Annotated in this window: 100 protein-coding genes and 8 tRNA genes (2 of these 108 running past the window's edge); 24 read left to right on the top strand and 84 right to left on the bottom strand. The window is 66.6% G+C overall.

The window, feature by feature from the left end; translation table 11 throughout:
* Together PFX98_RS23420 and ppsA are read right to left on the bottom strand one after the other, a co-directional pair.
* Nucleotides 1-68: the beginning of a sodium:solute symporter family protein gene (locus PFX98_RS23420; protein ID WP_285232882.1), read on the bottom strand. It extends 2,014 nt beyond the left edge of the window; 68 of the gene's 2,082 nt are visible here — the first part of the coding sequence; the start codon lies at nt 66-68; its stop codon lies off the left edge, out of view.
* A 117-nt stretch (nt 69-185) separates the two neighbouring features.
* A complete protein-coding gene (gene ppsA, locus PFX98_RS23425; protein ID WP_285232883.1) occupies nt 186-2,582 on the bottom strand; it encodes a phosphoenolpyruvate synthase in 2,397 nt (798 codons plus the stop codon).
* Nucleotides 2,583-2,766: 184 nt separating this feature from the next.
* Between ppsA and ppsR the strand changes: the two genes are divergently transcribed.
* The gene (ppsR, locus tag PFX98_RS23430) at nt 2,767-3,588 is read left to right on the top strand and encodes a posphoenolpyruvate synthetase regulatory kinase/phosphorylase PpsR (protein WP_285232884.1); all 822 of its coding nucleotides are present in this window, start codon (nt 2,767-2,769) and stop codon (nt 3,586-3,588) included.
* Here the strand turns inward: ppsR and PFX98_RS23435 are convergent.
* The 16 genes from PFX98_RS23435 to rpsB all read right to left on the bottom strand — a co-directional run bounded on the left by PFX98_RS23435 (nt 3,585) and on the right by rpsB (nt 18,626).
* Complete coding sequence (locus PFX98_RS23435; protein WP_285232885.1) at nt 3,585-4,373, bottom strand: TrmH family RNA methyltransferase; 789 nt, start codon at nt 4,371-4,373, stop codon at nt 3,585-3,587. The two genes, ppsR and PFX98_RS23435, sit on opposite strands and share 4 nt — an antisense overlap.
* Nucleotides 4,370-4,999: a ribonuclease HII gene (gene rnhB, locus PFX98_RS23440; protein ID WP_285232886.1), complete on the bottom strand. Its 630-nt coding sequence runs from the start codon at nt 4,997-4,999 to the stop codon at nt 4,370-4,372. The genes PFX98_RS23435 and rnhB overlap by 4 nt, the downstream gene beginning before the upstream one ends.
* Nucleotides 4,971-6,116 (bottom strand): lipid-A-disaccharide synthase, encoded by a 1,146-nt coding sequence (lpxB, locus tag PFX98_RS23445; RefSeq protein WP_285232887.1) that lies wholly within the window; start codon nt 6,114-6,116, stop codon nt 4,971-4,973. Before lpxB ends, rnhB begins: the two co-directional genes overlap by 29 nt.
* 3 nt (nt 6,117-6,119) lie before the next feature.
* Nucleotides 6,120-6,911: an acyl-ACP--UDP-N-acetylglucosamine O-acyltransferase gene (gene lpxA / locus PFX98_RS23450; RefSeq protein WP_285232888.1), complete on the bottom strand. Its 792-nt coding sequence runs from the start codon at nt 6,909-6,911 to the stop codon at nt 6,120-6,122.
* Between the two features lie 13 nt (nt 6,912-6,924).
* Nucleotides 6,925-7,392 (bottom strand): 3-hydroxyacyl-ACP dehydratase FabZ, encoded by a 468-nt coding sequence (gene fabZ / locus PFX98_RS23455; protein ID WP_285232890.1) that lies wholly within the window; start codon nt 7,390-7,392, stop codon nt 6,925-6,927.
* Nucleotides 7,389-8,456: a UDP-3-O-(3-hydroxymyristoyl)glucosamine N-acyltransferase gene (lpxD, locus tag PFX98_RS23460; RefSeq protein ID WP_285232891.1), complete on the bottom strand. Its 1,068-nt coding sequence runs from the start codon at nt 8,454-8,456 to the stop codon at nt 7,389-7,391. The genes fabZ and lpxD overlap by 4 nt, the downstream gene beginning before the upstream one ends.
* Nucleotides 8,457-8,460: 4 nt before the next feature.
* Nucleotides 8,461-8,970 (bottom strand): OmpH/Skp family outer membrane protein, encoded by a 510-nt coding sequence (locus PFX98_RS23465; RefSeq protein ID WP_285232892.1) that lies wholly within the window; start codon nt 8,968-8,970, stop codon nt 8,461-8,463.
* Entirely contained in the window at nt 8,970-11,246 is a 2,277-nt protein-coding gene (bamA, locus tag PFX98_RS23470; protein WP_285232893.1) for an outer membrane protein assembly factor BamA, read from the bottom strand. The genes PFX98_RS23465 and bamA overlap by 1 nt, the downstream gene beginning before the upstream one ends.
* A 42-nt stretch (nt 11,247-11,288) precedes the next feature.
* A complete protein-coding gene (rseP, locus tag PFX98_RS23475) occupies nt 11,289-12,659 on the bottom strand; it encodes an RIP metalloprotease RseP (protein WP_285232894.1) in 1,371 nt (456 codons plus the stop codon).
* Complete coding sequence (gene ispC, locus PFX98_RS23480) at nt 12,656-13,864, bottom strand: 1-deoxy-D-xylulose-5-phosphate reductoisomerase (protein WP_285232895.1); 1,209 nt, start codon at nt 13,862-13,864, stop codon at nt 12,656-12,658. Before ispC ends, rseP begins: the two co-directional genes overlap by 4 nt.
* Nucleotides 13,861-14,709 carry a phosphatidate cytidylyltransferase gene (locus tag PFX98_RS23485; RefSeq protein WP_285232896.1) on the bottom strand — a complete coding sequence of 283 codons (849 nt, stop codon included), beginning with the start codon at nt 14,707-14,709 and terminating at the stop codon, nt 13,861-13,863. Before PFX98_RS23485 ends, ispC begins: the two co-directional genes overlap by 4 nt.
* 1 nt (nt 14,710) lies before the next feature.
* Nucleotides 14,711-15,433, bottom strand: coding sequence for a polyprenyl diphosphate synthase (gene uppS, locus PFX98_RS23490; RefSeq protein WP_285232897.1), 723 nt, complete (start codon nt 15,431-15,433; stop codon nt 14,711-14,713).
* 7 nt (nt 15,434-15,440) lie between these two features.
* The gene (frr, locus tag PFX98_RS23495) at nt 15,441-16,001 is read right to left on the bottom strand and encodes a ribosome recycling factor (RefSeq protein ID WP_285232898.1); all 561 of its coding nucleotides are present in this window, start codon (nt 15,999-16,001) and stop codon (nt 15,441-15,443) included.
* Between the two features lie 48 nt (nt 16,002-16,049).
* Nucleotides 16,050-16,760: a UMP kinase gene (gene pyrH / locus PFX98_RS23500; RefSeq protein WP_285232899.1), complete on the bottom strand. Its 711-nt coding sequence runs from the start codon at nt 16,758-16,760 to the stop codon at nt 16,050-16,052.
* Nucleotides 16,761-16,865: 105 nt separating this feature from the next.
* On the bottom strand, nt 16,866-17,762 hold the full coding sequence (gene tsf / locus PFX98_RS23505; RefSeq protein WP_285232900.1) for a translation elongation factor Ts: 897 nt from the start codon (nt 17,760-17,762) through the stop codon (nt 16,866-16,868).
* A gap of 117 nt (nt 17,763-17,879) precedes the next feature.
* A complete protein-coding gene (gene rpsB / locus PFX98_RS23510) occupies nt 17,880-18,626 on the bottom strand; it encodes a 30S ribosomal protein S2 (protein WP_285232901.1) in 747 nt (248 codons plus the stop codon).
* A gap of 182 nt (nt 18,627-18,808) precedes the next feature.
* Here rpsB and PFX98_RS23515 point away from each other — a divergent pair, with 182 nt between their 5' ends.
* Genes PFX98_RS23515 through PFX98_RS23525 form a run of 3 tightly spaced genes read left to right on the top strand, consistent with a single transcriptional unit; the run spans nt 18,809 to nt 22,980 of the window.
* On the top strand, nt 18,809-20,170 hold the full coding sequence (locus PFX98_RS23515) for an amidase (RefSeq protein WP_285232902.1): 1,362 nt from the start codon (nt 18,809-18,811) through the stop codon (nt 20,168-20,170).
* 1 nt (nt 20,171) lies between these two features.
* Nucleotides 20,172-21,455 (top strand): FAD-dependent oxidoreductase, encoded by a 1,284-nt coding sequence (locus PFX98_RS23520; protein WP_285232903.1) that lies wholly within the window; start codon nt 20,172-20,174, stop codon nt 21,453-21,455.
* A 10-nt stretch (nt 21,456-21,465) separates the two neighbouring features.
* Nucleotides 21,466-22,980, top strand: coding sequence for an NAD(P)H-hydrate dehydratase (locus tag PFX98_RS23525; RefSeq protein WP_285232904.1), 1,515 nt, complete (start codon nt 21,466-21,468; stop codon nt 22,978-22,980).
* Here the strand turns inward: PFX98_RS23525 and rnr are convergent, their stop codons facing one another.
* Nucleotides 22,981-25,254 (bottom strand): ribonuclease R, encoded by a 2,274-nt coding sequence (gene rnr / locus PFX98_RS23530; RefSeq protein ID WP_285232905.1) that lies wholly within the window; start codon nt 25,252-25,254, stop codon nt 22,981-22,983.
* A 118-nt stretch (nt 25,255-25,372) separates the two neighbouring features.
* On the opposite strand from rnr, the gene PFX98_RS23535 reads away from it, so the two are divergent.
* Nucleotides 25,373-25,457: transfer RNA gene (locus tag PFX98_RS23535), tRNA-Leu, on the top strand.
* 195 nt (nt 25,458-25,652) lie between these two features.
* Here PFX98_RS23535 and PFX98_RS23540 read toward each other — a convergent pair.
* From PFX98_RS23540 to PFX98_RS23635, 20 genes are all read right to left on the bottom strand, one after another.
* Entirely contained in the window at nt 25,653-26,174 is a 522-nt protein-coding gene (locus PFX98_RS23540) for a phosphoribosyltransferase (RefSeq protein WP_285232906.1), read from the bottom strand.
* Nucleotides 26,175-26,244: 70 nt separating this feature from the next.
* On the bottom strand, nt 26,245-27,582 hold the full coding sequence (locus PFX98_RS23545; protein WP_285232907.1) for an adenylosuccinate synthase: 1,338 nt from the start codon (nt 27,580-27,582) through the stop codon (nt 26,245-26,247).
* A 54-nt stretch (nt 27,583-27,636) separates the two neighbouring features.
* Nucleotides 27,637-28,800, bottom strand: coding sequence for an ATP phosphoribosyltransferase regulatory subunit (locus PFX98_RS23550; RefSeq protein WP_285232908.1), 1,164 nt, complete (start codon nt 28,798-28,800; stop codon nt 27,637-27,639).
* Nucleotides 28,801-28,902: 102 nt separating this feature from the next.
* Nucleotides 28,903-29,091, bottom strand: a complete 189-nt coding sequence (locus PFX98_RS23555; RefSeq protein ID WP_285232909.1) for a DUF2065 domain-containing protein — start codon at nt 29,089-29,091, stop codon at nt 28,903-28,905.
* A gap of 24 nt (nt 29,092-29,115) precedes the next feature.
* Nucleotides 29,116-30,018 carry a protease modulator HflC gene (gene hflC, locus PFX98_RS23560; RefSeq protein ID WP_285232910.1) on the bottom strand — a complete coding sequence of 301 codons (903 nt, stop codon included), beginning with the start codon at nt 30,016-30,018 and terminating at the stop codon, nt 29,116-29,118.
* A gap of 18 nt (nt 30,019-30,036) precedes the next feature.
* Complete coding sequence (gene hflK / locus PFX98_RS23565; RefSeq protein ID WP_285232911.1) at nt 30,037-31,332, bottom strand: FtsH protease activity modulator HflK; 1,296 nt, start codon at nt 31,330-31,332, stop codon at nt 30,037-30,039.
* A gap of 2 nt (nt 31,333-31,334) precedes the next feature.
* Nucleotides 31,335-32,630 carry a GTPase HflX gene (gene hflX / locus PFX98_RS23570; RefSeq protein ID WP_425334641.1) on the bottom strand — a complete coding sequence of 432 codons (1,296 nt, stop codon included), beginning with the start codon at nt 32,628-32,630 and terminating at the stop codon, nt 31,335-31,337.
* A 48-nt stretch (nt 32,631-32,678) separates the two neighbouring features.
* A complete protein-coding gene (gene hfq / locus PFX98_RS23575; RefSeq protein ID WP_285232912.1) occupies nt 32,679-32,924 on the bottom strand; it encodes an RNA chaperone Hfq in 246 nt (81 codons plus the stop codon).
* A 76-nt stretch (nt 32,925-33,000) separates the two neighbouring features.
* On the bottom strand, nt 33,001-34,338 hold the full coding sequence (gene der / locus PFX98_RS23580) for a ribosome biogenesis GTPase Der (RefSeq protein WP_285232913.1): 1,338 nt from the start codon (nt 34,336-34,338) through the stop codon (nt 33,001-33,003).
* Nucleotides 34,339-34,386: 48 nt separating this feature from the next.
* The gene (gene bamB, locus PFX98_RS23585) at nt 34,387-35,523 is read right to left on the bottom strand and encodes an outer membrane protein assembly factor BamB (protein WP_285232914.1); all 1,137 of its coding nucleotides are present in this window, start codon (nt 35,521-35,523) and stop codon (nt 34,387-34,389) included.
* Nucleotides 35,520-36,191 (bottom strand): YfgM family protein, encoded by a 672-nt coding sequence (locus tag PFX98_RS23590; RefSeq protein ID WP_285232915.1) that lies wholly within the window; start codon nt 36,189-36,191, stop codon nt 35,520-35,522. Before PFX98_RS23590 ends, bamB begins: the two co-directional genes overlap by 4 nt.
* A gap of 54 nt (nt 36,192-36,245) precedes the next feature.
* Entirely contained in the window at nt 36,246-37,556 is a 1,311-nt protein-coding gene (gene hisS / locus PFX98_RS23595) for a histidine--tRNA ligase (RefSeq protein ID WP_285232916.1), read from the bottom strand.
* A 2-nt stretch (nt 37,557-37,558) separates the two neighbouring features.
* Nucleotides 37,559-38,842, bottom strand: coding sequence for a flavodoxin-dependent (E)-4-hydroxy-3-methylbut-2-enyl-diphosphate synthase (gene ispG / locus PFX98_RS23600; protein ID WP_285232917.1), 1,284 nt, complete (start codon nt 38,840-38,842; stop codon nt 37,559-37,561).
* 39 nt (nt 38,843-38,881) lie between these two features.
* Entirely contained in the window at nt 38,882-39,838 is a 957-nt protein-coding gene (locus PFX98_RS23605) for a helix-turn-helix domain-containing protein (RefSeq protein WP_285232918.1), read from the bottom strand.
* A 10-nt stretch (nt 39,839-39,848) separates the two neighbouring features.
* Nucleotides 39,849-40,670, bottom strand: a complete 822-nt coding sequence (gene pilW, locus PFX98_RS23610; protein ID WP_285232919.1) for a type IV pilus biogenesis/stability protein PilW — start codon at nt 40,668-40,670, stop codon at nt 39,849-39,851.
* A gap of 23 nt (nt 40,671-40,693) precedes the next feature.
* Nucleotides 40,694-41,815: a dual-specificity RNA methyltransferase RlmN gene (gene rlmN / locus PFX98_RS23615; protein WP_285232920.1), complete on the bottom strand. Its 1,122-nt coding sequence runs from the start codon at nt 41,813-41,815 to the stop codon at nt 40,694-40,696.
* A 64-nt stretch (nt 41,816-41,879) separates the two neighbouring features.
* Nucleotides 41,880-42,305, bottom strand: a complete 426-nt coding sequence (gene ndk / locus PFX98_RS23620; RefSeq protein ID WP_285232921.1) for a nucleoside-diphosphate kinase — start codon at nt 42,303-42,305, stop codon at nt 41,880-41,882.
* A 103-nt stretch (nt 42,306-42,408) separates the two neighbouring features.
* Nucleotides 42,409-44,451, bottom strand: a complete 2,043-nt coding sequence (locus tag PFX98_RS23625; protein ID WP_285232922.1) for a pseudouridine synthase — start codon at nt 44,449-44,451, stop codon at nt 42,409-42,411.
* Nucleotides 44,448-45,182: an SMC-Scp complex subunit ScpB gene (gene scpB / locus PFX98_RS23630; RefSeq protein WP_285232923.1), complete on the bottom strand. Its 735-nt coding sequence runs from the start codon at nt 45,180-45,182 to the stop codon at nt 44,448-44,450. Before scpB ends, PFX98_RS23625 begins: the two co-directional genes overlap by 4 nt.
* Nucleotides 45,183-45,427: 245 nt before the next feature.
* Nucleotides 45,428-46,369, bottom strand: a complete 942-nt coding sequence (locus PFX98_RS23635; RefSeq protein ID WP_285232924.1) for an RluA family pseudouridine synthase — start codon at nt 46,367-46,369, stop codon at nt 45,428-45,430.
* A 103-nt stretch (nt 46,370-46,472) separates the two neighbouring features.
* Between PFX98_RS23635 and PFX98_RS23640 the strand changes: the two genes are divergently transcribed.
* Nucleotides 46,473-47,330, top strand: a complete 858-nt coding sequence (locus PFX98_RS23640; protein ID WP_285232925.1) for an outer membrane protein assembly factor BamD — start codon at nt 46,473-46,475, stop codon at nt 47,328-47,330.
* Nucleotides 47,331-47,391: 61 nt separating this feature from the next.
* On the opposite strand, the gene yoaA is transcribed toward PFX98_RS23640, so the two are convergent.
* Nucleotides 47,392-49,404 carry a DNA repair helicase YoaA gene (gene yoaA / locus PFX98_RS23645; RefSeq protein ID WP_483414194.1) on the bottom strand — a complete coding sequence of 671 codons (2,013 nt, stop codon included), beginning with the start codon at nt 49,402-49,404 and terminating at the stop codon, nt 47,392-47,394.
* Nucleotides 49,405-49,407: 3 nt separating this feature from the next.
* A complete protein-coding gene (locus tag PFX98_RS23650) occupies nt 49,408-49,611 on the bottom strand; it encodes a YdcH family protein (protein ID WP_285232926.1) in 204 nt (67 codons plus the stop codon).
* A 50-nt stretch (nt 49,612-49,661) separates the two neighbouring features.
* Between PFX98_RS23650 and PFX98_RS23655 the strand changes: the two genes are divergently transcribed.
* Nucleotides 49,662-50,429, top strand: a complete 768-nt coding sequence (locus PFX98_RS23655; RefSeq protein ID WP_285232927.1) for a PP2C family protein-serine/threonine phosphatase — start codon at nt 49,662-49,664, stop codon at nt 50,427-50,429.
* Between the two features lie 6 nt (nt 50,430-50,435).
* Here PFX98_RS23655 and PFX98_RS23660 read toward each other — a convergent pair whose 3' ends face one another.
* From PFX98_RS23660 to PFX98_RS23680, 5 genes are all read right to left on the bottom strand, one after another.
* The gene (locus PFX98_RS23660; protein WP_285232928.1) at nt 50,436-51,044 is read right to left on the bottom strand and encodes a hypothetical protein; all 609 of its coding nucleotides are present in this window, start codon (nt 51,042-51,044) and stop codon (nt 50,436-50,438) included.
* Complete coding sequence (zapE, locus tag PFX98_RS23665; RefSeq protein ID WP_285232929.1) at nt 51,041-52,141, bottom strand: cell division protein ZapE; 1,101 nt, start codon at nt 52,139-52,141, stop codon at nt 51,041-51,043. The genes PFX98_RS23660 and zapE overlap by 4 nt, the downstream gene beginning before the upstream one ends.
* A 70-nt stretch (nt 52,142-52,211) precedes the next feature.
* Nucleotides 52,212-53,633 (bottom strand): dihydrolipoyl dehydrogenase, encoded by a 1,422-nt coding sequence (gene lpdA / locus PFX98_RS23670; RefSeq protein ID WP_285232930.1) that lies wholly within the window; start codon nt 53,631-53,633, stop codon nt 52,212-52,214.
* Between the two features lie 19 nt (nt 53,634-53,652).
* A complete protein-coding gene (odhB, locus tag PFX98_RS23675; protein ID WP_285232931.1) occupies nt 53,653-54,900 on the bottom strand; it encodes a 2-oxoglutarate dehydrogenase complex dihydrolipoyllysine-residue succinyltransferase in 1,248 nt (415 codons plus the stop codon).
* A 73-nt stretch (nt 54,901-54,973) separates the two neighbouring features.
* Nucleotides 54,974-57,832 (bottom strand): 2-oxoglutarate dehydrogenase E1 component, encoded by a 2,859-nt coding sequence (locus PFX98_RS23680; protein ID WP_285232932.1) that lies wholly within the window; start codon nt 57,830-57,832, stop codon nt 54,974-54,976.
* A gap of 327 nt (nt 57,833-58,159) precedes the next feature.
* Here PFX98_RS23680 and PFX98_RS23685 point away from each other — a divergent pair, with 327 nt between their 5' ends.
* Genes PFX98_RS23685 through PFX98_RS23695 form a run of 3 tightly spaced genes read left to right on the top strand, consistent with a single transcriptional unit; the run spans nt 58,160 to nt 61,020 of the window.
* Nucleotides 58,160-59,002, top strand: coding sequence for an isopenicillin N synthase family dioxygenase (locus tag PFX98_RS23685; RefSeq protein ID WP_285232933.1), 843 nt, complete (start codon nt 58,160-58,162; stop codon nt 59,000-59,002).
* 21 nt (nt 59,003-59,023) lie between these two features.
* Complete coding sequence (locus tag PFX98_RS23690; protein WP_285235686.1) at nt 59,024-59,383, top strand: hypothetical protein; 360 nt, start codon at nt 59,024-59,026, stop codon at nt 59,381-59,383.
* Between the two features lie 59 nt (nt 59,384-59,442).
* On the top strand, nt 59,443-61,020 hold the full coding sequence (locus PFX98_RS23695; RefSeq protein ID WP_285232934.1) for an ABC transporter substrate-binding protein: 1,578 nt from the start codon (nt 59,443-59,445) through the stop codon (nt 61,018-61,020).
* On the opposite strand, the gene PFX98_RS23700 is transcribed toward PFX98_RS23695, so the two are convergent.
* From PFX98_RS23700 to PFX98_RS23715, 4 genes are all read right to left on the bottom strand, one after another.
* A complete protein-coding gene (locus PFX98_RS23700) occupies nt 61,013-61,966 on the bottom strand; it encodes an NAD(P)H-dependent flavin oxidoreductase (protein ID WP_285232935.1) in 954 nt (317 codons plus the stop codon). The two genes, PFX98_RS23695 and PFX98_RS23700, sit on opposite strands and share 8 nt — an antisense overlap.
* A gap of 16 nt (nt 61,967-61,982) precedes the next feature.
* The gene (locus tag PFX98_RS23705; RefSeq protein WP_285232936.1) at nt 61,983-63,773 is read right to left on the bottom strand and encodes an acyl-CoA dehydrogenase; all 1,791 of its coding nucleotides are present in this window, start codon (nt 63,771-63,773) and stop codon (nt 61,983-61,985) included.
* 76 nt (nt 63,774-63,849) lie between these two features.
* A complete protein-coding gene (locus PFX98_RS23710; RefSeq protein WP_285232937.1) occupies nt 63,850-64,782 on the bottom strand; it encodes an electron transfer flavoprotein subunit alpha/FixB family protein in 933 nt (310 codons plus the stop codon).
* Nucleotide 64,783: 1 nt separating this feature from the next.
* On the bottom strand, nt 64,784-65,533 hold the full coding sequence (locus PFX98_RS23715; protein ID WP_285232938.1) for an electron transfer flavoprotein subunit beta/FixA family protein: 750 nt from the start codon (nt 65,531-65,533) through the stop codon (nt 64,784-64,786).
* A 167-nt stretch (nt 65,534-65,700) separates the two neighbouring features.
* Here PFX98_RS23715 and murI point away from each other — a divergent pair, with 167 nt between their 5' ends.
* A complete protein-coding gene (murI, locus tag PFX98_RS23720) occupies nt 65,701-66,501 on the top strand; it encodes a glutamate racemase (protein WP_285232939.1) in 801 nt (266 codons plus the stop codon).
* Nucleotides 66,502-66,509: 8 nt separating this feature from the next.
* On the opposite strand, the gene PFX98_RS23725 is transcribed toward murI, so the two are convergent.
* From PFX98_RS23725 to PFX98_RS23780, 12 genes are all read right to left on the bottom strand, one after another.
* Nucleotides 66,510-66,598: transfer RNA gene (locus PFX98_RS23725), tRNA-Leu, on the bottom strand.
* 82 nt (nt 66,599-66,680) lie between these two features.
* Nucleotides 66,681-66,756: transfer RNA gene (locus PFX98_RS23730), tRNA-Gly, on the bottom strand.
* Nucleotides 66,757-66,805: 49 nt separating this feature from the next.
* Nucleotides 66,806-66,881 (bottom strand) — tRNA-Gly (locus PFX98_RS23735).
* An 11-nt stretch (nt 66,882-66,892) separates the two neighbouring features.
* Nucleotides 66,893-66,966, bottom strand: a tRNA-Cys gene (locus PFX98_RS23740).
* Between the two features lie 73 nt (nt 66,967-67,039).
* Nucleotides 67,040-67,115: transfer RNA gene (locus tag PFX98_RS23745), tRNA-Gly, on the bottom strand.
* A gap of 119 nt (nt 67,116-67,234) precedes the next feature.
* On the bottom strand, nt 67,235-69,682 hold the full coding sequence (gene lon, locus PFX98_RS23750) for an endopeptidase La (protein ID WP_285232940.1): 2,448 nt from the start codon (nt 69,680-69,682) through the stop codon (nt 67,235-67,237).
* A gap of 86 nt (nt 69,683-69,768) precedes the next feature.
* Complete coding sequence (gene clpX, locus PFX98_RS23755) at nt 69,769-71,037, bottom strand: ATP-dependent Clp protease ATP-binding subunit ClpX (RefSeq protein ID WP_285232941.1); 1,269 nt, start codon at nt 71,035-71,037, stop codon at nt 69,769-69,771.
* Nucleotides 71,038-71,155: 118 nt separating this feature from the next.
* Nucleotides 71,156-71,764 carry an ATP-dependent Clp endopeptidase proteolytic subunit ClpP gene (gene clpP / locus PFX98_RS23760; RefSeq protein ID WP_285232942.1) on the bottom strand — a complete coding sequence of 203 codons (609 nt, stop codon included), beginning with the start codon at nt 71,762-71,764 and terminating at the stop codon, nt 71,156-71,158.
* A 136-nt stretch (nt 71,765-71,900) separates the two neighbouring features.
* Complete coding sequence (tig, locus tag PFX98_RS23765; RefSeq protein WP_285232943.1) at nt 71,901-73,214, bottom strand: trigger factor; 1,314 nt, start codon at nt 73,212-73,214, stop codon at nt 71,901-71,903.
* Between the two features lie 33 nt (nt 73,215-73,247).
* Nucleotides 73,248-73,334: transfer RNA gene (locus tag PFX98_RS23770), tRNA-Leu, on the bottom strand.
* A 150-nt stretch (nt 73,335-73,484) separates the two neighbouring features.
* Nucleotides 73,485-76,646 carry an efflux RND transporter permease subunit gene (locus PFX98_RS23775; RefSeq protein ID WP_285232944.1) on the bottom strand — a complete coding sequence of 1,054 codons (3,162 nt, stop codon included), beginning with the start codon at nt 76,644-76,646 and terminating at the stop codon, nt 73,485-73,487.
* A gap of 16 nt (nt 76,647-76,662) precedes the next feature.
* Nucleotides 76,663-77,787: an efflux RND transporter periplasmic adaptor subunit gene (locus tag PFX98_RS23780; protein ID WP_285232945.1), complete on the bottom strand. Its 1,125-nt coding sequence runs from the start codon at nt 77,785-77,787 to the stop codon at nt 76,663-76,665.
* 191 nt (nt 77,788-77,978) lie between these two features.
* On the opposite strand from PFX98_RS23780, the gene hpnC reads away from it, so the two are divergent.
* The 4 genes from hpnC to PFX98_RS23800 are packed head-to-tail and all read left to right on the top strand — an operon-like array spanning nt 77,979 to nt 81,795.
* Entirely contained in the window at nt 77,979-78,845 is an 867-nt protein-coding gene (hpnC, locus tag PFX98_RS23785; protein ID WP_285232946.1) for a squalene synthase HpnC, read from the top strand.
* Complete coding sequence (gene hpnD / locus PFX98_RS23790; protein ID WP_285232947.1) at nt 78,842-79,690, top strand: presqualene diphosphate synthase HpnD; 849 nt, start codon at nt 78,842-78,844, stop codon at nt 79,688-79,690. The genes hpnC and hpnD overlap by 4 nt, the downstream gene beginning before the upstream one ends.
* Nucleotides 79,690-80,982, top strand: coding sequence for a hydroxysqualene dehydroxylase HpnE (gene hpnE / locus PFX98_RS23795; RefSeq protein ID WP_285232948.1), 1,293 nt, complete (start codon nt 79,690-79,692; stop codon nt 80,980-80,982). Before hpnD ends, hpnE begins: the two co-directional genes overlap by 1 nt.
* A gap of 42 nt (nt 80,983-81,024) precedes the next feature.
* Nucleotides 81,025-81,795 (top strand): IclR family transcriptional regulator, encoded by a 771-nt coding sequence (locus tag PFX98_RS23800; protein ID WP_285232949.1) that lies wholly within the window; start codon nt 81,025-81,027, stop codon nt 81,793-81,795.
* Between the two features lies 1 nt (nt 81,796).
* Here the strand turns inward: PFX98_RS23800 and pbpG are convergent, their stop codons facing one another.
* From pbpG to PFX98_RS23830, 6 genes are all read right to left on the bottom strand, one after another.
* The gene (gene pbpG, locus PFX98_RS23805) at nt 81,797-82,801 is read right to left on the bottom strand and encodes a D-alanyl-D-alanine endopeptidase (RefSeq protein WP_425334642.1); all 1,005 of its coding nucleotides are present in this window, start codon (nt 82,799-82,801) and stop codon (nt 81,797-81,799) included.
* A 102-nt stretch (nt 82,802-82,903) separates the two neighbouring features.
* Entirely contained in the window at nt 82,904-84,445 is a 1,542-nt protein-coding gene (locus PFX98_RS23810) for a 2-isopropylmalate synthase (RefSeq protein WP_285232951.1), read from the bottom strand.
* 230 nt (nt 84,446-84,675) lie between these two features.
* Nucleotides 84,676-85,518 carry a CDP-diacylglycerol--serine O-phosphatidyltransferase gene (gene pssA / locus PFX98_RS23815; RefSeq protein ID WP_285232952.1) on the bottom strand — a complete coding sequence of 281 codons (843 nt, stop codon included), beginning with the start codon at nt 85,516-85,518 and terminating at the stop codon, nt 84,676-84,678.
* An 81-nt stretch (nt 85,519-85,599) separates the two neighbouring features.
* The gene (ilvC, locus tag PFX98_RS23820) at nt 85,600-86,616 is read right to left on the bottom strand and encodes a ketol-acid reductoisomerase (RefSeq protein WP_285232953.1); all 1,017 of its coding nucleotides are present in this window, start codon (nt 86,614-86,616) and stop codon (nt 85,600-85,602) included.
* A 49-nt stretch (nt 86,617-86,665) separates the two neighbouring features.
* Complete coding sequence (ilvN, locus tag PFX98_RS23825; RefSeq protein WP_285232954.1) at nt 86,666-87,157, bottom strand: acetolactate synthase small subunit; 492 nt, start codon at nt 87,155-87,157, stop codon at nt 86,666-86,668.
* A gap of 166 nt (nt 87,158-87,323) precedes the next feature.
* Nucleotides 87,324-89,114, bottom strand: coding sequence for an acetolactate synthase 3 catalytic subunit (locus PFX98_RS23830; RefSeq protein ID WP_285232955.1), 1,791 nt, complete (start codon nt 89,112-89,114; stop codon nt 87,324-87,326).
* A 251-nt stretch (nt 89,115-89,365) separates the two neighbouring features.
* Between PFX98_RS23830 and PFX98_RS23835 the strand changes: the two genes are divergently transcribed.
* The 5 genes from PFX98_RS23835 to PFX98_RS23855 are packed head-to-tail and all read left to right on the top strand — an operon-like array spanning nt 89,366 to nt 92,110.
* Nucleotides 89,366-89,932, top strand: a complete 567-nt coding sequence (locus PFX98_RS23835) for an RNA polymerase sigma factor (RefSeq protein WP_285232956.1) — start codon at nt 89,366-89,368, stop codon at nt 89,930-89,932.
* Nucleotides 89,929-90,405, top strand: a complete 477-nt coding sequence (locus tag PFX98_RS23840) for a DUF3619 family protein (RefSeq protein ID WP_285232957.1) — start codon at nt 89,929-89,931, stop codon at nt 90,403-90,405. The genes PFX98_RS23835 and PFX98_RS23840 overlap by 4 nt, the downstream gene beginning before the upstream one ends.
* 12 nt (nt 90,406-90,417) lie before the next feature.
* Nucleotides 90,418-91,218 carry a DUF3106 domain-containing protein gene (locus PFX98_RS23845; RefSeq protein ID WP_285232958.1) on the top strand — a complete coding sequence of 267 codons (801 nt, stop codon included), beginning with the start codon at nt 90,418-90,420 and terminating at the stop codon, nt 91,216-91,218.
* Between the two features lie 14 nt (nt 91,219-91,232).
* Nucleotides 91,233-91,733: an RDD family protein gene (locus PFX98_RS23850; protein WP_285232959.1), complete on the top strand. Its 501-nt coding sequence runs from the start codon at nt 91,233-91,235 to the stop codon at nt 91,731-91,733.
* A complete protein-coding gene (locus PFX98_RS23855; RefSeq protein ID WP_285232960.1) occupies nt 91,730-92,110 on the top strand; it encodes a diacylglycerol kinase in 381 nt (126 codons plus the stop codon). The genes PFX98_RS23850 and PFX98_RS23855 overlap by 4 nt, the downstream gene beginning before the upstream one ends.
* 4 nt (nt 92,111-92,114) lie before the next feature.
* Here PFX98_RS23855 and PFX98_RS23860 read toward each other — a convergent pair whose 3' ends face one another.
* Complete coding sequence (locus PFX98_RS23860; RefSeq protein ID WP_241298315.1) at nt 92,115-92,453, bottom strand: P-II family nitrogen regulator; 339 nt, start codon at nt 92,451-92,453, stop codon at nt 92,115-92,117.
* 36 nt (nt 92,454-92,489) lie between these two features.
* Nucleotides 92,490-94,178, bottom strand: a complete 1,689-nt coding sequence (locus PFX98_RS23865) for an NAD+ synthase (protein ID WP_285232961.1) — start codon at nt 94,176-94,178, stop codon at nt 92,490-92,492.
* A gap of 44 nt (nt 94,179-94,222) precedes the next feature.
* Between PFX98_RS23865 and PFX98_RS23870 the strand changes: the two genes are divergently transcribed.
* Nucleotides 94,223-95,386 carry a GNAT family N-acetyltransferase gene (locus PFX98_RS23870; protein ID WP_285232962.1) on the top strand — a complete coding sequence of 388 codons (1,164 nt, stop codon included), beginning with the start codon at nt 94,223-94,225 and terminating at the stop codon, nt 95,384-95,386.
* 62 nt (nt 95,387-95,448) lie between these two features.
* Here PFX98_RS23870 and ppa read toward each other — a convergent pair whose 3' ends face one another.
* Nucleotides 95,449-95,988, bottom strand: coding sequence for an inorganic diphosphatase (gene ppa / locus PFX98_RS23875; RefSeq protein ID WP_285232963.1), 540 nt, complete (start codon nt 95,986-95,988; stop codon nt 95,449-95,451).
* A 254-nt stretch (nt 95,989-96,242) separates the two neighbouring features.
* Between ppa and PFX98_RS23880 the strand changes: the two genes are divergently transcribed.
* Together PFX98_RS23880 and PFX98_RS23885 are read left to right on the top strand one after the other, a co-directional pair.
* Complete coding sequence (locus PFX98_RS23880; protein ID WP_285232964.1) at nt 96,243-98,414, top strand: sodium-translocating pyrophosphatase; 2,172 nt, start codon at nt 96,243-96,245, stop codon at nt 98,412-98,414.
* 164 nt (nt 98,415-98,578) lie between these two features.
* The gene (locus PFX98_RS23885; RefSeq protein ID WP_285232965.1) at nt 98,579-99,397 is read left to right on the top strand and encodes a hypothetical protein; all 819 of its coding nucleotides are present in this window, start codon (nt 98,579-98,581) and stop codon (nt 99,395-99,397) included.
* Between the two features lie 75 nt (nt 99,398-99,472).
* Here PFX98_RS23885 and PFX98_RS23890 read toward each other — a convergent pair.
* From PFX98_RS23890 to PFX98_RS23935, 10 genes are all read right to left on the bottom strand, one after another.
* A tRNA-Pro gene (locus PFX98_RS23890) sits at nt 99,473-99,549 on the bottom strand.
* Nucleotides 99,550-99,580: 31 nt separating this feature from the next.
* Nucleotides 99,581-100,054 (bottom strand): MerR family transcriptional regulator, encoded by a 474-nt coding sequence (locus tag PFX98_RS23895; RefSeq protein WP_285235687.1) that lies wholly within the window; start codon nt 100,052-100,054, stop codon nt 99,581-99,583.
* Between the two features lie 34 nt (nt 100,055-100,088).
* Nucleotides 100,089-100,457 carry an integration host factor subunit alpha gene (locus PFX98_RS23900; RefSeq protein ID WP_285232966.1) on the bottom strand — a complete coding sequence of 123 codons (369 nt, stop codon included), beginning with the start codon at nt 100,455-100,457 and terminating at the stop codon, nt 100,089-100,091.
* A gap of 10 nt (nt 100,458-100,467) precedes the next feature.
* Nucleotides 100,468-102,894 (bottom strand): phenylalanine--tRNA ligase subunit beta, encoded by a 2,427-nt coding sequence (pheT, locus tag PFX98_RS23905; protein ID WP_285232967.1) that lies wholly within the window; start codon nt 102,892-102,894, stop codon nt 100,468-100,470.
* 50 nt (nt 102,895-102,944) lie between these two features.
* Nucleotides 102,945-104,000, bottom strand: a complete 1,056-nt coding sequence (pheS, locus tag PFX98_RS23910) for a phenylalanine--tRNA ligase subunit alpha (protein ID WP_285232968.1) — start codon at nt 103,998-104,000, stop codon at nt 102,945-102,947.
* A 126-nt stretch (nt 104,001-104,126) separates the two neighbouring features.
* Nucleotides 104,127-104,483 (bottom strand): 50S ribosomal protein L20, encoded by a 357-nt coding sequence (rplT, locus tag PFX98_RS23915; RefSeq protein WP_102766472.1) that lies wholly within the window; start codon nt 104,481-104,483, stop codon nt 104,127-104,129.
* A gap of 24 nt (nt 104,484-104,507) precedes the next feature.
* On the bottom strand, nt 104,508-104,711 hold the full coding sequence (gene rpmI / locus PFX98_RS23920; protein ID WP_285232969.1) for a 50S ribosomal protein L35: 204 nt from the start codon (nt 104,709-104,711) through the stop codon (nt 104,508-104,510).
* A 144-nt stretch (nt 104,712-104,855) separates the two neighbouring features.
* On the bottom strand, nt 104,856-105,353 hold the full coding sequence (gene infC, locus PFX98_RS23925) for a translation initiation factor IF-3 (protein ID WP_285235688.1): 498 nt from the start codon (nt 105,351-105,353) through the stop codon (nt 104,856-104,858).
* Nucleotides 105,354-105,473: 120 nt separating this feature from the next.
* The gene (thrS, locus tag PFX98_RS23930) at nt 105,474-107,393 is read right to left on the bottom strand and encodes a threonine--tRNA ligase (protein ID WP_285232970.1); all 1,920 of its coding nucleotides are present in this window, start codon (nt 107,391-107,393) and stop codon (nt 105,474-105,476) included.
* A gap of 222 nt (nt 107,394-107,615) precedes the next feature.
* Nucleotides 107,616-108,161, bottom strand: a complete 546-nt coding sequence (locus tag PFX98_RS23935) for a glycine zipper 2TM domain-containing protein (RefSeq protein ID WP_285232971.1) — start codon at nt 108,159-108,161, stop codon at nt 107,616-107,618.
* Nucleotides 108,162-108,343: 182 nt separating this feature from the next.
* On the opposite strand from PFX98_RS23935, the gene PFX98_RS23940 reads away from it, so the two are divergent.
* Entirely contained in the window at nt 108,344-109,288 is a 945-nt protein-coding gene (locus PFX98_RS23940) for a hypothetical protein (protein ID WP_285232972.1), read from the top strand.
* A gap of 7 nt (nt 109,289-109,295) precedes the next feature.
* Here the strand turns inward: PFX98_RS23940 and PFX98_RS23945 are convergent, their stop codons facing one another.
* The 3 genes from PFX98_RS23945 to PFX98_RS23955 all read right to left on the bottom strand — a co-directional run.
* On the bottom strand, nt 109,296-110,378 hold the full coding sequence (locus tag PFX98_RS23945; RefSeq protein WP_285232973.1) for a patatin-like phospholipase family protein: 1,083 nt from the start codon (nt 110,376-110,378) through the stop codon (nt 109,296-109,298).
* A 17-nt stretch (nt 110,379-110,395) separates the two neighbouring features.
* Complete coding sequence (locus PFX98_RS23950; protein WP_285232974.1) at nt 110,396-112,591, bottom strand: TonB-dependent receptor plug domain-containing protein; 2,196 nt, start codon at nt 112,589-112,591, stop codon at nt 110,396-110,398.
* 125 nt (nt 112,592-112,716) lie between these two features.
* Nucleotides 112,717-113,841, bottom strand: partial view of a Tex family protein gene (locus tag PFX98_RS23955; RefSeq protein WP_285232975.1) — the final stretch only. 1,224 nt of this gene lie beyond the right edge of the window; only the last 1,125 of its 2,349 coding nucleotides appear in the window; its start codon lies beyond the right edge, outside the window — the gene reads right to left on this strand; its stop codon occupies nt 112,717-112,719.

Consider the following 113,841-nt stretch of genomic DNA (forward strand, 5'->3'; position numbering starts at 1 on the left):
AGGGTGTAGGCGCCATAGATGCGCCCGAGCCTGCGCTTGAATGCTGCCGCCATGTCCACGATTGCCATGCGGCGATGATGCTTGAGGCCCGCCCCGCCGCGCATCCCCGACTACCCGCATCACGCCACAGTTCGCGCACAAAAAAAGGCGACCCGCGGGCCGCCTCCTTGCCGAGCAGGCAGTACTCAGCGCTTGGCCAGGCGCTGCCAGGTCTCGATCACCGTGTCGGGGTTGAGCGAGATCGAGACGATGCCTTCCGAGGCCAGCCAGTCGGCGAAGTCCGGATGGTCGCTGGGGCCCTGGCCGCAGATGCCGATGTACTTGCCGGTGGCGCGGCAGGCGGTAATGGCGCGCGAGATCAGCGCCTTGACGGCCGAGTCGCGCTCGTCGAAGTCGCCCGCCAGCTGCTCCAGGCCGGAGTCACGGTCCAGGCCCAGGGTCAGCTGGGTCAGGTCATTGGAGCCGATCGACATGCCGTCGAAATGCTCCAGGAAGGCCTCGGCCAGGATGGCGTTGCTGGGCACCTCGCACATCATGATGACGCGCAGGCCATCCACGCCGCGCTTGAGGCCACGCTCGGCCAGCATGTCCACCACGCGCTCGGCCTGGCGCACCGTGCGCACGAAGGGCACCATGATCTCGATGTTCGAGAGCCCCATGTCATTGCGCACGCGCTTGAGCGCCTCGCACTCCATCGCGAAGGCATCCGAGAACTCGCCGCTGATGTAGCGCGAGGCACCGCGGAAGCCCAGCATCGGGTTCTCTTCGTCCGGCTCGTAACGCGAACCGCCGATCAGCTTGCGGTACTCGTTGCTCTTGAAGTCGGAGAGCCGCACGATCACCGGGCGCGGGAAGAAGGCCGCGGCGATGGTGGCGATGCCCTCGGCCAGCTTGTCCACATAGAAGGCACGCGGCGAGGCGTGGCCGCGCGCCACCGACTCGACGGCCTTCTTCAGGTCGGCGTCGATGTTGGGATAGTCGAGGATGGCCTTGGGGTGGACGCCGATGTTGTTGTTGATGATGAACTCGAGGCGGGCCAGGCCCACGCCGGCGCTGGGCATCTGCGCAAAGTTGAAGGCCAGCTGCGGGTTGCCGACGTTCATCATGATCTTGATCGGGCAGTACGGCAGCTCGCCGCGATGCACCTCGCTGATCTCGGTCTCGAGCAGGCCGTCGTAGATGTAGCCGGTGTCGCCCTCGGAGCAGGCGACCGTCACCAGCTGACCGTCCTTGAGCTTCTCGGTCGCATCACCGCAGCCCACCACCGCCGGAATGCCCAGCTCGCGCGCGATGATGGCGGCGTGGCAGGTGCGGCCACCGCGGTTGGTGACGATGGCCGAGGCGCGCTTCATCACCGGCTCCCAGTTCGGGTCGGTCATGTCGGTCACCAGGACGTCGCCCGGCTGCACGCGCTCCATCTCGGCGATGTTGTGCACCAATCGCACCGGGCCGGTGCCGATCTTCTGGCCGATGGCACGGCCCTCGGCCAGCACCGCGCTGTGGCCCTTGAGCTTGTAGCGATGCTCGACCTGGCCCTCGGCCTGGCTCTTCACCGTCTCGGGGCGGGCCTGCAGGATGTAGAGCTTGCCGTCCACGCCATCGCGGCCCCACTCGATGTCCATCGGGCGCTGGTAATGCTGCTCGATGATCATGGCGTACTGCGCCAGTTCCACCACCTCGGCATCGGCCAGCGAGTAGCGGTTGCGCTGCTCGGGGGCGGTATCCACCGTCTTCACCAGCTTGCCGCTGGCGGCCTTCTCTTCCGGCGTAGCGAACTCCATGCGGATCAGCTTGGAGCCCAGGTTGCGGCGGATGATGGGCAGCTTGCCGCGCTGCAGCGCGGGCTTGTGCACATAGAACTCGTCGGGGTTGACGGCACCCTGCACCACCGTCTCGCCCAGGCCGTAGCTGGAGGTGATGAAGACCACGTCCTTGAAGCCCGACTCGGTGTCGATGGTGAACATCACGCCGGCCGAACCAAGGTCGGAGCGCACCATGCGCTGCACACCGGCGGACAGGGCCACGTCGGCATGGGCGAAGCCCTTGTGCACGCGGTAGCTGATGGCGCGGTCGTTGTAGAGGGAGGCGAACACCTCCTTCATCTTGTGCAGCACCTCTTCGATGCCCACCACGTTCAGGAAGGTCTCCTGCTGGCCGGCGAAGGAGGCGTCGGGCAGGTCTTCCGCGGTGGCGGACGAGCGCACGGCAAAGGACACGCCGGGGTTGTCGGCGGTCAGCTTGGCAAAGGAGCTGCGGATCTGTGCTTCCAGATCGGCCGGAAAGGGCTGCGCCTCCAGCCAGCCGCGGATCTCCGCGCCGGCCTCGGCCAGCGCGCGCACGTCGTCGGTATTGAGCGTGGCCAAGCGCGCCTCGATGCGCTTGTCCAGGCCCTCATGCTTGAGGAACTCGCGGAAGGCATGGGCCGTGGTGGCAAAGCCGCCGGGCACACGCACGCCCGAGGCGGCCAGTTGCGAGATCATTTCGCCGAGGCTGGCGTTCTTGCCGCCAACGACCTCGACGTCGCTCATTCTCAGATTCTCAAAGGGAACGACCAGGGCGGTCGCATCAAAGCGAGAAGACATGGGGAAACTCCGTGATGTTGTGAAACCGGGGCTCCCGCGCACGCACCCACCCCACCATTTCTGGATTCTTCTAGGAGGTAGAGGGGGTTCATGAGGCCGTGCATCGCTCAAGCGGGATATTGCGGCCGATTCTACGGTGATGTGCTTCTATGATGGAAACCCGCACATCAAAGCCCCCAGCGCCATGCCCAATCGCACCGTGTACTTTGTCTCGGACGGCACCGGGATCACTGCCGAGACCTTCGGCAACTCCATCCTGGCCCAGTTCCCCGGCAAGCCCCGCCATGTGCGCCGCCCCTTTGTCGACAGCGCCGAGAAGGCGCACCAGGTGGTGCGCGAGATCAACAACCTGGGTGAGCAGGAGGGCCAGCGCGCCATCGTGTTCGCCACCCTGGTGAACCGCGAGGTGCTGCAGATCGTGCGCGAGCATTGCAAGGGCCTGGTGATGGACATGTTCAACACCTTCATCGAGCCCTTGGAAGAGGAGTTCCAGGTAAAGTCCAACCACCGCGTCGGGCGCTTCTCCGACGTGGCGCGCAGCCAGGAGTACCACGACCGCATCGAGGCGATCAACTTCTCGCTGGCGCATGACGATGGCCAGTCCGCCAAGAACCTGGAATCGGCCGACGTGATCCTGGTGGGCGTGTCGCGCAGCGGCAAGACGCCGACCTCGCTCTACCTGGCCATGCAGCATGGCATCAAGGCGGCCAACTACCCGCTCATCCCCGAGGACTTCGAGCGCAACAAGATCCCCTCGATGCTAGAGCCGCACAAGAAAAAGTGCTTCGGCCTCACCATCGACCCCGAGCGCCTCTCGCAGATCCGCAACGAGCGCCGCCCCGGCAGCAAGTATGCCGATCTGATGAACTGCCGCTACGAGATCAACGAAGCGGAAGCGATGATGAAGCGCAATGGCATCTCCTGGCTCTCGTCCACGCACAAGTCGATCGAGGAGATCGCCACCACCATCTTGCGAGACATCCGCCCCGACCGGCTGATCTATTAAGCGCTCGTGAGCCGCTGGCGTGCCGATTCGTAGAGGCAGATCGCCGCGGCACTGCCCACATTGAGCGACTCCTCGCCGCCCGGCTGCGGAATGCCCACGGTCAGCGCACAGCGCTGCATCAGCGCAGGCTGAACGCCCTGCCCTTCGTGGCCCATCACCCAGGCGCAGGGCTCGGGCAGGCGCAGCTGGTGCAGTTGCTGCTGCGCATGCGAGCTGGTGGCCACCAGGGGCACGCCCAGCCGATCCAGATCCTCGGGCAGCAGTCCCTCGACCAGGCGCAGGCCGAAATGCGCGCCCATGCCGGCACGCAGCACCTTGGGCGACCACAGCGCGGCCGTGCCCTTGAGCGCGAGGATCTGCTTGAAGCCCAGGGCGCCGGCATTGCGCAGGATGGTGCCGACGTTGCCGGCATCCTGCAGCCGGTCCAGCACCACCGAATCCAGCCCAGGGGTCAGGTCTTGCCCTGCCTGGTAAGGCACTTCGAAGCCGATGCGCGCCGGCGACTCCAGCCCGCTGATGGTCTTGAACAAGGCCTCGGGCACCACCAGCACGCGCGGCGCGGCGTCGGCCAGATCGCGCAGCGGCGCCTCGGCGTAGGCGCTTTCGGTGACCACGGCGAGGCTGAGCGGGTAGGCGCGCGCCAGCGCGGCGCGGGCCAGGTGATCGCCCTCCAGCCAGATGCTGCCCAGCTTGCGGTAGGCGTTGGCGTCCGCGGCCAGCTTGCGCAGACGCTGCAGTACCGGGTTGTCGCGCGAGGTGATGTGGAGAACGTTGGGGCTCGTCATTTCGTCAAAACCTCGCGCACCGGCGCAAAACTCGTGCGATGCCAGGCCGTGGCGCCATGCTCGCGCAGCGCGGCCATGTGGTCGGCGGTGGGATAGCCCTTGTGGGTGGCAAAGCCGTACTCGGGATGCTGCTCGTGCATCAGCACGCAGAGGCGGTCGCGGTGCACCTTGGCCAGGATCGAGGCGGCCGAGATCGCCTTGACCTTGGCGTCGCCCTTGACGATGGCCTCGGCCGGAATCTTCAGCACCGGCAGGCGGTTGCCATCCACCAGCACCTTGGCCGGCTTGAGGCGCAGGCCCTCCACCGCGCGGCGCATCGCCAGCATGGTGGCCTGCAGGATGTTGAGCTCATCGATCTCAGCCACGCTGGCCTCGGCGATGCAGCAGCACAAGGCCTTGGCGCGGATCTCGTCGAACAGGCGCTCGCGCTTCTTCTCGGTCAGCACCTTGGAGTCGGCCAGGCCGGCAATCGGCTGCTGGTCGTCCAGGATCACCGCGGCGGCCACCACCGGCCCGGCCAGCGGGCCTCGGCCGGCCTCGTCCACACCGGCCATCAGGCCAGGCACGTCCCAGACCAGCCCCAGCTGGGTCGGCAGCTCAGGCGCCGAGGACTTGCGCGATCGCATCGCTGGCCACCCGCGCCGTATCGCGGCGCAACAGCAGGTGTTGTTCGTGAAAGCGCGCCTGCACGCGTGCATAGCGCTCGGCATCGTCGAGCCAGGCCAGGCCCTCGCGCGCCAGCGCCTTGGGCGTGCATGCCTCCTGCAGCAGCTCGGGCACCAGGAATTCGCGCGCCAGCACATTGGGCAGGCTCACCCAGGGCAGGTAGTTCTTGCCGCGCATGCGCCAGGCGTTCAGCGCGTGCATGCGGTAGGCCACCACCATCGGGCGCTTGAACAGCGCCGCCTCCAGCGTGGCGGTGCCGCTGGCCACCAGGGTGATGTCGCAGGCCGCCAGGGCCTCGTGCGAGCGGCCGTCTAGCAACGTCAGGTTCAGGCCCTGGCCGAGGCGGTCCACCATGGGCTGCAGCAGCTCGCGCAGGCCCGGCGCCACCGGCAGGATGAATTTCAGCTCGGGCCGCGCCTGCCGCATCAGCTGGGCCGCATGCAGCATCGGCTCGGCGATATAGCCGATCTCGCTGCGGCGGCTGCCGGGCAGCAGCGCCACCACGTTGTCGCCCTCGCCCAGACCCATGGCCGCGCGGGCCTCCGCCCGGGGCGGCTGCAACGCGATCGCATCGGCCAACGGATGGCCGACATAGGTGGCGGCCACGCCGGCCTTGTGCAGGATCTCCGGCTCGAAGGGGAACAGGCACAGCACATGGTCCGCCGCCTTGGCGATCTTGTGCACGCGCTCGCCGCGCCAGGCCCAGATCGAGGGGCAGACGAAGTGGATGGTCTTGATGCCGGCCTCGCGCAGCCGCGTTTCCAGGCCGAAATTGAAGTCGGGCGCATCCACGCCGATGAAGGCGCGCGGCCGCTCGGCCAGCAGGCGATTGCCCAGCTGGCGACGGATGCTCAGCAGCTCGCGGATATTCAGCAGCGCATCGACATAGCCGAAGATGGACAGCTTGCTGGACGGCCACCAGGCCTCGAAGCCCTGGGCCTGCATGCGCGGCCCGCCGATGCCCTGGGTGCGCAGCGCGGGCCAGCGCTGGCGCAGGCCCTGGATCAGCAGGCTGGCCAGCAGGTCGCCGGAAGCCTCGCCGGCCACCAGCCCGAGGCGCGGCGCTTGTTCAGACATCGCTCAGCGCACCAGGCCGCGTGTGGAGCCGGCAATGAAGTCCAGCATCAGCTGCACATCGGCCACTGAATCGCCACCCTGCTCGGCCAGCAGCGCCTGGATCTGTGCGCTCGATTGCTCCAGCGTCAGGCTGCTGCGGAAGATCAGCTTGTGCAGCTGCCGTATCACCGCGATGCGTTCATTGCTGAAGCCGCGCCGGCGCAGGCCGGTGAGATTCACCGCGCGCACCGCCAGCGGGTTGCCGTCCACCGTCATATAGGGCGCCACATCCTGGGCCACATGACCCTGGAAGCCGATCATCGCGTGGGCGCCGATCTTGACGTACTGATGCACGCCCGTCAGGCCACCGATGGTGGCCCAGTCGCCCACGCGCACATGGCCCGCTAGGGTGGCGTTGTTGGCCAGCACGCAATGACTGCCCAGCTGCACGTCATGGGCCAGGTGCACATAGGCCATGATCCAGTTGTCGGAGCCGACCCGGGTGACGCCCTCTTCCTTGAAGGTGCCAGTGTTGAAGGTGCAGAACTCGCGCACCGTGTTGCGGTCGCCGATCACCAGCTCGGTCACCTCGCCGCCATGGCTCATGTCCTGCGGCATCGCGCCGATCGAGCTGAACTGGTAGAAGTGATTGTCGCGGCCGATGCGGGTGCGGCCCTCGATGACGCAATGCGGGCCCACGCGGGTACCGGCAGCTATCGAGACCTCGGGCCCGATCAGCGCGTAGGCGCCAACCTCCACGTCCTCGGCCAAATGGGCCTTGGGATCAACAATGGCGGTGGGATGGATGCGAGCCATATGCGCCCGGACCTCAGTCTTCGATACGGCGCATGGTGCACATCAGTTCGGCCTCGCAGGCCAGCTCGTCGCCCACAAAGGCCTTGCCGGTGAACTTGAACAGCGAGGCCTTGGCGCGCTCCAGCGTGACCTCGAACACCAGCTGATCGCCGGGCTCCACCGGGCGCTTGAAGCGCGCACCGTCGATGCCCGCGAAATAGCAGATCGTCTTGTCGTCGATCTGGCGGTCCAGGCTCACCACCGCCAGCAGCGTCGCCACCTGGGCCATCGCCTCGAGCTGCAGCACCCCCGGCATCACCGGACGCACCGGGAAATGCCCCGGGAAGAAGGGCTCGTTGATGGTGACGTTCTTGATCGCGCGGATGCGCTTGCCCTTCTCCACCTCCAGCACCCGGTCCACCAACAGGAAGGGGAAGCGATGCGGCAGCATCTTGATGATCTGGTGGATGTCGAAGCCGGTGTTGTCGGTATTGCTGGTCATGATTTTTTCTCGAGTGCGCGCAAGCGATCGCGCATGGCGTGCAACTGCCTGAGCGTTGCAGCGTTCTTTTCCCAGTTCGCATTCTCGTCCATCGGGAACACGCCGGTGTACTGGCCCGGCTTGCTGATGGAACGCGAGACGAAGGTGCAGGCCGACACGAACACGTGGTCGGCAATGGTGATGTGGCCAACGATATTGGCCGAGCCACCGATCATGCAGTGCTTGCCGATGCGCGTGCTGCCCGCCACGCCAGAGCAAGCCGCCATGGCAGTATGCGCGCCGATGTGCACGTTGTGGGCGATCTGGATCAGGTTGTCGAGCTTGACGCCGTCCTCGATCACCGTGTTGCCCAGCGCGCCGCGATCGATGCAGGTCTGCGCGCCGATCTCCACGTCGTTGCCGATCACCGCCGCACCCAGCTGCTCGATCTTTTCCCACTGGCCCTGATTGGGCGCGAAGCCGAAGCCGTCGGCGCCGATCACGGCGCCGCTATGGATGATGCAGCGCGCGCCGATGCTGCAGCCGTGGCAGACCGTCACATGCGGCGCCAGCCGGGTGCCCGCGCCCACGCTGGCAGCACGCTCGACCACGCAGTGCGGCCCGATCACCGCGCCGGCACCGATCACCGCGCCCGCCTCGATGACCGCAAACGGGCCGACGCTGACGCCCTCACCCAGCCGCGCCGAGGGGTCGACAAAGGCGCTGGGGTGGATGCTCGCGACGCTGCCGCTGCGGCCGCGCGCGGCCCACCACTGCGTCAGGCGGGCAAAGTACAGATAGGGGTCGGGCGTGACCAGCGTGGCAGCGCCTGCCGCTGGTGCCGAACGCGCCGAACGTGCAACGGCGGCCTCGGCCATCGCCGGTGCCACGATCACGCAGCCCGCCTGGGTACTGGCCAGTTGCGCCGCGTAGCGCGGATTGGCGAGGAAGGCGATGGATTCGGCGTCGGCGTCTTCCAGCGTGGCAATGCGGGCTATGCGCGTCGCCGCAAGCGATTCGGCCGCACCAAGAAGATCGCCGCCCAAGGCGGCGATCAGTTCGGGCAGCGTGAGGACTGCGGCCACCGATTTACTTCTGCGCGTTGAGCGCGTCGATCACCTTCTTGGTGATGTCCACGCGGCCGCTGGCGTGCAGGGCGTCTTGCACGATCAGGTCGTACTTCTCGGCGTCGAAGATCTGCTTGATGACGCGGTTGGCGCGTTCCACCACCGCACCCAGCTCTTCGTTCTTGCGCTGGGTCAGGTCTTCCTGCCACTCGCGGCGCTTGCGCTGCAGGTCGCGGTCGGCTTCCACCAGATCGCGCTGACGGCGATTGCGCTCGGCCTCGGCCAGGGTCGGGGCGTCCTTCTCAAGCTTCTCGGCAGCGCCGCGCAGCTTGTTCTCGGCGTCCTTCAGATCCTTCTCGCGCTTGCCGAACTCGGTTTCCAGCTTCAGCTGGGCGGCCTTGGCCAGATTGGCTTCCTTGAGCACGCGCTCGCTATTGATGTAGCCGATCTTCAGGTCTTGCGCTTGCAGGCCGAAGGCCGACAGCGACATCAGGGCGGCCGCGGCCACCGTCTTCAACAGCTTGCTGTTCATCAGAATGCAGTCCCGATCTGGAATTGGAATTTCTCGATTCTATCTGTGGGTTTCTTGCGCAATGGCACGCCATAGCTCAAACGCAGCGGGCCCATGGGGGAGAGCCAGCTGATACCCACACCTGCCGAGGAGCGCACGCTGGCCAAATCCAGCTTCTCATGCGATCCCCAAACGTTACCCGCGTCCATGAATGCGAACAAGCGGAAACTCTTGTCATTGCCCGAACCCGGCACCGGCACATAGAACTCGGCGTTCAGGTTGAACTTGCGATTGCCACCGGTGTAGGAGCCGGTCACGTCGACCGGGCCCAGCGAGCCGGGCTCGAACACGCGCACCGAACCCAGGCCGCCGCCGTAGAAGTTCTTGAAGATGGGATAGGGTCGGCCACCCAGACCGCCGCCCCAGCCCAGCTCGCCGTTGATGCCCAGCGAGAACTTGTGCGTCAGGTTGAAGTACTGCTGATGCTGCAGATTGGCACGCCAGAAATGCGAGTCGCCCAGGGCGCTGAGCTCGACGTTGACGCGCTGGTAGCGACCCGCCGTGGGCGAGATCACGCTGTCGCGGCTGTCGTTGGCCCAACCGATGGTGAAGGGCACGGCCGTGCTGCTGGGGCCGAACTGGTTGCGGAACAGGAAGTAGTTGTTCGGCAGACCAGCCGAAGCCGTGATGCGCGTGAGTTCGTAGCCGATGCCGAAGAACACGGTGTCCAGCTCGGAGAAGGGCACGCCGAACTTCACCGAGCCGCCGTACGAGGCCAGCTCGTATTCCTCACCCAGGGTGTTGAGCGGCTTGGTGGTGCGGTAGAACATGTCGAAGGCGCGCGACACGCCATCCACCGTGAAATAGGGGTCGACGGTGGAGACCACCAGGGCGCGGCCGGTCTTGGCGGTATTGACCTCCAGCGCCAGGTAGTTGCCCGAGCCGAACACATTCTCCTGGCGGATCGAGCCGGTCAGCGAGAGCTTCTGCGCGCTGGAATAGCCCGCGCCGACCATGATGTTGCCGGTGGGCTTCTCGGTCAGCGTGAGCGTCACGTCCACCTGGTCGGGCGAGCCCGGCACCTCGGTGGTGTCGACGTTGACGTCCTTGAAATAGCCCAGGCGCTCGACGCGGTCGCGCGAATTCTTGATGCGCTGGCCGTCGTACCAGGACGACTCGAACTGGCGGAACTCGCGGCGGATGACTTCGTCACGCGTGCGCGTGTTGCCCGAGATGATGACGCGGCGCACATAGACGCGGCGCTGCGGCTCGGCGCTGAAGGTCACCACCACCTGGCCGGTGGCGCGGTCGATCTCGGGCCGGCTCTCGACGCGTGCAAAGGCATAGCCGAAGGTGCCGTACAGATCCTGGAAGGCGCGCGTGGTCTGGGCCACCGCTTCACCGCGGTAGGCCTCACCAGGCTTGAGCGCGATCAGGCGCTTGAACTCTTCCTCGCGGCCCAGGAAGTCGCCCTCGATCTTGACGGCGCTGACGGTATAGGGCTGGCCTTCGCTGACGGTGATGGCCACGCCGATGCTCTGCTTGTCGGGCGAGATCGTCACCTGGGTGGACTCGACCGCAAACTCCAGATAGCCGCGATTCAGGTAGTAGGAGCGCAGCGTCTCGAGGTCGGCGTTGAGCTTGGTGCGCGAGTAGCGGTCGGTCTTGGTGTACCAGGTCAGCCAACCCGAGGTGGTCTGCTCCAGCAGGCCCAGCAGCGTGCTCTCGGAGAACACCTTGCTGCCCTGGATGCGGATCTCGCCGATCTTGGCAGGCTCGCCCTCGGCCACCGTGAAGGCGACGTTGACGCGGTTGCGCTCCAGCGGCGTGATGGTGGTGGTGACCTCGGCGCCGTACAGGCTGCGCGTCAGGTACTGGCGCTTGAGCTCCTGCTCGGCGCGGTCGGCCAGGGCCTTGTCGAAGGGCTTGCCCTCGCCGATGCCCACGTCCTTGAGCGACTTGGAGAGCGCCTCGGTATCGAACTCCTTCAGGCCGACGAAGCTCACGTTGGCGATGATGGGGCGCTCTTCGATGACGACGACGACCGAGCTGCCGTCGATATTGATGCGCACGTCCTTGAACAGGCCGGTGGCGAACAGCGCGCGCAGGGCCGCGGCACCCTTGTCGTCGTTGTAGTTGTCGCCGATGCGAAAGGGCAGGCTGGCGAACACGGTACCGGGGTCGGTACGCTGCAGGCCCTCGACGCGGATGTCCTTCAGCACGAAAGGATCAACGGCCCAGGCAGCACCCGATTGCAGCGTGGCGGCCAGCGCCAGGGACAACAAAGAGGGGCGCATAGGCGAACGCTTAGACAGAGATAGGGACATGCGTTGGAAGCTTCAATGCAGACCCAGCAAGCGGGTCACGTCGTTGGAAAGGGCCAGAGTCATCATCAGCAGCATCACGAACACGCCCACGCGTTGGAGCTGCGCTAGCCACCACTCGGAGACGGGGCGGCCGCTCAAACCCTCGAAAAGATAATACATCAGGTGTCCGCCATCGAGCATCGGCAGCGGCAGCAGGTTCAGCACGCCGAGGCTCACGCTCACCAGCGCGAGAAAGCTCAGGAAGGGCGTGATGCCCAGCTGTGCCGACTGCCCCGCATAGTCGGCAATCGTCAGCGGCCCGCTGAGGTTCTTCAGCGAGGCCTCGCCGATCAGCATGCGGCCCAGCGTCGTGAGCGTCATGCTGGCGACCTCCCAGGTGCGCTCGGCGCCCTTCATCAAGCCTTCAGCAAAGCCATAGCTGACCTTCACGAACTGCGGCGCGGCGCCCACCATGGCCTCGATGCGGCCGACGGTCTTGCCGGCGTCGTCCGCCAGGCGCGGCGTGACCTCGATGCTGAGCAGCTCGCCGGCGCGGCGCAGCTGCCACTGCATGGTGCGCGGCCGACCATCCTGGACGGCCGCACGGATGCGCTCGCGCAGGCTGGCGGCATCCAGCACCGGCACGCCATCGACGCTCAGCACCTGGTCGCCCTGGCGCAGGCCGGCGGCGGCACCGGCACCGCTGGGCACCAGCGCGCCCAGCACCGGCTCGCTATAGGCGCCGCCCAGGCCCAGCTTGCGCAGCAGCGCGGCGTCGAGATCGCGGCCCTCCAGCGCATCGGTATCCAGCAGCACGGCGCGGCGGCCGTGGCCGTCCTTGTCGCTCAGATTCAGGTACAGCTTGGCGCGTGCGCCCACCGCCTGCGTGAGCTGCCAGCGCAGCTCGGGCAGCGAGCGCAGCTCCTGCCAATCCTGGCCGTCGCGCGACACCGCCTGCACCCAGTCGCCCGCGCGCATGCCGGCGCGCTCGGCCAGGCTGCCCGCCAGCGGCGCGCCCAGCACGGCCTTCGGCTCGTCCTGGCCGATCCAGTTCACCGCCGCCAGCAGCAGCACCGCCAGCAGCAGATTCGCGATCGGGCCGGCGGCCACGATGGCGGTGCGCTGCAGCAGCGGCCGGTTGTTGAAGGCCTGGGCGCGCTCCTCCGGCGCCACCGGCCCTTCGCGCTCGTCCAGCATGCGCACATAGCCGCCCAGGGGCAAGGCGCTGAGCGTGAACTCGGTGGCCTCGGGATGCTTGCGGTAGCGCCAGATGACGCGTCCGAAGCCGACCGAGAAGCGCAGCACCTTGACGCCACAGGCGCGCGCCACGCGGTAATGGCCGTATTCGTGCACCACGATCAGCACGCCCAGCGTGAGCACGAAGGCCAGCAGGGAGGTGATCATGATGCGCGCAAGGCCTTGATCAGGCCCTGGGCATGGCGGCGCGCGCGCGCGTCCAGCGCCAGCAGGCCGGCCACGCTGGCGCATTCATCGGCGGCGGGCAGCAGCTGCGCCAGCGCTTCGGCGTTCACGCGGTGGATATGGTCGAAGCGCAGGCCGCCGTCGAGGAAGGCCGCCACGGCCTCTTCGTTCGCGGCATTCAGCACGGCCGTCGAACCCTCGCGTGCGCGCAGCGCGGCCCAGGACAGATGCAGGCCGGGGAAGCGGCGCGCATCGGCCTCCTCGAAGCTCAGGCCCGGCGTGCTGAGCAGATCGAGCCGGCTGGCACCCGACTCGACGCGCTCGGGGAAGGCGAGCCCATAGGCGATCGGCACACGCATGTCCGGCGTGCCCAGCTGGGCCAGCACCGAGTTGTCGCGACACACCACCATCGAATGGATGATGCTTTGCGGATGGATGATGACCTTGATCTGCTCGGGCGTCAGGTTGAACAGCCAGCGCGCCTCGATCACCTCGAGCGCCTTGTTCATCATGGTGGCCGAGTCGACCGAGATCTTGCGGCCCATCACCCAGTTCGGGTGTGCGCAGGCCTGCTCCGGCGTGACCTCGGCCAGGGTGCCGGGCTCACGGGTGCGGAACGGGCCGCCCGAGGCGGTCAGCACGATGTGATCGATGCGCTGGTGCCAGGTCTTGCGGTCCTCGGGCAGGCATTGAAAGATCGCCGAATGCTCGGAATCAATCGGCAGCAGCGTGGCACCGCCCTGCTCCACCGCCTGCATGAAGAGCGCGCCGCCCACCACGATGGCTTCCTTGTTGGCCAGCAGCAGGCGCTTGCCGGCGCGGGCGGCGGCCAGGCAGGGCGCCAGCCCGGCGGCGCCGACGATGGCCGCCATCACCGCATCCACCTCGGGGTGGGCCGCGATCTCGCTCAAGGCATCGGGCCCGTCCAGCACCTCGGTGCGCGCGCCCTGCTCGCGCAGCTTGCCGCGCAGTTCGGCGGCCAGGGCCTGGTCGGGCAGCACGGCGTAGCGCGGCCGGTGCTGCAGGCATTGCGCCAGCAGTGCATCGACCCGGCTCATCGCGCTGAGGGCAAACACCTCGTAGCGCTCCGGATGACGCGCCAGCACATCCAGGGTGTTGACGCCGATCGAGCCGGTGGAACCCAGCACGCTGACGCGCTGCCGGCGGTTCATGGAGGGTGCGCTCATATCAGCTTGGGAAGGGAACTCAGGGCCAGGGCCAGGGGGAACACGGGCAACAAGGCATCGACGCGATCGAGCACGCCGCCATGGCCGGGCAGCAGTTGGCTGCTGTCCTTGGCACCGACCGCGCGCTTGATGAGGGACTCGAACAGGTCGCCCACCACGCTCATGGCCGCGAGGAAGAACAGCGCCAGCAGCGATACCGGGCCCAGGCCATGCGCCAGCAGGCTGAACAGGCTCGGCGCATCGACGTGGAAACGCGCGTCGATCACGTGCACCCAGATCACGCCCAGCAGCAGCACGCCCAGCATGCCGCTCCAGACGCCCTCCCAGCTCTTGCCGGGGCTGATGGCGGGCGCCAGCTTGCGGCGGCCGAAGGCCTTGCCGCCGAAGTAGGCCGCGATGTCGGCCATCCACACCAGGCAGAAGATCGACAGCAGAAAGTTGATGCCCTGGGCCTTGGCCTGTGCCATCGCCAGCCAGGCCGCCCACAGCGCCAGGCCGCCCAGCACCAGGCGCAGCGCGCGCGAGACCTTGGGCCAGGCCGCCGGGCCGCCGCGCAGGGCCAGCGTGCCGCCCAGCACCCAGATGCCACCCGCCAGCCACCAGCACCAGCTGGGCGGCGCCTGTAGCTGCAGCGCCCACAGCGTGGCGCCGCAAGCCGCGGCGATCAAGGCACCGAAGCCCCAGGCGCCGGCACCCGGCAGTCCGTTCAGCCGCGCCCACTCCCAGGCGGCCGCGCCAATCATCACCAGGGTCAGCAGGGCAAAGGGCCAGGGCGACGCGGCGAACAGCGCCGGCAGCAGAATGGCCAGCAGGACGATGGCGGTGATGACACGCTGTTTCAGCACTTCAGGCCTCTTGGGGTGAGAGCTTGACCCCGCCGAAGCGCCGGTCGCGCTCGCGGAAGGCCTGGATAGCGGCGTCGAGCTGGGCTTCGCCAAACTCGGGCCAGAGGCAGTCGGAGAACACGAACTCGGTGTAGGCCACCTGCCAGAGCATGAAGTTGCTGATGCGCACCTCACCGCCGGTGCGGATGAAGAGATCCGGGTCCGGCGCATAGCTCATCGCCATGAACTCCGACAGCTTGGCCTCGGTGATCTGCTCGGCCGGCACGCCCGCCTTGATGGCCGCCTTGGCGGCCTGCACGATGTCCCAGCGGCCACCGTAGTTGAAGGCCACATTGAGCGTCAGCTTGGTGTTGTGGCGGGTCGCGTTCTCGGCCTCGTTCCAGGCATTGCGCAGCTTGTCGGAGACCGCCTCGCGGTCGCCGACGATGCGGATGCGCACGCCCATCGAGCCCATGCGCGCCAGGTAGCGCGACACCGCCGCCAGCACCAGCCCCATCAGGCCCGAGACCTCGTCGCTGGGGCGCTTCCAGTTCTCGCTGGAGAAGGCAAACACCGTCAGGTATTCGATCTCGCGATCGATGCAGGCCTGCACGATCTTCACCAGCGCATCCACGCCCTGCTTGTGACCGAAGAAGCGCGGCAGAAAGCGCTTCTTGGCCCAGCGCCCATTGCCATCCATGACGATGGCGACATGGCGGGGAACCGCCTTGCTTTCGCTAGTCACGGGCTGGTCAGACGGCGAGGATCTCGGCTTCCTTGCCCGAGGTCAGCTTGTCGATCTCGACGATCACGCGATCGGTGAGCTTCTGCACCTCGTCGAGGCTGCGGCGCTCGTCGTCCTCGCCGATCTCCTTGTCCTTCAGCAGCTTCTTAGCCTGCTCGTTGGCGTCGCGGCGCAGATTGCGCACCGCCACCTTGGCATCCTCGCCGGCATTGCGCACCACCTTGGTCAGGTCGCGACGGCGCTCTTCGGACAGCGGGGGCATCGGCACGCGGATCAGGTCGCCCTGCGATGCGGGGTTCAGGCCCAGATCGGACTCGCGGATCGCCTTCTCGATCTTGGCGCCCATGCCTTTTTCCCAGGGCTGCACGCTGATGGTGCGGGCGTCCAGCAGGCTCACATTGGCCACCTGCGAAATCGGCACCATCGAGCCGTAGTAGTCCACATGCACCTGGTCCAGGATGCCCGGGTGGGCACGGCCGGTGCGAATCTTGTGCAACTCGTTCTTGAAGGCCTCGACGGACTTGGCCATCTTGGCTTCGGCGTTCTTCTTGATGTCTGCAATGCTCATGATCTCAACCTCAGTAAAGCCCAGTGCCATCTCAACGGCTTGCGCCGCTCAGACGTGCACCAGCGTGCCCTCATCCTCGCCCATCACCACGCGCTTGAGCGCGCCCGGCTTGAAGATGCTGAAGACCTTGATGGGCAGCTTCTGGTCGCGGCAGAGTGCGAACGCGGTCGCGTCCAGCACCTGCAGATTCTTGGTGATGGCCTCGTCGAAGCTGATGCGCGCATAGCGCGTCGCCGACGGGTCCTTCTTGGGATCGGCGGTGTAGACGCCGTCCACCTTGGTGGCCTTCAGCACGATCTCGGCACCGATCTCGGCGCCGCGCAAGGCGGCGGCGGTATCGGTAGTGAAGAAGGGGTTGCCGGTGCCGGCGGCGAACACGACGATCTTGCCCTCTTCGAGGTACTGCAAGGCCTTGGGGCGCACATAGGGCTCGACCACCTGCTCGATGGCGATGGCCGACATCACGCGCGCCGTCATGCCTTCCTGGCGCATCGTGTCGGCCAGGGCCAGCGAGTTCATCACCGTGGCCAGCATGCCCATGTAGTCGGCGGTGGCGCGGTCCATGCCCACCGAACCGCCGGCCACGCCGCGGAAGATATTGCCACCGCCAATCACGACGGCCACTTCCACACCCAGCTTGGTGACCTCCTGGATCTCACGCACCATGCGCACGATGGTGGCGCGGTTGATGCCATAGGCGTCGTCGCCCATCAGGGCCTCGCCGGAGAGTTTGAGCAGGATGCGTTTGTGCGCGGGCATTCGTACCTCGTCTAAGCGTTGGGGTTGCCGCGTGTCCAGGCCTCGTGAACCCAGCCGCAGGCACAAGTGTAAAGGGCGCCTAGTGGCGCCCTTTTCTGGGGAGGCTTACTGCCCCTTGGCAGCAGCCACCTGGGCGGCCACTTCGGCCGCGAAGTCATCCACCTTCTTCTCAATGCCTTCGCCCACCACATACAGGGTGAAGCTCTTCACATTGGTGGCCTTCTCCTTGAGCATGGCAGCCACGGTCTGCTTGCCGTCGGCGGCCTTCACGAAGACCTGGTCCAGCAGCGAGACTTCCTTCAGGAACTTCTGCACCGAACCCTCGACCATCTTGGCGACGATCTCGGCGGGCTTGCCGGACTCGGCAGCCTTCTCGGCAGCGATCTTGCGCTCCTTCTCCACCAGCTCGGCCGGCACATCGGCCGACGACAGGGCGGCCGGCTTCATCGCGGCGACGTGCATGGCAACGTCCTTGGCGGCGACGTCGTCACCCTCGAACTCGACCATCACGCCGATGCGGGTGCCGTGCAGATAGGAAGCCAGCTTGTTGCCGGCGGCATAGCGCTGGAAGCGGCGGATCGTCATGTTCTCGCCGATCTTGCCGATCAGGCCCTTGCGCACGTCTTCCACCGTCGGGCCGAAGCCTTCTTGCGACAGCGGCAGGGCCGACAGGGCGGCCACATCGGCGGGCGCCTCGGTGGCGATCAGGCCAGCGATGGCGTTCACGAAGGCCAGGAAGGCATCGTTCTTGGACACGAAGTCGGTTTCGCAGTTCACTTCGACCAGCGCGCCGGTCGCGCCCACCACGGCCGAGGCGACCACGCCTTCGGCGGTCACGCGCGAAGCGGCCTTGCCGGCCTTGTTGCCCAGCTTGACGCGCAGGATCTCTTCAGCGCGGCCCAGGTCGCCCTCGGCTTCGGTCAGGGCTTTCTTGCACTCCATCATGGGTGCATCGGTACGGGCGCGCAGTTCGGCGACCATGCTTGCGGTAATAGCAGCCATCATCAATCTCCATCGAGCGCGGGGCAGGCAAAACCTGACCCCACGATTAAACCAATTCAGTACCCGGCTTGCGAAAAAGGGGCTGAATCAGCCCCTTTGCCTGGGTGCGATTGCGCTTTAGGCGCCTTCGCTGACTTCCACGAACTCGTCACCGGCGGGTGCCACGGCTTGCAGCACTTCGTTGGTGGCGTTGGCGCGGCCTTCCAGCACGGCGTCGGCGACGGCGCGGGCGTACAGCGCCACGGCCTTGGCCGAGTCATCGTTGCCGGGGATCACGTAGTCGATGCCTTCGGGCGAGTGGTTGGTATCGACGATACCGATCACGGGGATGCCCAGCTTCTTGGCTTCGGCCACGGCGATCTTGTGATAACCCACGTCGATCACGAACATGGCGTCAGGCAGGGCAGCCATGTCTTGGATGCCGCCGATGTTCTTTTCCAGCTTGGCCAGATCGCGTTGGAACAGCAGGGCTTCCTTCTTGATGGCGGGCTGGGTGCCGGCATCAACCTGGGCTTGCATGTCCTTCAGGTTCTTCAGCGAACCCTTGACGGTCTTGAAGTTGGTCATCATGCCGCCGAGCCAGCGCTGGTCGACGTAGGGCATGCCGGCGCGCTGGGCTTCCAGGGCGATCACTTCGCGTGCTTGACGCTTGGTGCCGATCATCAGGATGGTGCCGCGCTTGGCCGACAGCTGGCGCACGAACTTCATCGCTTCCTCGAACGCGGGCAGCGTCTTCTCGAGGTTGATGATGTGAATCTTGTTGCGATGGCCGTAGATATACGGGGCCATCTTGGGGTTCCAGAAGCGGGTTTGGTGACCAAAGTGGACGCCGGCTTCCAGCATCTCGCGCATCGTAACGGACATGTAAATACTCCGAAGGTTGGTTCTAAAATCCGGCTCGAATCGTTGCCCGGTGCACCCTCAACTGAGAGCCTGACCGAAGCAACGACACCTTTCGAATGCCGGGTTTGCGATTAGTTTTGCTGAACTGACGCACCGAAAAGTTCGAGCGCCATCCGGCAAAACCCAAAGAGTATACACGATCCATGCCCCTGGACCTAAGCGGCGCCCTGCAGCGCCTGCGCGATGGCCGCAGCACCTCCCTCGAATTGATGCGTGAGAGCCTGGCTGCAGCGCGTTCCGACGCCTGCCAGCAGGTGTTTGTGCGCGAGTTCTTCGACACCGCCCTGGCCAGTGCCGAGGCCGCCGACCTGCTGCGCCGCAGCGGCCTACCGGGCAGCCCGCTGCAAGGCCTGGCGATCAGCGTCAAGGACCTGTTCGACGTGGCCGGCCAGCCCACCACCGGCGGCTCGGCATCGCTGCTGGATGCACCTATTGCGGCCGCGGATGCCGCCTGCGTGGCGCGGCTGCGCCAGGCCGGTGCAGCCTTCATCGGCCACAGCAACCTGAGCGAATTCGCTTTTTCCGGCGTGGGCATCAACCCCCACCATGGCACGCCCCTGAACCCGGTGACGCGCGCCCTCGACGGCAAGACGCGCATCCCTGGCGGCTCGACCTCGGGCGGCGCCGTCAGCGTGGCCTGCGGCGCGGCCTGGGCGGCGCTGGGCTCGGACACCGGCGGCTCGATCCGCATCCCCGCCGCTCTGCAAGGCCTGGTCGGTTTCAAGAACACCGCACGCCTCACGCCCAACGAGGGCTGCATGCCGCTCTCGACCAGCCTGGACACCAGCTGCGCCGTCACGCGCTCGGTGCGCGACGCGGCCCTGCTGCACGAACTGCTGTCGGGCCAGGTCTTGCCTCCGGCCGGCCGCCCGCTCGCGCGCTGGCGCCTGGGGGTGGTGCGCGAGCTGATGCAGGACGCGCTGGAACCGGCGGTGGCGCGCGCCTTCGAACGCGCCCTACAACGCCTGCGCGCGGCCGGTGCACAGATCGAGGAGCTGAGCCTGGCGCCGCTGCAGGAGCTGCCGGCCTTGCAGGCCCAGGGCGGCTTGCCGGCCGCCGAGAGCTGGGCCTGGCATCGCCAGCGCCTGCTGACGCGCGAGGCCGCGTACGACCCGCGCGTCGCGCTGCGCATCAAGCGTGGCGCGACCATCTCGGCCGCCGACTACATCGATCTGCTGCAGGCGCGCAGGCGTTGGATCGCTGCCATGCAGGCCGCGCTGCAGGGCGTCGACACCCTGCTCAGCCCGACCGTGCCGATGACCGCGCCGGAACTCGCGCCCTTGCTGACCAGCGACGACGCTTTCTTCGCAACCAACACCCTGCTGCTGCGCAATACCTCGGTGGTGAATCTGCTCGATGGCTGCGCGCTGAGCCTGCCTTGCCACGAGGCCGGCGAGCTGCCGGTGGGTCTGATGCTGTGGAACAGCGCCCTGCGCGACGCCGATCTGCTGGCCATTGCCGCGCAGATCGAGCCTCTGGTATCGCCCTCGATCGGAGGGCATTGAGATGCGCATTGCCATCATCGGCGCCGGCATTGTCGGCGTCACCAGTGCCTACGAGCTGGCCGCGCAAGGCCATGAAGTCACCGTGTTCGAGCGCCATGGCAGCGTGGCCTCCGACGCCAGCTTTGCCCATGGCGGCCTGCTGCACCCGGGCTGGCCAAGCGCGCTGCAAGCCGCCGGCAGCAAGCTGGCCCAGCCGGCCTGGCACTGGTCGGCCTGGCGCGCGCGCAGGCACAAGGCCCATGCCGAGCACCAGCTGCAGGCGCAGCGCCTGGCCTTGCTGAGCCAGGCCCGCTTGCAGCATTGGCGCCAGGAGCTGCGGCTGGACTATGAGCGCGCCGACGGCGTGCTGCTGCTGCTGCGCACGGCCCGCGAGCTGAAGGCGGCGCAAGCCGAAGCCCCGGCGCTGGAGGCCCTGGGCATCAAGCACGAATGGCTGGACGGGTCGCAGTGCCTGCGCGTCGAGCCGGGGCTGTGCCCCGATACCGCGCTGCAGGGCGGCCTGTATCTGCCGCAGGCTGAGGTCGGCAACGGCCGGCAGTTCGCGCATCTGCTGAAGGCCGAGGCGCAGCGCCTGGGCGTGCGCTTTCGCTTCCACACCACGGTGCGCCGCATCGACGCCGGCAGCGCGCCCGGCCTGCTACACGAGTACACGCCGCCCGCCCAGGGCACGAGCGCGATCGCCCGCGCCGACGAAGCCCGTGCCGACAGCGGCCCCGACACCGTGCCGATGCCGATGGAGCCGCAGCAGGAGCGCTTTGATGCCATCGTGGTGTGCGCCGCCATGGGTGCCGACGCGCTGCTGCGGCCGCTGGGGCTGAAGCTGCCGATGGCCGCCCTGCACGGCCATTCCATCACCGCCTCGCTGCGCCAGTTCGAGGCCCATCCCGACCTCGGGCCGCGCGCCGGCCTGCTGGACCTGGCGCAGCGCACCAGCCTGAGCCGACAGGGCCTGCGTGTGCGCGTGGCCGGCGCGATGGCGATGGGCGCGGCCCCGGCGCGGGCGCCGGCCAGCGCCATGGCCGAACTGCACAAGGTCTTGCACGACTGGTTCCCCGGCGCCGCCCACCTGGCCTCGGTGCAGGCCTGGAGCGGCAGCGTCCCGCTGCTGCCGGATGGCCTGCCCCTGCTGGGCGAAAGCGGCCAGGCCGGCGTCTGGCTCAACCTCGGCCATGGCACCAGCGGCTGGGCCCTGGCCTGCGGCAGTGCGCAGGCCCTCGCCGAGCGCATCGCCGGGCGCGCCGCGCCCACGGAAATCAGCGGCCTGGGCCTGCTCAGGCTCGGCTAGAGTCGGCACCATGATCAAGGTCCTGCCCGCCAGCACGGCATTGGCACTGCACGGCCAAGCCAGCTGCCGCGCGCTGGAGGCCGCCGCGCAGGCCGGGCTGCCGGCGCACCACCTGATGGAGCGCGCCGGCCTGGCCGTGGCCAAACTGGCGCGGGCGGTCGCGCCGCTGGCCCGCAGCGTCTGGGTGCTTTGTGGCCCCGGCAACAACGGCGGCGACGGCCTGGTGGCCGGCCGCCTGCTCGCCGTCGCGGGGCTGCGGGTGCATCTGACCCTGCTCAACGAGGGCAAGCCCCTGCCCGCCGATGCCGCGGCCGCGCTGCACGCCGCACAGGTGGCCGGGCTGGCGATACATGGCCAGCTGGCGGACGCTCCCGCCGCGCCGGACCTCATCATCGATGCCCTGCTGGGCCTGGGGCTCAGCCGCGCGCCGAGCGCGCCGCTGGCCGAGGCCATCGCCCTCATCAACCGGCAGTCATGCCCGGTGCTGGCGGTGGACCTGCCCAGCGGCCTGCAGTCCGACAGCGGCGCGCTCGCCGGCGCCGAGGCGGTGCGCGCGCAGCACACGCTGGCGCTGCTGAGCCTGAAGCCCGGCCTGTTCACCGCCCAGGGCCGCGCCCACGCAGGCGAGATCTGGTTCGAAGATCTGGGCGCCACACAAACCCAGGCGGCCGATGCCTGGCTGAACTCCAACGCGGACCTGCGCGACTGGCAGATGCCCGGCTCGCACAGCAGCCACAAGGGCAGCCAGGGCGATCTGCTGGTGATAGGCGGCGCGCCCGGCATGCGCGGCGCCGCCTGGCTGGCCGGCAGCGCCGGCTTGGGCGCGGGCGCCGGCCGGGTCTATGTCTGCCTGCTGGAAGACAGCGAGAAAGAAGCCCCCTGGCCGCCCCGCCCCGAGCTGATGCGCTGGCCCGAGGCGCGGCTGGCCTCGCCCGAACACTGGCAAGACCTGACCCTGGTGTGCGGCTGCGGTGGCGGCGCGGCCGTGCGCGGCGTGCTGCCCGCCCTGCTGGCGCGCGCCGCCCGCCTGGTGCTGGATGCCGACGCGCTCAACGCCATTGCCGCCGATCCATCCTTGCAAGCCCTGCTGCGCCAGCGCGCGGCGCAGGGCCTGGCCAGCATCCTGACCCCGCACCCGCTGGAGGCCGCACGGCTGCTTGGCCGCAGCGCGGCCGAGGTGCAGGCCGATCGGCTCGGCGCCGCCACCGCGCTCGGCGAGCAGTTGCAGTGCACCGTGATCCTGAAGGGCTCGGGCAGCCTCATCGCCAGCCCGGGCGAGTTGCCCGCCATCAACAGCAGCGGCAATGCCGCCCTGGCCACGCCCGGCAGTGGCGATGTGCTGGCCGGCTGGCTGGGGGGGCTCTGGGCGCGCCGCCCTCAAGCGCAAACACCGGCACATGCACAGGCACTCGCGCGCAGCGCCGCCTACTGGCATGGCGCGGCCGCCCAGGGCCTGCATGGCCCCTTGCGCGCCGCCGATCTGATCGAGCGCATGCATGCCCTGCATGCGCCCCGCCCCGCCTGATCAGCGCCGCTTGCTGCGCGGCCGCGGCTCGGCCGCACCACGCGCCGTCTTGCGCGCCGCCTTGATCGGATGCGCCGGCGCCGCGCCCTTGCCGCCGGCACCGCCACGAGCCGCCGGCTTGCCGCCCTTGCGTTCGGCCTTCAGCTCGCGATCGCTGCGCTTGACCTGTTCCAGGGCCTCGACCGCCGTGACCGGTGCCGCCACGGCCGCCGCATGGCCATGCTTGTCGCGCTGGGCGCGCGCCACGATGCGCGCTTCCTCGCTGTCGCGCACGAGGCGGAAGTCGATCTTGCGGCCGTCCAGGTCCACGCGGCTGACCTGCACCTGCACGCGCGCGCCGGTGGCGTAGCGGATGCCGGTGCGCTCGCCGCGTAGCTCCTGCCGCACCTCGTCAAAGCGGAAATACTCGCCGCCCAGCTCGGTGATGTGGATCAGGCCCTCCACATAGAGCGCCTCGAGCTGCACGAACAGGCCGAAGCTCGTCACCGCACTGACCGTACCGGCGAACTCCTCGCCCAGATGCTCGCGCATATAGCGGCACTTGAGCCAGGCCTCGACGTCGCGCGAGGCTTCGTCGGCACGCCGCTCGTTGGCGCTGCAATGCGCACCCGCGACTTCCCAACGCTCCAACTCGGTGGAGGCCAGCGCAGGATCCAGGGGCTTGGCGCGGCCCGGCCGCTTGGGCGGCATCGGCACCTTCATCTTGCTGGCATCCAGCAAGTAGCGCTTGCCCATCAGCATGGCCTTGATGACGCGATGCACCAGCAGATCGGGATAACGCCGGATCGGGCTGGTGAAGTGCGTATAGGCCGCATAGGCCAGGCCGAAGTGGCCGGCATTGGCCGAGGTGTAGTTGGCCTGCTGCATCGAGCGCAGCAGCATGCTGTGGATCTGCGTCGAGTCGGGCCTGTCCTTGGTGGCCTGGGCAATCGCCTGGTACTCGCCGGGCGTGGGGTCGTCGCTCAGGCCCAGACCCAGGCCCAGCGCGCGCAGATAGGCCTGCAAGGCCATGCGCTTCTCGGGCGTGGGGCCCTCGTGCACGCGGAACAGGGCATGGTGCTTGGCATCGGTGATGAAATCCGCGGCGCAGACATTGGCGGCCAGCATCGCCTCCTCGATCAGGCGATGGGCCTCGTTGCGCACGCGCGGCATGATCTTCTCGATACGGCCGTTGTCATCGCAGACGATCTGCGTCTCCACCGTGTCGAAGTCCACCGCGCCGCGCTTCTGACGATCCGACAGCAGCGCGCGGTAGACCTCGTGCAGATGCAACAGATGCGGCACCAGTTCGCTGCGTTTGGCCGCCTCGGGACCATGCGTGTTGCCCAGCACCGCCGCCACTTCCGTGTAGGTCAGGCGCGCCTGCGAGCAGATCACCGCCGGATAGAACTGGTAGGCGTGGGTGGCACCCTCCTCGGTGATCAGCATGTCGCAGACCATGGCCAGGCGATCCTGCTGCGGATTCAGCGAGCACAGGCCGTTGGAGAGCTTCTCCGGCAGCATCGGGATGACGCGGCGCGGGAAATAGACCGAGGTGGCGCGCTCGTAGGCATCCAGGTCCAGCGGCTCGCCGGGCTTGACGTAATGGCTGACATCGGCGATCGCCACCAGCAGGCGCCAGCCCTTGAAGGCGCTCTTGCCGCGACCCTGCTTGTGCGGCTCGCAATAGACCGCATCGTCGAAGTCGCGCGCGTCCTCGCCGTCGATGGTGACCAGGGCCACATCGCGCAGGTCGATGCGCTGCTTGAGGTCGGCAGCGCGCAGGCGATCCGGCAGCTTGCCGGCCTGGGTGAGCGTCTCGGCGCTGAAGGCATGCGGCACCTCGTACTTGCGCACCGCGATCTCGATCTCCATGCCAGGGTCGTCGATCTCGCCCAGCACCTCGACCACGCGCCCCACCGGCTGCGAATACAGCGAGGGCGGTTCGGTCAGCTCAACCGAGACGATCTGGCCCGCCGCCGCATTGGCGATCGCGTTCTTGGGGATCAGGATGTCCTGGCCAAAGCGCTTGTCTTCCGGCGCCACCAGCCAGATGCCGCTCTCCAGCAGCAGGCGGCCGATGATGGGTTTCTTCTTGCGCTCGAGGATTTCCAGCACGCGCCCCTCGGGGCGGCCGCGCTTGTCAAAGCGCACCACACGCACGCGCAACCGGTCGCCATGCATCACCGCGTGCATTTCCTGCTGGGACAGGTAGATGTCGGTCTGACCCTCGTCCGGAATCAGGAAACCGTGGCCGTCACGATGACCTTGCAGCGTGCCCTCGACCTCGCTCAACAGCGCGCCCTGGCTCGGGCTTGCGGACTTGAAATTTTTGATGATAGAATCCTTCTCTTTCCTGAAACGCCGGAACCTAGAACGACTTCAACAGTCACTTCAAAGTTCTCTGGACCTTGCCCAGGTGGCGGAATTGGTAGACGCACTAGTTTCAGGTACTAGCGGGTAACTCCGTGGAGGTTCGAGTCCTCTCCTGGGCACCACGATTCACATGAATCGTCGGGTTGTAAGTTGGAAGATCGAATGGCTGCATGTTGCAAAGCATGTGGCCATTTTGCTTTGTGGCGCGGGGAATTGCTGCACCCTCGCCCTCTTGCCGGCAACGAAACTGGCGATGAAACAACAAAACCAGCGCAGCGGCTGGTTTTGTTGTTGGGGCCATGTGCTGCGCCAGGGGCTCAGACCACGAATTTCTTGGCCAGCGCGTCCGGACGCATATCGTCGTATTCCTCGAAGGGCTGGTGGATCCAGGGGCTGGTATCCAGCATCTCGACGTAATAGTCGGGCGTGTAGCTGGACACGCCCTTGGTCCAGATCACCGCCGAGCGCAGCTCGCTGATCGAGGGCATGCCGCGCAGGCGCTCGACCACGGCCTTCAGCGTCACGCCCGAATCGGCCAGATCATCGACCAGCAGCACGCGGCCGGCCAGTTCGCCCTTGGGCATGGTGATGTACTTGGCGATGTCCAGGCGGCCCTGGATGGTGCCGGCCTCGGCGCGGTAGGAGCTGGTGGACATGATGCCCAGCGGCTTGTCGAACACGCGCGAGAGCACGTCGCCGGGGCGCATGCCGCCACGCGCCAGGCACAGGATCTGGTCGAACTGCCAGCCCGAGGCATGCACCTTGAGCGCCAGGCGCTCGATCAGCATGTGGTATTCGTCCCAGGACACGTACAGGTGCTTGCCGTCGTCGGTCAACATAGAAAAGGTCTCCTGCTTGGATTCTTGATGATGCAGTGCGGGGTCAGGTCTTGCTCAAACTGGCAGGCCCTCAGGCCTTGTAGGGATGGCGCAAGAGGATGGTGTGCTCGCGGTCGGGGCCGGTGGACACCATGTCGATGGGCGCGCCGATCACCGCTTGCACGCGCTCCAGATAGCGGCGCGCATTCAGCGGCAGCTTGTCCCACTCGGTCACACCGAAGGTCGACTCGGTCCAGCCCGGGAAGGTCTCGTAGACCGGCTGGCAGGCCGCGATCTCGTCGCCGTCCAGCGGCAGGATGTCCAGCGTGCGGCCGTCGAGCTCGTAGCCCACGCACATCTTGATCTCGGCCAGGCCATCGAGCACGTCGAGCTTGGTCAGGCACAGGCCGGTGATGCCGTTGATGATGATGGAACGCTTCAGCGCGGCCGCATCCAGCCAGCCGCAGCGGCGCGCGCGGCCGGTCACGGTGCCCTTCTCCTGGCCCACGGTGCTGAGGTGGTAACCCACCGTACCTTCCTTCTCCCACTCCAGCTCGGTCGGGAACGGGCCCGAACCCACGCGCGTGGTGTAGGCCTTGGTGATGCCCAGCATGTAGTGCAGCATCTGCGGGCCCACGCCTGCGCCGGCGGCGGCATTGCCGGCCACGCAGTTGCTGGAGGTCACGTAGGGGTAGGTGCCGTGGTCGATATCCAGCAGCGTGCCCTGGGCGCCCTCGAACAGGATGTTGGCGCCGGCCAGGTGGGCCTTGTGCAGCATATAGCCCACGTCGGCCATCATGGGCTTGAGCACCTCGGCCATCTTCATGGCCTGGTCGTAGATGGGCTGGAATTCCAGCGCCTTGCCGTTCAGGTAACCGGTCAGGGCGAAGTTATGCAGCTCCAGCAATTCCTTGAGCTTCTTGGCGAAACGCTCGGGATGCTTGAGGTCCTGCACGCGCAGGGCACGGCGCGCCACCTTGTCCTCATAGGCCGGACCGATGCCCTTGCCGGTGGTGCCGATCTTGCCGCTGCCGCTGCTCTCGCGCAGCGCCTCACGCGCCTTGTCCACTTCCACATGGAAGGGCAGGATCAGCGGGCAGGACTCGCTGATGTAGAGGCGCGAGCGCACTTCCACGCCGGCCTTCTCCAGGCGCTCGATCTCGGACAGCAGATGGGTGGGATCCACCACCACGCCATTGCCGATATAGCAGGCCACGCCGTCGCGCATGATGCCCGAGGGGATCAGCTGCAGCGCCGTCTTCACGCCCTTGATGACCAGCGTATGGCCGGCATTGTGGCCGCCCTGGAAACGCACCACGCCGTCGGCGTGATCGGTCATCCAGTCCACCACCTTGCCCTTGCCCTCGTCGCCCCACTGGGTGCCCACGACGACCACGTTGCGGCCACGCGCGATTTCACTGCTGCTCATTTTCTTGCTCGTCCAATGCTGTGTTGTTACCGGCGGAGGGGCTGGATCAGGCGATCACAGCGCGCGCACCACCCACTGACCGTCAACGCTGACCAGTTCGCGGTCGCAATCGAATTCGTCATTCTCGTGTTCGTGCCCCGGCAGCACGCAGACCACCGTGGCGCCCTCGGCGCGCAGGCGGCGGATCGCCGCACGCAGGCCGGCGTCCTCGCCCCAGGGGGCGCGCACCGCCGCGCTAAGCGCCGTCTCGGGGCACAGGCCCACCAGGGTCTTGAGGTCCAGGCTGAAGCCCACCGCCGGACGGCGGCGGCCAAACACCGCGCCCACTTCGTCGTAGCGGCCGCCGCGCAGCACCGCATGACTGCAGCCGGGCACATAGAGCGCAAAGCGCATGCCGCTGTAATAGGCGTAGCCGGTCAGATCGGAAAGATCGAAGCCCAGGTGCAGCTCGGGATGGGTCTGGCGCACATGGCTGGACAGCCACTCCAGATCGTCCAGCGCCGCGCTGATGAGCGGATGCGCGGGCAGCTGGGCGCGCGCCTGCGCCAGCACCTCGACGCCGCCATAGAGCGACAGCAGGGTCTGCAGGCCCGCCGCCACCGGCGCGGGCAGGTCCGAGCTCAGCGCCTTGAGCGCGGCCGCATCCTTGCTCGCCAGCGCCGTCACCACGGCGTCCAGCAGATCGGCCGACAGCTTCACATCGCCCAGCACGCCGCGCACCAGGCGCGCATCGCCCAGATCGAGGGTCACCTCACGCAGGCCGGCGCGCTGCAACGCATCGATCGCCAGCTCCTGCACCTCCAGATCGGCCTCCAGGCCGGCATGGCCGTAGATCTCGACGCCGAATTGCAGCGGCTCGCGCGTCGCATGCAGGCCATCGGGCCGGGTGTGCACCACCGGGCCGCAGTAGCACAGGCGCGTCACGCCGGCACGGTTGAGCAGATGCGCATCGATGCGCGCCACCTGCGGCGTGGTGTCGGCGCGCAGACCCAGGCTTCGACCCGAGAGCTGGTCGACAAGCTTGAAGGTCTTGAGGTCCAGTTCGCGACCGGTGCCGGATAGCAGCGACTCCAGATGCTCCAGCAGCGGGGGCATCACCAGTTCGCAACCGTAGGTCCGCGCCATGTCCAGCAATTCGCGGCGCAACTCTTCGATGCGGCGGGCTTGGGACGGCAGGACGTCAGCAATGTGCTCGGGCAGCAGCCAAGCTGAGGACATGGACGTATTGGGGGGGATTAAAAACGGCATTGTACCGGCAGGCCGCGGCCTGCCTGGCAATAGCCCGCCATCGCGGTCTGCGATGGCGCCACAACAACAGGCTCAGCTGTAGAGCACGTAGAGCAGCAGCAGGCCCATCAGCATGCTGGAGAGCCCGACGAAGCGGATCTGCCCGTCGGTCATCGCCAGCACGCGCAGGAACACCTGCCGCCACAGCGTCGGATTGAGAAACGGCAGTAGGCCTTCGATCACCAGCATCAGCGCCAAGGCGCCCAGCAGCAGATCCGACATGGGCTGGAAGCGTCTGCGGCTGGCTTACTTGCGCGGCGGCGTGGCAGCGGCGGCTCCACCCGGCCCGCCGTTGCGCATGGCCTTGAAGAACTCGCTGCTCGGATCCACCACCATCACGTCCGACTTGTTGCGGAAGCTCGAGCGGTAGGCTTCCAGCGAGCGGTAGAACTGTGCGAACTGCGGGTCGCGGCCGAAGGCTTCGGCATACAGGGCCGAGGCCTTGGCATCGCCCTCGCCCTTGATCTTCTGCGCGTCTCGGTAGGCCTCGGCCACGATCACTTCGCGCTGGCGGTCGGCGTCGGCGCGGATCTTCTCGCCATCGGCGCCACCGGTGGAGCGCAGTTCATTGGCCACGCGGGCACGCTCCGACTTCATGCGGTTGTAGACCGACTCGGTGATGTTGGCCGAGAAGTCCACGCGCTTGACGCGCACGTCAACGATCTCGATGCCGAACTGCTTGGCCTCGTCGGAAAGCCGCTTCTGCACGTCGTTCATGACCTTCTCGCGCTCGGTGGCCAGCACCGCGCGCACGGTGCGCTTGGTCACTTCTTCGTTGAGCGCCGCCTGCACGATGGGGCTGAGGCGGTTCTCCAGATTGCGCATGTCGGCGCCGCTGTTGCGGATGAACTGACGCGGATCGGAAACGCGCCACTTCACCAGCCAGTCGATCACCAGGCTCTTCTTCTCGGCGGTGAAGATGGGGCGCGACTCGGGGCTGTCCAGGGTCTGCATGCGGCGATCCAGGAACACCACGTTCTGGAAGGGCGGCGGCAGCTTCCACTTCAGGCCCGGTTCGGTGACCACTTCCTTGATTTCGCCCAGGGCGTAGATGACGGCGAACTGGCGCTGGTCCACGATGAAGAGCGTGGAGCTCAGCAGCAGGAAGGCGACGAGCGCGCCGGCAACGATGGAGGCAATGCGGTTCATGTTCTTGTTTCCTCCCGATCAACGACCATCGCGGTCACGGCTGCGCAGGCCATCGCGCGAGCGCACATCGCTGGTCTGTGCGGGTGCACTGCCATCGGTAATCGGCGCTGGCAGCGGCGTGCTGCTCGTCACCGTGCCACCCGACTGCTGGATCAGCTTGTCGAGCGGCAGATAAAGCAGGTTGGAACCCGAGCGGCTGTCCACCATCACCTTGCTGACGTTGGAGTAGACCTGCTGCATGGTGTCGATGTAGATGCGGTCACGCGTCACCGCCGGCGCCTTCTGGTACTCGGCCAGCACGCTCTTGAAGCGCTGCGCGTCGCCCTCCGCCTGCGCCACCACGCGCGCCTTGTAGCCCTCGGCCTGCTCGCGCAACTTGGCGGCCTCGCCCTGCGCCTTGGGGATCACGTCGTTGGCGTAGGCCTCGCCCTCGTTCTTCAGGCGCTCGCGATCGGCGCCTGCCTTGAAGGCATCGTCGAAGGCCGACTGCACCTGCTCGGGGGCCTGCACGTTCTGCACGTTCACATTCACCACCAGGATGCCGGCCTTGAGGCGGTCCAGCTGGGTCTGCACCGACTTCACCAGGTCGGCGGCGATGGCGTCGCGCTGCTCGTACAGCACCGAATCCATATTGCTCTTGCCGACGATCTCGCGCACTGCCGACTCGGCCGCCTGCACCACCGCCTCGTCGGGACGGAAGTTCTCGAACAGGTACTCGCGCGCATCCTTGAGGCGGTACTGCACGGTGAAGCGGATGTCGACGATGTTCTCGTCCTGCGTCAGCATCGACGAGTCGCGCAGGCCGGTGGCCTGCACCACCGCATTGCGCCCCACCTCCACCGAGCGCAGCTGCGTCACCGGCACCACCTCGTTGGCCTGGAAGGGGTAAGGCAGGCGGTACTGGATGCCGGCATCCACCGTCTTGCTGTACTTGCCGAAGGAGGTGATCACCGCCTGCTGGCCTTCCTGCACGATGAACACGCCGCTGGCCAGCCAGCCCAGCGCCACCACGCCGGCAATCAGGCCCATGCCGATGCCGGCGCTCTTGATGTCGGGCTGGAAGTTGTTGTTGCCGCCACCGCCGTTGTCGGGGCCGCTGCCCTTGCCTCCGCGGCCGCCGAACATGCCCGAGAGCTTGCGGTTGAAATCGCGCCAGAGCTCATCCAGGTCCGGCGGGCCGTCGTTGCGGCCATTGTTCAGATGGCGCCCGGCGCGCCAGCCGGCCGGCGTCAGCAGCCGCGCCAACAGGGCACGCGCCGCCTGTGCCGTCGCGGTGAAGGGCGTCTTGGAGCGCGCGCTCGCGGAGTGATTCATGCTCATGCCTGTGTAGGGAATGCGGCCGAGTCGTCATTCTCGGGCCAAATGGAGGGGTCTCCGGACGGCAAACCTTGCTCATCTGGGGCCGCGGCCGGCGAGTTCAAGTCCGCCGGGGTCACATCTTGCCCCGCCGGGAGCTCGGCCATACTGCTCATCGCGGCCACGATCTGCTGGCGCAGCACATCCAGGCCCTCGCCGGTCAGGGCGCTGACGAAGACACGCGAGACGCGCTCCCCGCCGTTACGCTCGATCCAGTCCTGCGGGCTGCGCGGGCGCTGGTTGTCCTCAAGCTTGTCGAGCTTGTTGTAGACCAGGATCTGCGGAATGTCGCCGGCGCCGATCTCGGCCAACACGCGCTCCACCTCCACCATCTGCTCATCCAGCACCGGCGAGGCGGCATCCACCACATGCAGCAACAGGTCGGCATCCGCCGCCTCCTGCAGCGTGGCCTGGAAGGCCTCCACCAGCTTGTGCGGCAGGTCGCGGATGAAGCCCACGGTATCGGACAGCGAGACGCTGGCGCCGGCGGCCTCGAGGTAGAGCGAGCGCGTGGTGGTGTCCAGCGTCGCGAAGAGCTGGTCGGCCGCATAGGCGCGGGCCTTCACCAGCGCATTGAAGAGCGTGGACTTGCCGGCATTGGTATAGCCCACCAGCGAGACCTTGAAGACGCCGTTGCGGCTGCGCGCGCGGCGCTGCGTGCTGCGCTGGCGCTGCACCTTCTTGAGCCGTTCCTTGATGGTCTTGATGCGCTCGTCGATCATGCGGCGATCAAGCTCGATCTGCGCCTCGCCCGGGCCGCCGCGCATGCCGATGCCGCCGCTCTGGCGCTCCAGGTGGCTCCAGCGCCGCACCAGGCGCGTGGCCAGGTATTGCAGACGCGCCAGCTCCACCTGCAGCTTGCCCTCGTGGCTCTTGGCGCGGGCGGCGAAGATCTCCAGGATCAGCGCGGTGCGGTCGGCCACCGGCACGCCCAGCACGCGCTCCAGGTTGCGCTGCTGGGCCGGCGAGATCGCCTGGTCGAACAGCACGGTGTGGGCCTGGTGGGCGTCCACCAGCAGCTTGATCTCGTCGGCCTTGCCGGAGCCGACGAACAGCGCGGCATCGGGCGCCTGGCGGCGCGCCACCACGCGCGCAACGGCGGTATCGCCGGCGGATTCGGCCAGCAGGGCCAGCTCGTCCAGGGTGGGGTCGAAGGCGCCGGCGTGATGGCCGCTACGGCCGAAATCAACGCCCACAAGAATGGCGCGCGCCGCCTCGAGGGGCGGCGGCGACTGCGGAGATGTGGAAGAACTCAAGGTGTTGAGTGATCGCGCTCACGCCTTGTGGGCGTGAGACTAGCGGCCTCAGGTAGTGGCTTCGGGGCTGTCGCTGGCGTGGAAGTTCACGGCACGGCCGGGCACCACGGTGGAGATGGCGTGCTTGTAGACCATTTGCGTCACGGTATTGCGCAGCAGCACCACGTACTGGTCAAAGGACTCGATATGCCCTTGCAGCTTGATGCCGTTGACCAGGTAGATGGACACCGGCACATGCTCCTTGCGCAGCAGGTTCAGGAAGGGATCTTGCAGGAGTTGTCCTTTGTTGCTCACGATATGCTCCGTGTTGTGAGAGAGGGTTGGAGAGCCGCCACCTTAACACAGGCGCGGGTTTCCCCGCGCTTGCGGCTCAGCTGTCTTTTTCGTCAAACGGATTCTTGGACGAGCGCAGCTCGATCTTCAGCGGCGTGCCGGTGAGCTTGTAATGGGCGCGGATGCGCCCTTCCAGGTAGCGCTTGTAGACCTCGGTGACATGGTCCAGCGAATTGCCATGGATCACCACGATGGGCGGGTTCATGCCGCCCTGGTGCGCATAGCGCATCTTGGGCCTGAAGTGGCCCACCTTCTTCGGCGTCTGATGCTGCACCGCCTCCTGCACCAGGCGGGTCAGCACCGGCGTGGTCATCTTCTTGTAGGCCGAGGCATAGGCGTCGGCCATGGCGTTCCACAGCGGGGCCAGGCCTTGCCGCTTGAGCGCCGAGATATGCAGGATGGTGGCGAACTTCAGGAAGCCCAGGCGCGTCTCGATCGAGCGCATCAGGGTCTCGCGCTGGTAGCTGTCCACCGCATCCCATTTGTTGATGGCCACCACCACGGCGCGGCCGCTGTCGAGGATGTAGCCGGCGATGTGCGCATCCTGGTCGGTCACGCCCTGGGTGGCGTCGATCAGCAGCAGCACCACATTGGCGTCGGCAATCGCCTGCAGGGTCTTGACCACCGAGAACTTCTCGATCGCCTCGAACACCTTGCCCTTGCGGCGCAGGCCGGCGGTGTCGATGAGCTGGAACTTCTGGCCGTTGCGCTCGAAGGGAACGCTGATGGCATCGCGCGTGGTGCCTGGCATGTCGAAGGCCACCAGGCGCTCCTCGCCCAGCCAGGTGTTGATGAGGGTGCTCTTGCCCACATTGGGGCGGCCCGCCACGGCGATGCGGATGGTGGTCTCGTCCTCGGGGCCGGCACCGAACTCCTCGGCGCCGTCGAAGCCCTCCAGCACCGCGTCCAGCAGGCTGCGGATGCCCTGGCCATGGGCGGCCGAGATCGGGTGCGGCTCGCCCAGGCCGAGCTCATGGAACTCGGCCAGCAGGGGCGAGTCGCTCATGCCCTCGGCCTTGTTGACGGCCAGGAAGATGCGCTTGTTGGCCTGGCGCAGATAACGCGCGATGTCCTGGTCCTGCCCGGACAGGCCGGTGCGCACATCCACCACGAACACCACCGCATCCGCCTCGGCCACGGCCTGGCGGGTCTGCTTGGCCATCTCCTTGACGATGCCGGTGGTGCTGTCGGGCTCGAAGCCGCCCGTGTCGATGCAGATGAACTCGCGGTCACCCAGGCGGCCGTCGCCATAGTGCCGGTCGCGCGTGAGGCCGGCAAAGTCGGCCACGATGGCGTTCCGGCTCTTGGTGAGCCGGTTGAAGAGGGTGGACTTGCCCACATTGGGGCGGCCCACCAGGGCGATCACGGGTTTCATCTTGTTCTTCTTTTCAGCTAAGGGTACTGCTCAAGCGCCGACGGACGCTCACTCGGGCCGGAAGGCAAACAAGCCGCCGTTGCGCGTGGCCACCAGCAGCGTGGTGCCGGCCAGCACCGGCGCGCCGACGATGGGCGAACCATCGGTGGGCAGGCGCAGCTGGGTCTTGCCGGTCTCGCGCGAGATGAAGTGCAGCTGGCCTTCAAAGTCGCCGAACACGATCGTCGGCCCCTGCACCAGCGGGGCGCTGAGCTTGCGGTTGAGGAACTGCTCGGCCGTCCACTGCACGTCGCCGTTACGGGTGTTCCAGGCGGTGATGCGGTCCGAGGCATCGGCCGCCACCACCAGCTGGGCGTCGCCGCCCACGCCCTGGCTGCCGCCGACATTGCGGCTCCACAGCGTGGTGCCGCGGTCGGCATTGATGCAGGCCACGGCCGACTGGAAGGCGCGCGCGCAAATCAGCTCGCCGGTACGCACCGCGGGCGCGATCAGGTCGGCCAGGCGTTCCACCTCATTGGTGCCGCGCGGATTGGCCACGCTGGCCTCCCATTGCAGCGAGCCCTTGAGCGGGTCCACGCCGGCCATGCGGGCGCCCTGCCCCACCACCAGGGTGTCCTTGTAGCTGGTGATGACACCGGCCTGCGCCAGCGTCAAGGCGTCGCCGGGGCGGCGCAGCTCCCACAGGCGGCGGCCGTCCAGCGCGTCGAAGGCGTGCACCACGCGGTCCACCGTCAGCACGAAGACGCGCTCGCCCGCCACCAGCGGGGCGGTCGTCACCGGGGTCTTGAGCGCCTTGCGCCACAACACCTTGCCGGCATCCAGCAGCACCACCTCGTTGCCACGCGTCACCACCGCGGCGAAGCGGCCATCGCTGCCAACCCCGGCGCTGAGACGCTCGCCCACTTCGGCACGCCACAGCAGCTGGCCGCTGCTGGCCTGCAAGGCCATCACCGCACCGTCGGAACCGGCGACGAAGAATTGCTCGTTGCGCGCCGTGATGGCGAGCGGAAACTGCACGCTGCCCACGCTGCTGGCCCAGACCTGGCGGCCGGCAATCTGCGGCGTGACGGTTTCCAGCGCGGCCGGCTTGGGCGCATTGGAGGAACTGAAGATCGAGCAGCCACCCAGCAGGGCGAGGCTCAACACGGCGGCCAGGGGCGCGGCACGGCGGAATCGAATCATCATTGCGCCACCTTCTTGTCGGCATCGTCGGCCACGGCGACGCCGAGGCTGGCCAGCTTCACCTCCACCAGGCGGCGGTAGTCCAGCGTCTTGTCCAGCGCGGCATAGGCCTTCTGGAACTCGGCCTTGGCGACCTCGGGCTTGCCCTGCAGCAAGGCCAGATCGCCACGGCGGTCCGCCACCAGGGCGGCGAAATCGACCGACTTCACCGCGTCCAGGGTCTTGGCGGCTTCGTCGTACTGCTTGGCGTCCAGCTGCAGACCGGCCAGGCGCAGGCGCGCCAGATCGCGGTATTCATCGGCATTCGCGTTCGCGGCCGTCCATTCCAGGCTGGCACGGGCGTTGTCGGCCTGGCCCTTGTCGGCTTGCAACTTGGCGGCCAGCAGGGCGGCCTGGGCGGCATAGGTGGTGCGCGGGTGGCGGTCCTTCAGGTCGGCGAACACGCGCGTCACCTTGTCCACCTCGCCGGCCTGGGCGGCGCGATCCAGTTCGTCGTACATGGCCGCGGCCTTGACGGCCTGGTCACGCTGCCACCAACCCCAGCCGACCCAGCCGGCATAGGCGGCCAGTGCCAGGGTCAGCACCCAGGTGATGAGATTGCCGTAGCTGTTCCAGAACGCCTTCAGCTGGTCCAGCTGTTCCTGTTCTTCCAGATCGAGATGAGACGCCATGTGGAATCGTTCTATTGCAAGAGAGAGGGAAAGAAAGGGAAAACCGAGCCGCGATTATGCGTTGCGCAGCTCATGCGCCCAGCTCGTCACATCGGCGAGCGGGCGGGTGACTTGCTGGGCCTGGGCATCGCGCAGCGGCTTGATCGCCACCAGGCCCTGGGCCAGCTCGTCCTCGCCGAAGATCAGGGCCACGCGCGCGCCGCTGCCATCGGCCTTCTTGAACTGCGACTTCATGCTGCTCTGGCCGGGGTGCATCACCACCGCCACGCCCTCGGCGCGCAGCGCCTCCAGCGCCACCATCACCTGCGCCAGGCCCTGCGCCGAGGGCACGATGGCATAGGCATCGGGCACCGGCGCGTCCGGCGCCACGCCCACCTCCTCCAGCAGCAACAGCATGCGCTCGAAGCCCATGCCGAAACCGACCGCCGGCGCGGGCTTGCCGCCCAGCTGTTCGATCAGCCCGTCGTAGCGGCCGCCGCCGCACACCGTGCCCTGCGAACCCAGTTTGTCGGTGACCCACTCGAACACGGTGAGGTTGTAATAGTCCAGGCCGCGCACCAGGCGCGGGTTGATGCGGTAGGCCACGCCTGCCGCATCGAGGATGGCGCGCACGCCCATGAAATGCGCCAGCGAGGCCTCGCCCAGGAAGTCCAGCAACTTGGGCGCGGCGTTGGCCATCTCCTGCAGGGCCGGGTTCTTGGTGTCCAGCACGCGCAGCGGGTTGGTGTAGAGGCGGCGCTGGCTGTCCTCGTCGAGCAGCTCCTTGTGCTGTTCCAGATGGGCGATCAGCGCCTCGCGGTGCGCGCGGCGCTCGGCCACCTCGCCCAGGCAGTTCAGCTCGAGCGTGAAATGCTCGCCGTCCACCAGGCCCAGCTCGCGCAGCAGCCGGCTGCCCATCAGGATCACCTCGGCGTCGACATCCGGGCCGGCAAAGCCCAGCGCCTCGACACCCATCTGGTGGAACTGGCGGTAGCGCCCCTTCTGAGGCTTCTCGCGGCGGAACATCGGGCCGAAGTAATAGAGGCGGCGGCCCGAGTCGCGCAGGAAGGAATGCTCGGTCATGGCGCGCACCACGCCCGCCGTCATCTCGGGGCGCAGCGCCAGATGCTCGGCCTGGCCATGCTTGTCCGCCCGGTCCTCGAAGGCGTACATCTCCTTCTCGACGATATCGGTGACCTCGCCGATGCCGCGCACGAACAGCGCGGTCGGCTCGACGATGGGGGTGCGCACATTCTGGTAGCCATAGCGCTGCAGCACGCTGCGCATCTTGGCTTCCAGCCATTCCCAGCGCGCCGATTCCGGCGGCAGGATGTCGTTCATGCCCTTGACGGCCTGCAAGGGCTGCAACTTCTTTTGCTCAGTCATTCTCAAACGGCGACGCCGAAGCGCTTCTCAATGTAGTTCTCGACCAGGGCGTGAAACTCGCTGGCGATGTTCTCGCCGCGCAGGGTCAGGGCCTTCTGGCCATCGATGAAGACGGGAGCGGCGGGCGCCTCGCCGGTGCCGGGCAGGCTGATGCCGATGTCGGCATGCTTGCTCTCGCCCGGGCCGTTGACGATGCAGCCCATCACGGCCACCTTCATGTTCTCGACCCCCGGGTACTTGCTGCGCCAGACCGGCATCTGCTCGCGCAGATAGTCGTCGATCTGCTTGGCCAGCTCCTGGAAGGTGGTGCTGGTGGTGCGGCCGCAACCGGGGCAGGCCGTCACGCTGGGATTGAAGGCGCGCAGCCCCAGCGACTGCAGGATCTCCAGCGCCACCACCACCTCCTGGGTGCGGGCCTCGCCGGGCTGCGGCGTGAGCGAGACGCGGATGGTGTCGCCAATGCCTTCCTGCAGCAGGATGGAGAGCGCCGTGGCCGAGGCCACCGTGCCCTTGGTGCCCATGCCGGCCTCGGTCAGACCCAGGTGCAGGGCGTAGTCGCAGCGCGCGCTCAGCGCACGGTAGACCGAAATCAGGTCCTGCACACCGCTGACCTTGCAGCTGATGATGATGTTGTCGGGGTTCATGCCCAGCTCGCGGGCATAGTCGGCCGAGGACAGCGCCGACTGGATCAGCGCCTGGTACATCACCTGCTGGCCATCCCAGGGCTCGGCACGCTGCGCGTTCTCGTCCATCATCTGGGCCAGCAGTTCCTGGTCCAGGCTGCCCCAGTTGACGCCGATGCGCACCACCTTGTCGTAGCGGACGGCGGCCTCGATCATCTGCGCGAACTGGCGGTCGCGCTTGTCGCCCTTGCCCACATTGCCCGGGTTGATGCGGTATTTGGAGAGGGCCTGGGCCATCTCGGGATACTCGGTCAGCAGGCGATGGCCGTTGTAGTGGAAGTCGCCCACCAGGGGCACATCGATGCCCATGCGGTCCAGCTGGGCGCGGATATGCGGCACCGCCTCGGCGGCCTCGGGCGTGTTGACGGTGATGCGCACCAGCTCCGAGCCCGCCACCGCCAGCTCCTTGATCTGGATGGCGGTGCCGATCACGTCCACCGTGTCGGTATTGGTCATGGACTGCACGCGCACCGGCGCATCGCCACCTATGGTCACCACGCGCGCACCCCAGCGCACGCTGGCCTGGCGGGTCAAACGGCGACCCGGGCGCGCGGCGGCAATGGCCACGGCAGCGGGATTCAGGGTCTTCTGCTCATCACTCATCGTCGGTCGGGCCGCGGGCCCTGCTCTCTTCGTCCAGATTCAGTTCAGCTCGAAGCGCGCCACGTTGTCGCGCGCCTGCGCCAGCAGGTCCACCGGCTTGCCCTTGTAGCTCAGCTCGGTGCCGGCCACGTTGCCAATGCGCAGCTTCAGCGGCAGCTGGCCGCCCAGCTCGGCCTGTTCACCGGCGCGCAACACGCGCGACAGCAAGACCTGACCCTTGGCATCCACCACCTCGACCCAGGAGTCGGCACGGGTGTGGATGTGCAGGGGCGTGGCGGCAGCGGCAGCCGCATCGGCCACCATCACCGGAGCCGGCACGGCCTGCGCCAGCGGCGCGGGGGCGGCGCCCTGCTCCGCGGGCACCGAAGCGTTCGGCACCGCCAGTGGCTGTGCGGCCTCTTGCAGCACCGGCGCCGGCGCCGGCTCGGGCTGGCCGGGCAGGCTGGCCGCGGGGCCGGCCGTGGGGCTGGTCGCGCCGTTGGCTGCGGTGTTCGTCGTCGTGCTCGATACCGCGGTTTCGGCCCGCTCGGTCAGCGCCGTCAGCCAGGCACCGGGCACCAGGTAGACCAGGGCCGCCGCCAACAGCAGCCCGACCGTACCCAGCACCACCGGCCGCTTGAGCAGGTCCAGCGACAGGCCCTCCTCGCGCACCGAGCGGTCGCGGAAGGGCTGATTCAGGCCGCGCGTGACGCGCTCGAGCCCCGGCTCGTTGCCCTTGGGCAGCAGGGCCAGCACGGGCGCCGCATCCGTCTTGAGCGCACGGCACATCGCCGTGGCCAGGGCGCGGGCAAAGGTCGCGTCGGGCAGGTCCTGGAGGCGATCCGCTTCCAGCGCCTCCAGCTTGGCCTGCGGCACCTTGAGCATCGCGGCCAGCGCGGCGATGTGCAGCCCGCGGGCACGGCGCGCGGCCTGCAGGGCGGTGCCCGCGGTGAGCGGCGCGTTGGGCACGGCAGGGGCAGACACCGGCGGAGCCTCGTCGGTCACCATGGAAGTCATGCGACGTCCCTCATTCATCGTATCGACCGCTGTTCAGGGCCGCGACCTCGGCCGACTGCGGATAGCGTCGGCGCAGTTGCTGGCCCAGATCCTCCACGCTCGCGGTATTGCCGAGGCGGCGTTCCACGCGCAGCTCCAGCCAGAGGCTGGAGGCGTTGATCTGTTCGGCCTGGGCGTTGACGCGCCGTACATAGAAGCGCGCGCGGTCCAGCTGGCCCAGGCGCAGCAGCACCTCGGCCAGGTTCACCGACACCGCCGGATTGGCGGGCTCGAGCTCGAAGGCCTTGGCGAGGCTGCGTTCGGCATCGTTGAGCTGGCCGGCGCGCGCCTCGCACACGCCGCGCGCCAGCAGGGTGCGGCTCGGGAAACGGTACTGCGGCTGGGCCAGGGCGGCCTCAAACTGCGCGCTGGCGGCCTGCCAGCGCTCGCGCTGGCACAGGAACCAGCCGTAGTTGTGCGCCGTGTCGGCATCCTTGGGCGCCAGGCTGAGGGCCCTCTTGAAGCCCTCTTCGGCCAGCTCGGGCTCGCCCATGGCGGCAAAGATCAGGCTGCGCAGATTGATGGCCTCGGTCATGCCGGGCTTGGCCTGCAGGGCCAGCTTGACCTCGTCCAGCGCGGTGCTGTACTGGCCGCGCGAGAAATAGCCACCGGCCAGCTCCAGGCGCACGTTGGCGCGCCGGTCGGCATCGGTCTGGTCGCTTTCCGTGCGCGGCTCCTGGCCGTTGTTGCCGGCCACGCCGGCACAGCCGCCCAAGGCGGCCAGTGCGGCCAGGGCCAGGCCCGCCAGCAAGGGCGTGACGCCGGAAGAGATGCGCTGCATCGAAGAGGCCATGTGCTTACCGTCTGAGTGGTGGACTAGGAGGACTTGCCAGCACCATTCTTGACCACAACCGGCGCGCGCACCATGCGTACATGCGCGCGGGTGCGATCCTGCACCTCGCCGGCCAACTGGCCGCAGGCGGCATCGATATCGTCACCGCGCGTCTTGCGCACGGTGGTGACGATGCCGGCCTTGATCAGCACCTCGGCAAAAGCCATCACGCGCTCGCGCGGCGAACGCTTCAGCCCCGAGGCCGGGAAGGGGTTGAAGGGAATCAGGTTGATCTTGCACGAGACATGGCCGCGCAGCAGCTTGACCAGCTCCTGCGCCTGCTCGGGCGTGTCGTTCACACCATCGAGCATGCAGTACTCGAAGGTGATGAAGTCGCGCGGCGCCTTGTCCAGATAGCGGTTGCAGGCGTCCAGCAACTCGGCGATCGGGTATTTCTTGTTGAGCGGCACGAGCTGGTCGCGCAGTGCATCGGTGGGCGCATGCAGCGACACCGCCAGCGCCACCGGGCAATCCTCGCGCAGGCGGTCGATCATCGGCACCACGCCCGAGGTGGAGACGGTGACGCGGCGGCGCGAGAGGCCGTAGCCATGGTCGTCCAGCATCACGCGCAGGGCCGGCACCAGGGCGCCGTAGTTCTGCAGCGGCTCGCCCATGCCCATCATCACCACATTGGAGATGACACGCTCCTGGGTATTCAGGCGCTTGCGCAGGCTGTGCTCGGCATACCAGAGCTGGGCGACGATTTCGGAGGTCTCGAGATTGCGGCTGAACCCCTGGTGGCCGGTGGAGCAGAAGCGGCAGCCCACGGCGCAGCCCGCCTGGCTGGATACGCACAGCGTGCCACGATCGTCCTCGGGAATGAACACCGCCTCGACGGCATTGCCCTGCCCCACATCGAACAGCCACTTGACCGTGCCGTCGGCGGAGAGGTGCTCGGAGATCACCGGCAGCGCCGTGATATGCGCCCGGCCGGCCAGCTTGTCGCGCAGCGACTTGGCCAGATCGGACATCTGCGCAAAGTCAGATGCCCCTTTTTGATGGATCCAGCGAAACAGCTGGGTGGCGCGAAAGCGCTTTTCCCCCAGCTGCTCGCAGTACGCAGCCAAGCCTTCGAGATCGAATCCAAGCAGGTTGACCGCGTCCATGTGTGTGCCCCTTCTCGTCAATGCTGGCCTCTTGAGGCCAGCGCGACAAGAGGCGATTCGCCGATCAGCGGCTGTAAACGTTCATGCCGGGGAAGAAGAATGCAATCTCCACGGCGGCGGTTTCAGCGGCGTCCGAGCCGTGCACGGCGTTGGCGTCGATGCTGTCGGCGAAATCGGCACGGATGGTGCCCTTCTCGGCCTTCTTCGGGTCGGTGGCGCCCATCAGGTCACGGTGCTTCAGGATGGCGTTTTCGCCTTCCAGCGCCTGGATCATGACGGGACCGGAGATCATGAAGTTGACCAGGTCGTTGAAGAAGGGGCGTGCCTTGTGCACGGCGTAGAAGGCCTCGGCCTCGCCACGCGAGAGGTGGGCCATCTTGGCGGCCACGATCTTCAGGCCAGCGCCTTCGAAGCGGCTGTAGATCTGACCGATGACATTCTTGGCCACGGCATCAGGCTTGATGATGGAAAGGGTGCGTTCGATAGCCATGGTTTTTCTCCTGAAATCTGAGGCTTGGCAAAGCCTTGCATTGTACTGTGTGAAGTTGCGGGCCTGATGTCAGCCTGACGCAGGCCCGTCAACGGATGCTTGTTCAGCGATGGCGACCGCCACCGCCCGAGCGACCGCCGCCGCCACCGGAACGGCCGCCACCGCCGCCGCCACCACCACCGCGGCGTCCGCCACGGCCGTGGAAGGCATCGGCGCCGATATAGCCCACCGAGGTCTGCATCGGGTCGGGCTGGCGCGGGCCGTCGCCGGCCTTGCCCGGGCCCTTGCCGCCGCGCGGTTCGCCACCGCCACCACCACGGGGGCCGCTGCCGCCATGGCCGAAGCCCTGCGGGAAGCCGCGCGACTTGCCGGCGAAGCGCCGGTCGAAGGTCTGCTCGAGCGGGTTGACGTTGCGCGGGATGAAGTCGTCGTCCTGGTCGTCGCGGTCGGCACCGCTGTCGCGGTTGTCGACATAGCGCTCCTCGCGCGGTGCGCGCTCCGGGCGCTCCGGCCGGTCAGGCCGATCGCCAGGACGCTCGGGCCGGTCCGGGCGGCTGGGGCGCGGCCCCACGCCGGCATGGCGGCCGTCGGCGCGGCGGTTGTTGTTACCGCGCTGCTGCTTGTCATTGCGATCGTTGCCGCGCTGCGGACCGCGCTCGCCGCGCTCTGCACCACGCTCGCCACGTTCACCGCGCTCACCGCGGTTCTCGCGCACATGGCCCGCCAGGCCGCGGATCACGCGCACATCGTTGTCGTCCAACTCCACCCAGACGCCGCGCTTGAGGCCGCGCGGCAGCACCACGGTGCCGTAGCGGATGCGGATCAGGCGGCTCACCGCCAGGCCCACGGCGTCGAAGAGCTTGCGCACCTCGCGGTTGCGGCCCTCGGTGATGATGACGCGGTACCAGTGGTTGGCACCCTCGCCGCCGCCATCCTCGATGCTCTTGAAACTGGCGGCCTGGCCGTCGATCTCCACGCCGCTGAGCAGCTTGGCGCGCTGCTCGTCGGTCAGCGTGCCCAGCACGCGCACCGCGTACTCGCGCTCCACGCCGAAGCGCGGGTGCATCAGCTGGTTGGCCAGCTCACCCGAGTTGGTGAACAGCAGCAGGCCTTCGGTATTCAGATCCAGGCGTCCCACCGATTGCCACTTGCCCTGGTAGAGCTTGGGCAGGCGGCGGAACACCGTGGGACGACCCTCGGGGTCGTTGTGGGTGACCACCTCGCCGGCGGGCTTGTGATAGGCAATGATGCGCGGCGCCGGCGGCGAGATGCGCACCTTGATCGGCTTGCCGGCCACGCTGACGCGGTCACCGAAGGAGATGCGCTGACCGATGTGAGCGACCTCGTCGTTCACCGTGATCTTGCCCTCGGCAATCATGTCCTCGATGTCGCGGCGCGAGCCGACACCGGCCTGCGCCAGCACCTTCTGCAGCTTGGGCGCATCGGGTTCGGGTGCGAGCACGCGCTTGGTGTCCTGCACCTCTTCCTCGATCTCCTCGACCGGCGCGTTCTCGTCGTACTCGCCGGCCAGCACCTGGGCAAAGCGCTCGCCCACCTCGGCCAGCACCTGCTCGGGGGCCGCCTCGGCCTGGACGCGCGGGGCGTCGGCACGCGGTGCGCCCTCGTCCGCCTCGCCGCCACGGCCGCGGCGATTGCGGCGGCGGTTGCGGCCCTGGCGCTGCTCGCCATCCTGGGCGTCTTGACCTTCCTCACCAGCCCCAGCACCCTCAACGCCCTCGGCGGCCGACTCGGCAGACACCGGCTCGGCCGGCGCCAGGTCCAGCTGCACCGGTGCGGCGACGGCGGGCTGCACCGCCACCTCGGCGGCCGGCGCTTCCGCGGCGGCCGTCTTGCGCGGGGCGCGGCGCTTGGGCGCCTCGGCAGGCGAGGCCTCGGTCACCGGCTCGGCCACCGGCTCAAGCGCCGGAGCGAGGGCCGGCTCGTCGGCCAGTACATCGGCCTTCTTGGCGGCCGTCTTGCGCGGCGCGCGCGGCTTCACCGGCTTGGCTTCGGCCTCGGCGGCCACGGCTGCCACCTCGGCACCCTCAACCGGCTTGGCGCGGGCCGGTGCGCGCTTGCGCTTGGGCGCCTCGGCTGCCTCGGGAACGCCGCCTTCGGGCTTGGGATCGGTGTCGTTGGAATTCATGCGTCGCTTTGCACCTTGTCGGTGGCCTCAGACTCGGGAGCCGGCGGGGCCGGTTCGGATGCGGGCTCATGCCCGGCAGCTAGCTCGGGCACAGGCACGCCTGGGGATTCTTCGGCGGCAGCGGCGACCTGAGGGTCGGCCGCGCCGGGTTCTTGTACTGCCTCTTCGTCCAGCAAGGAGGCCTGCGCCACCTGCGCCAGGGCCTCGGCCTGGTCGCTGCCGGTCAATTCCAGCGCCGGCAGTTGTTCCAGGCTGGCCAGACCGAGGTCATCCAGGAACTGCGTCGTCGTTGCATACAGGGCCGGCCGGCCGGGCGCTTCCCGGTGGCCGATCACTTCAATCCAGCTGCGGTCTTCCAACTGCTTGATGATCTCGGTCGAGACCACCACGCCGCGGATGTCCTCGATGTCGCCACGCGTCACCGGTTGCCGGTAGGCAATGATGGCCAGGGTCTCCATCACGGCCCGCGAGTAACGGCGCGGCTTTTCCGGATTCAGCCGGTCCAGGTACTCGCGCAGCTCGGGTCGGCTCTGGAAACGCCATCCCGAGGCCACCGTCACCAACTCCACGCCACGCCCGTCCCAATCCCGGCACAGCTCGTCCAGCAGCGTGCGCAGACTGTCCGCGCCGATCTCATCGGCAAACAGGACACGCATCTCGCGCAAGGTCAGCGGCTGCTGCGCGCAGATGAGTGCAGTCTCGAGGACGCGTTTTGCATCCTGTGTATTCATCGACTGTTATGCCTGTCCCGACCTTGAGGTCGAGCGTTGTCACGGTCTATCGCCATTTGCGGGGCGTCGGATAGTCAGTGGGGCCGGTCAGGGCCTGCGATGCTGGGGCTGAGCGTGCGCCCTCACGGACGCATGACGACTCGGATACTGCCCGGCTGTTCGGCGCCACCGGGTCACACAGCCCCCGGTGCTGGCGCACGCAGCGTCAACGATGGCGCGATTGTAGCCTTGTTGCGGGCGGACGGTCAGAACTCCGGTGCGGGCAAGCCAGCAAGAGCCCAGGCAGATGCCAAATCCTGTGGCAATTGCGCATCAAAGCGCAGGGCCTCGCCACCGATCGGATGGGCAAAGCTCAGCCGTGCCGCATGCAGGGCCTGGCGCTTCATGCCCAAGGCGGGCGCGCCGCCGTAGAGTGCGTCGGCCACCAGCGGAAAGCCCCGCGAGGCCAGATGCACGCGGATCTGGTGGGTGCGCCCGCTGTGCAGGACGCAATGCAGGGCCGAGATGCCCTCGGACCAACCCAGGCAGAACACGTCGGTGCGCGAGGGCTTGCCGCTGGCCACCACGGCCATCTTCACGCGCGAGACCGGGTCGCGCGCCAGCGGCGCCTCGATCACCAGGCTTCCGGGCACCCGCCCCGCGGCCAGCGCCAGGTACTCCCGATGCACCTCGCGCGCCGCAATCATGCGCGACAGCGCCGTCACCGCCGCCAGCGTCTTGCCCACCACCATCAGGCCCGAGGTGTCCTTGTCCAGGCGATGCACGATGCCGGCACGCGGCAGCGCCGCGGCCGGGGCGTGATGCGCCAGCAGCCCGTTCATGATGGTGCCCGACCAATTGCCGGCGGCCGGGTGCACCACCACGCCCGCGGGCTTGTTGAGCACCAGCACATGCTCGTCCTCGAACACCACCTGCAGGTCCATGGGCTCGGCACGGAAGGCCTTGCTTTCCTCGGTGGGCTGCAGGCTCACCCGCACCTGCTGGCCGGCGCGCAGCTTCTGCGCGGCCGAGGCGGCCTGCACGCCATTCACGCTGACGCAGGCGCGCTCGATCAGGCCCTGCAGATGGTTGCGCGAGAACTCCGGCGCCAGCTGCACGAGGAATTTGTCGAGGCGCTGCAAGTGCCAGCCCTCATCCACCTGCGCGACGCGCGTCTCCACCTCGACGTCGGCCTCAACCGCATCCATTTCGTCCAGGCCTGAGCCTTCATCTACAGGCAAGGCCTGAACCATATAATCGCCGCTCCGTATTCAGCTGAAGGTGGCGCCCATGCGCCAACCTGTGGGGACCATGATCGAAAACTGGGTGAAGAAGCGTCACGCGACGCCGGTGTCTGCTGGCCCCAAGGGACGCCGAAGCGCTGCTCTGCTGGCCGCCGTGCTGGCCCTTGGCCTGGCGGCCTGCTCCTCGTCTCCCAAGGACGATCCCAATTCCCAGGCCAGCCTGGACAAATTGTACGCAGAGGCCAAGGAAGATATTGCCGGCGGCAGCTACGAGCGCGCCATCAAGTCGCTGGAGCGCATCGAAGGCCGTGCCGCTGGCACCCTGATGGCACAGCAGGCCCAGCTCGATCTGGCCTGGGCCTACTACAAGAGCGGCGAGCGCGCCCAGGCCGTCAGCACGCTGGATCGCTTCATCAAGCTCAACCCCTCCAGCCCAGCGATGGACTACGCGCTCTACATGAAGGGCGTGGTCAACTTCAACGAAGACCTGGGCCTGTTCGGCCGCATCGCGCGCCAGGACGTCACCGAGCGCGACCAGCAGGCCTCGCGCGACGCCCTGCAGGCCTTCCGCCAGGTGGTGGACCAATTCCCGGAGTCCCGGTACGCCGAGGATGCGCGGGTGCGCGTGGACTTCATCACCAACAGCCTGGCCGACTACGAAGTGCATGTGGCGCGCTACTACTTCAAGCGCGGCGCCTATGTGGCGGCGGCCAACCGTGCCCAGCAGGCGATGCAGGAATTCCAGTACGCCCCGGCGGTGGAGGAAGCGCTCTACATCCTGACGCAGAGCTACGACAGGCTGGGCCTGGCGCCGCTGCGCGACGATGCCGCGCGCGTGCTCAAGGCCAACTTCCCCAACAGCGCCTATCTGGCGGGCGGCCTGGAGGCGCGCGCCAAGAACAAGGCGTGGTGGCAGTTCTGGTAAGCAGGGCCTGCATGCATGGCCCTTGGGCCGGCAACAAGCGCGTGCGGGTCACGCGCTTTTTTTATGCTTCGTCGCGCTGCTCGGCCAGCTGCCGCAACCAGGCCATCGCCTCGGCCTCCTCGGCCAGCTGGCCCATCGGCGGCAAGGCCGCGCGCAGGCGCCGGCCGTAGTTCATGCCCGCCATGCGCGGGTCGCAGACCACCAGCAGGCCGCGATCGCTCTCGGTGCGTATCAGGCGTCCGCCGCCCTGCTTGAGCGCGATCGCCGCTTCGGCGATGAAGTACTCGGCAAAGGCATTGCGGCCCGCCTGCTCCAGGCGCTGCACGCGCGCCTCCACCAGCGGATCGCTAGGCGGGGGAAAGGGCAGCTTGTCGATCAGCACGCATTGCAGATCGTCGCCCGGCACGTCGATGCCCTCCCAGAAACTCGCCGAGCCCACCAGCACGGCGCGCGGGTCGGCCTGGAACTGCTGCAGCAGCAGGCGCTTGGGCGCCGCCCCCTGCACCAGCACGGCGATGCCGTCGCCGCCCTCCTCGAAGCTCTGGCGCAAGGCATCGCCAATCGTCTGCAGTGCGCGCAAGGTGGTGGTGAGCACGAAGCAGCGCCCGCCCAGCGCACGCGCGCAGCGCGCCGCCAGCGCAGCAACCTCCTGCGCATGATCGGGCTCCGAGGGCTTGGGAAAGCGGCGCGGGATGTAGAGGCGCGCATGCTCGGGGTAATTGAAGGGGCTGCCCACGCGCAGCACGGTGGCGTCGTCCAGGCCCGCCGGCTCGGTGAACCAGCTCAAGCGCTCGTCATCGCCCAGGGTGGCCGAGGTGAAGACCCAGGCCTTGGGGGCCGCCTGCAACTGCTCCTGCATGGCCGCGCGAATGTCCAGCGGCGACTCGACCAGGCGCGCCTGGTGCGTGCTCAGATCGATCCAGCGCACCTCGCCGGGCGCGGGCTCGGCCGAGAACAGGCGCGCCAGTTCGCCGAACTGCTGGGCCCGCTCCTGCAAGCGCTTGAAGTCGGGCGACAGCTCCACCACGCTGGCCAGCGCCTCCAGCACCTCGTCCGCCGCGCAGGCCAGCTCAGCCAGGGCGGAGGCAAAGCCGGGCCGGCCGGCACGGTCCTGCCAACGCAGCTTGAGCAGGCCGCGCACCTCGCGCATCGGCCCGGCGCAGGCCAGGCGCAGCTCGCGCGCGGCGCGCTCCAGCGTGGCCTGCAAGGCCTGCCAGTCCTGCAGGCCACGCGCCTGCGCCAGCCCCAGGCCCAGCAGATCGCGCGCAAAGTCGATCAGCTGCGAGGTGCCCAGATTGGTGCCGAGAAACTGCACGCCGGCCTCGGCCAGCTGGTGCGCCTCGTCGAAGATCGCAATGTCGACGCTGGGCAGCAGCTCGGCGACGCCGGTATCACGCAGCGTCATGTCGGCGAAGAAGAGATGGTGGTTCACCACCACCACGTCGGCCTCCATGGCCTCGCGCCGCGCCTTCACGACAAAGCAGGCACGGAACTCCGGGCACTCGCTGCCCAGGCAGTTGTCGCGCGTGGAGCTGACGATGGGGATCACCGGCGAGCGCTCGTCCAGCCCGTCCAGCTCGGCAAAGTCGCCGCTGCGCGTCTGCTGCGCCCAGCGCTCGATGCGCGCCAGCGCCAGCACGGCACGGCGATCGGGCAGCTCGGCGCTGACGCGCGCATGGTTCATGCGGTGCAGGCACAGATAGCTGCCTCGCCCCTTCAGCAAGGCCATGCGCACCGGCACGCCCAGGGCGTCGCACAGGCGCGGCAGGTCGCGCAGAAAGAGCTGATCCTGCAGGCTCTTGGTGGCGGTGCTGATGAGGGCCCGGCCACCCGAGAGCAGGGCCGGCACCAGATAGGCAAAGGTCTTGCCCACGCCCGTGCCCGCCTCCACCACCAGGGTTTCGCGGCGCGCCACGGCGCGCGCCACCGCCTGCGCCATCGCCAGCTGCGGCGCGCGTGGCGCATAGCCGGGGTCAGATCTTGCCAGCGGGCCGCCGGTATCGAAGGCGGCCGCCACCCATTGCTCCAGTTCGGAGGGGGCAAGTTCGGCGGTGAGTTCGGTGTGTGAGTTCAAGCGCTATGCCGGCTCATCGGGATCGCAGGCGATCTCCAGTCGGGTGATCTGGTCTCGCAAGGCCAGGCGGCGCTTTTTCAGGCGGCGCAATTGCAGCTCGTCCAGCGGCAGGGTCTGCGCCACGGCGTCGATCAGGCCATCCAGATCGGCGTGCTCGATGCGCAATTCAATCAGGCGGCGCGACAGAGAGTGAAGTTCTTCATCCATGGGCCGACCGTGCGACGCTTTGAGCATTGATTCGGGATTATAGTTTTCGGATGAGCCGCACTCCCCCTGGCTTTCGCCTGAACGCTGCGACCGGCATCCACCGCGGTGACCGCCTCTATCAACAAGATCAGGTCGAGATCATCAGCCACGGCCGCAGCAGCGGCTGCCTGCTGGCCGTGCTTGCCGACGGCATGGGCGGCAAGAGCGGTGGCCGCAAGGCCGCCGACCAGGTGGTGCTGACGGCCGAGCAGCTGTTCGAGCGCTTTGTTCCCGAGGAAGAGGATGCCGCCGAGCTGCTGCGCCAGATCGCCTCGGAAGCGCATCTGATGATCAAGCTGACCGCCATCTCGGCCGAGGAAGAGCCGCACAGCACGCTGGCGGCCTACCTGATCTGCCCGGACCGGCGCTGCTACTGGCTGCACACCGGCGACTCGCGCATCTACCATTTCCGCGGCCCGAACATGCTCAAGCGCAGCATGGACCAGTCCTATGTGCAGCGCCTGCTGGACGAGGGGCAGATCACCGAGGCCGAGGCGGCCGTGCACCCGCAGTCCAATCTGCTGACCGGCTGCCTGGGCACCGTCACCGATCCCGTGCCCACCGAGGATTTCATCGAGCGCCTGGAAGTGGGCGACAGCCTGATCTCCTGCAGCGACGGCCTCTGGCACTACTTCAACCCGCGCGAGCTTGGCACCGTGCTGCACAGCCTGCCGCCGCGCGAAGCCGCCGAGCTGCTGATCAGCAAGGCCCGCCAGCGCGCGCGTGGCGGTGGCGACAACCTCTCGCTCGCCATCGTGCGGGTGGAAGCGCTGGGCTGAGGCGGCTCAGCGCCCGGTCGCGCTGGCCGGCATGGGCGGCAGCGCCGCAATCGCCGACGCGGCCGGCACCGGCAAGGGCGCACCCGAGGCCTTTTTCGCGGCGCGCTCGGCCACGCGCTTCTGCACCAGGGCCTGGTGGTCGCGCAGGCGCTGCTGTCTCAGCATGGCCTGCTCGCGCTGCTGTTGCGCCGCCTGCTCGGCCTGCGCATCGCGGGCCTTGAGCTGGCGCGCGTGCGTTTCCGGATTGGCGCGGGTGGGGCGCGGCGCCGAGGCAGGCGCCGAGGCCGGTTCGCTCTGGAAGCCCAACACCGCCTCGGTGCGTTTGCGCCCCTCCTCCGCGGCCGCCTCCTGCTGCTTGAGCAGGACGCGCTCGCGCTGTTCCTGCGCCTGCTGGGCACGCGCGGCCGCGGCCTCGCGCCGCTCGCGCTCCAGCAAGGGCTGCAGGGCCTGCTGGCGCCGCTGGCGCGCCGCGTCGCGGCAGGCCGTCACCGCAAAGCGCTCGGCACAGGCCTTCAGCTCGCTCTGGTATCTGGCCTCGATGGCCTCACGGCCGAGCTCGCCCTGGCTCCAGGCCAGGGACGGCAAGCACAGCAGGGCCAGCAACGTGCGCTTCATGTCAGCGAAGTATCCACCTCGCGCCGCTCCAGCGAGAGGTATTCCTGCGACTGCATTTCCTGCAGGCGCGAGATGGTGCGCGGGAACTCATGCGCCAGCGGACCCTCGGTATAGAGCTGCTCCGGCGGCACGGCGGCCGAGATGATGAGCTTGCAGCGGCGGTCGTAGAGCACGTCCACCAGCCAGGTGAAGCGCCGCGCCTCGCTGGCCAGGCGCGGTGGCATCTCGGGCACATTGGCCAGGATCACGGTGTGGAACTGCGTCGCCAGCTCCAGGTAGTCGTTCTGCGAGCGCGGTCCGCCGCACAGCGTGCGGAAGTCGAACCACACCACGCCGCCGGCGCGCCGCACCGCGCGCAACTCGCGGTGCTCGATGTGCAGCAGCGGATCCTCGTCGCGCGCCTCGGCCAGCGATTCGAAGGCGCGGTTCAGCGCCGCGTCGGCCGACTCGTCGAGCGGGCAGTGGTAAAGCTCCACAAGCTCCAGCGAGCGCCGGCGGTAGTCGGTGCCGTTGTCGACATTGATGACCTCCAGCTTCTCCTTCAGCAGCGCGATCGCGGGCAGGATGCGGTCGCGGTGCAGGCCGTTGGGATAGAGGCCGTCGGGGTGGAAATTGGAGGTGGTGACGATGGAGACGCGGTGCTTGAACATCGAGTCCAGCAGGCGGTGCAGAATCATCGCGTCGGTGACGTCGGCCACGTGGAACTCGTCGAAGCAGATCAGGCGGAAGCGCTTGGCGATGCGCTTGCCCAGCTCCTCCAGCGGATCGGCGATGCCCTTCAGATCCTGCAGTTCGCGGTGCACCTCGCGCATGAACTCGTGGAAGTGCAGGCGGGTCTTGCGCGTCAGCGGCACGGCCTGGAAGAAGCAATCCATCAAGAAGCTCTTGCCCCGCCCCACCCCGCCGTACATATAGACGCCGCGCGGCAGCGGCGGCCGCACCAGCAACTTGGTGACGGCATTGCCGCGGCGCGCCTTGTAGTCGGCCCATTCGTCCTGGCAACGCTGCAGCGCCGCCACCGCGCGCAACTGCGCCGGGTCGGCGCTGTAGCCGCGCTCGCTCAGAGTCTGCTTGTAAAGCTCGGTGACCGAGGTCATTCAGATTCCCAATGAAAAGGGGCGACCCGCGCCGCCCCCTTTTTCTTTCTTCTCTTGCTTCACGCAGGCATCAGAAGTTGAGCGTGCGCTTGTCGATCGCGAGTGCCGCTTCCTTAGTCGCCTCGCTCAGGCTCGGGTGCGCATGGCAGATGCGCGCGATGTCCTCGGCCGAGGCCTTGAACTCCATCGCCACCACAGCTTCCGAGATCAGCTCGGAGGCGAAGGGGCCGATGATGTGCACGCCCAGGATCTCGTCGGTCTTGGCATCAGCCAGGAACTTGACGAAGCCTTGCGTATCGCCCAGCGCGCGCGCACGGCCGTTGGCCAGGAAGGGGAACTGGCCGGCCTTGTAGGCCACGCCGTCCGCCTTCAGCTGCTGCTCGGTGCGGCCCACCCAGGCGATCTCGGGGCTGGTGTAGATGACCCAGGGGATGGTGTTGAAGTTGACGTGGCCATGCTGGCCGGCGATGCGCTCGGCCACCGCCACGCCTTCTTCCTCGGCCTTGTGCGCCAGCATCGGGCCACGCACCACGTCGCCGACCGCCCAGACATTCGGCAGGTTGGTCTTGCACTCGTCGTCCACCACGATGGCGCCGCGCTCGTCCAGCTTCAGGCCCACGGCCTCGGGGTTCAGACCGATGGTGTTGGGCACGCGGCCGATCGAGACGATCAGCTTGTCCACTGCCAGGCTCTGCTCGGCGCCCTTGGCGTCGGTGTAGGCCACCGTCACACCGTCCTTGGCCGTCTTGACCTCGGTGATCTTCACGCCCAGCTCGATCTTCAGGCCCTGCTTCTTGAACAGCTTGGCGGCCTCCTTGGCCACGGACTCGTCGACCGCGCCGAGGAAGGTCGGCAGACCTTCCAGCACGGTGACTTCCGCGCCCAGGCGGCGCCACACCGAACCCATTTCAAGGCCGATCACGCCGGAGCCGATCACGCCTAGCTTCTTGGGCACGGCCGGGATGCGCAGCGCGCCATCGTTGGAGAGGATGTTCTCCTCGTCGAACGGAGCGCCCGGCAATTGACGCGCATTCGAGCCGGTAGCCAGGATCACATGCTTGGCAAGAATCACTTCCTCGCCGGCCTTGACCTCATAGAGGCCATCCTTGGCCGCCACGAAGGAGCCACGGCCGTGGAAGAACGTGACCTTGTTCTTCTTGAACAGGTAGAGGATGCCGTCGTTGTTCTGCTTCACGACGGTGTCCTTGCGGCCGATCATCTTGGCGATGTCGATGCGCACGTTGTCCGCCGCGATGCCGTGGTCGGCAAAGTGGTGGTTGGCGTGCTCGAAATGCTCGCTGGACTGCAGCAGCGCCTTGGAGGGGATGCAGCCGACATTGGTGCAGGTGCCGCCGGGTGCCGGACCGCCCTTGTCGTTCTTCCACTCGTCGATGCAGGCCGCATTGAAGCCCAGCTGGGCGGCGCGGATGGCGGCGATGTAGCCGCCGGGGCCGCCGCCGATGACGACGACGTCGAATTGCTTGGTGCTCATGTCTGTGCGCGTCCTTGGCTTAGATGTCGAACAGCAGACGGGCCGGATCTTCCAGCGCTTCCTTCATGGTCACCAGACCCAGCACGGCTTCGCGGCCGTCAATGATGCGGTGGTCATAGGACATGGCCAGATAGTTGATCGGGCGCACCACCACTTGGCCGTTCTCGACCACGGCGCGGTCCTTGGTCGCGTGCACGCCCAGGATGGCCGACTGAGGCGGGTTGATGATGGGAGTCGACAGCATGGAACCGAAGGTGCCGCCGTTGGAGATCGAGAAGGTGCCGCCGGTCAGGTCGTCGAGCGAGATCTTGCCTTCCTTGGCCTTCTGGCCGAACTCGGCAATCTTCTTCTCGATGTCGGCAAAGCTGAGCTGGTCGGCATTGCGGATGATGGGCACCACCAGGCCGCGCGGCGAGCCGACGGCGATGCCGATGTCGAAGTAGCCGTGGTAGACGATGTCATTGCCGTCCACCGAGGCGTTCAGCACCGGGTACTTCTTCAGCGCGGCCACCGCGGCCTTGACGAAGAAGCTCATGAAGCCGAGCTTGACGCCATGCTCCTTCTCGAACTTCTCCTGGAACTTCTTGCGCATCTCCATCACCGGCGCCATGTTCACTTCGTTGAACGTGGTGAGGATGGCGTTGGTGGATTGCGACTGCAGCAGACGCTCGGCCACGCGGGCACGCAGACGCGTCATCGGCACGCGCTGTTCGGGGCGGTCGCCCAGGTTCTGTGCGATCGGTGCAGCGACCGAAGGCAGCGGCTTGGCGACGGCGGGCGCGGCGGCCACGGCCACCGGAGCAGCCACTGCGGCCGGCTTGGCCGACGCGGCCAGGGCATCGCCCTTGGTCACGCGGCCATCCTTGCCGGAGCCGGCGACGTCGGTGGCTGCCAGGCCCTTCTCGGCCAGGATCTTGGCGGCGGCGGGCATGGCCACGTCACCCTTGGAGGCAGCCGTAGCGGCCACGGGAGCGGCTGCAGCAGCAGCCGGCACGGCAGCGGGTGCGGCCACGGCGCCGGCCTTGCCTTCGCTGTCGATCCGGGCAATGACTTCCTCGCTGACGACGCTGGAGCCGTCGGCCTTGACGATCTCGGCCATCACGCCGGCCGAGGGTGCGGGCACTTCCAGCACCACCTTATCGGTTTCGATTTCAACCAAGATTTCGTCGATGGCGACGGCCTCGCCGGGCTTTTTCTTCCAGTTCAGCAGCGTGCCTTCGGCCACGGATTCGGACAGCTGGGGGACTTTGACTTCTACGATTGCCATGATGGTTCTTTCGATTCTGTGCAGCATCAGACGCGGCGCCCCGGCCGTCCGGCCATGGGGCGCGTGCGTTCACTTACTTGGTCAGGATGAAGCCCTTGAGCTTGCCGAAGGCCTGGTCCAGCAGCGCCTTCTGCTGCTCCTGGTGCAGGTGGGCATAGCCCACGGCCGGTGAGGCCGAGGCGGGGCGGCCGGCGTAGCCGAGCTTCTGGCCATCCACCATGTTTTCGTGCACATAGTGCTGCACGAAGAACCAGGAGCCCTGGTTCTGCGGCTCGTCCTGGCACCACACGATCTCGCTCACGCCGGGGTACTTCTTCATCTCGGCGGCGAAGGCCTTGTGCGGGAAGGGATAGAGCTGCTCGACGCGGATGATGGCCACGTCGCTGGCCTTCTTCTCGGCACGCGCCTTCACCAGGTCGTAATAGACCTTGCCCGAGCAGGCGATCACGCGCTTGACCTTGTCCGCGGCAATCGTGGCATCGCGCTCACCGATCACGGTCTTGAACTCACCCTTGGTGAATTCGGACAGCGGCGAGGTAGCGTCCTTGTTACGCAGCAGCGACTTGGGCGTCATGATGATGAGCGGCTTGCGGAACATGCGCAGCTGCTGGCGACGCAGCAGGTGGAAGATCTGCGAGGCCGAGGTCGGCTGCACCACCTGCATATTGTTGTCGGCAGCCAGCTGCATGAAGCGCTCCAGGCGCGCCGAGCTGTGCTCGGGGCCCTGGCCCTCGTAGCCGTGCGGCAGCATCAGGGTCAGGCCGTTGGAGCGGCCCCACTTCACTTCGCCGGAGGCGATGAACTGGTCGATCACCACCTGCGCGCCGTTGACGAAGTCGCCGAACTGGGCTTCCCAGATCGTCAGCGTCACCGGATCGGCCGAGGCGTAGCCGTACTCGAAGCCCAGCACGGCCTCTTCCGACAGCAGCGAGTCGATCACGACGAAGGGCGCCTGGCCCTCGGCCACGTTCTGCAGCGGCACATAGGTGCCGATGTCCCACTTCTCGCGGTTCTGGTCGTGCAGCACGGCATGGCGGTGCACGAAGGTGCCGCGGCCGCAGTCCTCGCCCGACAGGCGCACCGGATAGCCCGAAGCCACCAGCGAGGCGAAGGCCATGTGCTCGCCCATGCCCCAGTCCACATTGATCTCGCCACGGCCCATCGCGGCGCGGTCGGCGATGACCTTCTCCACCAACGGGTGCACCTTGAAGGTGTTGGGGACGGTGGTGATCTTCTCGGCCAGGCGCTTGAACTCGGCCACCGGCAGCGCGGTGTCGCAGGAGTCGGTCCACTTCTTGCCGAGGTAGGGCGACCAGTCGGTGGCGTACTTGCTCTTGAAGTTGGTCAGCACCGGATCGATGGTGTGACGGCCCTCGTCCATGGCGGCGCGGAAGGCCTTGGACATATTGTCCGGGCCATCGGCGGGCAGCACGCCCTGGGCGATCAGCTTGTCGCCATAGAGCTTGCGGGTGCCCGGATGCTGGGCGATCTTCTTGTACATCAGCGGCTGGGTCAGCGCCGGCGTGTCCTGCTCGTTGTGGCCCAGCTTGCGGAAGCAGATGATGTCGACCACCACGTCCTTCTTGAACTGCTGGCGGTATTCCAGCGCCAGCTGGGTGCACAGCACCACGGCTTCCGGATCATCGCCATTCACGTGCAGCACCGGCGCCTCGATCATCTTGACGACGTCGGAGCAGTACAGCGTGGAACGGGTGTCGCGCGGGTCGCTGGTGGTGAAGCCGATCTGGTTGTTGATGACCAGATGCACCGTGCCGCCGGTGTAGTAGCCGCGGGTCTGGGCCAGCGCCAGCGTTTCCATCACCACGCCCTGGCCGGCAAAGGCGGCGTCGCCATGCACCAGCACGGGCAGCACTTGCGCGCCTTCCTTGTCGCCGCGGCGGTCCATGCGGGCCTTCACCGAACCTTCGACCACCGGATTCACGATTTCCAGGTGCGAGGGGTTGAAGGCGAGCGAGAGGTGCACCGGGCCGCCGGGGCTGGTGACGTCGCTGGAAAAGCCCTGGTGGTACTTGACGTCACCGGCGGGCAGATCTTCGGGGGCCTTGTGCTCGAACTCGGCGAACAGGTCCTTGGGCATCTTGCCCAGCGTGTTCACCAGCACGTTCAGGCGGCCGCGGTGGGCCATGCCGATGACGATCTCCTGCACCCCCTTTTCGCCGCCGCGCTGCACCAGTTCGTCCATCGAGGCGATGAAGCTCTCGCCACCTTCCAGCGAGAAGCGCTTCTGGCCCACGTACTTGGTGTGGAGGTAGCGCTCCAGGCCTTCGGCCGCGGTCAGGCGATCGAGGATGTGCTTCTTCTTCTCGGGCGTGAAGCTGGGCTTGGAGCGGATCGATTCCAACCGCTCCTGCCACCAGCGCTTCTCGGCCGGATCGGTGATGTGCATGTACTCGGCACCGACCGAGCCGCAATAGGTCTCGCGCAAGGCCTGCACGATCTCGCGCAGGGTCATGCTCTCGGCCTTGGAGAAATAGGTGTTCGTGGCGCTGAACGAGATGTCCATATCGGACTCGGTCAGGTCGTAGAACGAGGGTTCCAGCTCCGGGATGCGCGGGCGCTCGGTGCGCTGCAGCGGATCCAGGTCGGCCCAGCGCGAGCCCAGGAAGCGGTAGGCGGCAATCAGCGACTGCACATGCACCTGCTTGCGGGCCACGGCGAGGTCGCTGCTGGAGGCCTTGTTGCCGAAGGCATTGGCCTTGGCACGCTGGGCAAAGGATTCGATCACGGGCGCATGGGCCACGTCGCGTGCGTCGCTGCCATCGGTGGCAGGCACATGCTGGAGGGCGTCGAAGTAGGCGCGCCAGTTGTCAGGCACGGAGCCCGGGTTGTCGAGGTAGGCCTCGTACATCTCTTCGACGTAGGGCGCATTGCCCCCGAACAGGTACGAATTCGACCTGTATTGCTGCATCATTTCGCTCACCTTTCACCCCGGTATCCAGGACGTTGGCTGGTTAACAAACCTTCCGCGACACGGCTCGACCGGTTGGCGGATTGCGACCCGCCTTCACTGTTGCCAGAAAAGGGGACGGGAAGGACCTCAAGTCTCAAGGGTCGGACTGTAGCACTCCTGTCATACCCGACCAAAGCACAAATTGGCAGACTGGCCAAGCTGTCGGGTATCCGCACTTTCCCGCAGCCGGCCCGCCATCGGGCTCAAATTTCTTACGCGTTGGTAAACTTCCGCCCGCGCCAGCCCCGCGATTGAATGGCTGCGCGACGGGACAGATCAGGAGATCCCATGCAAGTTCGAGTCGTCGATTACCGTGCCGCGGATGCGGCCGAGCAATTCACCCGCTCCCTGCACGAAACCGGCTTCGGTGTGCTGGTCAACCACCCGATACCGCAGGCCCTGGTGGAGAAGATCTACGCCGACTGGCTAGCCTTCTTCAACGGCGAGGATAAGCATGGCTTCGCGTTCTCCAAGGAGACCCAGGACGGCTACTTCTCCACCGCCATCTCCGAGACCGCCAAGGGCGCGACGCAGAAGGACATCAAGGAGTACTTCCACATCTATCCCTGGGGCCGCATTCCCGAGCGCCTGCGCGCCGATGCGATGCGCTACTACGAGGTGGCGAACGGCCTGGCGGCCGAGCTGCTGTCCTGGGTCGAGCGCCACACGCCGCCGGAGATCGCCAAGAGCTACAGCGAGCCGCTCTCCAACATGATCAAGGACAGCACCCACACCCTGCTGCGCGTGCTGCGCTACCCACCCCTCACCGGCCAGGAGCCCGCCGGCTCGCTGCGCGCCGCGGCCCATGGCGACATCAATCTGCTGACCATCCTGCCGGCCGCCAACGAGCCCGGCCTGCAGGTGCAGGACATGAGCGGCAACTGGGTGGACGTGCCCTGCGATTTCGGCATGCTCATCATCAACATCGGCGACATGCTGCAGGAGGCCTCGCAGGGCTATTACCCCTCCACCCAGCATCGCGTGGTCAACCCCACGGGCGAAGGCGCCACCAAGAGCCGTGTCTCGCTGCCGCTGTTCCTGCACCCGCGCAACGACGTGGTGCTGTCGGAGCGCTACACCGCGCATAGCTATCTGGAGGAGCGGCTGCGCGAGTTGGGTGTCAAGACCTGACCCCAGGCTACCTTGAGCGACGTGCAGCATCGCATCATCCACATCGAAGCCGCCGCGCCGCCCAAGCCGGCGCTGGGTGAACCCTGCAACGGCTGCGGCATCTGCTGCCTGGCCGAGCCCTGCCCCGTGGGCGTGCTGGTGAGCCGGCGCCGCCACGGGGCCTGCAAGGCGCTGCAATGGTCCGCTGCGCTCAAGCAATACCGCTGCGGCATGCTGGAGGCCCCGCTCGCGCAGCTGGGCCTGGCCCGGTTTCCGAGCGGGCGCCCGCGCCGCCTGCTCGAGCGCGGCCTGCGCGCCTGGTGCCGCCGCATGATCGCCGCCGGCATCGGCTGCGACGCCGAGATCGAGCCCGCGGGGCCCGAGCACCCGGGCAAGCCATAGGTAGGCGGCCAGCGGCCCGCCGCTAGCATGGGTCGCACCGCCACCCCGGAGCAACCCACATGATTAGCAAGCCCCTCAGACTCGCGGCCCTGTCCCTGGCCCTGAGCTGGGCCACGCTCGGCCCCGCCGCCAGCCTGCGCTGGGCCGCGCAGAACGACATCCTCACGCTGGACCCGCATTCGCAGAACCATGCCACCACCCTGGCCGTGCTGATGCATGCCTACGAGGGTCTGACGCGCTACAACGCCAACCATGAGGTGGAACCGGCACTGGCCACCAAGTGGAGCTACATCTCGCCCACCCAGGTGCGCTTCGAGCTGCGCCGCGGCGTCAAGTTCCACGACGGCACGCCGTTCACGGCCGATGACGTGGTGTTCACCTTCGGCCGCATCCGCCAGCCCCAGGGCACCATGCAGATCTACGTGGCCGGCATCAAGGAGATCAAGAAGGTCGACGACTACACCGTGGATCTGATGCTCGAAGGCCCCAACCCCATCCTGCTGCGCAACATCGTCGACTTCCGCATCATGAGCAAGGCCTGGGCCGAGAAGAACAAGTCCACCAATGTGCAGGACTACAAGGCCAAGGAAGACAACTACGCCTCGCGCAATGTGATGGGCACGGGGCCTTACAAGATCACGGCCTGGCAGCCGGATCAGAAGATCAGCATGCTGGCCAACCCCGACTGGTGGGATGCCAAGCGCGCCAGCAACGTCACCGAGCTGAGCTACCTGCCCATCAAGTCCGACCCCACCCGCGTGGCCGCCCTGCTGTCGGGGGACGTGGACCTGCTCACCGACCTGCCGACGCAGGACGTGGCGCGGCTCAAGGCCGACCCCAAGCTCAAGGTCGTCGAGGGCCCCGAGGTGCGCACCATCTTTCTGGCCATGGACCAGGGCAGCGATGAACTCAAGGGCTCGAACATCAAGGGCAAGAACCCCTTCAAGGACAAGCGCGTGCGCGAGGCGCTGAGCCTGGCGGTGGACCGCGAGGCGATCAAGCGCGCCACCATGCGCGGGCTGTCGATTCCGGCCGGCATCATGGTGGCGCCGGGCGTGAACGGCAACACGCCGGATATCGACGTGCCGCTCAAGCACGATGTCGAGCGCGCCAAGAAGCTGCTGGCCGAGGCCGGCTATGGCTCAGGCATGGAGCTGCAACTGAACTGCCCCAACAACCGCTACGTCAACGATGAGGAGATCTGCCAGGCGGTGGCGGCGATGTGGGCGCGCGTGGGCGTGAAGGCGAATCTGCTGGCGGCCCCGATGGCCCAGCACAGCCTGACGTTCCAGCGCTTCGAGGCGCCGCTCTACATGCTGGGCTGGGGCGTGGCGACCTATGACGCGCAGTTCACGCTGCAGGCCATCGCGCACACCAAGACCACGGGCGCCGACGGCAACTTCAACTTCGCCAAGCTCAGCGACGCCAAGCTGGACCAGCTGATCGACGCGATGAAGACCGAGACCGACGTGCCCAAGCGCAACGCCATGATCCGCGAGGCCTTGCTGCGCGTGCGCGACGAGCATTTCTTCATCCCCCTGCACCACCAGATGCGCCCCTGGGCGATGAAGGCAAACGTCGAGACCCTGCACCGGTCGGACGACCGGCCAGAGGCTCGCTTCACCAATATCAAATAGCCAGGCGCTGGCGGGCCGCCTGGTACTCCCTGCCCAGGCGCTCCACCAGCACGCGCGCCGGCACCACCTCGTTGATCGCGCCAATGCCCTGGCCGCAACCCCAGATGTCCTTCCAGGCTTTCTTGGCATCGCCGCCGAAGTTCATCTTGCTGGGGTCCGACTCCGGCAAGGCATCCGGGTCCATGCCGGCGTTGACGATGGAGCCGCGCAGATAGTTGCCGTGCACGCCAGTGAAGAGATTGCTGTAGACGATGTCGTCGCTGCTGCTCTGCACGATCATCTGCTTGTAGGCCTCGGCCGCACGCGCCTCCTCGGTGGCGATGAAGGCCGAGCCGATGTAGGCGAAGTCGGCGCCCATGGCCTGGGCAGCCAGCACCGCATCGCCACTCGCGATGGAGCCCGAGAGCGCCACCGGGCCGTCGAACCAGGCACGGATTTCCTGGATCAAGGCGAAGGGGCTCTTCACCCCCGCATGGCCGCCGGCACCGGCCGCCACCGCGATCAGGCCATCGGCGCCCTTCTCGATCGCCTTCTTGGCGAACTTGTTGTTGATGATGTCGTGCAGCACCACGCCACCCCAGGCATGCACGGCGGCATTGACGTCCTCGCGCGCGCCCAGCGAGGTGATGATGATGGGCACCTTGTACTTGGCGCACAGCGCCATGTCGTGCTCCAGCCGGTCATTGCTCTTGTGCACGATCTGGTTGATCGCAAAGGGCGCGGCCGGCTTGTCGGGATTGGCCTTGTTGTAGGCCGCCAGCTCGGTGGTGATCTCATTGAGCCACTCGTCCAACACTTCGGCCGGGCGCGCGTTCAGGGCGGGCATCGACCCCACCACACCGGCCTTGCACTGCGCGATCACCAACTTGGGATTGCTGATGATGAAGAGCGGCGAACCGATGATGGGCAGGGGCAGGTTTTGCAGCACGGGAGGCAACACGCTCATGTCTTGACGCCTCCGCTCAGAACGAGTCCAGCGCCAGCGCGGTGACGCTGTCGGCGCCCTCCACGATGGCATCGCGCAGGCCGCCGGCACGCGTGAGGATGTGCTCGGCGTAGAAGCGCGCGGTGGCGATCTTGGCCGTCATGAAGGCGCTGTCCTCGCCGGCGGCGAGCTTGTCTTCGGCCACCATGAGCGCACGCGCCAGCTGCCAGCCGGCCACCACATTGCCCGCCAGCATCAGATAGGGCACCGAGCCGGCGAAGGCCGCATTCATGCTGGCCTTGCCCTGGCCGGCGATGAATTCGGCCGAGGCCACCAGCGCCTCGCGGCCCTGCGCCAGGCGCTTGCGCATCGCCGCGGCCGCGGCGCTCGAGCGCGTGGCCAGTTCGGCCTCGGTGGCGGCGAGTTGCGCGGCCACCGCCTTGACCATCTGCCCGCCATCGCGCAGGGTCTTGCGACCCACCAGGTCGTTCGCCTGGATGGCGGTGGTGCCCTCGTAGATGGTGAGGATCTTGGCGTCGCGGTAGTACTGGGCCGCGCCGGTCTCCTCGATGAAACCCATGCCGCCATGCACCTGCACGCCCAGGTCCGTGACCTCCAGGCTCATCTCGGTGCTGTAGCCCTTCACCAGCGGCACCATGAACTCGTAGAAGGCCTGGTTCTGCTTGCGCGTCTCGGCGTCCGGATGGTGGTGCGCGGCATCGTAGGCGGCCGCGGCCACCAGGCTCATCGCACGGCAGCCCTCGGTGAGCGAGCGCATCGTCATCAGCATGCGGCGCACGTCGGGGTGGTGGATGATGGCGGCACTGCCGGCCACCGAACCGTCCACCGGACGCGACTGCACGCGGTCGCGCGCATAGCTCACCGCCTTCTGGTAGGCCCGCTCGGCCACCGCGATGCCCTGCACGCCGACGCCGAAGCGGGCCGCGTTCATCATGATGAACATGTACTCGAGGCCGCGGTTCTCCTGGCCCACCAGATAGCCGATGGCGCCGCCATGGTCGCCAAACTGCAGCACCGCGGTGGGGCTGGCCTTGATGCCCATCTTGTGCTCGATGGAGACGCAGTGCGCGTCATTGCGCGCGCCCAGCGAGCCGTCGGCGTTCACCATGAACTTGGGCACGATGAAGAGGCTGATGCCCTTCACACCCTCGGGCGCGCCCTGCACGCGGGCCAGCACCAGATGCACGATGTTCTCGGACATATCGTGCTCGCCATAGGTGATGAAGATCTTGGTGCCGAAGATCTTGTAGCTGCCATCGGGCTGCGGCTCGGCGCGCGTGCGCACCAGCGCAAGATCTGACCCCGCCTGCGGCTCGGTCAGATTCATGGTGCCGGTCCAGCTGCCATCGATCAGCTTGGGGATGTAGGTGGCGCGCTGTTCGTCGCTGCCTGCCGTCAGCAAGGCCTCGATGGCGCCATCGGTCAGCAGCGGGCAGAGTGCAAAGCTCATGTTCGCGCTGTTGATCATTTCGCCGCAGGCCGCGCCAATCGTCTTGGGCAGGCCCTGGCCGCCGAACTCCGGCGGGTGCTGCAGGCCCTGCCAGCCGCCCTCGGCGAACTGCTTGAAGGCTTGCTTGAAGCCGGGCGTGGTGAACACCTGGCCGTCCTTCCAGTAGCTGGGGTTCTTGTCGCCTTCGAAGTTCAGCGGGGCGATCACGTCCTCGTTAAGTTTGGCGCATTCTTCCAGCACCGCCTGGGCGGTATCGATACCGTAATCGGCGAACTGGGGAATGGCGGTGAGGGACTCCAGGCCGGCCAGCTCCTTCATGTTGAAGAGCATGTCCTTGACGGGGGCGCGGTAAGTCATTGTCTTGTCTCCAGAGAAACGAAGGGCGCCGCGACCGTGAAGTCGGGCGCCCTGCAGGCTGATCAATAGGCGGGAATCAGAGCGCGGCGACGAGTTCGGGCACGGCCGTGAACAGGTCGGCCTCGAGCCCGTAGTCGGCCACCGAGAAGATCGGTGCCTCGGCATCCTTGTTGATCGCGACGATCACCTTGGAGTCCTTCATGCCGGCCAGATGCTGGATCGCGCCGCTGATGCCGCAGGCGATGTAGAGCTGGGGCGCGACGATCTTGCCGGTCTGGCCGACTTGCCAGTCGTTGGGCGCATAGCCGGCATCCACCGCGGCGCGCGAGGCGCCCAGGGCGGCACCCAGCTTGTCGGCCAAGGGGGTCAGCACCTCATTGAACTTGTCGCTGGAGCCCAGGGCACGGCCGCCGGAGACGATGATCTTGGCGGCGGTCAGCTCGGGGCGATCGCTCTTGGTGACCTCGCGGCCGACGAACGAGCTCTTGCCGCTGTCGGCGGCGGCGGCAACCGTTTCGACGGCGGCGCTGCCACCGCTGGCGGCGGCGGCGTCAAAGCCGGTGGTGCGCACCGTCAGCACCTTGGTGGCGTCAGCGGATTGCACGGTGGCGATGGCGTTGCCGGCGTAGATCGGGCGCTCGAAGGTGTCGGCGCTGATGACCTTGGTCACGTCGCTGAGTTGCGCCACGTCCAGCAAGGCAGCGACGCGCGGCGCCACGTTCTTGCCCGAGGCGGTGGCGGGGAACAGGATGTGGCTGTGGCCGGCAGCCACGGCCAGCACTTGCGCGGCCAGGTTCTCGGCCAGGCCATCGGCCAGATGCGCAGCGTCGGCGTGCAGCACCTTGGCGACGCCGGCGATCTGCGCGGCAGCGGCAGCAGCGGCACCGGCGTTGTGGCCGGCCACCAGCACATGCACCTCGGCGCCCGTGGCCAGCGCGGCGGTCACGGTGTTGAGCGTGGCGCCCTTGATGTGGGCGTTGTCGTGTTCAGCAATTACCAGAGCAGTCATCTCAGATCACCTTCGCTTCATTCTTCAACTTGTTCACCAGGGTCGCCACGTCAGGCACCTTGATGCCGGCGCTGCGCTTGGGCGGCTCTTCGACCTTGAGGGTCTTGATGCGCGGCGCCACGTCCACACCCAGATCGGCGGGCTTGACCACGTCGAGCTGCTTCTTCTTGGCCTTCATGATGTTGGGCAGCGTGACATAACGCGGCTCGTTCAGGCGCAGGTCGCTGGTCACCACGGCCGGCAGCGTCAGGCTCACCGTTTCCAGGCCGCCGTCCACCTCGCGGGTCACGGCCACCTTGCCGTCGGCCACTTCCACCTTGGAGGCGAAGGTGCCCTGGGGCATGCCGGTCAGCGCGGCCAGCATCTGGCCGGTCTGGTTGCAATCGTCATCGATGGCCTGCTTGCCCAGGATCACCAGCTGAGGCTGCTCCTTGTCGACCAGGGCCTTGAGAATCTTGGCCACGGCCAGGGGCTGCAGCTCGGCATCGGTCTCGACCAGGATGGCGCGATCGGCGCCGATGGCCATCGCGGTGCGCAGGGTTTCCTGGCATTGGGTGACACCGCAGGAGACGGCGATCACCTCGGTGACCACGCCCTTTTCCTTCAGGCGCACGGCCTCTTCGACGGCGATTTCGTCAAAGGGGTTCATGGACATCTTGACGTTGGCGATATCCACGCCGGTGCCGTCGCTCTTGACGCGCACCTTGACGTTGTAGTCGACGACTCGTTTGACGGGAACCAATACCTTCATCTCAGCACTCCAAGGCGAATTGACGTTAACGTTAATCAGGATTCTACGGGGGTCTGAGCGTCCGCCCGAGTCATCCAGATGTCTGAGCCGCAAATAAAACGAACGATCGTGCTATTTTAGAGACGAGTTCAGCCCTTGCGTGGCTTCGTTTTAGACTGCGCCCCCTGATGAGCAAAACCAACACGCCCTTCATCGGCGTCTTTGATTCGGGCCTCGGTGGCCTCACCGTGCTGAAGGCCGTGCATGCCGCCCTGCCGGGTGTGGCGCTGCGCTATGTGGCCGACTCGGGCTACGCACCCTATGGCGGGCGCGGCGCCGACTACATCATCGACCGCAGCTTGGCAGTAGCCGGGCACTTGCTGAGCCTGGGCGCGCAGATGCTGGTGGTGGCGTGCAACACCGCCACCGTACACGCCGTGGAGGCCCTGCGCGCGCGCTGGCCGCAGATGCCCATCGTCGCTATCGAGCCCGGCATCAAACCCGCCGTTGCGGCCACGACCAACGGCCGGGTGGGCGTGCTGGCCACGGTCGCAACCCTGGCCAGCGGCCGCTACCAGGCCTTGCTGCAGAGCCATGCCGGCGAGGTGCTGGTGTTCAGCCAGCCCTGCCCCGGGCTTGTCGACCAGATCGAGACGGGACAACTGGAGCGCCCAGAACTGCTCGCCCTGATCGAACGCTATTGCGCACCGCTGCGCGAGGCCCGGGTGGACACGGTCTTGCTGGGCTGCACGCACTATCCCTTTGTGCAGCCCGCGATCCAGGCCGCGCTGGGGCCGCAGGTCAGACTGCTGAACATCGAAGTGGCCGTGGCCAAGCAGGTCAAGCGTCTGTGGGACGGCGCCGGCCTGCCCAGCGGCAGCGCCGAACCTGACATCGCGCTCAGCACCACCGGCGAGCTCGCGCCCTTGCAGCGCCTCGGGCGTCTGGCCCTCGGTGGAGACTTCCCGGCGCAACGCGCGAGCATCTGAGCCAAGCATGGTGCCCAGGACGGGAATCGAACCCGTACGCCCCTCACGAGGCGGCGGATTTTAAGTCCGCTGCGTCTACCAGTTTCACCACCCGGGCGGGCCTGCATTGCGCCGGATTATGACGGCGGCCTACGCAGCTGAAACGAAAAAGGGAAGCCGCTTGGCTTCCCTTTCGAATTTGGAGCGGGAGAAGAGTCTCGAACTCTCGACCTCAACCTTGGCAAGGTTGCGCTCTACCAACTGAGCTACTCCCGCATATCGCCACTCCGTTTGCACGGCTCGGCCATTTTCGGATCGAATGAACTGGAGCGGGAGAAGAGTCTCGAACTCTCGACCTCAACCTTGGCAAGGTTGCGCTCTACCAACTGAGCTACTCCCGCAGTGTCATTCCTGGAGGCGCGGTCCGGAGTCGAACCGGACTAACCGGATTTGCAATCCGGGGCATAACCGCTTTGCTACCGCGCCTCAGCAATCCATCGCCATCGCCTCTTGCGAGACTTTGACGAAAAAGGGAAGCCGGGGCTTCCCTTCGAAATCCTGGAGCGGGAGAAGAGTCTCGAACTCTCGACCTCAACCTTGGCAAGGTTGCGCTCTACCAACTGAGCTACTCCCGCATGGACTTCAACACACGACTCACAGGGCTTTGGCTTTCGCCATCTACGCTGCGCTGTTTGCGCTGAAGCTCACATTCTATACCGGATTTTTTGTGTCGCGCAAGGGGCCTCGCGAATTTTCAATGCTTGAGTGCATCTCCACCCGCAACGGCCGCCGTCGCCGGCTCGGGCTTCGCAGCCTCCGCCGCCGCTTTCTCAGGAGCGACCGCGGTCACTTCCTCGTCCGGCAGAGGCTGAGGGGCGGCCTCCAGCGCCACTTCCAGCACACGGTCGATCCACTTCACCGGCACGATCTCGAGCTGGTTCTTGACGTTCTCGGGAATGTCTTGGAGATCCTTGACGTTTTCCTCGGGAATCATCACCGTCTTGATGCCGCCGCGGTGCGCCGCCAACAGCTTCTCCTTCAAGCCGCCGATGGCCGTGACCTCGCCACGCAGGGTGATCTCGCCCGTCATCGCCACGTCGGCCCGCACGGGGATGCCGGTCAGCGCAGAGACAAAGGCGGTGGTCATGGCGATACCCGCGCTCGGGCCATCCTTGGGCGTGGCACCGTCGGGCACGTGGATGTGCACGTCGCGCTTCTCGAAGGCCTCGTCCTTGATGCCCAGGCGGCGGGCACGTGAGCGCACCACCGTGCGTGCGGCCTCGACCGACTCCTTCATCACGTCGCCCAGCGAACCAGTGCGGATGATGTTGCCCTTGCCAGGCATGGCGGTGGCTTCGATGGTCAGCAGATCACCGCCCACCTCGGTCCAAGCCAAGCCGACGACCTGACCCACCTGGTTCTTCTTCTCGGCGCGGCCAAAATCGTACTTGCGCACACCCAGGAAGTCGTTCAGGTTGTCCTCGTTGACGAGCACCTTGCCCTCGTAAGTCTTAAGCGCCAGACCCTTCACCACCTTGCGGCAGATCTTGGAGATCTCGCGTTCCAGCGAGCGCACGCCAGCCTCACGGGTGTAGTAGCGAATGATGCCGCGGATCGCCGATTCGGCGACCTCCATCTCTTCGTCCTTCACGCCGTTGTTGCCACGCTGCTTGGGCAGCAGATAGCGCTGGGCGATGTTGACCTTCTCGTCCTCGGTGTAGCCAGAGAGGCGAATCACTTCCATCCGGTCCAGCAGGGCCGGCGGGATGTTCATCGAGTTCGAGGTGGCCACGAACATCACGTCCGAGAGATCGAAGTCGACCTCGACGTAATGGTCGCCAAAGGTGTGGTTCTGTTCGGGATCCAGCACCTCCAGCAGGGCCGAGGAGGGATCGCCGCGGAAATCCATGCCCAGCTTGTCGATCTCGTCCAGCAGGAAGAGCGGGTTGCGCGTGCCGACCTTGGACAGGCTCTGCAGCACCTTGCCCGGCATCGAGCCGATATAGGTGCGACGGTGGCCACGGATCTCGGCCTCGTCGCGCACGCCACCCAGGGCCATGCGCACGAACTTGCGGCCGGTTGCACGTGCCACCGACTGGCCGAGCGAGGTCTTGCCCACGCCCGGGGGGCCCACCAGGCAGAGGATGGGCGCCTTGACCTTGTCGACGCGCTGCTGCACCGCCAAGTACTCGAGGATGCGGTCCTTGACCTTCTCCAACCCGTAATGGTCTTCGTTCAGCACGTTCTCGGCATTCGCCAGGTCGTGCTTGATCTTGGTCTTCTTGCTCCAGGGCAGGTTGACCAGGGTCTCGATGTAGTTACGCACCACCGTGGCTTCGGCCGACATCGGCGACATCAGCTTGAGCTTCTTCAGCTCGGCATCGGCCTTCTTGCGCGCTTCCTTGGGCATGCGAGCAGCCTGGATCTTCTTGTCCAGCTCCTCCATATCGGCGCCGTCTTCGCCATCGCCCAGTTCCTTCTGGATCGCCTTGACCTGCTCGTTCAGGTAGTACTCGCGCTGGCTCTTCTCCATTTGGCGCTTGACGCGGCCACGGATGCGCTTTTCCACCTGCAGGATGTCGACCTCGTGCTCAAGCAGGTCGAGCAGCTTCTCCAGGCGCTTGGCCACGTCCGACAGGTCCAGCACCGACTGCTTGGCGTCGAGCTTGAGCGGCAGATGCGCGGCAATGGTGTCGGCCAGGCGGCCGGCATCGTCGATGCCACCGATGGAGGTGAGGATCTCGGGCGGGATCTTCTTGTTCAGCTTGACGTATTGGTCAAACTGCTGGGTCACCGCACGACGCAGCGCCTCCACCTCGGGCTTGGTGTCGGCCTCGGGCGGGATGGGCAGCACCTCGGCGACGAAATGCTCTTCCGTTTCGGTGATGCTTTGCGTGGTGGCGCGCTGCAGGCCCTCGACCAGCACCTTCACGGTGCCATCGGGCAGCTTGAGCATTTGCAGGATGCTGGAGACACAGCCCACCTCGAACATATCGTCCGACTTGGGCTCGTCCTTGCCGGCAGCCTTCTGCGCCACCAGCATGATCTGGCGGCCGGCTTCCATGGCCGCTTCCAAGGCCTTGATGGACTTGGGGCGGCCGACGAACAGGGGAATCACCATGTGCGGGAACACCACCACATCGCGCAGCGGCAGCAGCGGCAAGGTGATCGGTTCTGCAGGCAGGATGGGATGACCGGACATAGAAACCTCTCTTTCTCAGACCCATCTAGGGCCTGAGGGGGCTATTACAAGATGCGCGTGCGCTGCTGGATCGCACGAATACCCGGTCAGGCGCTGGCCTTGGCCTGCTCGCGGTAAACGAGCAGCGGCTTCGCGTCTTCTTCGATGTTGTGCTCGTCGAGCACAACCTTGGCCACGCCATCGAGGGCGGGCAATTCGAACATGGTGTCGATGAGCGAATGCTCCATGATGGAGCGCAGGCCGCGCGCACCGGTCTTGCGGGCCAGCGCCTTGCGGGCAATGGCCATCAGCGCCGATGGACGGATCTCGAGTTCGACGCCATCCATCGCAAACAGTTGCTGGTACTGCTTGATCAACGCGTTCTTGGGCTCGGTGAGGATCTGCACCAGGGCATCCTCGCTCAGCTCGCCCAGGGTGGCGACCACCGGCAGGCGGCCCACCAACTCGGGGATCAGGCCGAACTTGATCAGATCCTCGGGCTCCACCTCGCGGAACACCTCAGAGACGCGGCGCTCGCTCTTGGTCTTGACGGTGGCACCAAAGCCGATGCCGGACTTCTCCGAACGGTTCTGGATGACCTTCTCCAGGCCGTCAAAGGCACCGCCGCAGATGAAGAGGATGTTGGTGGTGTCGATCTGCAGGAAGTCCTGGTTCGGATGCTTGCGCCCGCCCTGCGGCGGCACCGAGGCCATCGTGCCTTCCACCAGTTTCAGCAAGGCCTGCTGCACGCCCTCACCCGAGACGTCACGGGTGATGGAGGGGTTGTCGGCCTTGCGCGAGATCTTGTCGATCTCGTCGATATAGACGATGCCGCGCTGGGCTCGCTCTACGTCGTAATTGCAGTTCTGCAGCAGCTTCTGGATGATGTTCTCGACGTCCTCGCCCACATAGCCGGCTTCGGTCAGCGTGGTGGCATCGGCGATCACGAACGGCACGTTCAAGAGACGTGCCAGCGTCTGGGCCAGCAAGGTCTTGCCGGAACCGGTGGGGCCGATCAAGAGGATATTGCTCTTGGACAGCTCGACCGAGTCCTTGTTGCCGCCCATATGGCGCAGGCGCTTGTAGTGGTTGTAGACCGCCACCGACAGCGTGCGCTTGGCCACATCCTGGCCGATCACATACTGATCCAGGCTGGCCTTGATCTCGCTGGGTACGGGCAGGTCGGACTTGCTGGCGCGGGTTTGCGCGGAGTCGGCCGGGACTTCGTCGCGGATGATGTCATTGCAGAGCTCGATGCACTCGTCGCAAATGAACACCGACGGGCCAGCGATCAGCTTCTTCACCTCATGCTGGCTCTTGCCGCAGAAGGAGCAGTACAGAACTTTCTCGCTGGAATTGCCTTTTTTCTCGGCCATGGATCTGCTTGGGTTTCATTCAGGCGTCACTGCCTGAACTGATGATAGTTCAAATGCGGCCGGGGCCCTTTTGTCAATAAGGGCCCCGTTCTTGCGCCAGTTGCCCCGGCGGCTGCGCTCAGGCGCGTTTTTCGATCACTTGATCGATCAGGCCATAGGTCGCGGCCTCGGCCGCTGACATGAAATAGTCGCGCTCGGTGTCGAGCTGGATCTTTTCCAGGCTCTGACCGGTGCGCTCGGCCAGGATGCGATTCAATTGCTCGCGGGTCTTGAGGATCTCACGCGCATGGATCTCGATGTCCGTGGCCTGCCCCTGGGCGCCGCCCAGCGGCTGGTGGATCATGATCTTGGAGTTGGGCAGCGCGAAGCGCTTGCCCTTGGCACCCGCAGCCAGCAGGAAGGCGCCCATGCTGGCGGCCATGCCCATGCACAGGGTCGACACCGGGGGCTTGATGAACTGCATGGTGTCGAAGATCGACATGCCCGCCGAGACGCTGCCGCCGGGCGAGTTGATGTAGAGGAAGATCTCCTTGTCGGGGTTCTCGCTCTCCAGGAACAGCAGCTGCGCCACCACCAGGTTGGCCACCGCGTCATTCACCGGCCCGACCAGGAAGACGATGCGCTCGCGCAGCAGGCGGCTGTAGATGTCGTAGGCACGCTCACCACGGCCCGATTGTTCGATGACGATGGGCACCATGCCCAGATTGCTCGTTTCCAGCGCGCTCATGAAGAATCCTTGAAACATGCGTGTAGCGTTGAGGTGGGCCGATTATGTCGCCCTCGGCACGACCTCGCTGCGGGAATGAAAAAGGCGTCGGCCTTGCGGCACGACGCCTTGCTCTGAAGAGCCTGGCTCAGCCAGCTCAGCCGGCCGTGGCCATCAGCTCGTCGAAGGGCAAAGCCTTGTCGGTGACCTTGGCATTCGCCAGCACGAAGTCGGTGACGTTGTTTTCGATCACAACCGCTTCCACCTCAGCCAGACGCTGACGATCGCTCAGATACCAGCGCACCACTTCGGCGGGCTTCTCGTAGCTTTGCGACAGCTCTTCGATGTGTGCCTGCAGCTGCTCGGGCTTGGCTTGCAGATTGTTGGCGCGCACCAGCTCGGCCACCACCAGGCCCAGGCGCACGCGGCGCTCGGCTTGGGGTTGGAAGATTTCGGCGGGGATCGGTGCCTTCTCGGCATCCTTCACGCCACGCTTCTTCAGGTCTTCGCGGGCACCGGCAACCAGGCGCTCGGTCTCGCTGGCGATCAGTGCCTTGGGCACGTCCAGCTCGGCCACCGCCACCACGGCGTCCATCACGGCGCCCTTGTTGCGAGCCAGCACGCGGAACTTCACTTCGCGCTCAAGGTTCTTCTTGATGTCGGCGCGCAGCGCTTCCACCGTGGCTTCCTTGATGCCCAGGGACTTGGCAAAAGCCTCGTTCACTTCGGGCAGGTGCTGGGCTTCGATCTTCTTGACCGTGACCAGGAAGTCGGCTTCCTTGCCGGCCACATCCTTGCCGTGATAGTCCTCGGGGAAGGCGAGCGGGAAGGTCTTGGACTCGCCAGCCTTCATGCCGCGCACGGCCTTCTCGAAGGCCTCGAGCATCTGGCCTTCGCCGATCAGGAACTGGAAGCCTTCGGCCTTGCCGCCGGCGAAGGTCTCGCCGTCGATCTTGCCTTCGAAGTCGATGGTCACGCGATCGCCTTCGGCGGCCACGTCAGCGGCGGCGCGTTGAGCAAACGTGCGACGCTGCTTGCGCAGGATCTCGACGGTCTTGTCGATCGCCTCTTCGGTCACCTCGCTGGTGACGCGCTCGACCTCGGCGGCCGACAGATCACCCAACTTGACTTCCGGGTAGATCTCGAAGGTGGCGTCGAAGGCCATCGTGCCTTCGGGTGCTTCGTCCTTCTGGGCGATGCTGGGAGCGCCAGCAACACGCAGCTGGGCTTCGTTGGCGGCTTGCGAGAAGGCCTGACCGAGCTTGTCGTTCATGACTTCGTACTGGACCGAGTAGCCGTAGCGCTGGGCCACGACGCTCATCGGCACCTTGCCGGGGCGGAAGCCGTCGGCCTTGACGGTACGGGCCAGCTTCTTGAGACGGGATTCGACTTCGCTGTTGATGTCAGCGGCCGCCAGCGTGAGCGTGATGCGGCGTTCGAGCTTTTCGAGGGTTTCGACGGTGACAGCCATATGTGACTCTGAATGTGACTCTGAAAATTGACCTGGTGCGCGGGGCCGGACTCGAACCGGCACGCCCGTGAAGGCGTCAGGACCTAAACCTGGTGCGTCTACCAATTTCGCCACCCGCGCGAGTGGATTCAGAGTTGCCTCGATCTTTCTGATCGCGGCAGCCCTGTGGCGATGCGGCAAACCGGAGATTGTAGCCGGTAGATTAGGCAAAAACCGGCGCGCCATCCACCCAAGGGTTTTGGAGCGCGCCGGCGCGGACGCAGCCGGCGCTCAGGACTCCAGCTTGGAGGGCATGAATCGCGAGGCGGCGGCCGGGCGCTGCACCCGGAACCAGGCCGCGTACATGGCCGGCAGCGCCAGCAGAGTGAGCGCCGTGGCCACGATCAGGCCACCCATGATGGCCACGGCCATCGGCCCCCAGAACACGCTGCGCGACAGCGGCACCATCGCCAGCACGGCGGCAGCCGCCGTCAGCACAATGGGACGGAAGCGCCGCACCGCCGACTCGACGATCGCTGACCAGGCCGGCACGCCACGCTCGCGGTCCTGCTCGATCTGGTCGATCAGGATCACCGAGTTGCGCATGATCATGCCCATCAAGGCGATCACGCCCAGCAGGGCGACGAAGCCGAAGGGCCGGTTCAGCAGCAACAGCGCGCCGGCCACGCCGGCAATGCCCAGGGGTCCGGTCAGGAACACCAGCATGGCGCGCGAGAAACTCTGCAGCTGCAGCATCAGCAGGGTGAAGGTGATGAACAGCATCATCGGTACGCCGGCAGCGATGGAGCCCTGGCCCTTGCTGCTCTCCTCGACCGCGCCGGCCACTTCGATGCGATAGCCGGGCGGCATCTTGGCCTGCAGCTCCTTCAGTGCCGGCCAGACTTGCGCCGTCACCGTGGCACCTTGCAAGCCCTCGGCCACGTCGCCCTGCACCGTCACAGCAAAACTACGCCCTTCGCGCCACAGCACGCCGGGCTCCCACTCAAAGCGCACCTTGGCGATCTGTGTCAGCGGTACGGCGCGGCCGCTGGCGGTGGGCACATAGGCGCTTCCTAAATCGGTGATGGCGTTGCGCTCCTCAGCCGGTTGGCGCACCACGATGTCGATGAGGCGATCCGCTTCTCGGTATTGCCCAATGGTTGTGCCCGACAACATCACCCGAGAAGCCTGAGCAATGCTCTGACTGGTCACCCCCAGCGCGCGCGCCTTGTCCTGATCGATGTCAAGCTTGAGCGCCTTGATCGATTCGTTCCAGTTGTCGTTCACGCCACGCATATTCGGGTTGGCGCGCATGATCTCCTTGGCCTGATCACCCCAGCGGCGCAACTCTTTCACGTCTTCGCCAACGATGCGGAACTGCACGGGATAAGCCACAGGCGGGCCATTCGGCAGCAGCTTTATCCGCGTGCGCACCTCCGGAAACTCCTTCGCCATCAACTCGGGCAGGCGCTTCCGCAAGGTCTCGCGCTCCGCCAAACTCTTCGGCAGTACGATGGCTTGGCTGACATTGGATTGCGGGAAGATCGCATCCATAGGCAGATAAAAGCGTGGCACACCGCTGCCGACCCACATGGTCACGCTGTCCACGTTGGACTCTTTCAGCATGCGAGACTCAAAACGCTTGGCCACGGCCTCGGTCTGTTGAATCGTCGCCCCTTCCGGCAGCCACAAATCCACCAGGATCTCCGGCCGGCTTGAGTCAGGGAAGAACTGCTGCTGCACGCGCCCCATGCCCACCAGACCCAGGGCAAACAGCAAAACCGTCATTGCGATCGTCTTCCAGCGGTGCTGCACGCACCAGTGCACTGCAGCCCGAAAACGGTTGTAGAACGGTGTATTGAACAGCTCATGCTCTTCGCCACTGGAAGACGCCCGCGTGCGCAATAGCAAGGCCCCCAGATAAGGCACGAAGTAGACCGAGACCACCCAAGAAATCAACAGCGACGCCGCCGTCACCGCGAAAATGGCAAACGTGTATTCGCCGGTGGAGGAGCGCGCCAGGCCAATCGGAAGAAAGCCCACGGCCGTGATCAGCGTGCCCGTCAGCATGGGCATGGCCGTCACCTCGTAGGCGAAGGTCGCGGCATGCATCTTGTCGTAGCCTTCTTCAAGCTTGCGCACCATCATTTCCACGGCAATGATGGCGTCATCCACCAGGAGTCCAAGCGCAATGATGAGCGAGCCCAGCGAGATCTTGTGCAGCCCCACGCCCCAATAGAACATGGTCACGAAGGTAATGGCCAGCACCAAGGGGATCGTGATCGCCACCACCAGCCCCGGCCAGATGTCGATGCGCATCGGGCGCATGTGCAGGCCCAGGCTGATGAAACTCACGCCCAGCACGATCACGACGGCCTCAATGAGCACTTGCACAAACTCGCCCACGGAACGCGTCACCGCCTGCGGCTGATCCTGGATCTGACTCAGGTCCATGCCCGCCGGCAGGGCTCGCCGGGTGCGGTCGGTCACAGCCTTCAGCGCCTTGCCCAGCACGATGATGTCGCCGCCCTTGGCCATCGATACACCCATGGCAATGACCTGGCGCCCCTGGTGCCGCACGGTGACACCGGGCGGGTCCACATACGCGCGCTTGATGTCGGCGATGTCACCCAACCTAAGGCTACTGGCCACGCCCGTGAGGGGGTTGATGGCGCGCAAGGGCATGTCGCGCAAGGCCTGCACCGAGGTCAGCTGTCCCTGCACACGGATTTGCAGATTGGTGCTGCCCGCATCCAGCACGCCCGCCCCTTCCACCGCGTTCTGCGCGCTCAGCTGGGCAATGACCTGGTTGAAATCGACGCCCAATTCAGCCAGGCGTTTTTGCGAAACCTCGACGAAGAGCTTCTCTGCCTGCACGCCGAACAGTTCGACCTTGGCCACATCGGTGACCTTGAGAAGGTCAGAACGCACCCGTTCAGCCTGCTGTCGCAGCTCCTCATAACTGAAACCGTCCGCCGACAGCGCAAAGATAGAGCCGTAAACGTCACCAAACTCATCGTTGAAATACGGGCCATACACGCCCTGGGGCAAGCTGCCGCGAGCGTCGTTAATCTTTTTGCGCACCGAGTACCAGAGGTTGCTCACCTCTTGCGGCGGCGTGCTGTCCTTGACCTGAAACAGCGTCATCGACTCGCCGGGCTTGGTATAGCTGCGGATCTTGTCGGCGTGCGGCACCTCCTGCAGCGTCTTCTCGATCTTGTCGGTGACCTGCTCTGCCATCTGCAGGGCGGTGCTACCGGGCCAAAAAGCCTGCACCACCATCAACCGGAAGGTGAACGGAGGATCTTCATCCTGCCCCAGCTGGAAATAGGCGGCGAAGCCCATCGCCATCAGCACCACCATCAGGTAGCGCGTCAACGCTGGGTGCTCCAGCGCCCAACGGGACAGATTGAAACGCGAGGCGGCCGGGCTACGGCTGGATTTGCTCATCATGCTGCCCTCAAGCGGCTCAACGCGAGGCCGCGCGAGCGGCCGCCGGCGATGCCTCAGCAGGCGCTTGATAGCGGCGCACCTTTTGTCCGGCCGTCAGCACATGCACGCCGGCAATCACCACCTCGTCACCGGGCTTGAGCCCGTCGGCAACCACGACCTCGTTGCCATCCGCGCCGGCCACCTGCACCTGCCGCGATTTCACCGTCATGCTGGCTGCGTCCAGCAGCCACACGGTGGCATGCCCCTGCTGCTCCAGCACCGCACTCAAAGGCAGCTTGAGCACCTGTGAGCGCACAGCACTCTGCAGCAGCACCGTCGCCGTCTGCCCCAGCTTGACGTCCAGCTTGCCCACATCCGCCTTGGCCTGGAAGGTGCGCGTGACGGGATCGGCCGCGGCCGCCAACTCGCGCAGGCTGATATCCCTGGGCTGCTGGCCCTCGCCCCAGAGGCGCACCTTGAAAGCGCCCGGCACCGCCGTGGCGGCGCGCAGCAGGCTCACCTGATCCTCTGGCACCGAAAACACCACGTCGCGCGGGCCGTCATGGGCAATGCGCACAATGGGCGTGCCCGGCCCCACCACCATGCCTGGCTCGGCGTCCACGCCGGTGATCACGCCGGCGGTGTCGGCCACCAGCATGGCGTAGGCCGCCTGATTGGTTTGCACGCCGGCTTGCGCGCGCGCCTGCTCCAATTGCGCTTGCGCGGCCTTGAAGGCGCTGTCGCGGCGCTCCAGTTCGGCCGCGCTAATGAAGCCCTGGTCCTTCAGCTCGATGAAACGTCGATAGTCGGCGCCCAGCTGATCGCGGTTCACCCGCGCGGCCAGCACCGCCGCCTTGGCAGCCTCCTGGGCCAGCACCAGATCCTGCGCATCCAACTGCGCCAGCACTTGGCCGGGCTTGACCACGTCGCCCAGATTCACACGCCGCTGCAAGAGCTTGCCGCCAACGCGAAAAGACAGTCGCGACTCGGTGCGCGCACGGATCTCGGCCGCGTATTCGCGCGTACCACCCGCCGAGTCACTGGCCAGCACCAGGGTGCGGACGGCGCGCTCCGGCTCCGGTGCTTGCGCAGGCTTGCTGCAGCCGACCACCAACAAGGCGCCAAGCACCGACAAGGACAGACGCGAGAAGACTTGGGGCATGAACCACCTCGGCAAAGGGGCCGCTCGCGCCGGCGCAGGGTCTTGCGCCCGGGCGACAAAGCATGCCCCGAAGTAACTGACTAACCGGTCAGTAATGTATGCAGACGCCCTCGGGCTGTCAAACCCGCAAGGTCGCGAATTCGGCCGCCGCTCGACAACAAAGCATTCGCAAAACACACACAATCTGGCCCGTGAGCATAGAACACTACGAAAACTTCCCGGTCGCCTCCTGGCTGTGCCCGCCAGCGCTGCGGCCGGCCGTGACAGCGATCTACCATTTCGCCCGCACCGCCGACGATCTGGCCGACGAAGGCGAGGCGACGACCGAGCAGCGCCAAGAGGCGCTGCGGGCGTACCGCAGCGATCTCCATGCCGTCGCGGCCGGCATCGCGCCCTCGACGCGCTGGCGAGCGCAGGTGTTCGAACCCCTGGGCACGGTCTTTCATGCATATCGACTGCCCTTGCGCCTGCTTGACGATTTGCTGGACGCGTTTGAGCAGGACCTGGTGAAAACACGCTACGCCGACCGCGCCGAGCTGCTGGACTACTGCCGCCGCTCCGCCAACCCGGTCGGGCGCCTGCTGCTGCATCTCTACGGCATCGACGATGCCGCCGCGCTGCGGCGCTCGGACGCCATCTGCACCAGCCTGCAGCTGATCAACTTCTGGCAGGACATGAGCCGCGACGGCCCGGTCGGGCGCTGCTACGCGCCGAGCCCGGATCTGCAGCGCCACGGCTTGACGGCCGACGACCTGCTGGCCTGCCAGGACGACCCGGCCGCCCGCGCGCTGTTGCGTGAACTCAGCGCCTGGGCCGAAGGCCTGATGCGCGAGGGGGCGCCGCTGGTGCACCAGCTGCCCGGGCGGGCCGGCTGGGAGCTCAGGCTGGTGGTGCAAGGCGGACTGCGCATTCTTGAGAGAATCCGCGCCATGGAATTTGCAACCCTCAGCGCGCGCCCCCATCTGGGCGCGCAAGACCTGGCCCCGATGCTGTGGCACGCCCTGCGCATGACGCCCGCGCGCCTGGCGCGCCAAGCGCAACACGCGGAGGCCGCGTGAGCCCCGAGCAGTACGTGCAGGAAAAGGCCGCCAGCAGCGGCTCCAGCTTCTACTACGCCTTTCTGTTCCTGCCCGCGCCGCGCCGCGCCGCCATCACGGCCTTCTACGCGTTCTGCCGCGAGATCGACGATGTGGTGGACGAGACGCAGGACGCCGGCGTGGCCGCCACCAAGCTGGCCTGGTGGCGCAAGGAGGCGATGGCCGCCTTTGCGGGGCAGCCTCAGCATCCGGTGATGCGCGCGCTCATGCCGCATTGCTCTGTCTACGACATCCGGCTGGAACATTTGATGGCGGTCATCGAGGGTTGCCAGATGGATCTGGACCAGAGCCGCTTTCTCGACTATCCGGGCCTGCAGCGCTACTGCCATCTGGTGGCCGGCGTGGTGGGCGAAGTCGCCTCGGCCATCTTTGGCCGCAGCGAGCCGCAGACGGTGGCCTACGCCCACAAGCTGGGCCTGGCCATGCAGCTCACCAACATCATCCGCGACGTCGGCGACGACGCGCGCCGTGGCCGCATCTACCTGCCAATCTCGGAGCTGCAGCAGTTCGACGTCAAGGCGCACGAGATCCTGCTGAGGCAGGCGCCCTGGGGCTATAGCGAGCGCTTCAGCCGCCTGATGGCCTTCCAGGCCGAACGCGCACATCGCCTATATGACGAGGCCTTCGCGCTGCTGCCCGAGGCCGACCGCCAGGCCCAGAAGCCCGGCATCATGATGGCCAATATCTACCGCGCCCTGCTGCGTGAAATCGAGGCCGAGCGCTTCCAGGTGCTGCACCAGCGCATCTCGCTGACGCCGTTGCGCAAGCTCTGGATCGCGATGCGCACCAACTGGCGCGGTCGTTGATGGCCGACCGCACGCGCCTGGCGGTGATAGGCGGAGGCTGGGCCGGTCTGGCGGCGGCCGTCGAGGCCTGCCAGGCCGGCGCCGAAGTCACGCTGTTCGAGATGGCCAGCGCGCCGGGGGGGCGTGCACGCACGGTCAGCGCCGGCGCGCACGCGCTCGACAACGGCCAGCACATCCTGATCGGCGCCTACAGCGCCAGCCTGTCCCTGCTGCGGACCCTGGGCGTGGACCCCGCCATGGCGCTGCTGCGCCTGCCGCTGCAACTGCGCTACCCCGAGCAGGCCGGGCTGCAGCTGCGCGCCGGCCATCCGGTGCCGAGCTTCGCCCTCGCGGTGCTGCGCCATGCAGGCTGGCCGTGGCGGGCGCGGCTCTCGCTGCTGAGGCATTGCACGGCCTGGGCGCTGCGGCGCTTCGAGTGCCCGGAGGCGCTCAGCGTGGCCGAACTCTGCATGGGCCTGGCCGACGAAGTCCGCGCGGATCTGGTCTGGCCGCTGTGCGTGGCGGCATTGAATACGCCGGCGGAGCGCGCCAGCGCGCGCGTGTTCCTGCGTGTGCTGCGCGACGCCTTGTTCAGCGGCCCCGGCTCAGCCGATCTGCTGCTGCCGCGCCTGGGCCTGAGCGATCTGTTGGCACACCCGGCCGCGGCCTGGCTGAGCGGCCATGGCGCACGGCTGCGCATGTCGCAGCGCGTCGAGGCCCTGCACGCCAGTGATGCGGGCGCTTGGCTGGTCGATGGCGAGCGCTTCGACGCCGTGGTGCTGGCCTGCAGCAGCGTGGAGGCGGCACGCCTGACGCAAGACCTGGCCCCAGGCTGGAGCGGGCTCGCCCGGGCACTGCGCTTTGAGCCCATCGTCACCGTTTACCTGGAAAGCCCGGGCTCGGCCCTGCCCTCGCCCATGCTGGCGCTGCGCGAGGGCCCGGCCGACCCGGCGCAGTTCGCGTTCGACCTGGGCCAACTGGACCCGCGGCGCAGCGGGCAGTTCAGTCTGGTCGTCAGCGGCGCGGCGGCATGGACCGCACGCGGCCTGGATGCCTGCGCGGCCGCGTGCCTTCAACAGGCGCAACGTCAACTCCGCTGGGCCAGCACGCCGCGCCTGCTGCGCGTCTTGGCCGAGAAACGCGCCACCTTTGCCTGCAGCCCCGGCCTGGCGCGCCCCGGCAGCGCGATTGCGCCCGGCCTCTATGCGGCGGGCGACTATGTCGACGGCCCCTACCCCGCCACCCTGGAGGGCGCGGTGCGCGCGGGCATGGCCGCAGCGCGTCAAGCGTTGCCACGCAGCGCCAGCCGCTAATTTCGCGATGTAAAAACGGGGCAATTCCCGCACAATGAAGCCATGAAGCAAAAAGAGGCTCAGACACCCGCGATTCAAGTCCTGGAACGAACGTTTGCACTGCTGGATGTCCTGGCCAGCCAGCAGGATCCGGTCTCGCTCAAGCAGATCAGCGAAACCACCGGACTGCATCCCTCCACCGCCCACCGCATACTGAACGATCTGGCGATTGGCCGCTTCGTCGACCGGCCCGAGGCCGGCAGCTATCGACTGGGCATGCGCCTGCTCGAACTGGGCAATCTGGTGAAGGCACGCCTGGATGTGCGCGATGCCGCCATCGGCCCGATGCGCGAGCTGCACAAGCTGACCCACCAGCCCGTCAACCTGTCGGTCCGCCAGGGCGATGAGATCGTCTATATCGAGCGCACCTACTCCGAACGCTCGGGCATGCAGGTGGTGCGCGCCGTGGGCGGCCGCGCGCCCTTGCACCTGACCTCGGTCGGCAAGCTCTTCCTAGCCAGCGATGATCCGCAGCGGGTGCGTGCCTACGCCACCCGCACCGGGCTGGCCGGCCACACCCGCAACAGCATCACCGACATCCAGGCCCTGGAACGCGAAATGGCGCTGGTGCGCCAGCGCGGCGTGGCACGCGACGACGAGGAGCTGGAGCTGGGGGTGCGCTGCATGGCCGCCGCCATCTACGACGACCAGGGCAAGCTCATCGCCGGCCTGTCGATCTCGGCGCCGGCGGACCGGCTCGAAGAGGCCTGGCTGGCGCGCGTCAAGGAAACCGCGGCGCAGATCTCGGCAGCCCTGGGCTACCGCGGCGGCTGAATCAACCACCGACGCCGCTGTCGGCCACCGTGCTGGGCTGGGTGCTCAGCCATTTGCGTACCCGCTCGGCATCGCCGATCCGCGAGTACTTGCCGGTCGAATCCAGGAACACCATGATCAGCTTGCGGCCCGCCAGCTTGGCCTGCATCACCAGACAACGGCCGGCCTCGTTGATGAAACCGGTCTTCTGCAGGCCGATGTCCCAGCTGGAGCTGCGCACCAGGCCGTTGGTGCTGTGGAAGGCCATCTGGCGCTTGCCCACCATCACCTGATGGTCCTTGGAGGTGGAGAATTCGCGCAGCAGCGGGAACTCATGCGCCACCTTGACCAGCGCGGCCAGATCCTTGGCGCTCGACTGGTTGCGGCTCGACAGGCCCGTCGGCTCGACGTAATGCGTGTCCGTCATGCCCAGGCTCTGGGCCTTCTGGTTCATGGCCGCCACAAAGGCAGTCGGCCCGCCCGGGTAGTTGCGCCCCAGGGCGCTGGCGGCACGGTTCTCCGACGCCATCAGCGCCAGGTGCAGCAACTCGCCACGGCTCAGGGTAGTACCGATGGCCAGGCGCGAGCCCGTGCCCTTCTCGGTATCCTTGTCCTCATCACTGATGGTCAGCTGCTCATCCAGCGACAAGCCCGCCTCCACCACCACCAAGGCCGTCATCAGCTTGGTGATCGAAGCAATCGGCAGCACCGCCTGGGAATTCTTCGAGAACAGGACCTCGTTGGTGTCCTGATCCAGCACCAGGGCGACGCTCGACTTCAGGTCCAGCGGGTCATCCACGGCATGCAGGCCGTAGAGCTGGCCAAAGGTGGGCTTGGCGGCCGCTTCCACCAGCGCAGCCTTGCGCGGCGAGCGCGGTGCGGGCTTGGCCTTGCGCACGCTCTTCTTGCTGCTGGGCTGCTGCGCGGCCGCCTCGGCCGACTGCACGGGCGCCAAGGCGCCCGCGCCCAGCAGGAGACCGCTCAAAGCAAAGCCGGACAACAGAGTAGCTAAAGTCTTCAATCGCATCCCCAACAAGGTCGACCGCAGTTTAGGCGATAGAAAAAAGCCAGGCAAGATCAAAAACTTAAAGCGCGATGCTTAAGTAAAGCATCGCTTTTGACCCTGACCTTAACCCTGCGCAGCCACCCGCTCCACCTTGCTCTGCAGCTTGTTCAGCGCGCTCAAATATGCCTTGGCCGAGGCCACCACGATATCCGGGTCGGCCCCCACGCCGTTGACCACGCGCCCCGCGTGCTGCAGACGCACGGTGACCTCGCCCTGTGATTCTGTACTACCGCTGGTGATTGCGTTCACCGAATACAGGATCATTTCGGCACCACTTTGCACTTTGCTCTCGATTGCACGTAGGCTGGCATCGACCGGGCCGTTGCCATCGCTCTCGGCGCTGAACTCCTGGTCGCCGGCGGCAAACACCACCCGCGCATGCGGACGCTCACCGGTTTCCGAATGCTGGGCCAGCGAAACCAGGCGGAAATGCTCGTGGTCCTGGGTCACCGACTCGTCCATCACCAGGGCGATGATGTCCTCGTCGAAGATCTCGTTCTTGCGGTCGGCCAGGTCCTTGAAGCGCACGAAGGCGGCATTCACCTCGGCCTCGGACTCCAGCGCCACGCCCAGCTCCTGCAGGCGCTGTTTGAAGGCGTTGCGGCCGCTGAGCTTGCCCAGCACGATCTTGTTGGCACTCCAGCCCACGTCCTCGGCGCGCATGATCTCGTAGGTGTCGCGTGCCTTCAGCACGCCGTCCTGGTGGATGCCCGAGGCATGTGCAAAGGCATTCGCTCCCACCACGGCCTTGTTGGGCTGCACCACGAAGCCGGTGGTTTGTGACACCAGGCGCGAGGCCGGCACGATCTGCGAGGGGTCGATGCCCAGGTCCAGGCCGAAGTAGTCGCGCCGCGTCTTCAGCGCCATCACCACCTCTTCCAGCGAACAGTTGCCGGCGCGCTCACCCAGCCCGTTGATGGTGCATTCGATCTGCCGCGCGCCACCGATCTTCACGCCCGCCAGCGAGTTGGCGACCGCCATGCCAAGGTCGTTGTGGCAATGCACCGACCAGACCGCCTGATCGGAGTTCGGTACCTTCTCGCGCAAGGTCTTGATGAAATTGCCGTAGAGCTCGGGAATGGCATAACCCACGGTATCGGGGATGTTGATGGTGCGCGCACCCTCCTTGATGACCGCCTCGACCACGCGGGCCAGGAAGTCCATGTCGGAGCGATAGCCGTCCTCGGGCGAGAACTCGATGTCGTCGGTCAGGTTGCGGGCAAAGCGCACCGCCAGCGTGGCCTGTTCCAGCACCTGCTCGCGCGTCATGCGCAGCTTCTTCTCCATGTGGAGCTCGCTGGTGGCGATGAAGGTGTGGATGCGCGAGCGTGCCGCGCCCTTGAGCGCCTCGGCCGCACGCGCGATGTCGCGATCGTTGGCGCGCGCCAGCGAGCAGATGGTGCTCTCGCGCACCGCATCGGCAATCGCCCTGACGGCCTCGAAATCGCCATTGCTGGAGGCGGCAAAGCCGGCCTCGATCACATCGACGCGCATGCGCTCCAGCTGGCGCGCGATGCGCAGCTTTTCGTCCTTCGTCATCGAAGCGCCGGGCGATTGCTCGCCGTCACGCAAGGTGGTGTCGAAGATGATCAGCTTGTCAGCCATGAGAATTCTCCGTGTCAGGCAGGTTGGTGATGAAGTAGCAGGCGAAAAAACAAAAAGCCCGCGAAGCAGATGCTCGGCGGGCTCTTGGGGAGAAGAGACGGCTGGTGTCAGGCGCGCACCGGCCTCAAGCCCAAGGGCCCGATGGCTAGTAGCAAAGCGGCGGTGACGGCAACGGTCTTCATGCGTTCGAATGTAGCATGGCCAGGCCGGATTTTCCCGGCCAGCCTACGTCAATGGTGAAGTCCCTTTTCATCGGGCTCATCGGTCGAGGTGGCGATCACGCTCACGGGCTTGCCCTTCATACGCTTGTAGCCGTACACCACATAGCCCGACAGGCCATAGAAGCAGAACAGGCTGAACAGCACGATGGGCGGGTGGATGTTGATCACCGCAATCAGCAGGGCGATCGCCACGATGGTGATGAAGGGCACCGAGCGCTTGAAGCTCACGTCCTTGAAGCTGTAGAAGGGCGCGTTGGTGACCATGGTGAGTCCGGCATACAGCATGAAGCCGAAGGCCAGCCAGCTGAGCTGCGGATCCTGGCTCACGCCCTTGTAGCCGGCATCATCCAGCACCCAGATCAGCCCCATCACGAGCGCAGCGGCAGCCGGACTGGGCACGCCCTGGAAAAAGCGCTTGTCGACCACCGCCAGATTGGTATTGAAGCGCGCCAGGCGCAGCGCCGCGGCGGCGCAGTAGACAAAGGCCGCGAACCAGCCCCATTTGCCCAGGCCCTTCAGGGCCCATTCATACATGATCAGCGCCGGCGCGGCACCGAAGGACACCATGTCGGAGAGGCTGTCCATCTGCTCGCCGAAGGTGCTTTGCGTGTTGGTCATGCGCGCCACGCGCCCGTCCAGGCTGTCCAGCACCATGGCGCAGAAGATGCCGTAGACCGATTGCTCGAAGCGCCCGTTCATCGCCATCACGATGGCATAGAAGCCACCGAATAGCGCCGCCAGCGTGAACAGATTGGGCAGGATGTAGATGCCCTTGCGGCGCGGCCGCACGGGTTCCAACACTTCGCTGTCCTCATCGTCCAGCAAGTGCTCGGTTTTCTTGGCTTCGGTCATGGGGCGGGAGGATACAACAGCGGGCCAAGCAAAAAAGCCGCGCGGCCTCAAGGCTGCGCGGCTTCAGGGCATGAGCGAGACTCAGTTCTTGGATTGATCGACCAGGCGATTCTTCTTGATCCAGGGCATCATGGCGCGCAGCTTCTCGCCCACTTGCTCGATCGGGTGCTCGGCGGTCAGGCGGCGACGGCTCAGCAGGGTCGGCGCGCCGGCCTTGTTCTCCAGGATGAAGCTCTTCGCGTATTCACCGGTCTGGATGTCCTTCAGGCATTGGCGCATCGCGTTCTTGGTGGCTTCGGTCACCACGCGCGGGCCGGTCACGTACTCGCCATACTCGGCGTTGTTCGAGATCGAGTAGTTCATGTTGGCGATGCCGCCCTCGTAGATCAGGTCCACGATGAGCTTGAGCTCGTGCAGGCACTCGAAGTAGGCCATCTCGGGCGCATAGCCGGCCTCGGTGAGGGTCTCGAAGCCCGCCTTGATCAGTTCCACGGCGCCACCGCACAGCACGGCCTGCTCGCCGAACAGGTCGGTCTCGGTCTCTTCGCGGAAATTGGTCTCGATGATGCCGGCCTTGCCGCCGCCATTGGCCGAGGCGTAGGACAGCGCCAGATCGCGCGCCTTGCCGGTCTTGTCGGCGTAGACGGCGATCAGGTGCGGCACACCGCCACCCTGGGTGTAGGTGCCGCGCACGGTGTGGCCGGGGGCCTTGGGGGCAACCATCCAGACGTCCAGGTCGGCGCGCGGCGTGACCTGGCCGTAGTGCACGTTGAAGCCATGAGCGAAGGCCAGCGAGGCGCCCTGCTTGATATTGGGCTCGACCTCGCGCTTGTAGACCTCGGCGATCTGCTCGTCCGGCAGCAGAATCATCACCACGTCGGCCGCCTTCACGGCGTCGGCAATCTCGGCCACCTTCAGGCCGGCGTTCTCCGCCTTGGCCCAGGATGCACCACCACGACGCAGACCGACGGTCACCTTGACGCCGCTGTCATTCAGGTTTTGTGCATGGGCATGGCCTTGTGAGCCATAGCCGATGATGGTGACGTTCTTGCCCTTGATGAGGCTCAGGTCAGCGTCCTTGTCGTAGTAAACGTTCATGTCGGTCTCCAGGAAAAAACGGTTCAGGGGTGTTGGGTAGGAAAGGCGTTCAGACGCGCAGGATGCGTTCGCCGCGGCCGATGCCGCTGGCACCGGTGCGCACGGTCTCAAGAATCGCGGTGCGGTCGATGGAATCGATGAAAGCGTCCAGCTTGGAGCTGTCGCCGGTCAACTCGATCGTGTAGGTCTTCTCGGTCACGTCGATGATGCGGCCGCGGAAGATGTCGGCGGTGCGCTTCATTTCCTCGCGCTCCTTGCCGACGGCGCGCACCTTGATGAGCATGAGCTCGCGTTCGGTGTAATTGCCCTCGGTCAGGTCGACCACCTTGACCACCTCGATGAGGCGATTCAGGTGCTTGGTGATCTGCTCGATCACCTCGTCGGAGCCGGTGGTGACGATGGTCATGCGCGACAGCGACGCGTCTTCCGTCGGCGCCACCGTCAGGCTTTCGATGTTGTAGCCGCGGGCGGAGAACAAGGCGACGACGCGCGACAGCGCGCCCGGCTCGTTCTCGATGAGCAGTGCAATGATGTGTTTCATGAGTCCTCGTCCTGCGCGCTCTTCAGACCGTCGGCGGTAACCGCCGGCCCTTGGCCACGCTGTTCGATGTCAGTGGAAGGGAACGCTTGGGGCCGCTCTGCCGTGCATCCGGCGACGCGCTGAGCTTGCTGCGGTAACAACAAGCCTGCACATCGCCTTCCGCACCTCAGAGGTCCTCGGACCCCAGCAGCATTTCCGAGATGCCCTTGCCGGCTTGCACCATGGGCCAGACGTTTTCGGTCGGGTCGGTGCGCACGTCCAGGAACACGGTGCGGTCCTTCAGCCGGATCGCCTCGCGCAGGGCGGGCTCCACGTCCTCGGGGCGCTCGACCAGCAGACCGACGTGGCCATAGGCCTCGGCCAGCTTGACGAAGTCGGGCAGCGCATCCATATAGCTGTGCGAGTAGCGCTTGCCGTAGTCCAGCTCCTGCCACTGCCGCACCATGCCCAGGTAGCGGTTGTTCAGCGAGACGATCTTCACAGGCGTCTTGTACTGCTGGCAGGTCGACAGTTCCTGGATGCACATCTGGATCGAGCCTTCGCCGGTGATGCAGAACACATCCGACTCGGGCTTGGCCAGCTTGATGCCCATGGCATAGGGCAGGCCCACGCCCATGGTGCCCAGGCCGCCGGAATTGATCCAGCGGCGCGGCTCATCGAAGCGGTAGAACTGCGCGGCCCACATCTGGTGCTGGCCCACATCGGAGGTGATGTAGGTGTCGCGGTCGCGGGTCAGATTCCACAGCGTTTCCACCACGGCCTGCGGCTTGATGACGCCGCTGTCCTTCTTGTAGGCCAGGCAGTCGCGGCGGCGCCATTCGTTCACCTGGCTCCACCAGGCGTTGATGGCGGCCGCATCGGGCTTGGCCTGGGCCTCGCGGATCTGGTGGATCAACTCCTGCAGCACATCCTTGACGTCGCCGACGATGGGGATGTCCACGCGCACCCGCTTGGAAATCGACGAGGGGTCGATGTCCACATGGATGATCTTGCGCTCCACCTGGGCGAAATGCTTGGGATTGCCGATCACGCGGTCATCGAAGCGCGCGCCCACGGCCAGCAGCACATCGCAATGCTGCATGGTCATATTGGCCTCGTAGGTGCCGTGCATGCCCAGCATGCCGAGGAAGCGCGGGTCGCTGGACGGGAAGGCGCCCAGGCCCATCAAGGTATTGGTGACCGGATAACCCAGCAGGTCCACCAGCTCGCGCAGCTCCTTCGAGGCCTCGCCCAGGATCACACCGCCACCGGTGTAGATATAGGGGCGCTTGGCCTGCAGCAGCAGCTGCACCGCCTTGCGGATCTGGCCGCTATGGCCCTTGCGCACCGGGTTGTAGGAGCGCATCTCCACATGGGTGGGGTAGCTGAAGTGTGCCTTGCTCAGCGAGACGTCCTTGGGGATGTCCACCACCACCGGGCCGGGGCGACCGGTGCGGGCAATATGGAAGGCCTTCTTCATCGTCATCGCCAGATCGCGCACATCCTTCACCAGGAAGTTGTGCTTGACGATGGGGCGGGTGATGCCGACGGTGTCGCATTCCTGGAAGGCATCCAGGCCGATCGCCGGCGTGGGCACCTGGCCGGTGATGATCACCATCGGGATCGAGTCCATGTAGGCGGTGGCAATGCCGGTCACGGCATTGGTCACACCCGGACCTGAGGTCACGAGGGCAACACCCACTTCGCCAGTGGCGCGGGCATAGCCGTCAGCGGCGTGCACGGCGGCCTGTTCATGGCGCACCAGCACATGCTGGATATGGTCTTGTTTGTACAGTGCGTCGTAGATGTACAGCACCGAGCCGCCCGGGTAGCCCCAAAGGTACTTGACACCTTCGGCCTGCAGGCTGCGAACAAGGATTTCAGAGCCGTTCGGCTCCGACGAGGGGGGGGTATTGTGCGGTTGTGCACGACCATCGGGGGTCGCAGCACGCTTGGCGTCCGCGGCAGACATGTCCATATAGAACCTCTGTGAATTTCTCTAACGAAAAACCATCGGTGCCCCTTCTCGCACCCTCGTGAGGTGGATTCGGAGCCTGTGCGGTCAAAAACGAGGCGCCCCGGTTGGGCAGCCAGCTTGAGACTAAGAACTCTTTGTGCGAAGCAGCATTATGCACGCAAACCCGCGGTCACCAATGATTTCCCTAGGGTCCGCTCTCGCAATGCAATAATTCGCGTCGTTTTGCCAGCTCAGGGCTTGCCCTTTCCACATTGGCTTCCGATAAAGAACTCAACGACTTTCTGCGCAGCGCCGAACGCCGGGCCTTCAAACGAACGGCCTACTTGGTCCGTGACGACGATGCCGCGCTGGACATCGTGCAGGACGCCATGATCCGCCTGGCCGAGAAGTACTTCGACCGCCCGGCGGCCGAGTTGCCGCTGGTGTTCCCGCGCATCCTGTCGAACGCGACGATGGACTGGTTCCGGCGCCAGAAGGTCAGAAACGCCGTCATGCACAACATGTCGGACTTCGAGTCATCAGACCCCGACGGCGATTTCGACCTGCTGGAAACCCTCGAATCGCAGGACGGCGCGATGGGCGCGCTGAGCGCGGCCGACGAGGTTTCCAAGGGCCAGATCCTGCAGGCCATCGATCAGGAAGTATCTATGTTGCCGGCGCGTCAACGGGAAGCCTTCCTGCTGCGTTACTGGGAAGAGTTGGATGTCGCCGAGACCGCGGCCGTGATGGGTTGCTCCGAGGGAAGTGTTAAGACACACTGCTCGCGAGCGGTTCATTCATTGGCCAAGTCACTCAAAGCCAAGGGAATCACATTATGAGCAAGCAGCACTCGCAGATCAGTCAGGACCAGGAAGCGCGCATGGCACGCTTTGGCCTGAGCGTCGCCGCGGGCCTGAATGCCCAGTGCGAGCAACTCCCGGCCGATATCGGTGAACGCCTGCGCTTCGCGCGCGAGCAGGCCATGTTGAAAGCCAAGGCGGCGCGCCTGGCGCAGCCCGAACTGGTGCAACAAGCGGCAGCCGTTCCCCAGGGCGACAGCCTGGCCCTGCAAGGCGGCCCCGGCGGCAAGCCTTCACGCTGGCTCAAGCTGGCATCGCTGGGCCCCCTGCTCTTGCTGGTACTGGGCCTGCTGCTGATCCAGCACAGCCAGTGGTACCAGCAGATCCTGGCCGCGGCGGAAGTGGACACGGCCTTGCTGTCGACCCAGCTGCCGCCCGCCGCCTACAGCGACCCCGGCTTCCGTGAGTATCTGAACGAAGACCAGCAACCTGCGACCGAGCAGCCCGAGTGACCGACTGAGAACATGATCCGGCCACTCCCAACAAGTTCGCTCGCCGCCCATTCCATCACTCTCGCCCTCGGCCTGATGACGGCCTGGCTGCCCGTGCAGCCGGCCGGCGCGCAGGCGCCCGAGCCCAGCGCAGACACGGCCAGTGCGGTGCCGGCCAGCCCCGCCGCCAGCGCCGTGGCCAAACCGCTGCCGGCGGGTACTGCCGCGGGCCTGCTGGGCATCGGCAGTTGGCAGGCCCTGAGCCCGGCCCAGCGCTCGGCCCTGGCCCCGCTGCAGCAGGAATGGGACAAGCTCGACAGCTCGCGCCGCGGCAAATGGCTGGAGGTGGCGGCGCGCTTCCATACGCTGCCGGCCGACGAACAGGCGCGCATCCGCGAGCGCATGATCGAGTGGACCAAGCTGAGCCCGATCGAGCGCCAGCAGGCCCGGGTCGGCTTCCAGTCCACGCCGCAGCTCAAGAACAATGAACTGCAGGCCAAATGGGAGGCCTACCAAGCCCTGCCCCCCGAGCGTCGCCAGGCGCTGGCGGACCGCGCCAGCCAGAAGACCCTGCCCGCGGCGAGCACGGCTCCAGGCGGCAAGGCCGCGGCGCCGCTGAGCCTTGCCAAATCCAATCTGGTGCCGGCACCGTCCGTGGCACCGATCACGGCCGTGGCACCGTCCATCCTGCAGGCCCGACCTGGCGCCACCACCGTGCTGATCACGCAGGTCAAGACGCTGCCCGCGCACCAGACCGCCGGCCAACCCAAGGTGCTGGCCGACCCCGATCTGGTCGACCCCAAGACCCTGCTGCCGAAGGCGCGCGCCAACTGACGATGAGCGAAGCGATGAATAGCCCGCAGGCGCCGGGCCTGCTGCGCCGCATGGCCTGCTTCATGTACGAGGGCGTGTTGCTGTTCGGCGTGGTGTTCGTGGCCGGCTATCTGTACTCGGCCCTCACCCAGCAGCGCCATGCCATGCAGGGCCAGCATGGCCTGCAGGCCTTCCTGTTCGTGGTGCTGGGCATCTACTTCATCTGGTTCTGGTCGCATGGCGGTCAGACCGTGGCGATGAAGGCCTGGCATCTGCGCGTGGTGGACCAACAGGGTGCCCCGCTCACCCAGGCGCGCGCGCTGCTGCGCTATCTGCTGAGCTGGCTGTGGTTCATGCCGGCGCTGGTGAGCGTCTACGCGATGGGCCTGCATGGCCTGGGGGCGATCTTCGGCACCCTGCTGGCCGGCGTGCTGGGCTATGCCCTGCTGGCCAAGCTGCATCCGCAAGGGCAGTTCCTGCACGATGTGCTGAGCCGCACCCGCCTCATCACGCAACTGCCCCCCAAGAAGGCATGAGCAATCCGCACAAGGGCCGCACCGGCCTGGATCGCATCCTGCGCGCCACCGGCTACTCGATGGCCGGCCTGCGCGCGGCCTACACGGGCGAAAGCGCGTTTCGGCAGGAAGTCTGGTTGATGGTAGTGGCCACGCCGGCGGCCTTCTGGCTGGGCCGCAACTGGGTCGAGGTGGCGCTGCTGCTGGGCTCGCTGCTGTTGCTGCTGATCGTGGAGCTGCTGAACTCCGGCATCGAGGCCGCGATCGACCGCATCTCGTTCGAGTTGCACGAACTGTCCAAGCGCGCCAAGGACATCGCCAGCGCCGCGGTGTTCCTGGCGCTGCTGCTTTGCGCAGGCATCTGGGGCGCCGCCCTGTGGCAGCGCCTGCTGACCTGAGGCCTTAGACCGCCGCCTCGTCGGTCTCGCCGGTGCGGATGCGCACCACCTGCTCCACGGGGGTGACGAAGATCTTGCCATCGCCGATCTTGCCGGTCTTGGCCGCCTTCAGGATGGCGTCGATGCAGCGCTCGACGTCATCGTCCTTGACCACCACTTCCACCTTCACCTTGGGCAGGAAGTCCACCACGTACTCCGCACCGCGGTAGAGCTCGGTATGGCCCTTCTGGCGGCCGAAGCCCTTCACCTCGGTCACCGTCAGACCCGATGCACCCACCTCGGCCAGAGCCTCGCGGACTTCGTCCAGCTTGAAGGGCTTGATGATGGCGGTGATCTGCTTCATGGTCTGACTCCAGCGATTTGAAAGGATTGGGGCAATTTAAGCACGGAACTTGGAGGTAATCGGGTAGCGCCAGTCGCGTCCGAAGGCGCGGTGCGTGATGCGTATGCCGATGGGCGCCTGGCGCCGCTTGTATTCGTTGATCTTGATCAGGCGGGTGACGCGCTCCACGTCGGCCGCAGCGAAGCCCGCCGCGACGATCTCGGCGATCGACTGGTCTTCTTCCATATAGCGCGCCAGGATCGCGTCAAGCACCTCGTAAGGCGGCAGGCTGTCCTGGTCCTTCTGATCCGGGCGCAACTCGGCCGAGGGCGGCCGGGTGATGATGCGCTCCGGAATCACCGGGCCCAGCGTGCCATCGGCGCGCCGCGTCGGCTGTTCGTTCTTCCAGCGCGCCAGGCGGAACACCAGGGTCTTGGCCACATCCTTGATGACGGCGAAGCCGCCCGCCATGTCGCCGTAAAGCGTGCAGTAGCCGGTCGCCATCTCGCTCTTGTTGCCGGTGGTGAGCACGATGGAGCCGAACTTGTTGGACAGCGCCATCAGCAGCGTGCCGCGCACGCGCGCCTGGATGTTCTCCTCAGTGGCGTCCAGCGGCAGGCCGGCGAATTCGCCCGCCAGGCTTTGCGTGAAGGCCTCGAACATGGGCGTGATGGACTTCTCGTCGTAGCGCACGCCCAGGCGCTCGGCCATGTCGCGTGCGTCGATCCAGGAGATGTCAGCCGTATAGGGCGAAGGCATCATCACGGTGCGCACGCGATCCGCACCCAGCGCATCCACCGCCACCGCCAAGACCAGGGCCGAGTCGATGCCGCCCGACAGCCCGATGATGGCGCCCGGAAAGCCATTCTTGCCGATGTAGTCGCGCACCCCGGTGACCAGCGCCGCCCAGCATTGCGCCTCCAGCTCCGGCAAGGGCATGACCTGACCCCGCGGGCAGGCATCGGCGCCCAGTTCGATCAGCGTCAGGTCCTCCTCGAACATCGGCGCACGCGCCACCACCCGGCCCTGGGCATCGAGCGCGAAGGAAGCACCGTCGAACACCACCTCGTCCTGCCCGCCCACCAGATGGGCGTAGAGCAGCGGCAGCCCCACATCGCGCGCGCGCTGGGCCATGCGCTCCTCGCGCTCGGCCACCTTGCCCAGATGAAAGGGCGAGGCGTTCAAGACGCACAGCACCTGGGCGCCCGCGGCCCTGGCGGCACGCGCGGGCTCCTCGAACCAGGCGTCTTCGCAAATCGTCAGCCCGAAACGCAGGCCATCGATCTCGAACACCACCGCACCCTGCCCCGCATCGCGGCCGGAGATGAAATAGCGGCGCTCGTCAAACACCTGGTAGTTGGGCAGCTCGCGCTTGCAATAGGTGCGCAAGACCTGTCCCCCTGCCAGCACCGAGGCCGCATTGAAGCGGCGCGGCACGCTCAGGGACTTGGACCTAAGATCCCCGCCATCGTCCATTTGATGCGGATGCCCCACCACCACATGCAAGCCTTCGCACGCGGCAAGCTCTTCGGCAATCAGGCGCAGGCTGGCTGCGCAAGCCTCCATGAAGGCCGGCCGCAGCAACAGATCCTCCGGCGGATAGCCACACAGACTCAGCTCCGGCGTGAGCAGCAATCGGGCACCTTGCGCATGGGCACGCCGGCCGTACTCGATGATCTTGCTGGCGTTGCCGGCCAGATCGCCGACGGTGACATTGATTTGCGCAAGCGCGACTTTCACAGACATGGGCGCGGGGTCCTGGCGAGCCCTGGCAAGCGCAGGGCAAAAGCATGAATCGAGGCGTCGCCGATTATGTCATTCGGGTTGCTACCGATCCCCATGATCTGCCCCTGCAAGCCTGGAACGATTTGCTGCGCGCGCAGGAGCTGCCCACGCCCTTCATGCGGCTGGAATATTTCCAGGCCCTGCATGCCAGCGGCTCGGCGGTGGCCTCCACCGGTTGGCAGCCGCAGTTCCTGAGCCTCTGGCATGGCGATGAACTGGTGGGCGCCTGCCCGGCCTATCTGAAGAGCCACTCCTACGGCGAATACGTGTTTGACTGGGCCTGGGCCGACGCCTATGCGCGCCATGGCCTGAGCTACTACCCCAAGCTGCTGGTGGCCGTGCCCTTCACGCCGGTGCCGGGCGCGCGCCTGCTGGCGCGCGACGCGGCCGCGCGCGACGCCCTGGTGCGCGGCCTGCAGGCGCTGGCAGCGCAGTTGCAGCTCTCCTCTGCCCATGTGCTGTTCTGCAGTGACGCGGACATGGCCGCCCTGCAGGGCGCGGGCTGGCTGCCGCGCCACAACGTGCAGTTCCACTGGCAGAACACCCAGCAGACGCCGCGCGAGTTCAAGGACTATCTGGCCAGCCTGCAACGCGACAAGCGCAAGAAGATCCAGCAGGAGCAGCGCCGCGTGCGCGAGGCCGGGGTGCGCTTCGAGGTGCGCGAAGGCGCGCAGATCAGCGCGCAGGACTGGGACTTCTTCTACCGCTGCTACACCCTCACCTACCGCGCACATCGCAGCACGCCCTATCTGAGTCGCAGCTTCTTCGCCGAGGCGAGCCGGCAGATGGCGCAGCATTGGCTGATGTTCATCGCCTACCGCGAGGGCGAGCGCCTGGCCGCCTCCTTGCTCGCCCTGGATCCCGAGCGCCGCACCGCCTATGGGCGCTACTGGGGTGCCCTGGAAGCCGTCCCCTGCCTGCATTTCGACGCCTGCTATTACCAGCCCCTGGCCTGGTGCCTGGCCCAGGGTTACCAGCGCTTCGAGGGCGGCGCCCAGGGCGAGCACAAGATGGCGCGCGGGCTCATGCCGGTGGGCACGCAGTCGGCCCACCGCCTGGCGCACCCGCAGTTCCGCGACGCGGTGGCCGAATTCCTGGCGCGCGAGGGCGAGGCCATGCACGACTACGTGAACGAACTGGAACAGCACCAGCCCTTCAAGAAGGCATGACCTGACCCCAGAAACGACAAAAGCGCCTCGCGGCGCTCTTGTCATCGGCAGCAGGGCTGACCTTACTTCTGCTGCTGCTTGGCGTAGGCGGCGATGCCGGACATGATCTCGGCCTTGGCGGCCTCCGGGCCTTCCCAGCCCTGCACCTTGACCCACTTGCCGGGTTCCAGGTCCTTGTAATGCTCGAAGAAATGCTGGATGGCGTTGAGGCGCATCTTGTTCACGTCCTCGGGCTTCTGCCAATGCGTGTACATGGGCAGGATCTTGTCGATCGGCACGGCCAGCAGCTTGGCGTCGCCGCCTGCCTCGTCGTCCATCTTCAGCACGCCGACGGCACGGCAGGTCACCACCACGCCAGGGGTCAGCGGGAAGGGGGTGATCACCAGCACGTCCACCGGGTCGCCGTCATCCGACAGGGTCTGCGGGATGTAGCCATAGTTGCAGGGGTAGTGCATCGCGGTCGTCATGAAACGATCCACGAACATGGCACCGGTCTCCTTGTCGACCTCGTACTTGATCGGGTCGGCGTTCATCGGGATTTCGATGATCACGTTGAACTGTTCGGGCGCCTTGGCGCCGGGGGTCACGTTGTGCAGGCTCATTGTGTTCTCTACGGCCAGGGGGAAACCCGCATTCTAGAGGCTCAGCTGATAGGGGCCTGACGCCTGAAGCCTGGACGCCGCCTCAAGCCCGCTTCAATCTCGTTTACCCGCATCCGCTGGTAAACGCGCAATCCAAGCGTCACGCCCCTCACTTAGCATGAACTCAGCGACCCTGTTGATACGAAGCGTGCAGGACTGGCGTTCAGAGACGGGGCGTCTTCAACAACGGCAGATACAACAGAGGAGACATGTACATGTCGACGAGTTTGGCGCTGTATTTCGCGCTGGCCTGCGGCCTGGCCGCGGTTCTGTATGGCTTCATCCAACGAAGCTGGATTCTCAGTCAGGATGCCGGCAATGCCCGCATGCAGGAGATCGCCGCGGCGATCCAGCAGGGCGCTGCGGCCTATCTGGCCCGGCAGTACAAGACGATTGCGATCGTCGGTGTGGTGCTTGCCATCCTGATTGCCCTGTTCCTGGACAAGACCACCGCCGTCGGCTTCGTGGTCGGCGCCCTGCTCTCGGGCGCCTGCGGTTTCATCGGCATGAACGTGTCGGTGCGTGCCAATGTGCGCACCGCGCAGGCGGCCACGCAAGGCATGGGCCCCGCCCTCAACGTCGCCTTCAAGGGTGGCGCCATCACCGGCATGCTGGTGGTGGGCCTGGGCCTGCTGGGCGTGAGCCTGTTCTTCTGGTTCCTGAGCGGCGGCGAGAAGGTGGACTCCGCCACGCTCAAGCCGCTGCTGGGCTTCGCCTTCGGCTCCTCGCTGATCTCGATCTTCGCGCGTCTGGGCGGCGGTATCTTCACCAAGGGCGCTGACGTCGGCGCCGACCTGGTGGGCAAGGTGGAGGCCGGCATCCCCGAGGATGACCCGCGCAACCCCGCCGTGATCGCCGACAACGTCGGCGACAACGTCGGCGACTGCGCCGGCATGGCGGCCGACCTGTTCGAGACCTATGCGGTGACGCTGATCGCCACCATGGCCCTGGGCGCCCTGGTCGTCACCAGCGCACCGATGGCCGCGGTGCTCTACCCGCTGCTGCTGGGTGGCGTTTCCATCATCGCCTCCATCATCGGCTGCAGCTTCGTCAAGGCCAGCCCCGGCATGAAGAACGTGATGCCGGCCCTCTACAAGGGGCTGACGGTGGCCGGCGTGCTGTCGCTGATCGCCTTCTACTTCGTCACCAAGGCCGTGGTGCCCGATGACGCGCTGGGTGCTGGCACGCAGCTGCGCCTGTTCGGCGCATGCGCGGTGGGTCTGGTGCTGACCGCCGTGCTGGTCTGGATCACCGAGTTCTACACCGGCACGCAGTATTCGCCGGTGCAGCACATCGCGCAGGCATCGACCACCGGCCACGGCACCAACATCATTGCCGGCCTGGGCGTGTCGATGCGCTCCACCGCCTGGCCGGTGCTGTTCGTCTGCGCCGCCATCATCGCGTCCTATGCGCTGGGCGGGCTTTACGCCATCGCGGTGGCGGCCACGTCGATGCTGAGCATGGCCGGCATCGTCGTCGCGCTGGACGCCTACGGCCCCATCACCGACAACGCCGGTGGTATTGCCGAGATGTCGGAGCTGCCCGAGAGTGTGCGCGCCGTCACCGATCCGCTGGACGCCGTCGGCAACACCACCAAGGCCGTGACCAAGGGCTATGCGATCGGTTCGGCCGGCCTGGCGGCCCTGGTGCTGTTTGCCGACTACACGCACTCGCTGTCGGCACGCGGCATCGACGTGAAGTTCGACCTCAGCGATCCCAAGGTGATCGTGGGCCTCTTCATCGGTGGCCTGATCCCCTACCTCTTCGGTGCGATGGCCATGGAGGCGGTGGGCCGTGCGGCCGGCGCCGTGGTGGTGGAAGTGCGCCGCCAGTTCAAGGAGATCAAGGGCATCATGGACGGCTCGGGCAAGCCCGAGTACGGCCGCGCCGTGGACATGCTGACGACCGCTGCGATCAAGGAAATGATCGTGCCCTCGCTGCTGCCCGTGGTGGTGCCGGTGCTGGTGGGCCTGCTCCTGGGCCCGGCCGCGCTGGGCGGTCTGCTGATGGGCACCATCGTGACCGGCCTGTTCGTGGCCATCTCGATGTGCACCGGCGGTGGCGCCTGGGACAACGCCAAGAAGTACATCGAAGACGGCCATCACGGCGGCAAGGGCTCCGAGGCCCACAAGGCCGCGGTGACCGGCGACACCGTGGGCGATCCCTACAAGGACACGGCCGGCCCGGCGGTCAACCCGCTGATCAAGATCATCAACATCGTGGCGCTGCTGATCGTGCCGCTGCTGCCGATGGCCGCATCGAGCGTGGAGACACCGGCGGCCCATGTCGCGCCCGCGGTGGCGCCGGTCAGCGAGGGATCCATACCGATGGCCGCCTCGGCCAGCGAGCCTGCGGCGGCACCGGCATCCGCCGCCTCCCAGCCCTGAGGGCTTTCCCTAGCCGACTCGAAACAGCCCGCGATCGCGGGCTGTTCTTACTTTGACGGGGCCAGAATGCGCGCAACAATAGGCCATCCTAGTGCAGCGCCGATTCCGGCCACCCATACTCCGCGAGCCCCATGATGAAACCAGCGATCACGCAACACGAGTTGATGCGCCGTCGCTCCCAAATGGCCGACCTGCAGCGCTATGTGGTCAGCCAGGAAGAGGCCTTCGGCCAGTTGCACGGCCGGCTCACGGCCTTCATCGATCGCTACGTGGCCACGCTCGGGCCGCTCTACATGGAACTCGATGCGCTGGAATCGCAGCTGCATCTGGCCATGACCTACCTCTCCGAAGCGCTGCGCAGCCATGGCGTCGATGCGCGGGCGCCGCTGCCGCCGCGAGCCACCGATCTGCCCCGCCTGAGCGTGCTGCCCAGTGCGGCCCCGATGCCGGTTGAACCCCAGGGCGGCATCGTCGACGTCGCGCCACCCACGCTCAAGCAGCTTTACCGCCGCGCCGCAATGCGCTTGCATCCGGACCTCGCGCGCGGTGAGCGCGAGCGCCGCCTACGCGAGGATCAGATGATGACCGCCAACGAGGCCTATGCCGCTGGCGACCGCCCCAGGCTGGAAGCGCTGCTGTTGGCGGCGGGCGAAGACCCGCTCAAGGTGACCGGCAGCAATGGCAGTGCCGTGCTCGAATGGTTGCGCCGCAGCGAGTTGGCCGTGCAGGGCCGATTGCGCGTCGTGCAGGCCCATTTGCTGGCCTTGCAAGCCCACCCCATGCACCAGCTCTGGATCGCCATCGAACGCGCCGAGTTGAAAGGCCTGGATCCGCTGGGCGTGATGGCGAACCGTCTGCGCGCCCAGATCAGCGAACGGCGCCAGGAGCTCTACATCGGCCAACGCCTGCAGCCCGATTCCAAGCTGGCACTCGCCTTCCTGCACCAGCGCGTGGAACGCATGGGCGCGATGGCACTGGGCTGATCCGGCCGCTTCGAAACGCGGGCTCCAGATACGACAAAACCCAGCATCTTGCGATGCTGGGTTTCTCGTTTTCATTGGTCGGGGCGGCGGGATTCGAACTCGCGACCCCTTGCACCCCATGCAAGTGCGCTACCAGGCTGCGCTACGCCCCGACTGAGAAAAAGATTATAGAACGATTTTTGACTAGATTGCAAGCAAACTCGCTCGAATCGACAGCAATTCTTCCCGCACCTGATCCAACGAGAGTTTTTCCAGGCTGACCGTGGCGCGCGCACTGTCGTGCACGCCCGCCGCCATCGCTGACACCGGCACATGGCCAGGGGTCAGGTCTTGCGTGAATCCGATCAGCTCCGCGGCATGCGCCTCCTCACGGAAGCTGCTGGCGGTATCGCCACGCGCCGCGCCACCCTCGGTGAGCTGATTGCGCGCACCGCTGATGGTGAAGCCCTGGTCGTACAAGAGATCGCGGATGCGCCGGATCAGCAACACCTCATGGTGCTGGTAATAGCGCCGATTGCCGCGCCGCTTCATAGGCTTGAGCTGCGTGAACTCCTGCTCCCAGTAGCGCAGCACATAGGGCTTCACACCGCACAGCTCACTCACCTCACCAATGGTGAAGTAACGTTTGGCGGGAATGGCGGGAAGCGCTTTGTCCATTGAAATCAAGGGCTTCAGGTGCGGAGGTCAGACTCTACTCGAAGTCGTCTGCGACGGGGGCTTCCCCTTGTACCGCAGCTTTGAGTTTGTGGCTGGCATGAAAAGTAACCACATTCCTGGCCTTGATCGGAATCGCCTCGCCGGTGCGCGGATTGCGCCCCGGGCGCGGCGCCTTGCGGCGGATGTTGAAGTTGCCGAAGCCCGACAGCTTCACATCGCGGCCCTGCACCAGGCTGGCATGGATGATGTCGAAGAAGGCCTCGACCATGTCCTTGGATTCGCGCTTGTTGAGGCCCAGCTTGTCGAACAGCAGCTCGGCGAGCTCGGCCTTGGTCAGCGTGGGCGTCTCGAGGCTGGGCAGCAGCACGCGCGCGCCCTGCTCCTTGGTATCGTCGTCGCTCATCAGCATGTCCTCAGCCGCGCAGACGCGCGCCCAGTTTGTCGCCCAGCGCGGCCACCACGGCAGCCACCGTTTGCTCGATGCGTTCGTCGGTCAGGGTGCTCTCGTCGTCCAGCAGCTCCAGCCGCACGGCCATGCTGCGCTCGCCGTCCTTGAACTCGGCGTTCGCCTGCGCCGGCTTGAACACATCAAAAAGTCTGGCCGAGCGTACCAGTCCGCTTTGCACGCCGGTGATGGCCTGCATCAAGGATTCATGCGTGACCTGCTCGCCCACGATCACGGCAAGATCGCGCAGCACGGCCTGCTGGCGCGGCACGCCCTGCCCTGCCGGCAGGCTGCGCGCCAGCACGGCGTCGAGGTCCAGTTCAAACAGGATGGGCGCGCTGGGCAGTTCGTAACCCTGGCGCCACTTGGGATGCAACTCGCCCAGCACGCCGATGTCGCGGCCGTCCAGTTCCACGCGAGCGCTACGGCCCGGGTGCAGGGCCGGATGCTCGGCAGCGACAAAGCGCAGCTGGCGCGGCGCGAACAAGGCCTCCAGATCGCCCTTCACGTCGAAGAAGTCCACCGCGCGCTCGCGCTGGCTCCATTGCTGCTGCTCGGCCGGGCCCCAGGCCAGGCCGCCCAGGCGCAGCGGCTGGGCCACGCCATTGATGCTCGCATCGCCCTGTGCCACGGAGGCATCGCGCAGGAACACGCGGCCGATTTCGAACACGCGCACGCGCGGCGCCTTGCGCGTCAGGTTGTAGCGCAGCACGTTGAGCAGGCTGCCCAGCAGGCTGGTGCGCATCACCGAGAGCGGCGCCGCAATCGGGTTCAGCAAACGGATCGGCTGCTGATTGCCCGCCAGCTCCTGCTCCCAACGCTCTTCGACGAAGCTGAAGTTGATGGTCTCGAAGTAGTCGCGCGCGGCCACGGCATGGCGCAGCGCATGCACGCCACGGCGCGCTTCCGAGCGCGTCTTGCCGACGATGGGGGCCAGCGGCGGCGTGGCCGGCAGCTTGGGGTAGCCCAGCACGCGGATGACTTCCTCGATCAGGTCTTCCTCGATCTGGATGTCGAAGCGCCAGCTCGGCGGCGTGACGGTCAGCACGCCGGGCTGCTCGCTGAATTCCAGGCCCAGACGCTGGAACACGCCGACGCAGTCGGCCTGCGTGATGGGCATGCCGATGACCTTGGCGGCACGTGCCACGCGCAGTTGCACCGGCTTGCGCTCGGGCAGGGCCAGGGTCTGATCGCTCACCGGGCCGGCCTCGCCGCCGCAGATGTCCAGAATCAGCTGGGTGATGCGCTCGATATGCTCGACGATGGTGGCGGGGTCCACGCCGCGCTCGAAGCGGTGCCCGGCATCGGTGGAGAAGTTGTAGCGGCGGCCGCGCCCCATCACCGCCTCGGGCCACCAGAATGCGGCCTCGACATAGACATGGCGCGTGTCATCCGACACCGCGGTGGCGTCGCCACCCATGATGCCGGCCAGCGACTCCACCTGCTCGGCATCGGCGATCACGCCGACCTTCTCGTCCAACTCGATGGTGTTGCCGTTCAGCAGCTTGAGCGTCTCGCCCGGCCGGCCCCAACGCACCACCAGCTCGTTGCGGATCTTGTCCAGATCGAAGATATGCGAGGGGCGGCCGTACTCGAACATCACGTAGTTGGAGATGTCCACCAGCGCCGTCACCGAACGCTGGCCGCAGCGCGCCAGACGCTCCACCATCCAGGCAGGCGTCTTCGCCTTGGTGTTGACTCCGCGCACAATGCGGCCGGCAAAGCGGCCGCACAGATCGGGCGCCTCGACGCGCACCGGCAGTTGGTCCTGGTGCTTGAGCGCCACCGGCGGGAATGCCGGGGTCTGCAGCGGCGTGCCGGTCAGCGCCGAGACCTCGCGCGCGATGCCATAGACGCTCAGGCCATGGCCCAGATTGGGCGTGAGCTTGAGGGTGAAGAGCGTGTCGTCGAGATTCAGATGCTGGCGGATGTCCTGCCCGATCGGCGCACCGGCATCCAGCTCCAGCAAGCCGCCATGGTCTTCGCTGAGCTTGAGCTCGCGCGCCGAGCACAGCATGCCGAAGCTTTCCACACCACGCAGCTTGCCCACCTTGATTTGGAAGGGCTTGCCATCCTCGCCCGGGGGCAGCTCGGCGCCCACCGTGGCCAGCGGCACCTTGATGCCGGCGCGCGCGTTGGGTGCACCGCAGACGATTTGCAGCGGCTCCCCATTGTTGAATTGAGCGCCGGCGTTGACCTTGCACACGCGCAGCTTGTCGGCGTTAGGGTGCTGCTCGGCCTCAAGGATCTCGGCCACCACGATGCCATGGAAGGGCGGCGCGGCGGGGCGCAGCTCTTCCACCTCCATGCCGGACATGGTGAGCAGATTGGCCAGCTCTTGGGTATTCAGGGGCGGATTGCAGAAGCTCCGCAGCCAGGACTCGGGGAATTGCATGTCTTGTTCTCTTCAGGCTTGTTCGGTGGTGGGCGGCAGCAGCGTCTCGTTCACTTGAACTGGGACAGGAAGCGCAGATCGCCATCAAAGAACAGGCGCAGGTCGTTCACGCCATAGCGCAGCATGGCCAGGCGGTCGATGCCCGAGCCGAAGGCGAAGCCGATATAGCGCTCCGGGTCCAGGCCCATATTGCGTATCACCTGGGGGTGCACCTGGCCGGCACCGGAGACCTCCAGCCAACGGCCTTTCAGCGGGCCGGACTCGAACATGATGTCGATCTCGGCGCTGGGCTCGGTGAAGGGGAAGTAGCTGGGGCGGAAGCGCAACTCGAGCGCGTCGGTCTCGAAGAAGGCCGTGATGAAGTTCAGGTAGACCGACTTCAGATCCTTGAAACTGATGTTCTCGCCCACCCACAGGCCCTCGACCTGGTGGAACATGGGCGAATGGGTGGCGTCGCTGTCCACGCGGTAGGTGCGGCCGGGTGCGATCACGCGAATTTCCGGCATCCCTTCGGGTGTGCTCGCCTGATGCGCATAGCGGCGCGCATGCGCCTGCGCATAGCGGATCTGCATCGGCGAGGTGTGCGGGCGCAGATTGAACCAGCGGCCGCCCTCGTCCTTCATGTCCACGTAGAAGGTGTCCTGCATCGAACGCGCGGGATGGTTCTCGGGGTTGTTCAGTGCCGAGAAGCTGAACCAGTCGGTCTCGATCTCGGGGCCGTCGGCGACGTCGAAGCCCATCGAACCGAAGATGGCCTCGATGCGCTCCATCGCACGCGTGATCGGGTGCAGGCCACCGGTGCCACGCTGGCGGCCGGGCAGGCTCACGTCCAGGGCCTCGGCCTTCAGTTGCAGGGCCAGCTCGGCGTCGGCGAGTTGCTGGCGGCGCGCCGTCAGCGCGCTCTCGATGCCTTGCTTGAGCTGGTTGATCTCGGCGCCACGACTCTTCTTTTTCTCGACCGTGAGGGCAGCCAGTCCCTTCATCAGCTCGGTGACCCGCCCAGACTTGCCCAGGAATCGGGCCTTGGCATTTTCCAGGTCGGCGGGTGTGTTGGCCGCGGCAAACTCTGCCTGGGCGCTTTGAAGCAGTTGATCGAGGTCGTTCATCGCTGGGGCGAGTCGGAATCAAATAAGAAAAGGCCGAACACCAGGGTGTCGGCCTTTAAAGGTGCGCGCCCCGGCTTGCACCGGGGCCGCCACGGCCAACCCGCAGAGCGGGCTGGCTGCTGGCAATTAAGCGAGAGCGGCCTTCACCTTGGCGAAGATGCTGGCAAAACCAGCAGGATCGTTGACGGCGAGATCGGCCAGGACCTTGCGGTCGATGTCGATCTGAGCCTTCTTCAGGCCAGCCACGAACTTGCTGTAGGTCAGTCCCAGACCGCGGCTTGCGGCGTTGATACGCGCAATCCACAGGGCACGGAACACGCGCTTCTTGGCACGGCGGTCACGGTAGGCGTACTGGCCCGCCTTCATCACCGCCTGCTTGGCGATGCGGAAGACGTTCTTACGACGACCACGGAAGCCCTTGGCCAGAGCCAGGACCTTCTTGTGACGAGCACGGGCGGTTACACCACGTTTGACGCGAGGCATGTTGTATCTCCTTGAATATGTGGATTACAGACCAGCAAAGGGCAGCATCTGAGCGATGTGACCCATGTTGGTTTCATGCACGTCGGTCGCACCACGCAGGTGGCGCTTGTTCTTCGTGGTCTTCTTGGTCAGGATGTGGCGCTTGAACGCCTGACCGCGCTTGACGGTACCACCCGGACGCACGCGAAAACGCTTCTTCGCGCTGCTCTTGGTCTTCATTTTGGGCATGTTATTGCTCCTTTTAAGTACGTCCCAGGGGCGGCCTCGATTCACTCGCTGCACTTGTTGGCCTCTGGAGACTAATAAACCCGCCGACGACCAAATCGGCGGGTTGAAACTGCAAGACCTCGGCTCGCGCCGAGGCCTCTTGCGTCAGCGCTTCTTGGGCGCCAACACCATGATCATCTGCCGGCCTTCCAGCTTGGGCATGTTCTCGACCACGGCCACATCCGACAGCTCATCGCGAATGCGCTCCAACAAGCGCATGCCGATGTCCTGGTGGGTGATTTCGCGACCGCGATAACGCAGCGTCACCTTACCCTTGTCACCGTCTTCGGCAATGAAGCGGCGCAGATTGCGCATCTTGATCTGGTAGTCGCCCTCGTCCGTACCCGGGCGGAACTTGACTTCCTTGATCTCGATGACCTTCTGCTTGGCCTTGGCCTCGGCAGCACGCTTCTGCTCCTGGTACTTGAACTTGCCGTAATCCATCAACCGGCACACGGGCGGGTTGGCGGTGGCAGAGATCTCGACCAAGTCCACATCCAGCTCACCCGCCATGCGCAGGGCTTCCTGGATGCTCACAACCCCGATAGGCTCGTTTTCCGGGCCATTCAGGCGGACTTCGGGAGCAAGAATTTCACGGTTCAGCCGATGCTTTCGCTCGGGAATCGCACGACGGTCAGCAAAAGTAGCGATGGTGCCACCCTTTCAATAAACCCAAGGCAGGGGCTCAGACAAAAGCAAAAACGCGCCCAGCTTTCAACCTCTTCAGGTCTTGGCCGCAATGTCGCTGGTGATCTTCGCGATGAAGTCTTCCAGCGCCATCACACCCAGATCTTGGTTGCCACGGGCGCGCACCGCAACGGCTCCATTTGCCTTCTCCTTGTCGCCAACGACCAGGATGAACGGAACCTTTTGCAAGGAATGCTCGCGGATTTTATACGTGATTTTCTCGTTCCGCAAATCACTCGAGACCCTAAGCCCTTGTTTTTGCAGCGTTTTCACGATTTCCGCGACGTAATCCGCCTGTGCATCGGTGATATTGGCCACCACCACCTGGGTCGGCGCCAGCCAGGCCGGCAGCGCGCCGGCATGCTGTTCGATCAGGATGCCGATGAAGCGCTCCAGGCTGCCGACGATGGCCCGGTGCAGCATCACGGGCGTCTTGCGCTCGCCATGCTCGTCCACATACTCGGCGCCCAGGCGGCCGGGCATCGAGAAGTCCACCTGCATGGTGCCGCATTGCCATTGACGGCCCAACGCGTCCTTCAGCGTGTACTCGATCTTGGGGCCGTAGAAGGCACCGTCGCCGGGGGCGATGACGATTTCCACGCCCGAAGCGCGCAGCGATTCCATCAAGGCATGCTCGGCCTTGTCCCACACCTCGTCAGAGCCGATGCGGGCCTCGGGGCGCGTTGCGACCTTGTAGATGATGTCGGTGAAGCCGAAGTCCTTGTAGACCTTCTGCAGCAGCGCCGTGTAGTTGACGCACTCCTGCAGGATCTGGTCTTCGGTGCAGAAGATGTGGCCATCGTCCTGCGTGAAACCACGCACGCGCATGATGCCGTGCAGGCCGCCGGTGGGCTCGTTGCGATGGCACTGGCCGAATTCGCCGAAACGCAGCGGCAGGTCGCGGTAGCTCTTGATGCCGTGCTTGAAGATCAGGATGTGACCGGGGCAGTTCATCGGCTTGAGCGCGTAGTCGCGCTTTTCCGATTCGGTCGTGAACATATTGTCGCGGTACTTGTCCCAGTGGCCCGTCGCCTCCCAGAGCGTCTTGTCCAGCAGCTGCGGGCCCTTGACCTCCTGGTAGCCGTTGTCACGGTAGACCGCGCGCATGTACTGCTCGACCTGCTGCCACACCGTCCAACCCTTGGGGTGCCAGAACACCACGCCGGGCGCGTGCTCGTCGATGTGGAAGAGCTCCAGCTCCTTGCCCAGCTTGCGGTGGTCGCGCTTCTCGGCTTCTTCCAGCATCACGAGGTACTTGGCCAGGTCATCCTTGGTCGCCCAGGCGGTGCCGTAGATGCGCTGCAGCTGCTCGTTGCGATGGTCGCCGCGCCAGTAGGCACCGGCCACCTTCATCAGCTTGAAGTGCTTGAGCTTGCCGGTGGACGGCACATGCGGGCCGCGGCACAGATCGGTGAAGGCGCCCTCGGCGTACAGCGACACATCCTGGTCGGCCGGGATGCTCTCGATGATCTCGGCCTTGTAGGCCTCGCCTATGCCCTTGAAGTAGCTGACGGCCTCGTCGCGCGGCAGCACCGAGCGCAGCACCTTCTCGTCCTTCTTGGCCAGCTCGGCCATCTTGGCCTCGATGGCGGCCAGATCCTCGGGCGTGAAGGGGCGCTTGTAGCTGAAGTCGTAGTAGAAGCCATGCTCGATCACCGGGCCGATGGTGACCTGGGCCTCGGGGAACAGCTCCTTCACCGCATAGGCCAGCAGGTGGGCCGTCGAGTGGCGGATCACCTCCAGGCCATCGGCATCCTTGTCGGTGATGATGGCCAGCTGCGTGTCGGCCTCAATCAGGTGGCTGGTATCCACCAGGCGCGCGGCATCGCCCTGCCCCACGCGTCCGGCCAGTGCGGCCTTGGCCAGGCCGGCGCCGATGGAGGCGGCCACCTCGGCCACCGTGACGGCCTGGGCGAACTCGCGCTTGGAACCGTCTGGCAATTGAATCGAAATCATGATGAGCAAACTCCAAAAAGCAAAAAGCGCGGCCACTTGCCGCGCTGTTCAATGCCGGACGTTTGAGTTCCAGCTGAGATGAGACGTGACGAGCCGCGGCCGACTAAACCCTTGAGGTGGTGGTCGTAGTTCGCGGTGTCATAACCAAGTCGCCTTTCTCAGCCCTTGTGCGTTGATCGTGGCCCAATTGTAGGCGAGGCCCGGGTTGGGCCGTCAAGCGCATCACAAGCGTTGCAGGCGACCCTCAACCACGCGCACGCGCTCGCCCACCCGCAGGCCGTCCAGACGCTCGAAATCAAAGGCCTGCTCGCCCGCGCCCTCCAGGTGGACCCAGACGCGAAAGCGCGCCTGAACACGCCTCTCATCGCGCCGCCCCTCCTGGCGTTCGATCTCATTGCCGATCACGGCGCCCGCCACGGCCCCGATCACCGTCGCGGCGGCGCGACCTTCGCCACGCCCCATCTGGTTGCCCACCACGCCGCCGATGACGCCACCGACCACGGCGCCGGCCCCGCTGCTGCCCGGGCGTTCGTTCTCGTAGCGCCCGTCATAGCGGCTCTCGCGCCCACCGCCCAGCTGTTCAATGCTGCGCACATGGCCGTACTGAACGAACTGTTGCGCGCCACGGTAGTCGGCCCCGTAATAGCCTTGCTGATAGGGCTGCGGATAGCCCCGCTGATCGCGCGGCCCATGGGCGCACGCAGACAGGCTCAACAGCCCGAACAGCAGGCATGGGGCAAACAGTCTTGAGGGAAGCAAGGCCATCATCTGAAACTCCAGGAAGCAATCCGACCCCGCCACAACGCCGCCAGCGCCCGGCCGGTTGTCAGGCATTTACGTTTGTTACGGCGCGCGGCTCCCTAAGTTTCAGGCTGGGGCCGGCGGCACTCTGGGCGTAGCCTGCGAACTTTCGAGCACGCCGCTCGAGAGCCACCGCAAAGGGAAGCGCCATGCCCCACCCACACCACTTCACCGCGCTGCTGGCCCTGCTGATCGCCTCGGCCTCGTACGCGGCGCCCCGCCAGCTCGACGTCAGCGCCCCCGGCGGTTTTCTCAACGCCTGCGCCGCCCCCAGCGGTGGCGGCAGCGGCGGCTGGGCCGGCGACGACATCAGCGGCTGGTTCACCAGCGGCAGCTGCGATGGGCATGACTTCGGCAGCCCGGGCGGTGCCAGCGGCAGTGCCGCATCCAGCGGCCCCTCAATCAGCAACAACGCCAGCGGCTGGGCGACGCTGGGCGCGACGCTGATGAGCGCCGAGAACCACTCGCCGGCGTCCACCTTCTTCGCGCATGGCGGCGTCAACGGCGGCTATACCGATCAGCTGACGGTGTTGCTGCCGGGCTTCGAGGGTCAGGCCGGCTACCTGCTGCTCCGGGTGGGTGTGGCCGGCACCCTGCAAGCCAGCGCCGAGACCGGCGCGGCCGGTTTCGAGGTGGTGCCCTATGTCAACAAGCAGTTGCTCAATGCCGGCAACCCGGGCTATGACGACGGCAGCTCCAACCATCTGTGGGCCACCGATCGCCAGGTCGGCGCCTGGGGCGTGGCCTCGGCCCCGGATGCCAGCCTGGCGGTCAACGAGATCGTGGTGTTCAGCCTGCCGGTCGTGGTCGGACAGGCGCTGGATGTCGGCATCTACGCGATGGCCGAGGCCGGCCAGCGCAGCTCGGGCGGTTTCCCCGGCTGGTATGCCAACAGCCAGGTGCAGTTCGGCAGCTTTCTGGCCGGCGCGCCGCTGCTGATGATCGGCGGCCAGGCGCAGCCGGGCTTCAGCATCAGTTCCGCCTCGGGCTTCGACTGGACGCAGGCCGCGGCCGTACCCGAGCCGCAGCAATGGGCGCTGTGGGCCGCCGGCCTCGGCTGGCTGGTACTGCGGCTGCGGCGCCGCGCCGGCTGAACCGGCCCTACAGCGCCATGGCCTGAAGACCGGGCCTGGCGCAGGCGGCCGCGAATTCGTCGCGCAGACGCTGACTCTCCGCGATAGCGCGCCGCCAGGCCGCGGCGCGCGCGGCCACGTCGTCGCCGAAATGCATGAAGTCCGCGCGGTCCGGCAGCTTGGCGCGCGGCAGGCTGGCCACCCAGTCGGGGTGCGGGGCCAGCAGCACCACGTTGTCCAGAAACGCCGAGGCGCGATGCCGGTGCTTGAGCGCCTTGTCCAGCCAGCCCGGGATGACTTCGCGCTGGAAATGCGGGTACAGCACCAGGCCGTCGCCCAGCATGGCGGCGTAGTTCAGGTGCAGGTGGTAGTCGGTGATGCCACCGTCCCAGTAGGCACCGGCGGGTGCGCCGGCGATGTCGTGCACGGCGCGCAACCAGAACGGAATCGAGCAGCTCGCCAGCATGGCCGCCTGCAGGTTCGCGGGGCTCAGCGCCACCTGCCGGCTGCGGTAATCGTGCAAGGGCATGGGCAGGGGCGCGCGCGGGTCCGAGAACACCACGCGTTCCAGCCAGCCGCCCATGGCGCGGCGCGACAGGGCATTCGCGGCGAAGGCCGCGCCATAGCCCAGCGGCGTGCGCCAGCGGCTCTCGCGCGCCAGCAGATGGCGGCCGCGCGAGGTGAACACATGCAGGCGCCAGCGCGGGTGGGCCAGCAGCTCGGCCTCGCGGCCGTCGAAGATCGCGGCCAGCGTGGCGGCAAAACCGCGGCTCACCGCACTGGCATCGGGCTGCTTGCCCGGCGCACTCTCGTAGCGCTGCGCCACATAGGCCTCGGCCATGCGCTCGAACTCGCGCGCCGCCGCCGCGCCGTCCCGCGCCAGGCAGGCCGTGGCCATGCGCCAGCAGCCGATCGAGGCACCCAGCAGATGCACCTCCTGGGCGCTGGCGGCCAGCCACTCGCCGAAGATGAAACGGTCCAGCGGATTCAGGATCAGGCCCTTGGGTCCGCCGGCCGCCGCGGGGATCACCCGCACATCGTCGGGCCGCAGGCCGCGTTCGGCCAAGCGCGCGCGCGCTCGCGGTCCTGCGAAGATCTGCAAGGCCTGCATGCCGTCCCTTACCCCGCCTACAGCTTCATTTCCAGGTTCACGCCAAACCAGCCACGGCCCTCGCGCGTGCTGGTGCTGCCGTAACCGCTGGCCAGCAGGGTCGCGGAGCGCGTCTGCACCGGGGCGAAGTTGTTGGCCGAGACGCGCAGCGACAGCTGGCGGCTGAAGGCCCATTGGGCGAACATGTCCAGCGAGCGCGTGCGCGTGATCTCGAGCGCCTGCACGGCCGTCTGCTGGGTCGCGTAACCCGGCGTGTAGGCCAGGCTCGCCCCCATATTGAGCGGCAGGCCGCTGACGCGGTAGTCGAAGCCCAGATTGGCCGACCAGGGCTGCTGGCTGTCCAGGCGGTTGTTGGGGCCCAGCACCGCGTCCACCCTGGAGTGGTAGAAATTCAGCGCCGCACGCAGATTCAGCGCCAGCTTGGGATCGAAGAGCGCGGGCAGCAGCTCGCCGGCACGGCCCTTCATCTCCAGCTCCAGGCCCATGCTCTGCGCCTTGGAGAAGTTCACCGGCCGCGACACATAGCGCTGCACCGGCGACCACGACACCGTCTCCAGCGTGGTGACGCTGCGTATCAGCTCGTTCACATGACGGTAGAAGCCGCCCACGCTGATCATGCCGCCGCCGGCCAGGTACTTCTCGAAGGCGATGTCCAGGCCGGTGGCCAGCTCGGGCTTGAGCCCGGGGTTGCCGACGCGGTCGGGCGCCAGCTCGGTATTGGCCATGCCGGCATCGGGGAACAGGCTGCTCAGGGCCGGCCGTGCCAGCAGGGCGTTCAGGTCCGGCGCCTTGTAGCTGCGCGTCAGCGAGGCGCGTATCAGGTCGCGCCCCTTGGCGTCGAGCTTGTAGTTCAGGTGCCAGACCGGCGTGATCACGCGGCTGGTGTTGCGCACCTCCTCGCCCAGACCCACGCTCTCGGTGGCGATGCGCTCGCCGCGCAGTCCCAGATAGGTGGACCATTGCGGCGAGAGCTCCCACTCGTCCTGCACGAACAGGGCCTGGCGCTGGATGCGTGCGCCAAAGGGCTGGCCGTCGAACTCGGGCAGCTGCGGCCGGCCCAGCTCGGTCACCGTGCGCTCCTCGTTGCGCTTGCGCCATTCCAGGTCCCAGCCCAGGGTCAGGCTATGGGCATCGCCCAGCAGCTGGGCGTACTTGCCGGCCTGGGTCAGGCTGCGGTCGTGGTTGTCGCCGACCGTGTGGCGCTGGTCGGCGCCGGCGCGATAGGTCTGGGTATCGAAGATGCTCTTGGAGTCGCCCGCGCCGGCCTTGAGCTCGACGCGCTGGCTGTCGCTGAAGCGGTTCACGTACTGCGCATTGGCGCGCAGGTTCTGCCAGATGCCATGGCTGTAGGCATCGTCGTCGATGCTGGCATTGGGCGTCACCGCCTCGTTGCGGTAGAGCTGGCGGTTGTTCCAGTTGCCGCGTTGGGCAAAGCCCTGCAGGCTCAGCGTCTCCTCGTCGCTCAAGCGCCAGTTGACGCGCGGCGCGCTGTTGAACCCATGGCCCCAGACCGGCTGCAGCTGGTGCTGCACCGAGCTGGCCGGCTTGCCATCGGTGCCGGGCATGGTGCGCGCCAGCGTCGCTTCGTTCTGGCTGCGCCACTCGAACGCCGAGACCGGCAGCGACAGGGCCAGCGGCCCCAGCGTCTCGCCGAAGGTGAAGGTGGCCGAGGGCGTGGGCCGCACCGCGCTATAGCCGACACCCAGGCGCAGATCGCGCTGGGTCACGCGCGGGGCGTCCTTCAGGATGATGTTGATCGCGCCGGCCACGGCCTGCGCGCTCTGGTCGGCGGTGGGGCCCTTGGTGACCTCGATGCGCTCCACCTGCGCGGGGCTCAGCTGGTCCAGCTGGAAGCCGGGCGGCGCCGGATCGCCGTTGATGAGTATCAGCGTGTAGCCGGCGCCCAGGCCGCGCATGCGCGGCGCGCCGCCGGCCAGATCGACCCCGGGCAGGCGCTTCAGCACATCGGCCACATTGGTGTCGCCGTACTTGTCCATCTCCTCGCGGCCATAGATCTGCTTGGCCACGGTGGCCTTGCGGCGCAGATCGGTATCGCTCTGCCGGCTGGAGGTGATTTCCACGCGGTCCAGCTTGGCGCCGGCCGGCCGCTGCTGCGGTTCACCCACGCCGGGGGGCAGGTCTTGCGCGCGGGCCGGGCTGGCGCACAGCGCGAGGGTGGCAGCGGCCACGGCGGACAGGACAAAGGCTCTCAAGAAGTACTCCAGGGGACGATCGGACGCGCGGCACCATAGCCCAGACGCGCGCGCCGGTCAGCCGCCATGCGATCAGTTGCGGGATCCGGGGTGCCAAGCCCGGCCCGCAGTATCTCAGCGCTCGCTCAGCGTTTGCCCTGCAGCTTGGCAAAGGCCGCGGCCATGGCATTGCCACCCGCGGCGGCCGGGGCGCTGTGCGCACGCGCTGCACCCGCCGGGCGCTCGTGGCGCGCCGCCGGGCGGAAGCTGTTGTCCTGCGCCTTGCGCTCGCCGCGCGGCGCGGCGGCGGCATCCAGCTTCATGGTCAGCGAGATGCGCTTGCGCGCCAGGTCCACCTCCAGCACCTTGACCTTGACGATGTCGCCGGTCTTCACCACCTCGCGCGCATCGCTGACGAACTTGTTGGCCAGCTGGCTCACATGCACCAGGCCGTCCTGGTGCACGCCCAGGTCCACGAAGGCACCGAACTGCGCCACGTTGGAGACCGTGCCCTCCAGCACCATGCCTTCCACCAGGTCCTTGATGTCGTCCACGCCGTCATTGAAGCGCGCCACCTTGAAGTCCGGGCGCGGGTCGCGGCCGGGCTTCTCCAGCTCGGCAAACACGTCCTTGACCGTGATGGCACCGAACTTCTCGTCCGCAAAGGCCTCGGGCTTGAGCGCACGGATCACGTCGCTGCGCCCCATCACCTCGGCCGCCGGGCGGCCCAGCTGGGCCAGCACGCGCTGCACCAGCGGGTAGGTCTCGGGGTGCACGCCCGAGAGATCCAGCGGGTTGTCGCCATCGCGGATGCGCAGAAAACCCGCCGCCTGCTCGAAGGTCTTGGGGCCCAGGCCGGTCACGTCCAGCAACTGCTGGCGGTTCTTGAAGGCACCGTGGGTGTCGCGCCAGCGCACGATGCTGGCGGCCACCGCGTTGGAGAGGCCCGAGACGCGCGACAGCAGCGGCGCCGAGGCGGTGTTGAGGTCCACCCCCACCGAGTTCACGCAGTCTTCCACCACCGCCACCAGCGTACGCGCCAGCTCGCTCTGGTTCACGTCGTGCTGGTACTGGCCCACGCCGATGCTCTTGGGGTCGATCTTCACCAGCTCGGCCAGCGGGTCCTGCAGGCGGCGTGCGATCGAGACGGCGCCGCGCAGGCTCACGTCCAGGTCCGGCAGCTCCTTGGAGGCGAACTCGGAGGCCGAGTACACCGAGGCGCCGGCCTCGCTGACCACCACCTTGTCGATCACGGTGCCGGGTGCCAATTG

Source organism: Paucibacter sediminis (assembly GCF_030254645.1).
Classification (GTDB): domain Bacteria; phylum Pseudomonadota; class Gammaproteobacteria; order Burkholderiales; family Burkholderiaceae_C; genus Paucibacter_B; species Paucibacter_B sediminis.

Coding starts and splice junctions, on each gene's coding strand:
- ppsA (WP_285232883.1), bottom strand. CDS start 2,582: ATGTCTTCTCGCTTTGATGCGACCGCCCTGGTCGTTCCCTTTGAGAAT.
- ppsR (WP_285232884.1), top strand. CDS start 2,767: ATGCCCAATCGCACCGTGTACTTTGTCTCGGACGGCACCGGGATCACT.
- PFX98_RS23435 (WP_285232885.1), bottom strand. CDS start 4,373: ATGACGAGCCCCAACGTTCTCCACATCACCTCGCGCGACAACCCGGTA.
- rnhB (WP_285232886.1), bottom strand. CDS start 4,999: ATGCGATCGCGCAAGTCCTCGGCGCCTGAGCTGCCGACCCAGCTGGGG.
- lpxB (WP_285232887.1), bottom strand. CDS start 6,116: ATGTCTGAACAAGCGCCGCGCCTCGGGCTGGTGGCCGGCGAGGCTTCC.
- lpxA (WP_285232888.1), bottom strand. CDS start 6,911: ATGGCTCGCATCCATCCCACCGCCATTGTTGATCCCAAGGCCCATTTG.
- fabZ (WP_285232890.1), bottom strand. CDS start 7,392: ATGACCAGCAATACCGACAACACCGGCTTCGACATCCACCAGATCATC.
- PFX98_RS23465 (WP_285232892.1), bottom strand. CDS start 8,970: ATGAACAGCAAGCTGTTGAAGACGGTGGCCGCGGCCGCCCTGATGTCG.
- bamA (WP_285232893.1), bottom strand. CDS start 11,246: ATGCGCCCCTCTTTGTTGTCCCTGGCGCTGGCCGCCACGCTGCAATCG.
- rseP (WP_285232894.1), bottom strand. CDS start 12,659: ATGATCACCTCCCTGCTGGCCTTCGTGCTCACGCTGGGCGTGCTGATC.
- ispC (WP_285232895.1), bottom strand. CDS start 13,864: ATGAGCGCACCCTCCATGAACCGCCGGCAGCGCGTCAGCGTGCTGGGT.
- frr (WP_285232898.1), bottom strand. CDS start 16,001: ATGAGCATTGCAGACATCAAGAAGAACGCCGAAGCCAAGATGGCCAAG.
- pyrH (WP_285232899.1), bottom strand. CDS start 16,760: ATGCCCGCGCACAAACGCATCCTGCTCAAACTCTCCGGCGAGGCCCTG.
- tsf (WP_285232900.1), bottom strand. CDS start 17,762: ATGGCTGCTATTACCGCAAGCATGGTCGCCGAACTGCGCGCCCGTACC.
- rpsB (WP_285232901.1), bottom strand. CDS start 18,626: ATGTCCGTTACGATGCGCGAGATGCTGGAAGCCGGCGTCCACTTTGGT.
- PFX98_RS23515 (WP_285232902.1), top strand. CDS start 18,809: ATGCCCCTGGACCTAAGCGGCGCCCTGCAGCGCCTGCGCGATGGCCGC.
- PFX98_RS23520 (WP_285232903.1), top strand. CDS start 20,172: ATGCGCATTGCCATCATCGGCGCCGGCATTGTCGGCGTCACCAGTGCC.
- PFX98_RS23525 (WP_285232904.1), top strand. CDS start 21,466: ATGATCAAGGTCCTGCCCGCCAGCACGGCATTGGCACTGCACGGCCAA.
- PFX98_RS23540 (WP_285232906.1), bottom strand. CDS start 26,174: ATGTTGACCGACGACGGCAAGCACCTGTACGTGTCCTGGGACGAATAC.
- PFX98_RS23545 (WP_285232907.1), bottom strand. CDS start 27,582: ATGAGCAGCAGTGAAATCGCGCGTGGCCGCAACGTGGTCGTCGTGGGC.
- PFX98_RS23550 (WP_285232908.1), bottom strand. CDS start 28,800: ATGTCCTCAGCTTGGCTGCTGCCCGAGCACATTGCTGACGTCCTGCCG.
- PFX98_RS23555 (WP_285232909.1), bottom strand. CDS start 29,091: ATGTCGGATCTGCTGCTGGGCGCCTTGGCGCTGATGCTGGTGATCGAA.
- hflC (WP_285232910.1), bottom strand. CDS start 30,018: ATGAACCGCATTGCCTCCATCGTTGCCGGCGCGCTCGTCGCCTTCCTG.
- hflK (WP_285232911.1), bottom strand. CDS start 31,332: ATGAATCACTCCGCGAGCGCGCGCTCCAAGACGCCCTTCACCGCGACG.
- der (WP_285232913.1), bottom strand. CDS start 34,338: ATGAAACCCGTGATCGCCCTGGTGGGCCGCCCCAATGTGGGCAAGTCC.
- bamB (WP_285232914.1), bottom strand. CDS start 35,523: ATGATGATTCGATTCCGCCGTGCCGCGCCCCTGGCCGCCGTGTTGAGC.
- PFX98_RS23590 (WP_285232915.1), bottom strand. CDS start 36,191: ATGGCGTCTCATCTCGATCTGGAAGAACAGGAACAGCTGGACCAGCTG.
- hisS (WP_285232916.1), bottom strand. CDS start 37,556: ATGACTGAGCAAAAGAAGTTGCAGCCCTTGCAGGCCGTCAAGGGCATG.
- ispG (WP_285232917.1), bottom strand. CDS start 38,842: ATGAGTGATGAGCAGAAGACCCTGAATCCCGCTGCCGTGGCCATTGCC.
- PFX98_RS23605 (WP_285232918.1), bottom strand. CDS start 39,838: ATGACTTCCATGGTGACCGACGAGGCTCCGCCGGTGTCTGCCCCTGCC.
- pilW (WP_285232919.1), bottom strand. CDS start 40,670: ATGGCCTCTTCGATGCAGCGCATCTCTTCCGGCGTCACGCCCTTGCTG.
- rlmN (WP_285232920.1), bottom strand. CDS start 41,815: ATGGACGCGGTCAACCTGCTTGGATTCGATCTCGAAGGCTTGGCTGCG.
- ndk (WP_285232921.1), bottom strand. CDS start 42,305: ATGGCTATCGAACGCACCCTTTCCATCATCAAGCCTGATGCCGTGGCC.
- PFX98_RS23625 (WP_285232922.1), bottom strand. CDS start 44,451: ATGAATTCCAACGACACCGATCCCAAGCCCGAAGGCGGCGTTCCCGAG.
- scpB (WP_285232923.1), bottom strand. CDS start 45,182: ATGAATACACAGGATGCAAAACGCGTCCTCGAGACTGCACTCATCTGC.
- PFX98_RS23635 (WP_285232924.1), bottom strand. CDS start 46,369: ATGGATGCGGTTGAGGCCGACGTCGAGGTGGAGACGCGCGTCGCGCAG.
- PFX98_RS23640 (WP_285232925.1), top strand. CDS start 46,473: ATGATCGAAAACTGGGTGAAGAAGCGTCACGCGACGCCGGTGTCTGCT.
- PFX98_RS23650 (WP_285232926.1), bottom strand. CDS start 49,611: ATGGATGAAGAACTTCACTCTCTGTCGCGCCGCCTGATTGAATTGCGC.
- PFX98_RS23655 (WP_285232927.1), top strand. CDS start 49,662: ATGAGCCGCACTCCCCCTGGCTTTCGCCTGAACGCTGCGACCGGCATC.
- PFX98_RS23660 (WP_285232928.1), bottom strand. CDS start 51,044: ATGAAGCGCACGTTGCTGGCCCTGCTGTGCTTGCCGTCCCTGGCCTGG.
- zapE (WP_285232929.1), bottom strand. CDS start 52,141: ATGACCTCGGTCACCGAGCTTTACAAGCAGACTCTGAGCGAGCGCGGC.
- lpdA (WP_285232930.1), bottom strand. CDS start 53,633: ATGAGCACCAAGCAATTCGACGTCGTCGTCATCGGCGGCGGCCCCGGC.
- odhB (WP_285232931.1), bottom strand. CDS start 54,900: ATGGCAATCGTAGAAGTCAAAGTCCCCCAGCTGTCCGAATCCGTGGCC.
- PFX98_RS23680 (WP_285232932.1), bottom strand. CDS start 57,832: ATGATGCAGCAATACAGGTCGAATTCGTACCTGTTCGGGGGCAATGCG.
- PFX98_RS23685 (WP_285232933.1), top strand. CDS start 58,160: ATGCAAGTTCGAGTCGTCGATTACCGTGCCGCGGATGCGGCCGAGCAA.
- PFX98_RS23695 (WP_285232934.1), top strand. CDS start 59,443: ATGATTAGCAAGCCCCTCAGACTCGCGGCCCTGTCCCTGGCCCTGAGC.
- PFX98_RS23700 (WP_285232935.1), bottom strand. CDS start 61,966: ATGAGCGTGTTGCCTCCCGTGCTGCAAAACCTGCCCCTGCCCATCATC.
- PFX98_RS23705 (WP_285232936.1), bottom strand. CDS start 63,773: ATGACTTACCGCGCCCCCGTCAAGGACATGCTCTTCAACATGAAGGAG.
- PFX98_RS23710 (WP_285232937.1), bottom strand. CDS start 64,782: ATGACTGCTCTGGTAATTGCTGAACACGACAACGCCCACATCAAGGGC.
- PFX98_RS23715 (WP_285232938.1), bottom strand. CDS start 65,533: ATGAAGGTATTGGTTCCCGTCAAACGAGTCGTCGACTACAACGTCAAG.
- murI (WP_285232939.1), top strand. CDS start 65,701: ATGAGCAAAACCAACACGCCCTTCATCGGCGTCTTTGATTCGGGCCTC.
- lon (WP_285232940.1), bottom strand. CDS start 69,682: ATGTCCGGTCATCCCATCCTGCCTGCAGAACCGATCACCTTGCCGCTG.
- clpX (WP_285232941.1), bottom strand. CDS start 71,037: ATGGCCGAGAAAAAAGGCAATTCCAGCGAGAAAGTTCTGTACTGCTCC.
- clpP (WP_285232942.1), bottom strand. CDS start 71,764: ATGAGCGCGCTGGAAACGAGCAATCTGGGCATGGTGCCCATCGTCATC.
- tig (WP_285232943.1), bottom strand. CDS start 73,214: ATGGCTGTCACCGTCGAAACCCTCGAAAAGCTCGAACGCCGCATCACG.
- PFX98_RS23775 (WP_285232944.1), bottom strand. CDS start 76,646: ATGATGAGCAAATCCAGCCGTAGCCCGGCCGCCTCGCGTTTCAATCTG.
- PFX98_RS23780 (WP_285232945.1), bottom strand. CDS start 77,787: ATGCCCCAAGTCTTCTCGCGTCTGTCCTTGTCGGTGCTTGGCGCCTTG.
- hpnE (WP_285232948.1), top strand. CDS start 79,690: ATGGCCGACCGCACGCGCCTGGCGGTGATAGGCGGAGGCTGGGCCGGT.
- PFX98_RS23800 (WP_285232949.1), top strand. CDS start 81,025: ATGAAGCAAAAAGAGGCTCAGACACCCGCGATTCAAGTCCTGGAACGA.
- pbpG (WP_425334642.1), bottom strand. CDS start 82,801: ATGCGATTGAAGACTTTAGCTACTCTGTTGTCCGGCTTTGCTTTGAGC.
- PFX98_RS23810 (WP_285232951.1), bottom strand. CDS start 84,445: ATGGCTGACAAGCTGATCATCTTCGACACCACCTTGCGTGACGGCGAG.
- pssA (WP_285232952.1), bottom strand. CDS start 85,518: ATGACCGAAGCCAAGAAAACCGAGCACTTGCTGGACGATGAGGACAGC.
- ilvC (WP_285232953.1), bottom strand. CDS start 86,616: ATGAACGTTTACTACGACAAGGACGCTGACCTGAGCCTCATCAAGGGC.
- ilvN (WP_285232954.1), bottom strand. CDS start 87,157: ATGAAACACATCATTGCACTGCTCATCGAGAACGAGCCGGGCGCGCTG.
- PFX98_RS23830 (WP_285232955.1), bottom strand. CDS start 89,114: ATGGACATGTCTGCCGCGGACGCCAAGCGTGCTGCGACCCCCGATGGT.
- PFX98_RS23840 (WP_285232957.1), top strand. CDS start 89,929: ATGAGCAAGCAGCACTCGCAGATCAGTCAGGACCAGGAAGCGCGCATG.
- PFX98_RS23845 (WP_285232958.1), top strand. CDS start 90,418: ATGATCCGGCCACTCCCAACAAGTTCGCTCGCCGCCCATTCCATCACT.
- PFX98_RS23850 (WP_285232959.1), top strand. CDS start 91,233: ATGAATAGCCCGCAGGCGCCGGGCCTGCTGCGCCGCATGGCCTGCTTC.
- PFX98_RS23855 (WP_285232960.1), top strand. CDS start 91,730: ATGAGCAATCCGCACAAGGGCCGCACCGGCCTGGATCGCATCCTGCGC.
- PFX98_RS23860 (WP_241298315.1), bottom strand. CDS start 92,453: ATGAAGCAGATCACCGCCATCATCAAGCCCTTCAAGCTGGACGAAGTC.
- PFX98_RS23865 (WP_285232961.1), bottom strand. CDS start 94,178: ATGTCTGTGAAAGTCGCGCTTGCGCAAATCAATGTCACCGTCGGCGAT.
- PFX98_RS23870 (WP_285232962.1), top strand. CDS start 94,223: ATGAATCGAGGCGTCGCCGATTATGTCATTCGGGTTGCTACCGATCCC.
- ppa (WP_285232963.1), bottom strand. CDS start 95,988: ATGAGCCTGCACAACGTGACCCCCGGCGCCAAGGCGCCCGAACAGTTC.
- PFX98_RS23880 (WP_285232964.1), top strand. CDS start 96,243: ATGTCGACGAGTTTGGCGCTGTATTTCGCGCTGGCCTGCGGCCTGGCC.
- PFX98_RS23885 (WP_285232965.1), top strand. CDS start 98,579: ATGCGCCGTCGCTCCCAAATGGCCGACCTGCAGCGCTATGTGGTCAGC.
- PFX98_RS23895 (WP_285235687.1), bottom strand. CDS start 100,054: ATGGACAAAGCGCTTCCCGCCATTCCCGCCAAACGTTACTTCACCATT.
- PFX98_RS23900 (WP_285232966.1), bottom strand. CDS start 100,457: ATGAGCGACGACGATACCAAGGAGCAGGGCGCGCGCGTGCTGCTGCCC.
- pheT (WP_285232967.1), bottom strand. CDS start 102,894: ATGCAATTCCCCGAGTCCTGGCTGCGGAGCTTCTGCAATCCGCCCCTG.
- pheS (WP_285232968.1), bottom strand. CDS start 104,000: ATGAACGACCTCGATCAACTGCTTCAAAGCGCCCAGGCAGAGTTTGCC.
- rplT (WP_102766472.1), bottom strand. CDS start 104,483: ATGCCTCGCGTCAAACGTGGTGTAACCGCCCGTGCTCGTCACAAGAAG.
- rpmI (WP_285232969.1), bottom strand. CDS start 104,711: ATGCCCAAAATGAAGACCAAGAGCAGCGCGAAGAAGCGTTTTCGCGTG.
- thrS (WP_285232970.1), bottom strand. CDS start 107,393: ATGATTTCGATTCAATTGCCAGACGGTTCCAAGCGCGAGTTCGCCCAG.
- PFX98_RS23935 (WP_285232971.1), bottom strand. CDS start 108,161: ATGATGGCCTTGCTTCCCTCAAGACTGTTTGCCCCATGCCTGCTGTTC.
- PFX98_RS23940 (WP_285232972.1), top strand. CDS start 108,344: ATGCCCCACCCACACCACTTCACCGCGCTGCTGGCCCTGCTGATCGCC.
- PFX98_RS23945 (WP_285232973.1), bottom strand. CDS start 110,378: ATGCAGGCCTTGCAGATCTTCGCAGGACCGCGAGCGCGCGCGCGCTTG.